Genomic DNA, 113,529 nt, shown 5'->3' with positions numbered 1-113,529 from the left:
CGACCCCTGGTGGTCTCTTACACCACCGTTTCACCCTTACCGGATCCCTCGCGGGCCCGGCGGTCTGCTTTCTGTGGCACTGTCTCGCGGATCACTCCGGGTGGGTGTTACCCACCGCCCTGCCCTGTGGAGCCCGGACGTTCCTCGGCGCGCGACGGCGAGCCGCCCGCGACGCGGTCGTCCGGCCGACCCATTCGCGTCCTCCAGCCTACTTGGCCGCGCTGTCCGAGATTCTCAGGTCGAGGGGGAAATCGATCGGGAAGGATCCGAACAGCAGGCGCCCCGCCGCCTCCGCGGCGTCGCGCATCGCCTGAGCGGCGGCGTCGGCCTGCTCTTCCGGGGCGTGGATCAGCACCTCGTCGTGCAGAAAGAACGCGAGGTGCGCCCGCCGCGAGAAGGCGCGTCCGGATCGGGGCGCTGCCGATCCGGACTCCACCTGCGGGAAGTCCGCGAGCCGCAGACGCAGATCGGCCAGCCAGGCGAGAGCCCACTCCGCTGCGGTCCCCTGCACGATGAAGTTGCGGGTGAAGCGCCCTCGGTCACGGCCGATGCGCCGGGCCCGCGTCTCGTCGGCCGCTGACGCCCCTGGCCGAGAGGCGCGGGTCTGCGCATCACGCCAGAGCTCATCCGGTGCCGGCGACGTGCGGCCGAGCCAGGTGGACACGACTCCCCCGTCGGCGCCGGTACGCGCGGCGGCGTCGACCAGGCCCATGGCCCGCGGATAGGCGCTGCGCAGGCGCGGCACAAGGCGCCCCGAGTCGCCCGTTGTGGCGCCGTACATGGCCCCGAGCATCGCGATCTTGCCTTCGGCGCGCGTGGCGACCGCTCCGCTTGCGACGATGCCCTCGTACAGGTCGCGCCCGCGCGCGGCGTCAGCGAGTCGGGCATCCCGCGACATCGCCGCCAGCACCCGCGGCTCGAGCTGCGCGACATCGGCCGTGACGATACGCCACCCCGGATCGGCGCGGAGCGCTTGGCGGAGCTGGCGCGGAAGCTGGAGCGCACCCCCGCCCGACGAGGCCCAGCGACCGGTGACCACGCCGCCGGGAACGTACACAGGCCGGAACCGGTGATCATGCACCCACTCGTCGAGCCACGCCCAGCCGTTGGCGCTGAGCAGCCGCGAGAGGCGCTTGTACTCGAGCAGGGGCGCAATGGCCGGATGATCGATCTCTCGCAGCTCCCACTTGGAGGTGGAGTCCACCCGGATGCCCGCGTTGTGCAGCGCCTTCAGCAGCCTCGGGGGCGAGTCGAGAGCGAGAGCCGGATCACCCAGCGCCGCCCGCACCTCGCCCGCCAGCCGCCCCATGTTCTGTGGCACCCCGCCGCGACGGGGTCCGAGCACGTCCTCCAGGATGCGCCGGTGGTGCTCGGCGTCCCAGGGCACGCCCGCGCTGGCGAGCTCGGCGGCCACCAGCGCACCGGCTGACTCCGCCGCGAGGAGCAGACGCATCCGTCCCGGATCCGTCGCACGCGGCACGGCGGCATCCTGGCGCGCGAGCTCCTCCAGCACCTCGCGCACGTCGTCCCGGCGGGGGCCGCCACGGGGTTCGTCGAGCGAGAACAGCGCCTCGGTGTGCCCGGCCGTCTCACCTGCCGCCGCGCCGTTCCACTGCACGGCGGCGCGCAGCTCCGCGGCGCCGGGAACGGCGTCACGCAGGATCGCATGGCAGAGCCGCAGGTCGTGGCAGCGGGCCACGCGCACCCCGGCCTCCAGCAGTGCCGGATACCACTCGGTTGTGCTCGACCAGATCCATCGCACCCCGCGCGACCCCGGCGACGCCTCGCGCTCAGCCACCCATGCGGGCAGCTCGGCGGCGCTCAGCGCGCGGCGCCCGCGTTCTCCGTCGCGGTCGAGCACGGTCGCGACCGCACGTCCATCGAGCGCGCGCGCGAGGACGATGCGCTCGGCATCAGCCCACGGCGATCCGTCGCCCATGGGCCACCCGGATCAGTCCGACTCGCTGAAGCGGGGCATGCCGCTGCCGCGCGTCAGACCCGACTCGTGTGTGCGGATCATGATCCCGCCGCACTCGGGGCACAGCGCCACCTCGTCGTCGGGAAGGTCGCGCAGCCGCTGGAGGTCGTTCGGCGACAGCATCACGTTGCAGGCGCCGCAGGTGCCACGGGTGAAGAGCGCGGTGCCCTGCCCGCGCGCGCGAAGGCGCTCGTACAGGCCGAGCAGGTCGGCGGGCACCTTGCCGGATACCGCGCCGCGGTCGCGGGTGAGCTTGTCGATCGTCGCCGACGAGGTCGACACCAGCTCCTTGGCCTCGGCGCTCAGACGCTGTCCCTCGCGCGTCACTTCTTCCATCAGAGCCTGCTGCTCGGCGAGCGCCGCCTCCGCGGTCTCGAGCTTCTCCATCAGCTCGAGCTCCGTCGTCTCGAGGGTGCTGAGTCGACGTGCGAGACTCTCGATCTCGCTCTCCAGACCCTGTGCCACCTTCGGATCGGCGGCGACGTTCAAGCGCTCGACATCGCGAGCCCGACGCGCAGTGACGACCTCGACGTCGGCCTCGACGCGCTTGAGCTCAAGCCTCAGGTCATCGCGCGCGCCGGCACGGGCGGCGAGCTCGCCGCCCAGGCTGGTGCGACGGCCGATGAGCTCCTGCACCCGCGCGGCCTGCGGCGGGTTCTTGCGCGCGGCCTCTGCCTGCGCGAGGCGCAAGTCGATGTCCGCGACATCGAGGAGGAGCAGCTGGTCGGCAGGGCTGGCTTTCACCCCTCCAACCTACCGCGCGGGGGCTCGGAGGATGCTCCGCCGACCCGTGTGTGTGCCTCACCTCGGAGCCGTTCGCAAGCCCCGTGCTCGCGGGAACGCGCATCCGTACCGTTGCACGCGACGCCACCAACAAGGAGGACTCGATGACACGCTTCGGATACACCCTCATGACCGAGCAGAGCGGCCCGCGCGAGCTGGTGCGCTACGCACAGCAGGCCGAGGAAGTCGGATTCGACTTCGAGGTCTCGAGCGACCATTACTCCCCCTGGCTCGTGAGCCAGGGGCATGCGCCCTATGCCTGGAGCGTGCTCGGCGCCGTCGCGCACGCCACCTCGCGCGTCGAGCTGATGACCTACGTGACCTGCCCCACACTGCGCTATCACCCGGCCGTCGTGGCGCAGAAGGCGGCGACGCTGCAGCTGCTCGCCGAGGGACGCTTCACGCTGGGGCTCGGGGCGGGCGAGAGCCTCAATGAGCACGTGGTCGGCGAGGGATGGCCGGGGGTCGATCAGCGCCAGGACATGCTCGTCGAGGCGATCGAGATCATCCGCGCGCTCCACACCGGCGAGCTCGTCACCTACGACGGCGCGTACTTCCGCGTCGACTCCGCCCGCGTCTGGGACGCGCCCGAGGATGGTGTGCCGCTCGGCGTGGCGGTGTCGGGAGAGAGCTCGCTCTCGAAGTTCGCGCCTCTTGCCGACCACATGATCGCCGTCCAGCCGGAGGGCGACCTCGTCACGGGCTGGGACGAGCGGCATGGCCCCGGCTCTCGGAAGATCGGTCAGGTGCCGGTGAGCTGGGATCCGGATCCGGACGCCGCGATCGCCCGCGCGCACGAGCAGTTCCGCTGGTTCGCCGGCGGATGGGCGGTGAACGCGGATCTTCCGACGCCAGCCGGTTTCGAGGCGGCGTCGCAGTTCGTCCGGCCGGAGGACGTCGCGGCGTCCATCCCGTGCGGTCCGGATCTGGATGCCCTCGCTGAGGGGGTCCGCCCGTTCCTGGAGGCCGGCTTCACGGATATCGCCATCGTTCAGATCGGCGACGAGAAGCAGCAGCAGTTCCTCGACGAGGCGGCAGGCCCCCTTCTCGAGAAGCTGCGCGCGCTTTAGCCGTCTCGCAGCCCGTGAGCGGATCCGCCCCGCGCATCGTGCACCGATGGGCGGGGCGGACTGCTGCCTGTGGGCCCTGCCGGGATCGAACCGACGACATCCACGGTGTAAACGTGGCGCTCTACCAGCTGAGCTAAAGGCCCCTGCTTCGAGTCTACGGGGGGCGGTCAGTCGAACCGCACCTCGTCGCCGACGCGGATCACCCCGCCGCCGGCGGCGGGGAGCAGGAGGACACCGAGCGTCGGCTCAGCCTGGCCCACGTCGCGCGTCAGCGTCTGCAGCACGCGCGCGTCTCTCTGGCCCGTATCGGGGTTCGCGTGAACGGCGAGGCAGCGGCCGATCGGCTTCTGGACGTCGAAGACCACGTCGCCGATCGTCACCCGACCCGCCCACTCCAGCTCGGCCCACGCATCCATCCCGCCCACCACCACGTTGGAGCGGAATCGCCGGGAGTCGATCGGCGCGTCGACGAGCGCGTCCACGGCCGCGACGGACGCGGAGCCGTGCAATGAGATGAACCCGCGCGAGCGATCCTGGAACCGAGACGTGCTGCCGTCCCCGACGAGCACGAGGGGCAGACGACCCGGGCGGCGCAGCAGCTTCGCCTCGGGCCCGGACAGCAGGAACTCGGTCACCGCGTCCACCAGGCGCGCCCGTCCATCCGGATCGAGCCGCTCCTCCGCGAGCACTGCTCCGTCGAGACTCATCCGTACAACCGAGCCGTCCCAGGACAGCTGGATGCGCGCGAGGGAGGGGAAGTCCACGAGCGCGAGGCCGCGCGTCTTCGCCCAGTACTCGAGGCCGTCGCGCACCTCGGGCTCCGTGGCGTCGGCGAAGCGGAAGGCGAGGACGCGATCTCCTTCGATGCGGCCATCGGGACGGACGGTGAGCGCGTCGTGGCGCTCCTCGGTGAATCCCTTCATAGGGAAACGGTGCAGCTGCTCGACGAAAGGCATCCCACAATGGTGCCGCTCTTTCGTCGTCGAACCACGTACATCCATGCCCGATTCGTGGGTCTAGGCTGAAAGGCGATCACGCGCACTCCGATGAACCTTCGGCGTGCGCGCAGGTATGTTCGCGAGGCACGATCTGCCCCGCTCGACGAAAGGGCATCCGGTGGCTGTTCACGACCAGGATCCGTACTCTCAGGGACCGCAGGACAGCGACCCCGAGGAGACCAGCGAGTGGCAGCAGTCGCTCGATGAGCTCGTCGACGCGAAGGGGCACCAGCGCGGTCGCGAGATCATGCTGAGCCTGCTGAAGCGCTCGAAGGATCTCCACCTCGGCGTGCCGATGGTGCCCACGACCGACTACGTCAACACGATCGCGCCCGAGGACGAGCCCGATTTCCCCGGCGACGAGGAGCTCGAGCGCCGATACCGCTCGTGGATCCGCTGGAACGCGGCCCTCACCGTGCACCGCGCGCAGCGCCCGGGCATCGGCGTGGGCGGTCACATCTCGACCTACGCCTCGAGCGCCTCGCTCTACGAGGTGGGCTTCAACCACTTCTTCCGCGGCCAGGACCACCCGTCCGGCGGCGACCAGATCTTCGTGCAGGGCCACGCCTCCCCCGGCCCGTACGCGCGCGCCTTCCTCGAGGGGCGCCTCTCCGAGGCGCAGCTCGACGGCTTCCGCCAGGAGAAGTCGGCCGGCGCCAACGGCATGCCGTCGTACCCGCACCCGCGTCTGATGCCGGAGTTCTGGCAGTTCCCGACCGTGTCGATGGGTCTCGGCCCGATCAACGCGATCTACCAGGCGATGACCAACAAGTACCTCGCCAACCGCGGCATCAAGGACACGGCCGACAGCCACGTCTGGGCCTTCCTCGGTGACGGCGAGATGGACGAGGTCGAGAGCCGCGGGCAGCTGCAGGTGGCCGCCAACGAGGGTCTGGACAACCTGACCTTCGTCATCAACGCCAACCTCCAGCGCCTGGACGGCCCGGTACGCGGCAACGGCAAGATCGTGCAGGAGCTCGAGAGCTACTTCCGCGGCGCCGGCTGGAACGTCATCAAGGTCATCTGGGGCCGCGAGTGGGACGACCTGCTCGCCCGCGACGACGAGGGCGCGCTGCGCAACCTCATGAACGTGACGCCCGATGGCGACTTCCAGACGTTCAAGACCGAGTCCGGCGCCTATGTGCGTGAGAACTTCTTCGGACGCGACCCGCGCGCGCTGGAGCTCGTCAAGGACTACACCGACGACCAGATCTGGGGTCTGCGTCGCGGTGGACACGACTACCGCAAGGTCTACGCGGCGTTCAAGGCGGCCCAGGAGCACAAGGGCCAGCCGACGGTTATCATCGCGCACACCATCAAGGGCTATGGCCTGGGGCCGCACTTCGAGGGACGCAACGCGACCCACCAGATGAAGAAGATGACGCTGGACGACCTCAAGCTGTTCCGCGACACCATGCACATCCCGATCACGGATGCGCAGCTCGAGGCCGACCCGTACCGCCCGCCGTACTACCACCCGGGTGAGAACGACGAGACGATCCAGTACATGCTCGAGCGCCGCCGCGCGCTCGGCGGCTTCCTGCCGGAGCGCCGCACCAAGTACGTGCAGATCCCCCTCCCCGAGGAGAAGGACTACGCCCTTCCGAAGAAGGGTTCGGGCACGCAGGAGATCGCCACGACGATGGCCTTCGTGCGTCTCGTCAAGGATCTGCTGCGCGTCAAGGGCTTCGGCCACCGCATAGTGCCGATCATCCCGGACGAGGCGCGCACCTTCGGCATGGACTCGTACTTCCCGACGGCGAAGATCTACAACCCGAACGGCCAGAACTACACCTCGGTCGACCGTGAGCTGCTCCTCGCCTACAAGGAGAGCCCGCAGGGCCAGATCATGCACGTCGGCATCAACGAGGCCGGCGCCATGGCGGCCTTCACCGCGACGTCCACGTCGTATGCCACGCACGGCGAGCCGCTGATCCCGATCTACATCTTCTACTCGATGTTCGGCTTCCAGCGCACCGGCGATGCCCAGTGGGCAGTCGGCGACCAGATGGGCCGCGGCTTCATCATGGGAGCGACCGCGGGCCGCACCACCCTCACGGGTGAGGGCCTGCAGCACGCCGACGGACACTCGCACCTGCTCGCCTCGACCAACCCGGCGACCGTGTCGTATGACCCGGCCTACGGTTACGAGATCTCCCACATCGTGCAGTCGGGCATCGAGCGCATGTACGGCGGTCAGCACGAGGACCCGAACGTCATGTACTACATCACGCTCTACAACGAGCCGATGGTCATGCCGGCCGAGCCCGAGGGCGTCGACGTCGAGGGCATCGTCAAGGGCCTTCACCGCGTCTCCGAGGGCCAGGGAGACGGCCCCCGCGTGCAGCTGCTCGCCTCGGCGGTCGGTGTGGCCTGGGCCCTGGAGGCGCAGGAGCTGCTCAAGAAGGACTGGGGTGTCGTCGCCGATGTCTGGTCGGTCACCTCGTGGACCGAGCTGCGCCGCGACGGTCTCGCGGCCGACGAGCACAACTTCCTGCACCCCGAGGCCGAGCCGAAGACGGCGTACCTGACGCAGAAGCTCGCCGGCATCGAGGGCCCGTTCATCGCGACGAGCGATCACATGCACGCCGTCGTCGATCAGATCCGCGCGTGGGTGCCGGGTCAGTACCTGACACTCGGTGCGGATGGCTTCGGCTTCTCGGACACGCGCGCCGCTGCTCGTCGCTTCTTCAAGATCGACGGCCCGTCGATGGTCGTCCGCGCCCTCCAGGGTCTTGCCAACGAGGGGCGCATCGACCGCGCTCTCGTCGGCCAGGCCATCGAGAAGTACCGCCTCCACGACGTCAACGCCGGCACCTCCGGCAACGCCGGCGGGGAGAGCTGAGCTCGTCCGTGAGTTCCCAGGCCAAGCCCTCCAAGGGCGCGGCGTCGGGTGAGGGGGCCGTCCTCGACAAGACGGCCACCCTCGCCTGGCTCCGCCGGATCTCGGGCGATCTGGCGACCGCGACCACCACGCGACTCGAGCAGTCGCTGCCGTGGTACGCGGGTATGCCGCCTGCACGTCGGTCGGCCGTCGGCCTTGTCGCTCAGGCGGGCATCACCTCGTTCATCCAGTGGTACGAAGACCCGTCCTCGACTCCCTGGATCGCGGCGGACATCTTCGCGGCGGCGCCTCGTGAGCTTCTGCGCTCGGTGAGCCTGCAGCAGACGCTGCAGCTGATCCGGATCACCGTGGAGATCGTCGAGGAGCGGGTCGCCTCTAAGAGCGAGGATCTCCGCGAGGCGATCCTGCTCTACTCGCGCGAGGTGGCCTTCACCGCCGCAGACGTCTATGCCCGCGCCGCCGAGTCGCGCGGCCTGTGGGACGCGCGGCTCGAAGCGCTCGTCGTCGACTCGATCCTCACGGGCGAGGCCGACGAGGAGTTGCCCAGCCGCATCGCCGCGCTCGGCTGGCATGGCCATGGTGAGGCCTGCGTTCTGGTGGGCACGGCTCCGGTCATGTTCGATGTCGACCAGGTGCGCCGAACCTCGCGCAAGCTGGGCGTCGACGTGCTCGTCGGCGTGCAGGGCTCGCGGCTGGTCATGGTCATCGGCCGGGCTCAGCCCGCGAACGAGGAGACCGAGCCGGACGCGCTCCCCTTCGTCGAGATCGCGACTCAGCTCGAGCCGGCATTCGGAGACGGCTTCCTCGTGCTGGGACCGACGGTGCCCGCACTCGTCGACGCGAGCCAGAGCGCCCGCGCGGCTCTCGCCGGATTCGCGGTCGCGCGCGGATGGCGCCACGCCCCGCGTCCCGTCGAGGCCGACGACCTCTTGCCCGAGCGAGCCCTCGCCGGCGATCCGGTCGCCAAGCACACCCTCGTCGGGCGCATCTATCGCCCGCTGGCCGCGCACTCCACCGACCTCGTCACGACGCTGTGGAGCTACCTCGACAACGGGCGGTCACTGGAGGCGACGGCGCGTGAGCTGTTCGTGCACCCCAACACCGTGCGCTATCGCCTCAAGCGGGTGAGCGACGTCATCGGCTGGGACGCCACGGGCCCCCGCGAGGCGCTGATCCTGCAGACCGCCCTCATCCTAGGGTCGATCGGATCCGCGGATGTCGTGCGCCGTCGTACTCCGATGCGCCGCTCCCGCGACGCGCATTGATTGTCTGACGCGCACAAACGTTCTCGGTTTTCTTGTGTGGCGATGGCCACCGAGGCTCGGCCTGGGTTGACAGACTTGACAGGTGATCGTCGTCGTCTGCCCTGGACAGGGCTCGCAGACCCCCGGCTTCCTCTCCCCCTGGCTCGAGCTCGACGGGGCCGCTGAACGCCTCGCCGCGTTCTCGGACGCCGCGCAGGTGGACTTGGTGGCGCACGGAACCGAGTCGGATGCGGACACCATCCGCGACACGCGCATCGCCCAGCCGTTGATCGTGGCCGCGAGCGTGCTCGCGTGGGAGCAGCTCACGAAGGACGGTGCGCGTCCTGACGGCGTCGCCGGGCACTCCGTGGGCGAGATCGCGGCACTGGTGGCCGCAGGTGTGATCTCCGCCGAGGCCGGCCTGGGGCTCGTGGGGGTGCGCGGACGCGCCATGGCCGACGCGGCCGCGCTCGTCGAGACCGGGATGAGCGCCGTCGTCGGCGGCGTCGAGGAGCAGGTGCTCGAGGCGATCGCCGCGAACCACCTCACCCCCGCGAACTACAACGGCGGCGGGCAGATCGTCGCAGCGGGTGCCCTGCCGGGGCTCGCCGCACTGGCTGAGTCCGCGCCGCGCGGCGCTCGCGTTGTGCCGCTGCAGGTCGCCGGCGCATTCCACACCGCGTACATGGCCCCCGCCCAGGCTGAGCTGCAGACCGCCGTCGACGGCATCGTCGACGTATCCGACCCGACGCTCCCGCTGTGGACCAACAGCGACGGCACCACGCTGGACTCCGGATCGCGTGCGCTCGAGCTGATCGTGCAGCAGGTCGCCAGCCCCGTGCGGTGGGACCTCTGCATGGCGTCGTTCGCCGACCGGGGTGTGACGGGCATCATCGAGCTTGCGCCGGCCGGCGCGCTCGTCGGCCTCGCCAAGCGCGGCCTCAAGGGCGTGCCGAGCGTCGCCGTCAAGACCCCTGAAGACCTGGCGGCAGCTCTCGAGCTGCTGGCCGCCTGAACCGACTGCTGCGAGAAAGAACGGACCGGATATGACCGTCACCCTCAAAGAGGCCGTCGGGGCCCCGCACTCCCGCGTCTACGCCTACGGCGCCGCGCGCGGCGAGAACGCGGTTCCCAACGACGACCTGATCGGCCCGATCGATTCGAGCGACGAGTGGATCCGTCAGCGCACGGGCATCGTGACGCGCGTTCGGGCCGTTGCGGAGACGACGGCGATCGACCTCGCCGCCGATGCCGGCGCCGAGGCCATCGAACGAGCCGGCATCGACCCCGCGCTCGTCGACCTCGTCATCGTCGCCACCATCTCGAACCCGAAGCAGACCCCGTCCGTGTCGGCCATCGTCGCCGATCGCGTGGGCGCCAACCCCGCGGCGGCATACGACGTCAACGCGGCATGTGCCGGCTACTGCTACGCGATCGCCCAGGCCGACGCGCTGATCCGTGCCGGGGCTGCCCGTTACGCGCTGGTGATCGGCACCGAGAAGCTGAGCGACATCGTCGACCCCGCCGACCGCACGATCTCGTTCCTCCTCGGCGACGGCGCCGGCGCTGCGCTGCTCGGCCCGAGCGACACCCCCGGTGTCTCCGCGTCGATCTGGGGATCGGACGGCTCGAAGGCCGACGCCGTGGGCATGAACCACACGCTCACCGAGTTCCGCGATGGCGCTGCCGCCTGGCCCACGCTGCGCCAGGAGGGCCCCACCGTCTTCCGCTGGGCCGTGTGGGAGATGGCGAAGGTCGCCAAGCAGGCACTCGAGGCCGCCGGCGTCGAGGCGAGCGACCTCGCCGCGTTCATCCCGCATCAGGCCAACATGCGCATCATCGACGAGTTCGCCAAGCAGCTGGGGCTGCCCGAGACCGTCAAGGTCGCCCGCGACATCGAGACCACCGGCAACACGTCGGCTGCCTCGATCCCCCTGGCGACCCACCGCCTGCTGGAGGAGAACCCCGAACTGAGCGGTGGTCTCGCCCTCCAGATCGGCTTCGGCGCCGGTCTCGTCTACGCCGCGCAGGTCGTCGTCCTCCCCTGAGGCGACGCGACGCGACCCTAGACTGAACCACGGTTCCGTCGTCCGATCCACTGATCCGTCATCCGACACATCCGATACACAAGGAGATTCCCATGGCATTCACCACTGACGAGGTTCTCGCCGGCCTGGCCGAGCTGATCACCGACGAGACCGGCATCGCCGCTGACGAGGTCGCCCTCGAGAAGTCGTTCACGGACGACCTCGACATCGACTCGATCTCGATGATGACGATCGTCGTCAACGCCGAGGAGAAGTTCGGCGTCACCATTCCGGACGACGAGGTCAAGAACCTCAAGCTCGTCAAGGACGCCGTCGACTTCATCACGTCGAACCAGTGACATCCGCGGTGTCGCGCTTCGCCTGACGACGCCCGCAAGGGAACGCGAAGCGCGACACCGGATCCGGATCCTCATCATCGGAGCACAAGGAACCAACCCATGAGCAAGAGCATCGTTGTTACCGGCATCGGCGCCACGTCCGCCCTCGGCGGCACCGCGCCCGAGAACTGGCAGAACCTGCTTGCGGGCGTCTCCGGTGCCCGCACCCTGACGCACGACTGGGTCGCGAAGTACGACCTGCCCGTGACGTTCGCCGCGGAGGCGGTTGTGCGTCCCGAGGACGTGCTCCCCCGCCCGGTCGCCAAGCGCCTGGACCCGTCGTCGCAGTTCGCGCTGATCGCGGCCATGGAGGCGTGGGCGGACGCGGGCGAGCCCGAGGTCGACCCGGATCGTCTCGGCGTCGACTTCGCCACCGGCATCGGCGGCGTGTGGACCCTTCTGGATGCGTGGGACACGCTCCGTGAGAAGGGCGCGCGCCGGGTGATGCCGATGTCCGTGCCGATGCTCATGCCGAACTCGGCGGCAGGCAACCTGTCGCTGCACTTCGGTGCGCGCGCGTTCGCCCGCACCGTGGCCTCGGCCTGCGCGTCGAGCGTCGAGTCGATCGCCAGCGCCTACGACCACCTGCAGCAGGGACTCGCCGACGTGGTGATCGCCGGCGGCACCGAGTCGGCGATCCACCCCATCACGGTGGCCTCGTTCGCGTCGATGCACGCGCTCTCGCGCCGCAACGACTCCCCCGAGACGGCCTCGCGCCCGTTCTCGGCCGACCGCGACGGCTTCGTCATGGGCGAAGGCGCCGCGGCGCTCGTGCTCGAGACGGAGGAGCACGCCATCGCCCGCGGTGCGAAGATCTACGCGCGCCTGGTGGGCACGGCCGTGACCGCCGACGCGCACCACATCACCGCGAACGACCCCGAAGGCACCGGAGCCGCCCGAGCGATGCGTCAGGCGCTCGCACAGGCCGGCCGCGATGCCTCCGAGGTCACGCACATCAACGCGCACGCCACGTCCACCCCGGTGGGCGATCCGGCCGAGTACGCCGCACTGAAGTCCGTCTTCGGCGATCGTGTGCACGAGATCCCGACCTCCGCCACCAAGGCGTCCACGGGACACCTGCTCGGCGGCACGGGCGCGATCGAATCGGTCTTCACGATCCTCGCGATCCGTGACCGCGTGGCTCCCCCGACGATCAACCTCGTCGACCAGGACCCGGCGATCCCGGTCAAGGCGTCGAGCCAGCCCCAGCAGCTGGGCGACGGCGCGCAGCTCGCGATCTGCAACTCGTTCGGGTTCGGAGGCCACAACGCGGTAGCGGCGTTCGCCTCCTACGACGGCTGACCGATCCGGCAGAACGAAGGGCCCCTGCAATGCAGGGGCCCTTCGGCGTTCCGGAGTGACGGTTTCTCACCCGCCGGGAATGATCACCGGCAGCCGGTACTCCCGCCGCTCCGAGATCCAGGCGACTCAGCCGACCTTGTGCAGGTAGACGATCGGCGCGTCATCGCCCGCGTGACGGAACGGCTCCAGCTCCTCGTCCCAGGCGGAGCCCAGGGCGATGTCGAGCTCGCGCTTCAGCTCGAACGGATCGCCCGCGGAGACCTCCATCGCGTAGCGGATGCGCTCCTCGGGCACGACGACGTTGCCTGCGGTGTCCATCTGCGCGTAATGGATGCCGAGATCCGGGGTGTGCATCCAGCGCCCACCGTCGCTGCGCGGCGTCGGATCCTCGGTGACCTCGAAACGCAGGTGCTCCCAGCCGCGCACGCCGGTCGCGAGGGCCGCGCCGGTGCCGGCGGGACCCTCCCAGTAGAACTCCGCGCGTCGGCTGCCGGACAGCACAGGCTGATCAGTCCAGTCGAAGTTGACGGCACGACCGAGGGCTCGGCCAACCGCCCACTCGAGGTGGGGGCACAACGCACGCGGCGCTGAATGGATATAGACCATTCCGCGCGCCATTGGTGTCGCCATGATCTCTCCGTTTCATCAGGTGCGGCTTCCCCTCCGACCTGACCGGGCAGTGATCCGGCTGACGTGTGTTCAGTTCTGGGAGCATCTTCGCATGAGGATGCGTTCGGTCACAAGCGTGTGATTACGCTGCTGTCATTCTGTGGGGCAGGCGGGACTTGAACCCGCGGATCGTTGAGTTATGAGCTCACTGCCTTAACCAGCTTGGCCACTGCCCCGCGATCTCCGAGCCTATCCCGGCTCGGTCATCGATCGGACGGCGAGGTGTCGTCCGGCGGGTTGCGTCGGTCGAGGAGGTCGTCCGGATCGCGCATCCTCCGCAGCTGATCGAGGGCCGTGGCACCCGGGGCGAGGGGCTCCCCCGTCTCGCGCGCCGCGCGATCGACGCCCTCATCGCGTCCCCGGGCGATGCCGAGCTCCTGGCTCTCGCTCACCACTTGCGGGTGGTGCCGGGCCAGGAAGAAGACGCCGAGCGCCGCCGACGCTCCCGCGATGATGAAGAGGATCAGCGCCCACACCGGCACGTAGGCCGCCTCCCGCAGCACGATGGCGCCGATCAGCACAGCCACGATCGGGTCGATCACCGTCAGCCCCGCGATCACGAGGTCGGGCGGGCCGGAGGCGTAGGCCGTCTGGACGAAGTAGCCACCAGCAGCGGCCGCCGCGACCAGCGCCACCAGGCACACGATCGTCAGCCAGTCCCAGAACTCTCCCTGCTGGATCCGGCCGATGACGACCTTGGCGAGCGTCGCGACGAAGCCGTACAGAACGCCCGCGGCCGTGATGTAGAAGAGGGCCCCCATGCGGTGGCGCAGCATCAGCCAGGCGACGACGAGCAGGATGATGACGACCAGCAGGATCACCAGCACCGTGTAGAGCTCGGTCTGCGTGATCGGCTTCTCGACCGCGAACAGCGCCGCCACGATGACGAACAGGAAGATGCCGCCGACGCACAGACCGATGGATCCGAGCGACTTCTTCGTCGGCGTGTGACCGGAGATCTGCGCGTTCAGCAGCGTTGTGATGACAAGCGAGACGGCCCCCAGCGGCTGGACCACGATCAGCGGTGCGACCGCAAGTGCGCTGAGCTGGCAGATGATCGCCACGGCGAGCAGGATCGTGCCGATCACCCACGATGGCCGCGACAGGAGTCGCATGAGCTGTCCGGGGCCTAGGCCTTTCTGGGCGCCCGCGCCCGACAGGCTCTCGACCTTGCGCACGCCCTGGCTCTGATACTGCGCGCCGAGTGACATGAAGACGGCGCCCGCGAGTGCCAGCGGGATGCCGAGCAGAAGGCCCGGGTTGTAGAACGCACCGAGCAGCTGTTCGCCGACATCGTCCACGCCGTCGAACACGCTTGACTGGAGCGTCTGCTGAATCATCCCCCACTGCACCCTCTGAGAGTAGCCGCCACCCTCCCGACTACGCTTGAGGCATGGCCGTACGACCGATCCGCATCATGGGCGATCCCGTCCTTCACGCCCCCGCCTCGCCCGTCGAGGAGATCACGGACGAGGTCCGCCAGCTCGTGGCAGACATGTACGAGACCATGGACGCGGCTCCCGGGGTGGGGTTGGCCGCACCCCAGGTGGGGGTCGGGCTGCGCATCTACACGTACGCGTACGAGGACGATGAGGGGCAGCCGTGGCGCGGTGTGATCCTGAACCCCGAGCTCTGGATGGCGCCGCTCATCCCGGGTGATCCCGACGAGGATGAGGAGTCCGAGGGGTGCCTCTCCTTCCCCGGAGAGCGCTTCGCACTGCGTCGTTCCGAGAAGGTGCTCGTCACGGGCATCGATCTCGAGGGGAACCCGGTGCGCATCGAGGTCGACGGCTGGCGTGCCCGCATCATGCAGCACGAGTTCGACCACCTCGACGGCGTGCTGTACACCGACCGCCTCACCGGATCCGACGCGAAGCTCGTCGCGAAGATCGCGCGCAAGCGCGGGTGGGGCAAGCCGGGCAACTCCTGGATGCCGGGCGTCGACGATCTCGAGGGCTGAGCCCTCCCCCGCGCGCCCGACTCTCGATACTGTGAGCGCGAGGGGGCTCATCCGCTTTCCTCCCCCGCCGGACCGGATCAGGAGCCACAGCCATGGAGCCCATCAGCAGAGCTCGCACCACGTCTCTTCGCCTTGCGGTCACCGCGGGAGCCATCGCGCTCACGCTGGGCCTCGGCGGGTGCGCGGCCATCTCGGATCTGCTCGGCGGCGGGGCCCCGGATCGCGATGAGGAGACCGGCCAGGTCAAAGAGGGCGGGGACGTCGACGTGTTCGAGCTCGCGGTCGGCGACTGCCTGAACCTCGGCGAGGACGGGGAGCTCACCGCCGCCGCGGTGGTGCCCTGCGACGAGGAGCACACCGAGGAGATCTACCACGAGTTCGCACTCCCCGATGGCGACTGGCCGGGCGACGACGAGCTGAGCAAGCAGGCCGAAGAGGGGTGCTATTCCGCGTTCGAGGGATTCGCCGGCATCGCCTACGAGGACTCGACGCTGGGATTCTTCACCCTCACCCCGACCGAGGCGGGGTGGACGGATAAGTCGATCGCCGACCGTCTCGTGCAGTGCGTGGTCTACGAGCCTGACGAGAACGGCGACTCGAAGCCGCTGACCGGGTCCCTCAAGGGCGCCGCGCGCTGAGCCTCGCCCCATCGCTCACAGGGAACCGCCCCGGTTCCGCGTGAGCGGAGACCGGGGCGGCCCGCATCGGCGTGCCTCAGCCGGTGACGGATTCGGTCCAGCGCGTCTGCGCGCCGTCGGCGATCCGGTACCAGGCGGTCGGCACGGCCACCACCTCAGCCTCGTCGCGGATGGCGACGGTTCCGTTCGGCGCCGTGACGCGCTCACCGTTCACGTACCACGCGATGCCCGGGGTGGCGAAGACCTTCACCTCGTCCTTCGCTGAGCCGGGACGGTCGCGGAACTGCGGTGCGCGCGGCGTGGTCTCGACGGTCAGCAGCGGCACCTTCGCGAAGTCGGTGTCGGAGGCGAGATAGAACCCCGTGTAGGCCGGCTGGTTGTAGGTCGTCTGCTGGCGAGCGGTCTCTGCGCGGTACTGCACGTCGTGCATCAGCGTCGGCAGCTTGTGCTGCGACGGATCCGTCGACACGTAGATGTTCAGCGCCGATGAGTCGGCCGTGCGCACCACAAGCTCCTCGCGCCAGTCGCCGAGGATGTCCGCGACGAGTGAGGGGTTCCCCTTCGTGCCGTTGTTGCTGCGCGTCCCCGTGGCCGTGAGCATCCGACCGTGCACGAGGTCACTCACGGTGACATCCTTGTCGCCCGCGCCGTCGACGATCTGAGTGGTGAGGTCTCCGGCCCAGCGGATCGACTGGTTCGTTCCGAGGGTCGATGCTCCGAGCTCAGTGCCGTCGGCCGCGCGCAGGCGCGTCGCCCACGTCTCCAGCCCCGGTGTGTTCGGATCGACATCGCCGATCATGCCGCGTCCGGTGTCCTTCCCGGTGTAGTCGCCGTAGATCACGTCGCCAGTGGCGGCGTCGCGGAGCGCGTAGCCGTAAGGAGCCGACGCTGCGCCCTCGTGCACCGTGAAGATCTCGAGCCCCGGACGGTTCGGGTCGATATCGGTCACGTGCATCGCGTCGCCATGTCCGAGGCGAGCGGTCGTGCCGGGCGCAGCACTCTGCGGAGGCATCACGTCCGTCGAACTGTAGAGCAGCGATCCGTCATCGTCGATCGTGGCAGAGCCGTAGACCACCTCGTGCCGGCCGTCGTCGTCGACATCCGCCGCGCTGAGCGAATGGAAGCCCTGCGTGGTGATCGAGCCGAAGACCGGATCCGCGCCATCTCGTCCGTGAGGACCGTCGTTGAACGGGTTGGTCATCGGCGCGTGGCCGCTGTCGACGAACCAGCGCTCGGTGAGATACTCGCCGTCCCAGTCGACGGCGGCGATCGTGGTGCGCGTGTAGTACCCGCGGCCCAGGATCGCCGACGGCTTGTCGCCATCCAGATAGGCAACGCCCGCGAGGAACCTGTCGACGCGGTTGCCCGGCTCGATGCGCGCCATCGCGTAGTCGCCCCAGAGCAGCCCGTCGTCGCCTCGGCCCGGGTGGTAGGGAATCGTCTCGAGCTCCTTGCCGGTGAGGCCGTCGAAGACCGTCAGGTACTCCGGTCCGTCGAGGATGAAGCCCTCGAAGTTCGACAGCACGTTGCGTGCGCTGCGGCTCGGCGCGTAGACGTCGAAGAAGTAGCTCACGAGTTCTTCCGCATCCGCCTCGCTGAGGGGGTACTCGTGGGTCACGGGCGCCCCCCACGCCTCTTCGAGGGTGGCGGGCCACTGTCCCGATACGACCTCGGTGCGCTCCGACCAGCCCATGAACATCTGGACGAGATGCGCGCGGTAGTCGGCGTTGCTCAGTCGATAGTCATCATCGTGCGTGACGCCTTCCGCCACGTCGGCCGCCGGAAGGGTCACGAACGCTTCGTCAGCCACGGATCCATCGGCACCGAAGGTCGTCGACTTCGTGCCCGGTGCGGTCTTCACCAGGATCTCGCTGCGCCCGTCGCCGTCGAAGTCGTAGGCAAGGGGCTCCGAGTAGTGGGCGCCTGCGCGGATGTTCCGGCCCAGCGAGATGCGGTTGAGCAGCGTGCCGTCGAGCTCGTAGGTGTCGAGGAAGACCTCCCCGGTGTAGCCGACCTGGGAGACGTCTTTCGAGTTCGACGGATCCCACTTCACCACGAGCTCGTAGTCGCCGTCCCCGTCGACGTCCGCGGGGCTGGTGTCGTTGGCGGAGTACGTGTACGCCTCCCCCTTCGGAGTGACGCCGTCGGCGGGCTTCTGCAGCGGCACGGAGAGGTGATCGCCTTCGACCGGGGTGATTGCGTCACTCGCGGCACCCGCGATGCCGTTCACGACGGGGGTGACCGTGTAGCGCGAGTCGGACGTGCCCGAGGCGTCGAGGAAGTCGGTCGTGGTGCTCACCGTCGCGATCTCGACGCCGTCACGGGAGACGACGAAGTCGGGGCCGGTGATGCCGGTTGCGGTGGAGCCGTGAGCCTCCGAGCCGAGCAGGCGCCAGCTCAGGGAGACACCGTCGGGGCCGCTCAACGCCACGAGGCCACGATCCATCTGCTCGAGCTGCGGCACCCCCTCGGGTGGCACGTCGCCTGCGAACGGACCGGCGTGAGGCGGCGCCGCGAAGGCGGCACTCCCTCCGGCGACGAGGCACGCTGTGGCGCACGACGCCACGACCGCTCGGATCCAAGGTCTGCTGAGATTCATCGTCGAACCCTCTTCTCTGGCCGGAAGCCTGTCGCACGCTTCGCCATCGAAACGTTTCAGACGGTCCGGAATGCGCTTTCCCAACCCCGACCAGACGCTATCGCGCGCCCCACTCCCCCGGATGGGCAGAAATCCCCATGCGGGAAGGCGTCAGCCACGCTCCCACGACTCGATGTCGCCGGGCACCTCTCGGAACAGGGGATGAAGCGCGGGGCCGCCCGGGGCGACGAGCAGGTGCACCGCGGGCGAGCGCGCCTCGAGCTTGCGCAGCAGATGCGCCCACTCGAACGCGACCTGTCCCGCCGTCACCGGGAGGAGCCATCCGGGTTCCGGCGACTCGACGATCCGCGACCGGTCGAACGTGTACCCGCGGCGCGCGGCATCGTCGGCGATGGCCTCGAGATATACCGCGATCAGCTGCTCGGGGCTCTCGTGTTCCCGGAATCGCTCCAGCTGCGGGTGCCGCGTGTAGCCCTTGGTGCGCCCGAGGAGCACCGCCTGCGCCAACAGGGCCTCGCGCCATGCCGCCGTGAGGCCCTGTCGATCCAGCAGCGACGGATGCAGCGACCACAGCCTCATCCGAACAGCCTATGTCGCGTGGCGGGACGCCGGATGCGGGCTGCTGTCGCGAATCAGCGCGTCGGAGACGCTGCGCGCTCGTCCGGGTGAACCGGCGTCCAGCCGTACCAGCCGTCCTCCGTCGGGACGACCGCCCATTTGCCGCAGACGAAGACACGATCGATCTTGTAGACGTCGGGGGTCTTCTCCACCGCCAGCGTGGGCGCGGACCTCCGCTCGACGTCCGCGCACGTCTCGGGGTCGAGGTCGCTCGCGCTGACCAGCGCGAGCGACGCCGGCTCGCCGCCGAGGGACTCCCGAATGCGAATCGTCTCGGCGTCGGCGGGAACCCACGGCGCCTCCCGACTCCACTCGTGGGCAAGCTCGTCTCGCGAGGCGAACTCATGTGTGGCTTCGCGCTGCAGCGCATCCCCGACCGCCGCACATGCGGCCAGTGACGGGACAAGGAAGGCGGCCGTCAGGGCCGCGACGGACAAGCGGAGCGCGCGTGTGGATCTCATGGATCCATCGTCCGGAGTTGGTCGGCGTGCGTCGTCGGCCGGAGGATCCATGCACCATCCGCCGCGAGGATGATGTCGGACGTCCGCATGCCCGGTCGGCCTCAGAGGAATGCGCCGCCCGACACCTCGATCCGCTCACCGGTGACCCAGCGCATGTGCCGAGATGCCAGAGCGGCGACGGCGTCTGCGATGTCGGCGGGGTCGGCGACGCGGCCGAGCGCTGTGCGCTCGGCGATCCAGGCTCGCATGTCGCCGCTGTCGCGCATCGCCCCGCCGTTGAAGTCCGTCGCAGCAGGGCCGGGCGCGAGGGTGTTCACGCGGATTCCCCGCGGCCCCAGCTCCCCCGCGAGAGTGCGCGAGAGGGCCTCGACCGCGGCCTTGGACGCTGCGTACAGCGCGGTCTCCGGACTCACATGGCGCGTGAGCGACGTGGAGACGTTGATGACGTGACCGCCGCCATCGAGGAGCGGCAGCAGCGCCTGGATCAGGAAGAACGTGCCACGCAGGTTGGTGTCGAGCTGCACGTCGAAGTCCTCGGCCGAAACGGCCTCGACGCCGCCGAAGACGCCGACGCCGGCGTTGTTGACGAGGACGTCGAGATGAGAGCTGCTCCAGCGCTGGGCGAGCAGCCCGTCCAGCGAGGCGGCTGCGCTCCGGATGCCGGCGACATCGGCGAGGTCGATCGCGATCGCCTCCGCTTCACCACCCATATCGGCGATGGAGCTCAGCGTCTCGGAGATGTCGCTCCCGGGTCGATGGCCGGCGACGACTCGGTGCCCACTGCGGGCGAGTGCGAGGGCGATGCTCTGACCGAGCCCGCGGTTGGCCCCGGTCACCAGAGCGATGGGTAAAGCGGTCATCATCGGGCACCCCCTTCGGGGAACGTGACATGCAGGAGCGGGCTGTCAGCCATCCACCGCTCGAATGGTTCGACGGGCTGCGGAATGCCGGCGGGGTTGCTCGGCTGGTTGAGATCGTCGATGACCGATGCGAAAACGTGAGCTCGCACCTGGTCGTCGACGGGTGTCGCGAGTGCATCGAGATCGGCCCGCACGCCGTGCTTCAGGTGGAAGGTGAACCGGGGGTGATGCAGCAGATTCACGTACCAGCTTCGACGCGCGGGGGTGCTCGTCAGGTAGATCTCGCCGTCGACGCGGTAGAACCAGATCTCGATCCGGCGCGGCCTGCCGGTACGCGCCCCGATGGTGGTGATATCGACGGTGCGCTCCCGCGCCGATGAGTTCGGCGTGATCGCGAGCGCACGAGAGATGTCGGATCTCACGCGTCACCTCCTGTAAGTAAGTGGTTATTTACCGCTAAGATAGGCCGGGCGATCGGAAAGGTCAACCGCCGCAGCGAAGGAGCCGACATGACGCCCGTGCGTGACGCGGACGCGACGCAAGCGCGGATCCTGGACGCCGCCCTTGCGGAGTTCGCAGCCGTTGGACACGCCGGCGCACGCGTGGAGCGCATCGCCCAGCGCGCTGGCACGAACGTGCGGATGATCTACGCGTACTTCGGCAGCAAGGCCGGCCTCTTCGATTCAGCCGTGCGAGTCGTCGTCGAGCGGATGGCGTCCGAGGTGCCGCCGGAACCCGAGGCCCTGGCGCAATGGGCGGGTCGACTCTTCGACTATCACCAGGCGGATCCGACCGCGTTACGGGTGAGCATGTGGGCGCAGCTCGAACGTCCCGACGTAGCCGCCGAGCCGCTTGAGGCGTATCTGAGCAAGACTGCCACGGTCAACTCGGGGCACGACGGTACGGTGACCGCGGTCGACTTGCTCGTGATCATCTACGCGATCGCCCAGGCGTGGACACTCACACCCCTCGGGCTGCTCCGCGCCGACGGTTCAGATCCCACTTCCCCGGAGCGGGTCGCCCAGCACCGGCGCGCGGTGATGGCGGCGGTCGCGGCGATCTCGGAGATGTGAGCGGGCAGGGTGAGAGCTCGATGCATGGACGTTTCGCGCCAGCCCTCCACTTCTCCCTCAGCGCGGTTGGGCGGCTTCTGTCAGCGCGGTACGCAGGTCATTCTTCGCCTTGGCGTAGCGGCCGCGCGCCGTCGAGGCCGGGATGCCGAGCAGCTCGGCCGCCTCGGCCAGCGTGAGCTTGTCCCAGTGCACCAGGCGCACGAGCTCCGCGAGATCCGGGTCGAGCCGGGCGATCGCGTCACGGACATCCGCCCCCTCATCCGCCGCGGGCGCCGTTGCGTCGTGAGCGAGATGGATGCGGATGCGGTCGGCGAGCGCCCAGCGTCGGCGTTCGCCGCGCGCGTGGTTCAGCAGCGTGCCCCGGGCGATGCCGTACAGCCACATGTGTGCGCGGTCGGGCTCGTCCGGCAGCTCCCCGACTCGGCGCCACGCGACGACCATCGTCTCGCCGAGCAGGTCAGGAGCGTCGTCACGTCCGGCGCGACGTTGCAGATAGCCGAGCAGCGCCGGGGAGATCTCGGTGAGCGCGGCGGTGAGCCGGAGCTCGCGGTCGGTCACGAACCGGCTCCGGGCACGTAGAGCTCGCCGTCGAGGTCGCGGCATTGGATCTGGCCGCGTGCTTCAGCTCCGTCCATCCGCTCGGAATCGAAAAGGCCGACGCTGACGAGGTGCTCGTGTTCGAGCTGCGACACGGCCTGATCCCAGCCCTGCTATTCGCGACTCCAGGCGCGGTGCTGTACTTCCTCCGGCGTCGTCGGCACAGGCTCGTCGATCACCTCCGTCCCCGCGCCATTCTCGTCACCCATCGTCGACCAGACCATCGTCTCGTCGAGCTGCTCGAGCACATCAGGCAGGATCGCCTGCACTTCGGCGACCATGTCGTTCGAGCGATGCCAATCGGCACGCGCCGCGTTGACCCGGGCCACGAAGAGCGGATCAGCGCCACCGGTCCACTCCGAGAACCGCAACTCGCACTCGAACCCGTTCGACATCGTGAACGGGACCGCACCGACGGGATGCTGCGCCCACGGCGCCCAATCGAGGCCGTCGGTCGCCGCCGCCGCCCCCGCACCTCCGAGCAGCAGCACCGTGAGCACCGCCCCGGCGGCGATCGCCCGACTTCGCGGCCGGCGGCGCGGCGCGGCCTCGAAGCGAGCTGCGGTGATCATGGCGTCGAGATCGCTCGCGTCGGCGGCTTGGGACGCCGGCGCTGAGCGATCGAGCAGTTCGTCGAGCTGGTCGGGGCTCATGGTTCCTCCATCATCCGGGTGCCTTCACTCCTATGTGTCCGGCAAGCGCGAATGTGTCCGCGGGAGGGCGACAGATGTGGATCGATCGCGTGAAGAAGAGGATCCGGAACCCGATGGAGACCTGATGTGCGGCGACGAAAGTCCGCGACGACATCCACGCCCTGATCAAAAGGGAAAGGGCCCGTCTTTCGACGGGCCCTATACGCTCCCCGGCTTGGACTCGAACCAAGAACCTGCCGGTTAACAGCCGGCTGCTCTGCCAATTGAGCTACCGAGGATCATTCCTCTGTGCCCCTCGCGGGGCAACCAGATAACTCTAACAAAGGTCTGGGGTCTTCACGAAACCGGCGTGCGCCCGGGAGCGTCGGGCGTCCACAGCAGGGATCCGCCGCTCGTCTGGGCCACCACGTGGCCCGCACGCAGACGCAGCAGCGAGGCGCCGAGCTCACGCGCGAAGGCCTCGTCGTTGCTGGCGATGACCGCGGCCATGCCCTGATCGCGCCGGCGGCGCACGATGGCGTCGAAGAGGGTGTGTCGCACCTCGAGGTCGACGTTCGCGAGGGGCTCGTCGGCCACGAGCACACGGGGGTCGAGCACGAGAGCGCGCGCGAAGGCGACTCGCTGGCGCATTCCCGCGCTGAGCTCGTACGGGAAGCGGTCGGCGGTGCCCAGCGGAAGATGCATCTCATCGAGGAGACCCGCCACGCGCACCGCCACCGCTCGGGTGTTGACGCGCCGGTCGCGCGAGGTGATGGGCTCCGCGATGGTCTCCGCCACGGTCAGGCGGGCCGGTAGCGAGGCGCTCGCGCCCTGAGGCAGATACCCGACGCGGTACTGCAGCACCCTGCGGTCGCGGCCGCGCGCGCGTACGGAGATGCCGGTGACCTTCGCGTCTCCGCCCGAGACGCTGACCGACTCCTCGCTCTGGCCCGCGAGCACATCCAGCAGGCTCGACTTGCCGGATCCGGTCGATCCCGACACCACGAGGATCTCGCCGGTCTTCAGCGTGAAGGTCACCCCATCGACCGCGCGCAGCTCGGGCCCGTGCCCTCGCCGGCCGATGCTCAGATCAGAGCAGACGACGGCGTTGACGGTGTCATCGGGCACGCGGAACATACGCCCATCCTCCCCCGGGAACGGGCCCCGAGCCAGCCGCAATCACTCGACGTCGATCAGCGCGCGTCGCTCGTGGTCGAGATCGCGCAGACGTACGCGCAGTGCGCGGCCCTCGTCCGACGTCGGCGCGGCGCGCTGGACAGCGCCGAGCAGCTCGTTCTTCTCCGCATCGAGCGCGCGCAGAACGAGGCGGCGACAGATGTCGTTGACGGATGCGACGGCGTGATCGTCATCGCGAGCAGGGAAATCGCGAGCGAGCAGTTCGCCGGCGAGCTGGCGATACGGCTCGCGCGTGTTGTCGACGGCCGTCATCGCCCATCCGGGCTTCGCCGCGGCGATCGCGGCGGCGACACTCGCCCGCACGGCCTCGAGGGCAGGCGTCCGGAACGGGATGTGCAGCGCGCGCATCAAGAGGGCGGGATCGACGCGGTGTCCGTAGAGCAGGATCCCCGTGATGGCGTCGCGCTCCATCGCCACGTCGGTCGTGCGTGGCAGCGAGGCGAGGGTGACGCGCTGCGTCGGCTGCTCCCCCGCCGTCGAGCCCTCACGGCCCGGCATGGGCTGCGGCTCGGGCCGCGACGCACCCTTGGCGTCCTTGCCGCCCTCCGCGCGCCGCGCGGCCTGCTCGACCGCGCCGTGCACGTCGCGCGGCTCCATGCCGAGCTTGCGGGCGAGCACACGCTCGTAGCCCGCGCGGATCATCCGGTCGCGGATCGCCGCGACGATCGGGGCCGCCGACCGCAGGGCGCCGATGCGCCCCTCGACACTGGACAGGTCGAAGCCCCCGATGCGTCGGTCGATCACGAACTCGAACATCGGCACGCGATGATCGAGCAGTCCGCGCACCGCCGCGTCGCCGCGCTGGAGGCGCAGGTCACAGGGGTCGAGACCGTCGGGGGCGACGGCCACGTAGGTCTGCGCGTTGAAACGGCTGTCCTCGGCGAACGCGCGGATGGCGGCCTTCTGGCCGGCCTCGTCGCCGTCGAAGGTGAAGACGACCTCGCCGCTGGCCGACTCGTCGCCCATGACCCGCCGCAGCACCGTGACATGCTCCGATCCGAAGGCGGTGCCGCAGGTGGCGATCGCGGTGGTGATGCCGGCCAGGTGACAGGCCATCACGTCGGTGTAGCCCTCGACGACCACCACGCGCTTGGGATCGCCGCGCGAGATGTCCTTCTTCGCGAGGTCGAGGCCGTAGAGCACCTGCGCCTTCTTGTAGATGGGCGTCTCGGGGGTGTTGAGGTACTTCGGCCCCTGGTCGTCTTCGTAGAGCTTGCGCGCGCCGAATCCGATGGTCTGACCCGTGACGTCGCGGATCGGCCAGACGAGCCGGCCGCGGAAGCGGTCATAGACGCCACCGCGCTGGTTCGTCGAGACCAGCCCCGCGGTCGTGAGTTCTTCGCGACTGAATCCCTGGGCGCTCAGTGCCTTGAGCATCGAGTCCCAGCCCTTCGGGGCGTACCCGACGCCGAAGTGCGCCGCGGCGCCGGCGTCGAAGCCGCGTTCGCCCAGGAACCGGCGAGCGGCCTCGGCCTCCGGGGAGACGAGCTGCGAGCGGAAGAACTCCGCTGCGGCCGAGTTCGCCGCGAACAGGCGCGATCGGCCGCTGGTCTCGGGGGCGGGGCCGCCGTCCTCGTAGTGCAGCGTGTAGCCGATCCGTGCCGCGAGCTTCTCGACCGCCTCGGTGAACGTGACGTGGTCCATCTCGCGCAGGAAGGAGTACACATCGCCCGACTCGCCGCATCCGAAGCAGTGGTAGTACCCGACCTGCGGGCGCACGTGAAAGCTCGGGCTCTTCTCGTCGTGGAAGGGACACAGGCCCTTCATCGATCCGACGCCGGCGGAGCGCAGCGCGACCCTCTCCCCCACGATGTCGGCGATGTTCGTGCGGGCCTTCACCTCTTCGACGTCGGCCTGCCGGATGCGCGGCATCAGCCCGCCTCGACGGTCGCCTGGGATGCCGCCGTGGCCCGGGGCGGGCGCGCGCCCATCCGGGTCGCCGCGTGATCGACGTGACGTGCGTGACGGGGCGTCCAGATGCCGACCTCGGCCGGATCGATGTCTCCTACAAGACGGTTATGCCAGTCGAGAGCGGTCTGGTCGGTGAGGCTCGCGACCTGGTCGACCACCACGCGCGCGCGCTCGGCGTCGTTCGCGGCGGCGAGGAAGTCGGCCGCGAAGGCGGGCTCGAGCACCTCGGCCCCCGCGGCGAAGAGCGCGTCCGTCGACCACAGGGCATCGGCGAGACGCTTCAGCACGCGACGCTGCTCCTTGTAGACACCCTTGCGGGCCTCGATGGTGACGATCGACGACCCCATGATCCCCTTGAGCACGGCGATCTCGACCTCGATCACGCGGGGCACAACGACGTGGGCGTTGTAGCGCGCAAGCGATCCTGTGCCGTAGGCCTCGCGCGTCGCTGCCGTGGCGGCACGCGCGAACCGACCGATCAGGTCGCTCGTGAGGTTCTTCAGCCGAGCCAGATCCTGACGCGATCGGTCGAACGACCGCAGCCACATCGGCTGCCGTGTCAGACGCCACAGCGCGTCAGCGAGCTCCTCGCGCGAGTAGTCGTATCCCACCCACTGCTGGATCTTGCCGATCAGCGGGTGGTGCTGGACCGGATCCGACAGCATCCCCAGATCGATGTAGCCGTTGACGACGGCGTCTTCGAAGTCGTGCACCGAGTAGGCGATGTCGTCGGAGAGATCCATCACCTCGGCCTCGATGCAGCGAAGGCGTCCGGGTGCGCCCTCGCGCATCCAGTGGAAGACGGCCTCGTCCTCGGGGTACACGCCGAACTTCAGGCGTCCACCCGGGTCGGGTACGGGGTTGTCGACGGTCCACGGGTACTTGCACGTGGCGTCGAGGCTCGCACGGGTGAGGTTAAGCCCCACCGAGCGATCGTGGTCGTCGAGCACCTTGGCCTCGAGCCGGGTGAGGATGCGCAGCGACTGCGCGTTGCCCTCGAACCCGCCGATGTCCGAAGCCCACTCGTTGAGCGCGCGCTCGCCGTTGTGCCCGAACGGCGGATGGCCGAGGTCATGGCTCAGGCAGGCGGTGTCGACCACGTCGGCCGACACCCCGAGCGCGATGGCGAGCTCACGGCCGATCTGCGCGACCTCGAGCGAGTGGGTGAGGCGGTTGCGCGCGAAGTCGGCGGTGCTCGCGGGGCTCAGCACCTGCGTCTTCGCGGCGAGGCGGCGAAGACCCGCCGAGTGAAGCACCCGCGCGCGATCGCGCGCGAAGCCGTCGCGCTCGGAGCGGTGGTTCTCGCGGAAGAAGCGGTCGGCGTCGCGCTCGTCGTACCCGTCGGGCCTCATGCCGTCAGCCGCCACTGGTGTCCAGCTCCGCTTCCTGGAGTTCGCACGTCGCGTCCTCAGCCATCTCGCGCGAGTCGAGCCAGCCCTGGGGAAGCGCCGGGCGCTTCGGGTGGCCCGAGCGACCGCGCTGCCCCTCGGCCGCGGCCCCCGGGTAGGGAGCGCTGTGGTCGAGCTGCGCGAGCAGGTCGTCGATCTCCACCAGGCTCGAGGCGACCGCGAGCGATGAGCGGAGGTCGCCACCCACCGGATATCCCTTGAAGTACCAGGCCACGTGCTTGCGGATGTCGCGGCAGCCCCGCTCCTCGTCCTCGTAGAACTCCACGAGCAGCTCGGCGTGGCGCCGGAATCCCTCGGCGACGAAGCCGAGCGTCGCATCCACGGTGGGGGCCTCCGCGCCGAACGCGCGCGCGAGCTCGCCGAACAGCCAGGGGCGCCCGAGGCAGCCGCGGCCCACGACCACGCCGTCGCATCCGGTCTCCGACATCATCCGGACGGCGTCATCCGCGCTCCAGATGTCGCCGTTGCCGAGCACCGGGATGCTCGTCACGGTCTCCTTGAGCGTGGCGATCGCGGACCAGTCGGCCGTGCCCGAGTAGAACTCCGCGGCGGTGCGCGCATGGAGCGCCACGGCGGCGACGCCCGCGTCCTCGGCGACCTTGCCCGCGTCGAGGTAGGTGAGGTGGTCCTTGTCGATGCCCTTTCGCATCTTCACCGTGACGGGCAGATCGCCGGCGTTCTTGACGGCGGCTTCGACGATCTCCCGGAAGAGGCCGAGCTTCCATGGCAGCGCCGATCCGCCGCCCTTGCGGGTGACCTTGGGCACGGGGCAGCCGAAGTTGAGATCGATGTGGTCTGCGTGACCCTCTTCGGCGATGATGCGCGCCGCCTCGCCCGTGTACTTGGGATCGACCCCGTACAGCTGGATGGACCGCGGCGTCTCGGACTCGTGGTGCTGGATGAGACGCATCGTCACCGCGTTGCGCTCGACGAGGGCGCGCGTCGTGATCATCTCGCTCACGTACAGGCCGGCGCCGTATTCACGGCAGAGGCGACGGAACGCCGTGTTCGTGATGCCGGCCATGGGCGCGAGCACAACGGGCACGTCGAGGTCGATCGGGCCGATGCTCAGAGCGCGCGGCTTGGACTGTACAGAGCTCACCGATCCATTCTCACAGACCCGCCCCGGGTGATCGCCGTGCGCCATAACCTGGGGATATGACCGCCACCGATCTCTCCCCTGTGCGCGACATCCCGTTCCTCGACGCCTCGGGCGCCGAGCGCACGCTGTCGCAGTTCGACGGCCCCGTGCTGGTCGTCAATGTCGCCTCGAAGTGCGGCCTCACCCCCCAGTACGAGCAGCTCGAGCACCTGCAGCGCACGTACGGCGAGCGTGGCCTGACGGTCATCGGATTCCCCTGCAACCAGTTCATGGGTCAGGAGCCGGGCTCGATCGACCAGATCCTGGAGTACTGCTCGACCACGTGGGGCGTCACCTTCCCGGTCAACGACAAGGTCAAGGTCAACGGGCCGAATGCGCACCCGCTCTACAAGGCGCTGAAGAAGACGCCCGACGGGCACGGCAAGGCCGGCCGTGTCGCGTGGAACTTCGAGAAGTTCCTCGTCGGACGCGACGGATCCGTCACCCGCTTCCGCCCGCAGCAGAAGCCGGACGACCCCGAGATCGTCGCCGCCGTCGAGGCCGCCCTGGCCTGAGCCGGGCGGCCTCGGCCGTCAAACCTGGTGCTCGGCCCACACCTGGCGGGCGACCTGCGTGAACGCCTCGGCGGGCTGGGCACCGGAGATGCCGTACTTGCCGTCGACCACGAAGAACGGCACGCCGTTGATGCCGTAGCCGCGCGCCTGCTCCTGGTCGGCGCGCACCGCCGGAAGGTAGGCGTCCGACTCGAGCGCCGCGCGCGCGGCCGCGCCATCGAGACCGACCTCCTCGGCCAGAGCCACGAGATCGTCGATGCGACCGACGTGACGGCCCTCGAGGAAGTAGGCGGACATGATCCGCTCGGTCATCTCGAGCTGCTTGCCGTGCTCCTTCGCGAAGTGCGTGAGCTCGTGGGCCTTGACCGTGTTCGTGTGCTGCTGGATGTCGAACCGGTAGTGCAGGCCCGCCTGGTCGCGCGCGATCTGCGACACGCGGTCGTTCATCGCATGCGCCTGCTCGATCGAGATCCCCTTGTGCTGCGCGAGGAAGTCGGCGCTCGATCCGTCGAAGTCGACCGGCGTGTCGGGCGACAGCTCGAACGAGTGGTAGACCACCTCGACCTGGGGCGCGTCATCGTCCTGCCCCGCGACGGCGAGGCCGTTCTCGAGGTTTCGCTTGCCGATGTAGCACCAGGGGCAGGCGATATCGGACCAGACGTCGATGCGGATCGGATCGGTCATGGGGTCTCCTTCGGGGTGTCGATCGCGCCGCCGAAACGGCGTTCGCGGCCGAGGTAGAGGTCGATCGCGTGCCAGAGGTCGGCACGCGAGAAGTCGGGCCAGAGGGTGTCGAGGAACACCATCTCGGCGTAGGCGGACTGCCACAGCAGGAAGTTGGAGGTGCGCTGCTCACCGCTGGAGCGCACGAAGAGATCGACATTGGGCATGTCCGGCACATAGAAGTGCCGGCGCAAGGTCTTCTCGGTGATGCCCGAGGGCTTCAGCTTGCCAGCCTGGACCTCCTCGGCCAGCGCGCGCACGGCGTCGAGGATCTCGTTGTGACCGCCGTAGTTGATGCACATCGTCAGGGTGAGGCCGGTGTTCTGAGCGGTGAGCGCCTCCGCCACGCGCAGCTCCTTGATCACCGAGCCCCACAGGCGAGGTGTGCGTCCTGCCCACCGGATGCGGACGTTCCACTCGTTGAGCTGGTCACGACGGCGATGCAGCACGTCGCGGTTGTAGCCCATGAGGAAGCGCACCTCGTCGGGCGAGCGGCGCCAGTTCTCCGTCGAGAACGCATACACCGAGAGGTGCCTCACACCGGCCTGGATCGCGCCCGCGACCACGTCCAGCAGCACCTCCTCCCCCGCCTTGTGACCCTCGATCCGGTTGAGACCCCGGGCGTTCGCCCAGCGCCCGTTGCCGTCCATCACGATCGCGACGTGCCCGGGCGCGTCCCCGCCGTAGTCGGGCGCCTGCAGACCGGTCCAGTCGATCGGACGGTAGGCGACCGCGTCCTTGTGTGTGTACGGCTTGGGGGTCATCGCGATCCTCGGTTCCAGGCGGGCGGCTGCGGCTGTCCCAGCGCGCGCAGCCCGCGATCCATCGTGAACTGCACGTACGCGGCGATGAGACCCGATGCCGCGATCGCATCCCGCTCTGCGGCTCCCTCGACGGCTACCCAGTCCCCGGCGAGCAGCGCCTGCGTGTGCGCGAGCACGGCAGGTGACACGGGAGGTGTACCCGGTGGCGCGCAGTTCGCGCACAGCACCCCACCCAGCTGGGCGAGGAAGAGGCGGTGCGGGCCGTCGGCCCCGCACCGCGCGCACGCGTCGAGCGCCGGCGCCCAGCCTCCGAGGGACAGCGCTCGCAGCAGATAGGAGTCGAGCGTGCCGCGGGTGCCGTGCTCGCCGCGTGAGAGCGACCTCAGCGCGCCCACGAGCAGGATGTACTGGTTCGGTGCCGGCTCGTCATCGACCAGTCGATCGGCGGTCTCGACCATCGCACTGGCGGCCGTGTAACGGTCGTAGTCGGCGGCGATGTCGGCGCCATACGCGCCGAGGGTCGACGCCTCCTGCACGATGTCGAGGTTGCGCCCCTCGAAAAGCTGCACGTCGGCGACCATAAAGGGCTCGAGCCGCGCTCCGAACTTCGACGAGGTGCGCCGCACGCCCTTGGCCACCGCTCGCACTTTGCCGTGCTCGCGGCTGAGCATCGTCACGATGCGGTCGGCCTCGCCGAGCTTGTGCGTGCGCAGCACAACGGCTTCGTCTCGGTAGGAGGGCACGGATCCATTATCCGCCGGGCCGCGGACATCCGGCTCCGTGCGCGGATGGGACGATAGAGAGCGTGACCGAATCGACGTTCGTGCTGCCGCTGTGGGCCGACCTCGCCGCCGTCGGGCTGGGCAGCGCGGTCGGCGCCGCGTTCGCGCACGGCTTCCAGGGCAAGAACCGCCTCGACCTGCTGGGCGTCGCGCTCATCGGCGTCATGATCGGGATGGGCGGCGGTCTGATCCGCGACGTCCTGCTCGGTCTTCCGCCGGCGACCCTGCAGTCCAACCACTACCTGATCGTGGCGATCGGGGCCTCGCTGCTCGGCATGCTGCTCGCGGGCGTCTTCCACAAGCTGAACAAGCTGATCATCCTCGCCGACGCCCTGCTGATCGGGCTGTTCGGCGCGCTCGGCGTCAGCAAGGCGCTCGACCTCGGAACACCGGTCGTTCCCGCGATCGCCATCGGCGTCGCCGCCGCCGTCGGGGGCGGCGCGGCACGCGACATCGCTCTGGGCCTCCCCGTCGCGATCATGCACGTCGGCTCGCTCTACGCGGTCGCCGCCGCGGGCGGATGCGGCGTCATCGCGATCGGATTCCACTTCGGCATCCACCCCTACATCTGCGCGGCCGTCGGCATCGTGGTCTGCGCCGCGATCCGCATGCTGTCGGTGATCTTCGACCTCTCGCTGCCCGAGCAGCGTCGGCTGTACCGCCGCCGCGTCGCGGCCGAGGTGGCCGTCGAGACCGGGGCGATCGCGATCATCACCCCCGACATGAACCCGGGGGCCGCCGCGAACGACGACCCCCGGGGCTCGGCCTGAGGTCACAGGCCGCAGAACGGATCAGACGGCCGTCAGCTCCGGCTGACGAGTGCGGATCGAACGGTTCACGCCCGACACGATCGCCTTGAGCGACGCCGTCGAGATGTCGCCGTCGATGCCGACGCCCCAGAGACGCTGACCCTCGACCTGCAGCTCGACGTAGGCGGCGGCCTCCGCGTCACCCGATGCGCTGAGGGTGTGCTCGACGTAGTCGTAGAGAGTCACGTCGATGCCCTGATCGCGCAGGATCGTGAGGAACGCGGCGATCGGACCGTTGCCATTGCCCGAGAGCGTGACCTGCGACTCGCCGTCGCGCAGCACGATGTCGAGCGTGACATTGCCGTCGAGCTTCGACTGCGTGCTGGTGCCCAGCAGCTCGAATCGACCCCACTTGTGGGCCTCGGCGGCGGCCGGCAGGTACTCGTCCTGGAAAGCCGCCCAGATCTGGTCGCTGGTGACCTCGCCGCCCTCGGCGTCGGTCTTGGCCTGCACGACCCCGGAGAACTCGATCTGCAGCTTGCGCGGCAGGTCGATGGCGTGGTCGTTCTTCAGCAGGTACGCGACACCGCCCTTGCCCGACTGCGAGTTGACCCGGATCACCGCCTCGTAGGAGCGGCCGAGGTCCTTCGGGTCGATCGGCAGGTACGGAACGCCCCACTCGATGTCGTCGACCGTGACACCCGCCGCCTGGGCCTTCGCGGACATCGCCTCGAAGCCCTTCTTGATGGCGTCCTGATGCGATCCGCTGAAGGCGGTGAAGACCAGGTCGCCCGCCCACGGCGCGCGCTCGGGCACCGGCAGCTGGTTGCAGTACTCGACCGTGCGCTTGACGTGGTCGATGTCGCTGAAGTCGATCTGCGGGTCGATCCCCTGCGTGAACAGGTTGATGCCCAGTGCGACGAGGTCGACATTGCCCGTGCGCTCGCCGTTGCCGAACAGGCACCCCTCGATGCGGTCGGCGCCCGCCATGTAGCCGAGCTCGGCCGCCGCCACAGCGGTGCCGCGATCGTTGTGCGGGTGCAGCGAGATCAGCACGTTCTCGCGGTGGGCGAGGTGGCGGCTCATCCACTCGATCGAGTCGGCGTAGACATTGGGCGTGGCCATCTCGACCGTCGCGGGCAGGTTGATGATGACCTTGCGCTCGGGCGTGGGCTGGAAGACCTCCAGCACCTGATTGCAGACGTCGACCGCGAACTCGAGCTCGGTGCCGGTGTAGCTCTCGGGCGAGTACTCGTAGAAGACCTGCGTCTCGGGAACCGTCTCCTCGTACTTCTTGCACAGACGCGCGCCCTCGAGCGCGATGTCGATGATGCCCTGCTTGTCAGTGCGGAAGACGACCTCGCGCTGCAGCACGCTCGTCGAGTTGTACAGGTGCACGATGGCCTGCTTCGCGCCCTTGATCGCCTCGTACGTGCGCGCGATGAGGTGCTCGCGCGCCTGCGTCAGGACCTGGATGGTGACGTCATCCGGAATCAGGCCCTCTTCGATGAGCTGACGGACGAAGTCGAAGTCGGTCTGGCTCGCCGAAGGGAACCCGACCTCGATCTCCTTGTAGCCCATCTGCACAAGGAGTTCGAACATCACGCGCTTGCGCTCGGGGCTCATCGGGTCGATGAGCGCCTGGTTGCCGTCTCGCAGGTCGACGGCGCACCAGCGCGGTGCGACCTCGATGCGCTTGCTCGGCCAGGTGCGGTCGGGCAGCTCGACGCGGATCTGCTCGTGGAACGGCCGATACTTGTGGATCGGCATGCCGCTGGGCTTCTGGGTGTTCTCCATGGTGTCGCTCTTCTATGTCGTGGTCTTGAAGAGGGCCGACGACGATCTCCGCGACGAGGAGGCCCTGGCTACGTGGTCTCGTCGCGGCGGCTAAGAAGGAGAAGCCCACCAATGCGCATGTCGCAAGATTAGCACGCAGAATGCGCGGTCGCGAAGCTGCTGACCCGGGCCTGCGGCCGATCTGAGTGAGCAGGATGCTCATCTGAGACGATCTGATGGGCCGTGACACTCTCAGATATGAGCAACCGGATCCGCATCGCCGCGCTTCTGCTCGCGGCCGCCACGATCTCCCTCGCCGGATGTGCGACCCCGCGCGCCGATGGGCCCGCGGCCGCACCGACAGCGAGTGCACCTCGGCTCGGCGACGTCGAGCCGGCGCCGCCCGAGGGCGAGGTCACCGCGCAGGGCACTGTCCTGGACAAGGACGGCTCCGTCGAGCTGTGCCTCGGGGCGATCGCCGAGTCCTACCCGCCGCAGTGCAGCGGCATCCCGCTCGAGGGCTGGAACTGGGAGGAGGTCGATGGCGAGGAGAGCGCCGCGGCCATCACCTGGGGCGCCTACGCCGTCACCGGCACGTTCGACGGCTCGACGTTCACGGTGACGCAGCCCGCCATCCTGCTCGCGCTCTACGATCCGATGCGCCCGGAGGATCCGACAGACGGCGAGCCAGGCCACACCTCCGAATCGACGCTGATCGAGATCCAGGATGAGCTGCTGACTCGCCTCGGCCCGGACCTGCTGAGCAGCTGGCCGGAGCGCGGCTACCTCTGGATCCAGGTGCGCTGGGATGACGGCACCCTGCAGGACGCCGCCGACGCCGAGTTCGGCGACGATGTGGTCATCGTCCAGTCGGCGCTGCGGCAGTTCTGACCCCGGGTCAGAAGCCCAGGCGCCCCAGCTGCTTCGGGTCGCGCTGCCACTCCTTGGCGACGCGCACGTGCAGCTTGAGGAAGACCTTCGTGCCGATCAGCGGTTCGATCTGGGCACGCGCTCGCGCTCCCACATCGCGAAGGCGCGAGCCGCCGCGACCGATGATGATCGCCTTCTGACTGTCCCGCTCGACCACGATGCTCGCATGGATGTCGGTCAGGTCGTCGCGGTCCTCGCGCGCGTTGATCTCGTCGATCGTCACCGCGATCGAGTGCGGCAGCTCGTCGCGCACGCCCTCCAGGGCGGCCTCGCGGATGATCTCGGCGACGCGATCCTCCGTGCTCTCGTCGGTGACGACGCCCTCCTCATAGAGCGCGGGGCCGACGGGCATCAGCTGCAGCAGCTCGTCGCTGAGCACCTCGAGCTGGTCGCCCGTGAGCGAGGAGAGCGGGATCACCGCAGCCCAGTCCTCGCGGAGCGCGTTCACCTCGATGAGGCGCTCCATGATCTGATCCGACGTCGCGGCGTCGGTCTTCGTGACGATCGCCACCTTCTTCGCACGCCCGTAGCCGTCGAGGGACTCGGCGATCCGGCGGTCACCCGGCCCCACCTTCTCGGTCGCGGGCGCACAGAACGCGATCACGTCGACGTCGCCGAGCACCTGCTCGACGAGATCGTTCAGGCGCTGTCCGAGCAGCGTGCGCGGCTTGTGGAGACCCGGCGTGTCGACGATCACGAGCTGGCCTCCCGGCCGGTTCAGGATGCCGCGGATCGCCCGCCGGGTGGTCTGCGGCTTGTCGCTGGTGATCGCGACCTTCTCGCCCACCAGGGCATTGGTCAGCGTCGACTTCCCGACGTTCGGGCGGCCCACGAAGGTGACGAAGCCCGAACGGCCCTCGCTCTGCGTCTCGGTCATCGCTCTTCCTTCTCCTTGGTGCTCTTCCCCGTCGCGCCGCTTCGCGGGTCGCGGGGCCTCTTCTTGGCGGGGGCCCGCCGCACGTCCGGATCCTTCGTCACCGGGATCTCGCCCGTACGCGGCTGGAACTCGGCGAACGCCTCCTCGACGGCCAGAAGAGCGTCGCTGCGCTCGACGAACACCGTCGCGATGCCGCGCCCGCGCCCTCGCGACGTGCCGCCGGTGAGCACGATCCCCGACGCCTCGGCGACGTCGCCCGGCTGCGGCACACGCCCCAGGGTCTTGCCGAGCAGTCCGCCGATGGAGTCGACGTCGTCGTCTTCGAGCTCGACGCCGAACAACTCGCCCACCTCGTCCAGCGACAGGCGCGCGCTGACGCGGTAGCGGCCATCCGTGAGCTCCACGATCTCCTTCGAGGGCGTGTCGTACTCATCGGCGATCTCGCCGACCAGCTCCTCGATGAGGTCCTCGAGGGTCACGAGTCCGGCGATGCCGCCGTACTCGTCCACCACGAGGCACACGTGCACCGCGTCGCGCTTCATCTGCTGCAGCAGGGTCTCGGCGCGCATCTGCTCGGGCACGAAGACCGCCGGGCGGGCGATCACGCGGATGCCCACGTTCGGCTCTGTGACGCCCTCGCGGAAGCGGAACTGCACCACGTCCTTCAGATACAGCACGCCGATGATGTCGTCCACCTCGCCGTCCACCACCGGCATTCGCGAGATGCCCCGGTCGAGGAAGAGGCGCAGCGCCTCGCTCATGCTCGCATCCGCGTCGACCGTGACCATCTCGGTGCGCGGCACCATGACGGCCCGCACCACCTGATCCGTGAAGTCGAAGACCGAGTGGATGAGCTCGCGGTCATCGGCCTCGATGACGGCGTTCGATACGGCCTCGTCGACGATGCTGAGCAGCTGCTCCTCAGACTCGAAGCTGCGCCGCCCTCCTCCCGGCGTCAGGCGTCGACCGAAGCGCGCAAGACCGTATGCGACGGGGCCGAGCACGAGGCACAGCCCACGCACCACGGGGGCCGCGAACGGCAGAAGCTTTTCGGCGTAGCGGCGTCCATAGGTGGCGGGGCTCGAGGCGACGGCGACGTAGTCGACGCCGGCCATCACCAGCGCGGCGCACACGATCGCCCACCACACGTTGGCGAACAGCACCGTGAACGCGGCCGTCACGAGCACGGCGGCGGTCATCTCCGCGAGCACGCGCACGAACACGACGACGGCGCCGTGCCGATCGGGATCGGCGGCGATGCGTGCGAGCGACCGCGTCGAACGGCCCTCGGTCGCCAGCTCGACGAGATCACCTCGCGAGCTCACCCCGAGCGCGGCGTCGACGGCGGACATCAGACCCGCGAACAGCACGAGGACGAGGGCCCCGCACAGCAGCAGGACCGGGGCCAGCAGGGCGGACTCGGTCATGCCGCCCTCACGCTCCCCGGCGGCGCTCCGCGGCGGCGAACGCGGCGATGAGCTCCTTCTGCAGGGCGAACATCTCGCGCTCGTCCTCGGGCTCGGCATGGTCGTATCCGAGCAGGTGCAGCAGACCGTGCGTGGTCAGCAGGATCAGCTCGTCCTGGGTGGAGTGGCCGGCCGTCTCGGCCTGCGACTCGGCGACCTGCGGGCACAGCACGATGTCGCCGAGCAGGCCCGCGGGCGTCGGCTGATCCTCCGTGCCTGGGCGCAGCTCATCCATGGGGAAGCTCAGGACGTCGGTCGGGCCGGGCTCATCCATCCACTGCAGGTGGAGCTGCTCCATGGCGCCCTCGTCCACGAGCACGATGGCGACATCGGCGTCCGGCGACACGTTCAGCGCGGCCAGATTGTGCTGGGTCAGCCGCAGCAGCACCGTCTCGTCGATGTCGACGGCGGACTCGTTGTTGATCTCGATCACGATCGTCCTCGCTTGGGCATGCGGTCTCGGGGGCCGTTCGGTCGCGGAGCGGCGGCGCGCCGCTCGGCCCGGTTGGCAAACTCGGCGGCCTCGTCGCGCTCGTGACGCGCGGCCATGCGCTTCTCGTCGTATTCGCTGTAGGCGTCGACGATCCGCCCGACCAGGGAGTGACGCACGACGTCGTCGCTGGTGAGTCGGGAGAAGTGGATGTCGTCGATGCCGTCGAGCACGCGCGTCACGAGGCGAAGACCCGATGCGCCCTGCGGGAGATCGACCTGCGTGATGTCGCCGGTGACGACCATCCGCGTGCCGAATCCGAGACGGGTGAGGAACATCTTCATCTGCTCGGGAGTCGTGTTCTGCGCCTCATCGAGCACCACGAACGAGTTGTTCAGCGTGCGCCCACGCATGTAGGCGAGCGGCGCCACTTCGATCGTGCCCGTCGCCATGAGCTTGGGGACGATCTCCGGATCCATCATCTCGTTCAGCGCGTCGTACAGCGGACGCAGGTAGGGATCGATCTTGTCCGTGAGTGTTCCCGGAAGGAATCCCAAGCGCTCCCCCGCCTCGACCGCAGGACGCGTGAGGATGATGCGGTCGACCTCGCGCCGTTGAAGAGCCTGCACCGCCTTGGCCATCGCCAGGTAGGTCTTGCCGGTTCCGGCCGGGCCGATGCCGAACACGATGGTGTTCTCGTCGATCGCGTCGACGTACTCCTTCTGCCCGGCGGTCTTGGGGCGGATGACCTTGCCCTTGCTGGACAGGATCGCCTCCCCCATGACCTCGCTGGGCCGGGGACCGCCCTCATCGCGCAGCATCCGCGCGGAGGCCTGCACGTCGGACGGGCCCAGCGCGTGGCCGGCCTTCGTCATCTGCAGCAGTTCGTCGACGAGGGCGCGAGCGGCGCGAACCTGCTCGCCCGGGCCGCGCAGCGTGATCTCGTTGCCTCGCACGTGGACGTCGACGTCGGGATGCGCGCTCTCGACCATCCGCAGCAGGCGGTCCTGCGGACCGAGGAGCTGCACCATGGCCACACCATCGGCTGTCACGGTCTGGGTGACCAGCTCGCCTTCGGGCGAATTGCTCTCGGAGTCAGGCACCGACAAGGCTCTTCTCTCCCAAGTCGCCACCGGCGAGCACATGGGCGTGTACATGGAACACGGTCTGGCCCGCGCCCGATCCGGTGTTGAACAGCAGCCGGAAATCGCCGTCCGCGTGCTCGGCGGCCAGCTCACTCGCCACCTGCACCATCTCGGCCAGCAGCGCAGGGTCTGCGGCGGCCAGCTCGGGCACGTCGCGGTACGGCGTCTTCGGGATGACGAGCAGGTGCACCTTCGCCTGAGGTGCGATGTCCTGGATGGCGAACACCCGCTCGGTCTCGGCGACGATCGTGGCGGGGATCTCGCCCTGCAGGATGCGCGTGAAGATCGAGGGTTCGCTCATGCCGTCCAGTCTATGGCGCGCACCGTCACCAGCGCCCGAGACGCGCGTTGACGAGCGCGAGGGCCGCGGGTCCGGCCGTCGAGGTGCGCAGCACGGTGTCGCCGAGCTTCACGCGCTGGGCGCCGGCGGTCTCGAAGCGCTCGAGCTCCTCGGCGGAGATGCCTCCCTCGGGGCCGACCACGAGCACGATCGACGCCTCTCCCGTCAGATCGATCGCGCTCAGGCGCACGTCGGCGGTCGGTTCGAGCACCAGCACGCGCTCCGCTGCCGCGCGTGCGGCGAGGCTCCCCGTGGTCGTGACGGGCACAACCTCCGGAAGCCACGCGCGGTGCGCCTGCTTGGCCGCCTCGCGCACGATGGTCGACCAGCGCTGGCGCCCCTTCTCCGCCTTCGGCCCCTCCCAGCGCGACACGGATCGGGCCGCCTGCCACGGCACGATCTCGTCGACACCGAGCTCGGTGGCCGCCTGCACCGCCAGCTCGTCGCGGTCGCCCTTCGCAAGCGCCTGCGCGAGCGTCAGCCGCGGGCGCGGGGCGTCCTCGGTGCGGCGCTCGCTGATCCGCACGACCACCTCGCGCGGCGCCACGCTCTCGCAGGCGCCCTCGAGCCAGGTTCCGCGACCGTCGGTGACGGTCACGGCCTCACCGACGCGCACGCGACGAACGGCGGCGGCATGGTGCGCCTCGGCGCCCGTGAGCGTCAGCGTGCCGCCGACGGAGACGGATCCGGCGGTGTCGTCGATGAAGTGCAGGGCCATGGCGATCAGCTGGCGCGGAAGCGGTCGCGGAGCTTCGAGAACAGACCCTGGTGGAACTCGGCGAGGTGGGGCTTCGGCGCCTTCGTGCGCTGGGCGAGCTCCTCGACCAGCGCGCGGGTCTTGGCGTCGATCTTGGTCGGGGTCACCACGTGCACGCCGACCTTGAGGTCCCCGCGGTTCGCGGTGCGCAGCCCCGTGATGCCGCGGTCCTTGATCGTGAGCACGTCGCCGGCCTGGACGCCCGGACGGATCTCCAGGTCGACAGGGCCGTCGAGCGCGTCGATGGTGACGTTCGCGCCCAGGATCGCGTCGGGCATCGAGACCTCGAGAGTCGCGAGCAGGTCGTCGCCGTCGCGGCTGAAGACAGGGTGCGAGGCGACGTGCACCTCGAGGTAGAGGTCGCCGTTGGGGCCTCCCGCGGGACCGACCTCGCCGGATCCGGGCATCTGCAGACGCAGACCCGTCTCGACGCCGGCGGGGATGTCGACCGACACCGTGCGGCGCGAGCGCACACGACCCTGGCCGTTGCAGCTGGTGCAGGGGTGCGGGATCGTTGTGCCGTAGCCCTGGCACGCCCCGCAGGGCTGCGAGGTGACGACGTTGCCGAGCAGGCTGCGCACCTGACGCTGCACGTGGCCCGATCCGCCGCAGATCTCGCAGCGCTCGGTGCCGGTGCCGGGCTGGCAGCACGACCCCTCGCATGTCTCGCAGAGCACGGCCGTGTCGACCTCGAGGTCGCGGTGCGCGCCGAAGATCACGTCGCCCAGATCGAGGTTGACGCGCACCAGGGCGTCCTGGCCGCGCTCACGCCGTGACCGCGGGCGACCGCCGCGCGCACCTCCGCCGGCGCCGAAGAACGTCTCGAAGATGTCGCTGAAGCCGCCGAAGCCGCCGGCCGCGCCCCCGAACATGCTGTCGTCGCCGCCCATGTCGTACCGGCGCCGCTTCTCGTCGTCGCTCAGCACCTCGTACGCGTGGGTCACGAGCTTGAACTGCTCGGACGCCTCCGCGCTCGGGTTCACGTCCGGATGCAGCTGGCGCGCCAGCTTGCGATACGCCTTCTTGATGTCGTCGGTGCTCGCTTCGCGCGGCACGCCCAGCACCTCGTAGTGGTCAGCCACAGTCGCCTCTCATCGGATCGCGCCCTTCGCTCGGGGCGCCGATCCTGGATCGCTCTGAAATGTCGAACCGCTCAGCGGCGGTTCTCGTCCTCGTCCAGCAGCCGGGTCAGGTACCGCGCGACGGCGCGCGCGGTGGCCAGATTGCTGGGATAGTCCATGCGGGTGGGGCCCATCAGGCCCACCCGCGCCCGCCCGATCGTCGCCTCGTAGTCGCTCGCGACGATCGAGGCCTCCGCGAGACCGAACGCCTCGTTCTCACGGCCGATCGAGACCGAGAGGCCCTTCTCGTCGGGCGCCATCTCGGACATCAGCCGCAGCAGCGTCACCTGCTCCTCGATGGCCTCGAGAAGCGGATGGATGCTGCCGCGGAAGTCCTGCTCGCGCTTGGCGAGCGTCGCCGCCCCCGCCATCACGAGGCGGTCCTGGCGGAACTCGTCGAGCTCCTCCGCCACGATGCCCGCGATCGCCAGCAGTGCGTCGTCGATCCGGCCGCGCTCCGCGGGCGCAGCGCCGCGGAGGGCCTCGATGCGCTCAGCCCCGGACCGCACGGATCGCCCGCTCACCAGCGTCGCGATCTGCGCGCGCAGCAGCGGCACGTCGTCCTCGCCGACCCCCGCCGGCGTGGCCATCAGACGCTGCGATACGCGACCGCTGTCGGTGACCATGATGACGAGCAGACGGGACTCGTCGAGCCACACGAGCTCGACGTGGGTGACGTTCGCCGAGGCGAACGACGGATACTGCACGAGCGCGACCTGACCCGTGAGCTGTGTGAGCAGGCGGACGGTGCGCGAGAGCAGGTCGTCGAGATCGGCCGGGTCGGCGAGGAAGGTCGAGATCGCCGAGCGCTGGGCCGTGGAAAGCGGACGCAGCTCGGCGAGGTGGTCGACGAAGACGCGATAGCCCTTGTCGGTGGGCACGCGCCCGGAGGACGTGTGCGGCGCCGCGATCAGCTCCTCGTCCTCCAGAAGCGCCATATCGTTGCGGATCGTCGCGGCCGACACACCGAAGGCGTGGCGGTCGACGATCGACTTGCTGCCCACCGGCTCGTGGGTGTCGACGTAGTCCTGCACGATCGCGCGGAGGACCTTGAGTCCGCGTTCCGTGACCATGGGCACCTCCCGATCGCGCTTGGCACTCGCTCGTACTGAGTGCCAATTCTACTCAGGATCACTCCGTGAGCGCGCGCACCACCGCGTCGGCGAGCAGACGCCCCTGAAGCGTCAGCACAACCCGCCCCCGGATCGCCGACGCGCCGTCGATCAGCCCGTCCGCCACGAGGCCCGCCACGGCGCGACGGGCGCCGGCATCCAGCGCGTCGATCGCGAGGCCCTCGCGGATACGGCTCTCCAGCAGCACCTGCTCCAGGGCGCGGGCCTCCGGATCCGGCCGCTCGCGTCCTGCAGCCGGAGATTCCCCGAGTGCGAGCCGCTGCGCGTAGGCCGCAGGGTGCTTCACGTTCCACCAGCGCAGACCGCCGACGTGACTGTGGGCACCGGGCCCGAACCCCCACCAGTCGGTGCCGCGCCAGTAGGCGAGGTTGTGGCGCGAGCGATGCTCGACGCCACGAGACCAGTTGCTCACCTCGTACCAGTCGAAGCCGGCGGCGGCGAGCTTCTGGTCAGCCATCTCGTACATGTCGGCCTGGAGGTCATCGTCCGGTGCGGGTACCTCGCCGCGCTTGATCTGACGGGCGAGCTTCGTGCCATCCTCGATGATCAGCGCGTAGGCCGAGATGTGGTCGGATCCGAGCGAAAGGGCCTCGTCGAGCGAGCTCTCCCAGTCGCCGAGGCTCTCCCCCGGCGCGCCGTAGATGAGGTCGACGCTGACGTCGAGGCCGGCATCCCGCGCGGCGTCGACGGCGGTGCGCACGTTGCCCGGAGTGTGCGTTCGGTCGAGCGCTGCCAGCACGTGCGGCACCGACGACTGCATCCCGATCGACATGCGATTCACCCCGGCGGCGGCGAGTTCGCGCACCACGGTCGGCGTCACGGTGTCCGGGTTCGCCTCGACCGTGACCTCGGCGCCCTCCGCGACGCCGAACGCCTCGCGCACGCCGTCGAGCATGCGGGCGAGGTCGCCCGCGGGGAGCAGCGTCGGCGTGCCCCCGCCGAAGAAGACGGTGGACGCCGGACGGAGCGCGCCGGCCGACGCGAGCACCTCGCGCCCCAGCGCCACTTCGCGCAGCAGCGTGTCGGCGTACTGGTCCTGACGCGCTCCGCGCAGCTCGCTGGAGGTGTAGGTGTTGAAGTCGCAGTAGCCGCACCGCACGCGGCAGAACGGCACGTGAAGATACACGCCGAAGGCGACATCGGGATGGATCCGGATGTCGTGCGGCAGGCGGCCGTCGGCCGGGGCCGGGTCGCCGATGGGCAGTGGGCCGGCCATCAGCTCTCCCTCACGAACCGGGCGTCTGGAACAGCGGCGAGATCGCGCGAAGGTATCCGGCGAACAGCGCCTTGCGGCGGCGGCGCACGACGGCCTTGGACAGCCGATAGAGCAGGCCCACCGGACGATCGAACGCCTTCACCGTGAACCACACCTCGTCGTTGTCGTACCACTCGATCATGAACGACTCCTCGCCCGAGACCATCGAGCCGCCGACCGTGCCGAGGGCGAAGCCGATCCGACGCGCCTCCTCGATCACGAAGATCACGCGCAGCTCACCATCCGCGCGCATGCCCGAGACACGGCCCTGAACGCGCAGTGTGGTGCCCGGGCCGGCGTACGGCGTGCCATCCGCGTCGTAGCGCTGGTCGATCTCGAGGCGCGAGGGGACGATCGGCTTGCCCTCGCTGTCGAAGCTGACGCCCGAGTACGCGGGGCCCTGCGCCGGCCGCACGTCGTAGACCCTCAGGCCCGCCCCCTTGAGCGCGCCCCAGGAGAGCAGGGCGTCACCCGCGGTGCGGAAGCGATCCTCGCCGGATCCGATGCGCCACGAATCAGCAGCCGGGAGGCTGCCCTTCGGCGGATACTGCAGCAGATCGTGCGCCTGCGTGGCGCCGACCGCCGCGTAGTCGACCGTCTCGTCTTGGAAGCTGCCGCGACGCATGTTCTCCACCCTACGCGTTGGGGCGGGAGCCGCCGGCTCCCTTCGGTGCCAGGCCGGATGCCGCTCGGCATCCGGCCCGCCTGTCACTTGCCCTTGGTCTCCACGTCTCCCGACAGCGCCGCGATGAAGGCCTCCTGGGGCACCTCGACCCGGCCGACCATCTTCATGCGCTTCTTGCCTTCCTTCTGCTTCTCGAGCAGCTTGCGCTTGCGGGTGATGTCACCGCCGTAGCACTTCGCGAGCACGTCCTTGCGGATCGCCCGGATGTTCTCGCGTGCGATCACGCGCGCGCCGATCGCCGCCTGGATTGGCACCTCGAACTGCTGGCGCGGGATGAGCTTGCGCAGGCGCTCGGTCATGACGGTGCCGTAGCCGTAGGCCTTCTCACGGTGCACGATCGCGCTGAAGGCGTCGACGCGCTCGCCCTGCAGCAGGATGTCGACCTTCACGAGGTCGGCCTCCTGGCGGCCGGCGGGCTCGTAGTCGAAGGAGGCATAGCCCTGCGTGCGGCTCTTGAGCTGGTCGAAGAAGTCGAAGACGATCTCGCCGAGCGGCATCGTGTACTTCAGCTCGACGCGCTCCTCCGAGAGGTAGTCCATGCCGAGCATGGTGCCGCGGCGGGTCTGGCAGAGGTCCATGACCGTGCCGACGTAGTCCTTGGGGGCGAGGATCGAGGCCTTCACGATCGGCTCGGAGACCGCGCCGATCTTGCCGTCGGGGTACTCGCTCGGGTTCGTCACGACGATGGTCTCGCCGGCCTCGGTCATCACCTCGTAGATCACCGAGGGGGCGGTCGTGATCAGGTCGAGCCCGAACTCGCGCTCCAGACGCTCGGTGATGATCTCCAGGTGCAGCAGACCGAGGAAGCCGCAGCGGAAGCCGAAGCCGAGCGCCACGGAGGTCTCGGGCTCGTACGCGAGCGAGGCATCCGACAGCTTCAGCTTGTCGAGCGCGTCGCGCAGATCCGGGTAGTCGCTCGCGTCGATCGGGTAGAGGCCCGAGTAGACCATCGGCTTCGGGTCGACATAGCCCGCCAGCGGCGTGGTCGCCGGCGAGCGGTGCGTGGTCACCGTGTCGCCGACCTTCGACTGGCGCACGTCCTTCACGCCGGTGATGAGGTAGCCGACCTCGCCCACACCGAGACCCTGCGAGGGCGTCGGCTCCGGCGCCGACACGCCGATCTCGAGCGCCTCGTGCGTCGCCTTGGTCGACATCATCTGGATGCGCTCTCGCGGCGACAGCTTGCCGTCGATCATGCGCACGTAGGTGATCACGCCGCGGTAGGCGTCGTAGACCGAGTCGAAGATCATGGCGCGCGCCGGCGCGTCCGCGTCGCCCTTCGGCGCAGGGATCTCGCGCGTCAGCCGATCGAGCAGCTCCTCCACGCCCTGGCCGGTCTTGCCCGACACACGCAGCACGTCGTCCGGGTCGCCGCCGATGAGGTCGGCGAGCTCCTTGGCGAAGCGCTCCGGATCGGCGGCGGGCAGGTCGATCTTGTTCAGCACCGGGATGATCGTCAGATCGTTCTCGAGCGCGAGGTACAGGTTCGCGAGGGTCTGCGCCTCGATCCCCTGCGCCGCATCCACCAGCAGGATGGCGCCCTCGCACGCGGCGAGCGAGCGGGAGACCTCGTAGGTGAAGTCGACGTGCCCCGGCGTGTCGATCATGTTGAGCGCGACCGTCTCGCCGTCGACCTCCCACGGCATGCGCACGGCCTGGGACTTGATGGTGATGCCGCGCTCGCGCTCGATGTCCATGCGGTCCAGGTACTGGGCGCGCATATCGCGGTCGGAGACGACGCCGGTGATCTGCAGCATGCGATCGGCCAGCGTGGACTTGCCGTGGTCGATGTGGGCGATGATGCAGAAGTTGCGGATGCGCTCCGGCGGCGTGGCGGCAGGCAGGAGCGGCTTCAGGGCACGAGGTGACATGTCCCCACGAGTCTACGGTGCCCATGCCGGGCGCCCACACAGCGGAGCACCCTCTCCAGGCGGTCCCGGTGGGCGGTTAGACTCGCCCGATCCCACGGTCGACTCTCGCATGTTGCTCCCGCATTTCGGGTGCATTGCAGTACTTTCACCAGGGGAGCGCGAAACGATAACGCTTTTCGCACACTCCGGATCCGTCGACGACGACGATCCGGCTCGGGGGTAACGTCCCCCACAAAGCTCGCTACGAAAGAAGTTCGACGCCTTGATCCGATTCCTGCTCCGCCGCACGGCCGGCTGGCTGCTGATGATCCTGGCGGTGACCAATCTGACGTACCTCCTCGCGTGGGGTTTCCTCGACCCCCGCGCGAACTACGTCGGTCGCCGCCCTCCCCTCACGGAAGAGCAGATCGTCGGCCTGCTGCGTCCCCGCAACCTCGACGACAAGGTGCCGCTCCTCGAGCGCTGGTGGGGCTGGTTCAGCGGCATCGTCACGCGCTGGGACTGGGGTGTGAGCCCCGTCGGGCAGTCGGTGAACGACCAGGTCGCGTACCGCATGTGGATCTCGGCAGAGCTGATGCTGGGCGCGACCATCCTCCTCACGGTCGTGGGCGTCGCGATCGGCGTCTACACCGCCTCCCGTCAGTACAAGACGGCGGATCGCGTGTGGCAGGGCATCTCGATCGTCACGATGAACATCCCGATCGTCGTCGGCGCGCTCGCCATCGTGCTGCTCGCCATCGCGCTGAACAACGCGGTCGGCACGCGGATCTTCTACGTCACCGGAGCTGGGTCCGTGGGCGTGGAGGGCTTCTTCCCCCGGATCGTCGACACGCTGCAGCATCTGGTGCTCCCCACCCTGGCGCTGGTTCTCACGGGATACGCGCAGTACCACTTCCTGCAGCGCTCCCTGCTGCTCGACAACATCAAGACCGACTACGTGCGCATGGCACGGGCCAAGGGCCTCACCAAGCCGCAGGCCGTGCGCCGTCATGCGCTGCGCACCTCCCTCATCCCCGTCGCCACGCAGGTGGCGTTCTCGATCCCCGCGATCTTCACCGGCGCGGTGCTCACGGAGCGCATCTTCGCGTGGGAGGGCATGGGCAAGTACTTCCTCGACACGATCACGCTCAACGACATCCACGGTGTTGTGGCGGTGGCGGCGTTCAGCGCTGTGTTCACCGCGGTCGGCGCCGTCCTCTCGGACATCGCCGTCGTGATCCTGGACCCCCGAGTGCGGGTGAGCTGACATGAGCATCGACACGATGGTTGACCCCCTCGAGCACGGCGAGAACCCGCCGCCCGCCGAGAACGAGCTGCGCAAAGCCGGACGCAAGCGCATGTCCAAGTGGGAGCTCTACGCTCGCCGCTTCAGCCGCAACCGCGGTGCCCTCATCGGCCTCGGCATCTTCGTGCTGCTGGTGCTGTTCGCCGTCATCGGCCCCGCCTTCCAGCAGTGGGACCACATCGAGCTCGACTTCCTCGCGCTCAGCGACCCGCCCAGCGCGGAGCACTGGTTCGGCACCAACAACGCGGGCAACGACCTGTACGCGATGGTCGTGGTCGGACTCCAGCGCTCGCTCATGATCGCGATCACCGTCGCGGTGGGCACCACCGTCCTCTCCGCCGTGATCGGCGCGGCGGCCGCCTACTTCCGCGGCTGGGTCGAGCGCATCACGCTCCTCGTCATCCACTTCCTGATGGTGATGCCGACGTTCCTGATCCTGTCGATGATCTCGAACGAGGCGGGCGGAGACTGGCGCATCATCTCGCTGGTGATGATCCTCGTCGGCTGGTTCTTCTCGGCCCGCGTGATCTGGACCCTGTCTCTGTCGATCCGCGAGCGCGAGTACGTGCAGGCGGCGCGCTACATGGGCGTGCGCGGCTTCACGATCGTGCTGCGTCACATGCTGCCGAACATCGGCTCGCTGCTCGTGATCAACTTCACGCTCGGCGTCGTCTCGGCCGTGCTCACCGAGACCGGCCTGTCGTTCATCGGCTTCGGAGTGAAGCTGCCGGACGTCTCGCTCGGCTCCCTCATCGGCATCGGCGCGAACAGCATCTCGAGCGCGCCCTGGCTCTTCTACTTCCCGGCCGGCGCGCTGACGCTGCTGACGGTCTCGATGGCGCTCATCGCCGACGGACTGCGCGACGCCCTCGACCCGACCTCGGCGGCGGGAGGCCGCGCATGACGATCGCAGACCCCACCACGTCCACTGCCGTCCTGGAGGTGCGCGACCTCACCGTGAGCTTCGCCTCCGAGGCGGGCCGCGTCGACGCCGTCCGAGGCGTGAGCTTCGACCTCCATCCCGGACGCACCCTCGGCATCGTGGGCGAATCCGGATCAGGCAAGTCGGTGACGTCGCTGGCCATCATGGGCCTCCTCGACGACAACGCACGCGTCGGCGGTTCCGTGCGCTTCAACGGCGACGAGCTGCTCGGCAAGACCGACGCGCAGATGTCGAAGCTGCGCGGCAACGGCATCGCGATGATCTTCCAGGATCCGCTGACCTCGCTCACGCCCGTGTTCACGATCGGCGACCAGCTCGTCGAGGCGCTCACCGTGCACGACAGCCGCCTCTCGCGTGCCGACGCCGAGAAGCGCTCGATCGAGCTGCTGCGCCTCGTCGGCATCCCGAACCCCGAGAAGCGTCTCAAGTCGTTCCCGCACGAGTTCTCGGGCGGGATGCGCCAGCGCGTGGTGATCGCGATCGCGATGGCCAACCGCCCCAAGCTGATCATCGCGGATGAGCCGACCACGGCCCTCGACGTGACGATTCAGGCTCAGATCCTCGAACTCATCAAGACCGCCCAGCGCGAGACGGGCGCCGCGGTGATCATGATCACGCACGACATGGGGGTGGTCGCGAACATCGCCGACGACGTGCTGGTGATGTACGCGGGCAAGCCCATCGAGCAGGCGCCGGTCGACGAGCTGTTCGCCGACACGCGCATGCCCTACTCCATCGGTCTGCTGGGCGCGATCCCGCGGGTCGACAAGGCCGAGAAGCAGCCGCTGGTGCCCATCAAGGGGAATCCGCCCCTCCTGGTCAACCTGCCTGACGAGTGCCCGTTCGCCGACCGCTGCCCCATCGCGGTCGACGCGTGCCGCCGCAAGGAGCCCGAGCTGCTGCCGGTGGGCGGCAAGGTCGACCATCGTGCCGCCTGCATTCGCGCGGAGGAGATCCGCGCGGGCCGCATCGACGGCGCCCCGGTGTACCCGGTTCCCCCGGTGCCCACCTCGGAGCTCGTGCGCACCCCGCGCGAGCAGCGCCCGGCGACGCTGGAGGTCGTCAACCTCACCAAGACGTTCCCGCTCACGCGCGGTGCGTTCTTCAAGCGCCGCATCGGAGACGTGCACGCCGTCAAGAACGTGTCCTTCGACGTCCGCGAGGGCGAGTGCATGGCGATCGTCGGCGAGTCGGGCTCCGGCAAGACGACGACCCTGCTGCAGATCATGGATCTCGCGAAGCAGCAGGACGGCGACATCCGGATCAATGGCGTGAGCGTCGCCGACATCGCCAGCGCGCGCGCCGAGCGCGACCTGCGCCGCGACGTCCAGATCGTGTTCCAGGACCCGATGGGCGCCCTGGATCCGCGCATGACGGTGTTCGACATCATCGCCGAGCCGCTCCGGACGATCGGCGAGGCCAAGGAGCGGGTCGAGGCGCGCGTCGACGAGCTGATGGACCTCGTCGGGCTCAACCCGGCACACAGCGACCGCTTCCCCACGGCGTTCTCGGGTGGCCAGCGCCAGCGCATCGGCATCGCCCGCGCGCTGGCGACGAACCCGAAGGTCGTTGTGCTCGACGAGCCCGTGTCGGCGCTCGACGTGTCGATCCAGGCCGGTGTCATCAACCTGCTCGACGAGCTGAAGGTCAAGCTCGGCCTGTCGTACCTCTTCGTCGCCCACGACCTCTCGGTCGTGCGTCACATCGCCGATCGTGTCGCCGTGATGTACCTCGGCTCGTTCGTCGAGCACGGCGATGTCGACGCCGTCTTCGACAATCCGCAGCATCCGTACACGCAGGCGCTGCTGTCCGCGATCCCGGTTCCCGACCCGGTGATCGAACGCACCCGCGAGCGGATCGTCCTGACGGGCGACCTGCCGAGCCCCACCGAGCAGCCGCGCGGCTGCCCCTTCGTCACCCGCTGCCCGCTGTACCGGACACTCGGCGAGGCCGAGCGCAGCCGCTGCGAGAACGACGTCCCCGCCCTGACGGGCGAGGAGGGCGTGCACGTCAACGCCTGCCACTGGCGCTGACCGCGGTCATCCGTGAAGACTCATAACTGAATAGGTCCCCACCGAGAAAGATCCACCAAGACGCTCACAAGGCGTCGAAAGGAGCACTGCAATGAAGCTTCAGCACAAGCTGCTGGGTGTCGTCGCCACCGGCGGCGCGCTCGCTCTGGCACTGGCCGGCTGCGCCGGCGGCGGCGGCAACGGCGGAGGCGGCGGCGAGAGCGACGCGCCGAAGGAGACCATCACCGGCGCGGACTACAACCCGCAGCCGCGTGAGAACCTCCAGGAGGGTGGCGAGGTCGTCTTCCCGATCACGGAGATCACGCCGCAGATGAACCCGAACCACGGCGACGGATCGGTCGACACGACCACGCTGTGGACCTGGTACAACCCGCAGACGATCCTCATGACGCCGGAGGGCGAGGCCTCGGCCAACCCCAACTACCTCACGGGCTGGGACGCCGAGGAGAAGGACGGCAAGACGGTCCTCACCTTCACGATCAACCCCGAGGCCAAGTTCAACGACGGCACCCCCTTCACGTGGGAGTCGTACAAGGTCACGTGGGAGGCCCTCAACGGCACCAACGAGGAGTACTCCCCCTCGAGCACCGACGGCTACTCGCTGATCGAGTCGGTGGAGCAGGGCGAGGACGAGTACCAGGCGGTCGTCACCTTCAAGCAGGTCTACCCCTGGTGGAAGGGCCTGTTCTGGAACCCGATGCACCCGAAGGTGAACTCGCCTGAGGTGTTCAACACGGGCTACCAGGAGGAGGCACACCCCGAGTGGGGCGCCGGCCCGTACAAGCTCGACGACCTCGACCTCAACGGCGGCACCGCCACCTTCGTGCCGAACGAGAACTGGTGGGGCGACAAGCCGCTGCTCGACAAGGTCACCTTCCGCGTGCTGGACCCGGTGGCCATGGTCAACGCGTTCCAGAACGGCGAGATCGACTACGCCGACAACCTCACCGCCGACAACCTCGAGCAACTCAAGGATGTCGACGGCGCCGTCACCTACCGCGCCCAGCGCACGGCGACGAACCTCTTCCAGATCAACGCCGAGCGTCCGCAGTTCGCTGACCTCGACGTGCGCAAGGCGATGCTCATGGCGATCGACCGCGAGCAGATCAAGGAGGTCATGTGGGACGGCCTCAACTACACCGAGGACCCGGTGGGCTCGCTCCTGCTCTTCCCGTTCCAGGACGGCTACGTCGACGCCCTGTCGGAGGCCGGCTGGGAGTTCAACGTCGATGAGGCCAACAGCATCCTCGACGAGGCCGGCTGGACGCTCAACGGCGACGTGCGCGAGAAGGACGGCGTCAAGCTCGAGGGTCGCCTGCCGATCTTCGGCGAGGACCCCATCACGCAGGCCCGCGCGCAGGTCATCCAGCAGCAGCTGAGCAAGGTGGGCATCGCGGTCGAGATCGACGCGCGCCCGGCCAGCGACTTCTCGACCGTGCTGTCGACGAAGGACTGGGACCTCGTGATGCTCGGCTTCTCGTCGAGCGACCCGTACGGCGTGGCCTACATGTGCCAGGTGTACTGCTCGGACTCGAGCCTGAACCTGTCGGCCTCGGGCAATGAGGACATCGACAAGCGCATCGCCGACGAGGTGGCCGCGCTGCCCACCGCCGACGAGCAGACGGCCGCCGGCCTCAAGCTCGAGTCGGAGATCATCCAGGAGACCTGGGGCATCCTGCCGCTCTACATGGGTCCGTGGATCTCGATGGCCAAGGAGGGTCTGGCGAACCTCACGCCGGAGACCTACACGGGTCTCGACCTGTTCGGCCTCTCGCCCGTCGAGAACGTCGGCTGGGAGAAGTAAGGCCTTCGCGGTCTGATCCGACCTGATCCGCTTCGGGGTCGGTGGCTTTCGAGCCGCCGGCCCCGAAGTCGTTTCGGCTAGCGTGGTGCCATGCCGATGGACCCGAGGCCCGTTCAGGTCGTTCTGGTGCATGGGGTGCGCACATCCGCGACCATGTGGCGTGCGCAGATCCGGCATCTGTCGGATCGCGGCACGCCTTTCCTCGCTCCGGACCTGCCGGGGCACGGATCGCGCATGGCCGAGGAGTTCACGCTCGACGCCGCCTTCGCGACGATCGATGCCGCGGTGCGCGACGCCGCCGAGCGCGGACCCGTGCTGCTGATCGGGCACTCCATGGGCGGGATCCTCTCGACCGTCTACGTCGGACAGGAGACTCCCCCGCCCGTCGACGCGTACATCGCCTCGTGCTGCACCGCGATCCCGCGCGGGCCCGGGCTGATGTTCTACCGCACCATTCTGGATGCGCTCCTGAACCTGCCCGATCGCGGGGCGGCGATCACGCAGGCCGTGCTGCGCGCCACGCTGCCGGAGGAGACGCGCGGCGACTTCGGAGCAGGCGGCTATGCCGACCACATCCAGGATGCCGTGCTGGCGAGTCTCGTGAGCCTGGATGTGCCGGCGGCGCTGAAGCGGATCCGGATCCCGATGTGGTTCGTGAACGGGCAGTACGATCAGCTGCGCATCAACGAGAGGCTCTTCACATCACTGGTTCCGCACGCGGAGCTGATCGTGGTGCCGCGCGCCACCCACCTCGCCACCGCCATGCAGCCGAGGGTGTTCAACGCGGTGATCGATCTCGGAATCGCGACACTCGAGGCCCGTCAGCTCGCGGCGTCCGCGGACTGACCTGCTAAGCTTGGTCCTTGGCTTGCGTGTGGAGCAATCCACACCCGTCGTGCGACACCCCTCTCTTGTCAATCGACATCGTCCGAACATCCTCTGAACGAAAGTCCTCTGACACGTGGCAAACATCAAGTCGCAGATCAAGCGCATCAAGACCAACGAGAAGGCGCGCGAGCGCAACAAGGCCGTGAAGAGCGAGCTGAAGTCGTTCGTCCGCAAGACGCGCGAGGCCATCGCCGCCGGCGACAAGGCCGCCGCTGAGACCGCCTTCGCCAAGGCGGCCAAGAAGCTCGACAAGGCCGTGAGCAAGGGCGTCATCCACAAGAACCAGGCCGCGAACCGCAAGTCGGCTCTCGCCTCCAAGGTCGCCGGTCTCTGACCAGCTGATCGTCGAGAAGGCCCGTCCCATTTGGGGCGGGCCTTCTTCGTGTGCCGGATCTACTCGCCGAAGGGTCGCCGGTTCGCGATGACCGACACCATGCGCTCGAGGGCGAAGATGGGGTCGCGCGACGCGCCCTTGACCTCCGCGTCCGCGCGCGCGGTGGCCTGGATCGCCAGTCCGAGCGTCGACTGCGTCCATCCGGCCTGAAGATCCCTGCGGGCGCGGTCGACCTGCCAATCCTGCATTCCGAGGCGTGACGCGACGGCACGGCTGTTCTCGCGACCAGCGCCGGCGACCTTCGCCATCGTGCGGAGCTTCATCGCGAAGGCCGCCACGATCGGCACCGGGTCGGCGCCCGATGCCAGGGCATGACGCAGGTTGACCAGTGCGCTGCCGTAGTTGCCGGAGATCGCGTCGTCGGCCACGACGAACGCGTTGAGCTCCACGCGGCCCCCGTAGTAGCGGTTGACGACCGCCTCGGTGATGTCGCCCTCGACGTCGTTGAGCAGCTGCTGGCACGCGGCAGCCAGCTCGGCGAGGTCGCCGCTGAACGCCGAGACCAGGGCTTGAAGCGCCTTCGGCGCGATGCGGCGGCCGACCGACGTGAACTCGTCGGCGGCGAAGGCCTGGCGGTCGGCGTCCTTCTTGATCGCCGGGCACGGCACTTCGACGCCGCCGCCGGTTCCGGCCCGGATCGCATCGAGGAGCTTCTTGCCCCGCACCGTCGCGGAGGTGTGCCGCAGCACGACCGTGGCGCCCTCCTGCGGGTGCTCGAGGTAAGAGAGAGCCTCCGTGAGGAACGCGTCGCTGCACTTCTCGACGCCCGAGACGCGCACGAGGCGCGGTTCCCCGAACAACGAGGGCGCGGATACGGCAAGAAGGGTTCCGGCCACATAGTCGTCGGCGCGGATGTCCGTGATCTCGAGCGCCGGATCCTCGGCCTTGAGATAGTCGCGGACGCCGGCGATAGCGCGCTCGGCGCAGACCTCCTCGGGCCCGGACACGAGCACGATGGGAGCGGGGCGGGGGCTGCGCCACGCCAGCTGCGGGATGGAGGTCTTGGCCCCGCGGGCGGACTTCGAAGCGGTTGCGGCAGCCATTCCCCCAGCCTACCGGCGGCCTCCGACGGCGCACCGATGTCACGGCGCGCGCTCGCGCCACACGCGCACTCCCCCGTCGGCACGAGAGACGAGCACGAGACCCTCCTCATCGGTGCGCTCGATGGTGGCGCCGAGATTGGCGAGCGTGCCCAAGATCTCCGGGCGGGGATGCCCGAAGTCGTTTCCCTCCCCCACCGAGATGAGCGCCAACGGAGCGGCGACCTCGGCATACAGCTGAGGATCCTGATCTGCGCTGCCGTGGTGGGCGACCTTCACCACGTCATAGGGGCCCGCGACGAGCGCCGATCGCAAGAGGGCGGACTGCGCCGAAGCGCCGAGGTCGCCCAGCAGGATCGTGCGCGGCAGGTCCGCGCCGGCGATCTCGAGGACAACGCTCGCATCGTTGCCGGCCGCGAATGCCTTCGACTCCGCGCGGGGCCAGACCACCCTCCAGCGCGCGCCGCCGAGCACCCCGCTGAGCCCGGCTGCCGCGGATACGCGCTCGACGCGCCCGAGGTCGTCGAGCACGCTCCGCTGCTGCGCCTCCTCGACGGGGCCGTGCAAGACGGTGTCGACTCGGTCGCGCAGAGCGCGGGCGCCGCCCGAATGATCTCGGTCGAAGTGCGTGAGCACCAGCAGATCGACGCGCCCGATGCCCAGGCGTGAGAGGCACCGGGCGAGCGGGTCAGGTTCCGGGCCGGTGTCGATGACCGCAACGGCGTCGGCTGAGCGGAGGATCAGCGCGTCTCCCTGCCCGACGTCGCACGCGGCGATCGCCCAATCGGACGGCACGGTGAGCGGTCCCGCGGCACCCCCCAGCGCTACCGCGCCCGACATGGCGCCCGTCCCGATCGCGAGGAGCGCGGCGGCCATGCGACGCATCCGGCGGTCGCGAGCCCGGACGGATCCGGAGCGCAGGATCAGGATGCCGGCGAGCAGCCCCGCGGATGCCAGAAGTACGGCGCCGCCCAGGCCGGGCGGCCAGGTGAGGCGCGCACCGGGGAGCGCAGCGATCGTTTGCGCGGTCGAGGCGATCCACGCGGACGGCACCCACGCGATGGCCGCCAGTCCGTCAGCCAGCGCCGGAAGAGGCGCCGCGAGGCAGGCGGCGAGACCCACCACCGTCACGATCGGGGCGGCGGGATCTGCGAGCAGGTTGGCGAGAACGCCGTACAGCGGCACCTCCGGTGCGAGAAGCACAAGCACCGGGCCGCAGGCGAGCTGTGCCGACAGGGGCACGCTCAGCGCCAGCGCGAGAGGAGCGGGGAGCCAGCGGCTGAGCCCCCGCGCAAGCGGTGCGGCGAGCAGCAGGAGCGATCCGGTTGCGACGACAGAGAGGACGAAGCCGTAGGACGTCGCGAGCCACGGATCCGCGATGAGCAGCACGGTCGTCGCAAGGGAGAGCACCGCGACGCCGGCACCTGTGCGGCCGAGCGCCAGCGCGAGGAGGGCGATCGCGGCCATCGCCCCCGCGCGGATCACACTCGGCTCGGGTGTGACGAGCAGTATGAAGCCGCCCAGCGCCGCGAGCCCCACGGTGATGCGCACCGCCCGCGTCGCGCCGAGCAGCGAGGCGGCGCCGAAGGCGAGGCCGACCACCAGCGCGCAGTTCGCTCCGCTGACCGCGGTCAGGTGCGACAGCGACGACGCCTTCATCGCCGCGTCGAGCTCTTCGGACACGGTTCGGGTGTCTCCCACGGCAAGGCCTGGCAGCAGCATCGCGCCCGGCTGCGGCAGCAGTGCCGCACGCGCGACGAGGGCGTCGCGCAGCCCGGCCGTCAGGTCCAGCCCGAACGCCGGTCCCGCGCGCACCTCGACCGTGCGTGCGAACAGCGTGATCACCGCGCGGTCGCCTGGTTCGGAGGCCTGCGCGCTGCCCTGCACGTGCGCACGCGATCCGAGGTCGAGCACCCCGCCCTCCAGGGCATCCGACGCGACCGTGACCGTCACCGGCGCCGATCCCGTCACCCGCTCCTCACCGCGCCGCGCCATCGACATCTCGGCGTCGAACCAGAGCGCCCCGCCGCGCCGCTCGACCTTCGAGATCACGACGACATCGATCTCGACCGCCCGACCGGCAGCGAGCTCGGACACCTGCCGCCGCCCCGGCTCAGCCAGTGCCACGTGTGCGGCGACCGTCCCCGCGACGGCGCACGCGAGCACGCCCACGGTCCACACCGTCCGGGCAGCGACGGCCCACCATCGGCGCGCCACGACACCGGTCACGGCCAGCCCCCACGCGCTGATTGCCACCCAGGCCGCGGCTGCGGGAAAGAGCACCGCGAAGAGACCAGCAGCCCACCCGACCGCCGCGACCGGTACCATCCGCAGATCACGGCCGCCGAGTTCGGTCTCGGTCTCGGGGATGGGCGGGCTCATCCGACCCTCACGTGATCGCGGAGCGATTCGAGCATCTTGTCGCCGATCCCCGGCACCGCGAGAAGGTCGTCGACGTGAGCGAAGCGGCCGTTCTCCTCTCTCCAGGCGATGATGCGCTCGGCCAGCGCCGGGCCGATGCGCGGAAGCTCTTCCAGCGCGTCCGCGCCGGCGGTGTTGAGATCGATGGTGCCGTCGTCCGCGGCTCCGTCCGCCTGCGGCGCAGCAGCAGAGGGCGCGGCGCCCTTCGCCGGAACGATCAGCTGCTCGCCGTCGGCCACAACGCGCGCGAGGTTCACAGCCGAGCGGTCGGCGTCGTCGGCGAATCCGCCGGCGGACGCCACGGCGTCGACGACGCGCGAGCCCGCCGGCAGCACGTAGAGCCCCGCGACGCGTACGCGCCCGTCAACGTGCACGTAGATCCGCCCTGCCGGGGCGGTGGCGCCCGGAGACGGGGTGGCCCCGGAGATCACGGCGGTGGGCGCGGTGGACCCGCGCCACACCCCGATGCCGATCGTCACCGCGAGTGCGACGAGCACCAGCAGCACGATCGCGCCGAGGCCGAGCTTCAGCCGCCGAGGCGGCTCGGCGATCTCGGGAAGAGGAGCGCGGTCAGCGGGAGTGTCCTCAGCGGCCGTCACGCCTCAACGCTACGAACCCGCGCGGGGCCCGGAGCCTCGCTGAGTTCGCTGGGGGAACCGAGGTCGGAATCCCGCGGCTGGGGACGACAGAGCGCGCGCGTCAGCGGCTCATCGACCCAGCTTGACACCCCGCACGATCTGCACGATGCCGAAGACCACCAGCGAGATGCCGATCAGGAGCCAGACCCAGACCGCCGCGAGCAGCGGCGCGAAGAGCACCGCGATGCCGGCGAGGATGCTGAGAATCGCGTAGGCGATCGTCCACCCGCGCGACGCGGCCACAGGCCCCGCTCCACCCTGACCGCGCGTGGAGAACAGCGTCAGCACCCCATCGAAGATCCAGGAGACACCGAGCATGATGGCGACGAAGAACGCCAGGAGCACGGTCGTGCTCTCGAGATTCGCGAAGGCGACGATCGACGCCGCGATGAACAGCAGTCCGAGAACAGCCGTGCCGATCCGCATCCACACGCCCAGCCCGCGCGAGAAGATCGCCAGAGCGATGTCGACCGCTCCGGCGATGAGCGTGTAGATGGCGATGAAGATGGTGATCGTCGCCGCGGTCTTGAGCGGCCAGGTGAGGATCGCGGCCCCCATCACCACGGCGATGGCGCCGGTGACGATGGTCAGGATGCGCAGCGAGCGGGCGATGTCGACGGGCGGGCTGATCTGGGTCATGCGTGCTCCTCAGGGCTCCAGGGTGGGACCGTTGTCTGCTCCACATCTTGCCCGGCGCACCCACTCAGCGGTAGAGCGCGACTCACGGCGGCGGAGACGCGAGGGCGGGCGACCGGCGAACCGGACGCCCGCCCTCGCGGTCTTCGTCGCAGCGACTCACTTCGTCGAGAAGCTGACCACCTTCGGGACGCGGACGATCGCCCGCACGATCTCGCGTCCGTCGAGCGAGCGGATGACCTTCTCGTCGGCGCGTGCGAGAGCCTCGAGCTCCTCGGCGGAGATCTTCGCCGACACCGACAGCGTCGAGCGCACCTTGCCGTCGATCTGGACGACGGCGACCACCGAGTCCTCGACGAGCAGCGTCGGATCGGCGACGGGCCAGACGGCGAGACCGATCGAGCCCTCGTGCCCCAGGACCTGCCACATCTCCTCGGCGGTGTGCGGCGCGACCAGATCCAGGATCAGCGCGGTCGCCTCGACGGCCTCACGCACCGCAGGGTCCCCGGCGCCCGCGGAGCCGTCGACGGCCTTGCGGATCGCGTTGACGAGCTCCATAAGACGCGCCACGACGACGTTGAACTTCGTCTGCTCGACGAGGCCCGGGACGTCGGCGAGCACCTTGTGGGTGACGCGGCGAAGCGTCGCGTCACCCGCGGCGAAGTCGACACCGGGGTCGGACGAGACCTCGTTGGCCAGACGCATCGCGCGAGAGAGGAACTTGAACGCGCCGGTCGTGGAGACGTCACTCCAGTCCTTGTCGTCCTCCACGGGGCCGGCGAAGGCCAGCGCCACCCGGAGCACGTCGGCGCCGTGCTTCTCGAGCTCCTCGCTGAAGAGCACCAGGTTGCCCTTGGACTTCGACATCTTCGCGCCGTCCAGGATCACCATGCCCTGATTGATCAGGCTCGAGAACGGCTCGGTGAAGTCCACCAGGCCCATGTCGAAGAGGACCTTGGTGATGAAGCGCGCGTAGAGCAGGTGCAGGATCGCGTGCTCGACACCGCCGATGTACGCGTCGACAGGAGCCCAGCGATCGGCGTCCGCCGAGTCGAAGGCCTTCTCGGCGTTGCCGGGCGACAGGAAGCGCAGGAAGTACCACGAGCTGTCGACGAAGGTGTCCATCGTGTCGGGGTCGCGCAGCGCGGGTTCGCCGGTGCGCGGGTCGGTGGTCTCGACCCAGCCCGTCGCCGCGCCGAGCGGCGACGATCCCTTCGGCTTCAGGTCGAGGCCTGCCGCGTCCGGCAGCCGCACGGGAAGCTCATCGGCCGGCACCGGGACGATCTCACCGCTCTGGGTGTGGATCATCGGGATGGGGGTGCCCCAGAAGCGCTGACGCGAGATCAGCCAGTCGCGCAGGCGGTACTGCTTCGAGGCCCGGCCCGTTCCGGCGGCCTCGAGCAGCTCGATCGCGCGGGCGATCGCGTTGCGCTTGGACAGCCCGTCGAGCGGACCGGAGTTGACCATACGCCCCTCGCCCGCCAGCGCCTGACCGGTGACGGCCGGATCCAGGTCGGAGAGGGCGGGGTCAATCGGCACGCCGTCCTCGTCGACCTCGATCACCGGAATGGCGCCCGTGACGGCAGCCGTGGTGTCCACCACGACCTTGACCGGCAGGTCGAAGGCGCGGGCGAAGTCGAGGTCGCGCTGATCGTGCGCGGGCACGGCCATCACGGCACCGTGGCCATAGTCGGCCAGGACGTAGTCGGCGGCCCAGATCGGCAGGCGCTCGCCCGTGAACGGGTTCAGCGCGTAGCGCTCGAGGAACACGCCCGTCTTGGGACGGTCGGTCGCCTGACGCTCGATGTCGGTCTGCTTCTGCGTCTGCTCCAGGTAGTCCTGGAAGCGCGTGCGGGCCTCGGGTGAGGCACTGGCGACCAGCTCGGCGGCCAGGTCGCTGTCGGGCGCGACCACCATGAAGGTCGCGCCGTGCAGCGTGTCGGGACGCGTGGTGAACACCGTCACCTTCTCGGCGCGGCCCTCGATCTCGAAATCGACGTCGGCGCCGATGGAGCGGCCGATCCAGTTGCGCTGCATCTGCAGCACCTTGTGCGGCCAGCGGCCCTCGAGCTGGTTCAGGTCGTCGAGCAGCCGGTCGGCGTAGTCGGTGATCTTGAAGTACCACTGCGTGAGCTTGCGCTTGACGACCGCGGCCCCGCAGCGCTCGCAGTGGCCGTCGACGACCTGCTCGTTGGCGAGCACGGTCTGGTCGTTGGGGCACCAGTTGACCGGGCTGTCCTTGCGGTAGGCCAGACCCCGCTCGTACAGCTGCTGGAACAGCCACTGGTTCCAGCGGTAGTAGTCGTCATCGCTGGTGTGGAGCACACGGCTCCAGTCGAAGGAGGCGCCGTACGCCTTCATGCTGTCGCGCTGCTGCGCGATGTTGGCGTACGTCCACTCCTTGGGGTCGGCGCCGCGCAGGATGGCTGCGTTCTCGGCCGGCAGCCCGAAGGAGTCCCAGCCGATCGGGTGCAGCACGTTGTAGCCGCGGTGGCGCCAGTAGCGCGCCACGATGTCGCTGTAGAGGTAGTTCTCCGCGTGGCCCATGTGCAGGTCGCCCGAGGGGTACGGGAACATCGCCAGCACGTACTTGCGGGGGCGCGTGTCGTCGTCGCCGCCCGCGAGGAAGGTGCCCTGCTCCGCCCAGTACGACTGCCACTTCGAGTGAAGGGCGTGGACATCGAACCCGCCCTCGTGGGGCACGGCGGAGGAAGAATCTGTCTGCGACACGGGTGGTCTTGCCAATCGATCGTGGGAGGGCCGAGATAAAGCGCGTCGGCGCGAGTTCCCAGGGTATCAATCGGCACGCGAGGGCATGCCCGCCCTAGGCTCGTGCCGTGGACGACGCGCTCGGTTGGATCCTCGACGTGGTCGAGTCGGTCGATCCCGTGCTGCGCATGACGATCGCGGGCGTGGCCATGCTGCTCGAGCTCAGCGTGGTGATCGGCCTGATCGTGCCCGGCGACACCATCGTGATCGTGGCGGCGATGGGGGTCACCTCGGTCTGGGAGGGCGTGCTGCTCGCGGCTGCCGCCGCACTCGGATCGCTCGTGGGAGAGAGCATCGGCTTCGGGATCGGGCGGTGGCTCGGACCCCGGATCCGAACCTCCTGGATCGGGCGCCGGATCGGCGAGAAGAACTGGGATCGCGCCGAGCGCTACCTCTCCCGCCGAGGCGGGCTCGCGATCTTCCTCGCGCGCTTCCTGCCCGTCCTGCGCCAGCTCGTGCCGCTCACGGTCGGCATGAGCCATTACTCCTTCCGCAGGTTCATCCTCTGGGCGGCCCCCTCCTGCATCCTGTGGGCGGCTCTCTACGTCGGCATCGCGGCGACGGCCGCGGGGTCGTACCGGGAGCTCGCCGGCGAGGCGCAGGGCGCGGTGTTCGTGCTGGTCGGGGGGCTCATCCTGCTGGTGGGTGTTGTCTTCCTCATCGAGAAGCTCATCTCCCGCTTCGAGAAGCGCCACCTCGACGAAGAATGATCTCGGACTCAGCCCGTTCAGGCGCGCATGGGACACTGGACCGGATGTCCCCGAAAGCCCCCCGAGACAGGATCCTCTGGATCGCCCGCATCGAGCGCCGCGTGCACGCGTGGCGGGAGAGGCGGGCGCGCAGACGCGGCCGCAAGCCGACGGTGCTGCTGTTCCCGGGCTACGGGGGTGACGGCTGGGTGCGGGTGCTCGGCCGGGTGCTGATCGTGCCGCCCGTGAAGTCCACGAAGCCGGGTGAGCGCGCGCGTGTGCGCGGCTGGCGCGCCTTCGCGAGCATCCCGGTCGGCTACGCCACGGTGCGCATCACGATCGGCGGACGCACACACGAGGTGGCCGCGGACGGCGGCGGAGTCATCGATGCGCGCCTCGAGGCCGACCTGCTGCCCGGGTGGCAGAAGGTGGAGGCCTCCGTCGAGGGCAGCGAATCGAGCGAGTCGGTGCTGCAGGTCATCGCGCCGGGCGCGCGCCATGGCGTCGTGAGCGACGTGGACGACACCGTGATGGTGACCGCGCTGCCCCGCCCGCTGCTCGCCGCCTGGAACTCGTTCGTGCGCGACGAGCACGCGCGGCAGCCCGTGCCCGGCATGGCGGTGCTGCTGGGTCGCCTCGCGCGCCGGGAGCCCGGAGCGCCGATGCTCTACCTGTCGACGGGCGCATGGAACGTCGCCCCGACTCTCACTCGCTTCCTGAGCCGGCACCTCTACCCCGCCGGTTCCCTGCTCCTCACCGACTGGGGCCCGACGCACGACCGATGGTTCCGCTCAGGCAGCGAGCACAAGCTCACCAATCTGCGTCGGCTGGCCTCGGAGTTCCCCGATGTGAAGTGGCTGCTCGTCGGCGACGACGGACAGCACGACGACGCGATCTACACGCAGTTCACGAGCGAGCATCCTGAGTCCGTCGCCGGTGTGGCGATCCGGCGCCTCTCCCCCGCTGAGGCCGTACTGGCCGGTGGCCGCACGGCCGTGAACGATCACTCCGGTGCGGACATCCCCTGGGTGACCGCCGACGACGGAGCCGGTCTCGCCGAGCGACTCGAGCACGTCGGACTGCTCCCGCCGGAGAACTGATCCACCCGCCTCCGGCGAATGTCGGAGGACGGGCCTACGCTGGCGGCATGTGCGGACGATTCGTCGTGGCGAAGGCGGGAAACGAGCTCGTGGGCGAGCTGCGGGTGGATCTGGTGGCCGACGAGCTGCCACCGCCCTCGTACAACGTGGCGCCGACCGATCCGGTCGCGGTGGTGCTCGACTCGGCGAAGACCGAGCCACCCACCCGCCGTCTCGAGCCCGCGCGATGGGGCCTCGTGCCCTCGTGGGCCAAAGACCTCTCGATCGGGGCGAGGGCATTCAACGCCCGCTCGGAGGAGCTCGAAGAGAAGGCGATGTTCAAGAACGCGCTGCAGAAGCGACGCGCGATCATCCCCTCGACGGGCTATTACGAATGGCAGCTGCAGGCCGACGGCAAGACGAAGATCCCGCACTTCATCCACCCCGAAGACGGATCTCCCCTGCTGTTCGCCGGACTGTACGAGTGGTGGAAGGATCCGTCGAAGGCCGACGACGCGCCCGACCGCTGGGTGCTGAGCTTCACGATCCTGACCCGCGAGGCGATGGGACCGCTCGGCTCGATCCACGGACGCATGCCGGTGTTCATGGACCAGGACCACGCCGACGCCTGGCTCGACCCCACCGTCGACTACCCGCGCGACGTGCTCGATGCGGCCGTGGACGCCGCGCCCTACGTCGCCGAGACCCTCGCCTGGCATCCGGTCGACACGGCGGTCGGCAACGTGCGCAACAACTCCCCCGCGCTGATCGAGCCCCTCGACTCCTGATCAGGGCTCTCGGTCAGGGCGGCGGGCGATACTGGATGCCATGACCTCCGATCGTGTTCCCGCCGACGCCCGCGCCCACATCGAGGATCTCGCCGCGTTCGTCATGGCCTCGCCGTCGTCGTTCCACGCGGCCGCCGAGATCGCGCGTCGTGCCGAGAGCGCCGGCTGCACCAGGCTGATCGAGACCGAGGCCTGGAGCATCGCGCCCGGCGGCCGCTATGTCGTGGTGCGCGATGGATCGGCCGTGGTCTTCTCGCTCCCCGACAGCGCCGACGGCACCACGGCGTTCACGATCGTCGGAGCCCACACCGACTCCCCCGGCTTCAAGCTCAAGCCCAAGCCCACGACCCTCGGCCCCGGTGAGTGGTGGCAGCTCGGAGTCGAGGTCTACGGCGGCCCGCTCCTGAACTCATGGCTCGATCGCGAGCTCGAGCTCGCCGGCCGTCTCGTCACTCTCGCGGGTGAGGAGCACATCGTGCGCACGGGTCCGCTCATGCGGATCCCCCAGCTCGCGATCCACCTCGACCGGGGCGTGAACGACGGCCTGGCACTCGACAAGCAGCGCCACACGCAGCCGGTGTGGGGACTGGGCGATCCGTTCGACGCCGACATCCTGCAGCTGCTCGGCGACCAGGCCGGCATCCGCGCGGCGGACATCGGCGGCTACGACATCGTGGTCGCCGACACGCAGGAGCCGCGCACGCTCGGGGCCGCCGGCGAGCTCTTCGCCTCCGGCCGCCTCGACAACCTGCTGTCCACCCACGCCGGGCTCGTCGCCCAGCTCGAGGTCGAACCCGAGCGCTCGATCGCCGTGTTCGCGAGCTTCGACCACGAGGAGATCGGGTCGGGATCGCGCTCGGGCGCCGCCGGCCCCTTCCTGGAGGACGTGCTTCTGCGCATCTCCTCCGCTCTGGGCGCCGATGCGGGCCAGCGCGCGCAGGCGTTCGCGGCCTCGCTGCACATCTCGAGCGACGTGGGCCACGCGATCCACCCCAACTACCCCGAGCGCCACGACCCGGTCAACAAGCCGGTGGCGGGCGGCGGGCCGATCCTGAAGATCAACGCCAGCCAGAAGTACGCGACCGATGCGCACGGAGCCGCGGCGTGGAACGCCGCCTGCGAGAGCGCCGGTGTCCCCACCCAGGAGTTCGTGTCGAACAATGCGATGCCCTGCGGCTCGACCATCGGGCCGATCACCGCCACGCGCCTCGGCATCCGCACCGTCGATGTCGGCGTGCCCATCCTGTCCATGCACTCGGCGCGCGAGCTCACCGCCGTGGTGGATCCCTGGTACCTGTCCCGCGCGATGCGCGCGGTGCTCGACCGCTGATCATGTCGACGCTCGAGGCGTCGCCGGCCGTCCGTCTCGCGCCCGCCGTCTGGCACGCCCGAGAGGAAGCCCATGAGGCCCGGGCCGATGCCCTGACCGCCGCGCATCGTGAACGCGCGGCGCGCGGCGAGAAGCACCCCGTGTGGGACTTCCTCTTCACGTACTACGGCTACAAGCCGGCGATCCTGCGTCGCTGGCATCCGGGCGCGCGCTCCGAGCTCGCCGATGCCGCCGACTCTGCCCGCGCCGGCTGGCGCTGGTATGCGCCGGGGTCCGATCCCGGATCTCTCAGGGTGGATGCCGCCGCTTTCGCCGCGGAGAAGGCGCCGCTCGCCCGCCTCATCGAGATCATGCTGCGCCGCACGGCGGAACGCCCGGGGCGCTTCGACTGCTTCGGCCTGCACGAGTGGGCCATGGTGTACCGCCAGGACGAGCACCGGCACCCCGTGCCCCTGCGCCTGGGGCAAGCCGACACGGACGCGGTCGTCGACAGCCACGAGCTCAAGTGCTCGCACTTCGACGCGTTCCGCTTCTTCACCCCCGACGCGGCGCCCCGCAACGCGATGGCGCCCACGCGCGACCGGCAACCCGAGATGGATCAGCCCGGCTGCCTGCACGCGGGCATGGATGTCTACAAGTGGGCCGTCAAGCTCGGCCCACTCGTGCCGGGCGAGCTGCTGCTGGACGCGTTCGAGTTGGCGCGTGACATCCGGCAGCTCGACATGGAGGCCGCGCCCTACGATCTGAGTGCCTGGGGCATCGAGCCGGTGCGCATCGAGACGCCCGAGGGCAAGGCCACCTACGTGCGCCGTCAGCGCGTCTTCGCCGAGCGCGGCAACGAGCTGCGCGCACGCATCCTCGACGCGTGGCGCCCGACGTCGCCGACGTCCTGAATCGGGGCGAAGCGTCCGCAGGATGTGTCCGGCATGTAACAGTCTGATCGGCGACACGCCGGATTCGTGATCAGAACGGTCGATTCTGAGCGGCGGACACGTCCATTCCCTGATCCATGTGTAAGCATGGGCCGCATCGCGCCATCCCCACCGGCGCAATCCCCCCCGGATCACCGGTCACCACAGCGACGTGTGATCCGCTTCTAGAAAGAGGCACCCCATGGGCACCACCAGCAACAGGCGCCGTCTCGCGCTCGTCGCTGTCGTCCCGGCGGTCGCGGCGCTCACCCTCGCGGGCTGCGCCAGCGGCGGCGGCGATGGCGACGGCAACGCGTCCGGCGGCGACAACCTGATCCTCGTCGGCACCACCGACAAGGTCACCACGCTCGACCCCGCCGGCTCCTACGACAACGGCTCGCTCGCCGTGCAGACGCAGGTCTTCCCGTACCTCGTCAACACGAACTACAACGAGACCGATGTCGTGCCCGACCTCGCCGAGTCGGCCGAGTTCACCTCGCCCACCGAGTACACGGTCACCCTTCCCGAGGGCCTGAAGTGGGCGAACGGCAACGAGCTCACCTCGAGCGACGTCAAGTTCTCGTTCGACCGCAACCTCAAGATCGCCGACCCGAACGGCGCCTCGTCGCTGCTGTACAACCTCGAGTCGGTCGAGACCCCCGACGACACCACGGTGGTCTTCACGCTCAAGACGGAGAACGATCAGGTCTTCCCGTTCATCCTGACGAGCTTCCCGGGTGCCATCGTCGATGAGGAGACCTTCTCGGCCGACGCCATCACCCCCGACAAGGACATCGTCGACGCGAACGCCTTCGGCGGCCCCTACACGATCAGCTCGTACAAGTTCAACGAGACGGTCGAGTTCACCCCGAACCCCGAGTACAAGGGTCTGCTCGACGCGCCGGCGAACGACGGCGTGATCCTCAGCTACTACTCCGAGTCGTCGAACCTCAAGCTCGGCGTGCAGCAGGGCGACGTGGACGTCGCATACCGCAGCCTCGCGCCGACCGACATCGCCGATCTGCAGGGCGACGAGGAGCTCACGGTCCACGAGGGCCCGGGCGGCGAGATCCGCTACATCGTCTTCAACTTCAACACGCAGCCGTTCGGCGCCACGACGCCCGAGGCCGACCCGGCCAAGGCGCTCGCCGTGCGCCAGGCGGTCGCGTCGCTGGTCGACCGCGAGGCGATCAGCGACCAGGTCTACAACGGCACCTACACGCCGCTGTACTCGTACGTGCCCGAGGGCTTCGCCGGCGCCACCGACGCGCTCAAGGGTCTCTACGGCGACGGTGAGGGCGGCCCCGATGCCGCCAAGGCCAAGGAGCTGCTCGACGCCGCCGGCGTCGCGACCCCGGTCAAGTTGAGCCTGCAGTTCAGCCCCGACCACTACGGCCCCTCGTCGGGTGACGAGTACGCCCTCGTCGAGCAGCAGCTCGAGGCCGACGGCCTGTTCGACGTCGACCTGAAGTCGACGGAGTGGGTGCAGTACTCCAAGGACCGCACCGCCGACGTGTACCCCGCCTACCAGCTCGGCTGGTTCCCGGACTACTCGGACGCCGACAACTACCTCGCGCCGTTCTTCCTCAAGGAGAACTTCCTCGGCAACCACTACGACAACCCCGAGGTGAACGACCTGATCCTGAAGCAGGCCGTGACCCCGGATGCCGCCGAGCGCACCGCCATGATCGAGGACATCCAGGCCAAGGTGGCCGCGGACCTCTCGACCGTGCCGCTGCTCCAGGGCGCCCAGACGCTCGTGTCGCAGTCCGACATCGAGGGCGTCGTCCTCGACGCGTCGTTCAAGCTGCGCTTCGCGCCGCTGACGCGCTGACGCACTCGGAAGGGGCGGTCTCAACCCGAGACCGCCCCTTCCTCATGCTCCGCCCTCTCCACCCGAAGGACATCCCGTCGTGACAGCCCTCACCGCTGATCCGGCCCCCGCATCGACCGGCGCCGCGCGCCGCTCGCGATCGGGCGGCTCGCTGGGTCGGTACATCCTGATCCGGTTCCTGCTGATCTTCCCGACCGTGTTCATCCTGGTGACCACGGTGTTCCTCTTCATGCGCCTCACGGGCGACCCGCTCACCGCGGCCCTCGGCGGTCGGCTGCCGGCCGACCAGCTCGCCGAGCGCATCCACGCCGCCGGCTATGACCGGCCGCTCATCGTGCAGTACTTCGAGTACCTCGGCCAGATCCTGACCGGCAACTTCGGCACCACGATCACCGACAACCAGCCGGTCGCCGAGCTGCTGCTGCGGTATGGCGGGGCGACCCTCGAGCTCGCCATCTACGCCCTGCTGATCGCCTTCATCGTGGGCATCCCGCTCGGCATGATCGCCGCCGCGGTGCGCGACCGCTGGGGCGACGCCGTACTGCGGGTGTTCGCGATCCTCTGCTACGCGACGCCGGTCTTCTTCGCCGGCCTGCTGCTCAAGCTGATCTTCTCGGTGTGGCTGGGGGTGCTTCCGACCTCGGGCCGCGCATCGCCGCGCGTCGAGATCGCACTCGGTCGACTCGAGGACCCGACGGGCATCTACCTGATCGACGCGATCCGATCCGGCTCCGCCACCGCCATCGGCGACGTGCTCTCGCACGCCCTGCTGCCGGGCATCGCGCTCGGCCTGCTGACCGCGGGCGTGTTCCTGCGTCTCGTGCGCACCAACGTCATCGGCACGCTGTCCATGCCCTACATCGACGCGGCCCGCTCGCGCGGCATCGGCGAGGTGCGCCTCGTCAGCAAGCACGCCTACAAGCCGGCGCTCATCCCGATCATCACGGTGATCGGCATGCAGATCGCCATGCTGCTGGGTGGGGCCGTGCTGACCGAGACCACCTTCGAGTGGCAGGGTCTCGGGTTCCAGCTCTCGCACTACCTGGGCGCGCGCGATTTCGTCGCCGTGCAGGGCATCGTCGCACTGCTCGCCGTGATCGTCGCGGTCACCAACTTCGTGGTCGACATCATCGCGGCCCTGATCGACCCCCGGGTGAGGTACTGACATGACCACCACCACCGACGCCCCCACCACCGGCGGCAAGGTGCGCGCGCTCCTGCGGCGCCTGCCCATCGTCCACCAGTACCGCCAGTCGGTCGGACTGCAGCGAGGAATGCTCACCGCGGGTCTGGTGATCTGCGGTGTGTTCCTCGTGACCGCGCTCTTCGCCCCGCTGCTGGCCCCGTACGGTTTCGCTCAGCTCCAGGCGGGCGGTGAGCGCTTCGGCGCACAGCAGCCTCCGAGCGGCGACCATCTGCTGGGCACGACCGTCGGCGGCTTCGACGTGCTCTCCCGAGTGATCTGGGGAACGCAGACGGCGCTGCTCGTCATCGTGATCGCGGTCGTCCTGTCGATCTTCGCGGGCATCCTGCTGGGTCTGGTCTCCGGCTACTTCGGCGGCTGGATCGACCGCGTGCTCGTCGTCATCGCGGATGCCGTGTTCGCCTTCCCGACCCTGCTGCTCGCGATCGTCGCGGCCATCGTCATCACGGGCGGCCAGTCCGATCTGTTCGGCGGTGTGCTCGCCGCCTCCATCTCGATCACCGTGGTCTTCATCCCGCAGTACTTCCGGGTAATCCGCGCCGAGACGATCCGGATCAAGGCCGAGGCCTTCGTGGAGTCCGCTCAGGTGATCGGCGCCTCGACGGGTCGTGTGATGTTCCGTCACGTGCTGCGCAACGCGACCCGCATCCTGCCGCTGATCTTCACGCTCAACGCGTCCGAGGCGATCCTCACGCTCGCAGGGCTCGGGTTCCTCGGCTTCGGCATCCAGCCCACCAAGGCGGCGGAGTGGGGCTACGACCTCAACCGGTCCATCGCCGACGTCACGAGCGGCATCTGGTGGACGTCGGTCTTCCCCGGCGCGGCCATCGTGCTCGTGGTGCTGGGCATCACCCTGGTGGGCGAGAGCCTCAACGACCTCGCCGACCCGCGTCTGCGCACACGCCGGCGCGCCAAGGCGACCACTCCGGCCGACGCCGCCGCGGCGACCACGCCGATCGCCCGACAGGACATGGGAGAGGTGCTGTGATGAGCATCGACACCGGCAAGCTCGCCGTCGACATCCGGGATCTGCGGATCACCTTCGCCACCGACGGCGGCGACGTCGCGGCGGTCAAGGGCATCGACCTGGACGTGCGTCCGGGCGAGGTGCTCGCGGTCGTCGGCGAGTCCGGATCGGGCAAGACCGTCACGGCGCGCACGATCCTGGGCCTGCTGCCCGAGACCGCTCGCATCGAGGGCGCCGTGGTGCTCAACGGCACCGACATCGTTCCGCTCACGGGCCCGCGCCTGCGGGAGCTGCGCGGCAGCGAGGCGGCCATGATCTTCCAGGAGCCCATGACGGCGCTCAACCCAGTGTTCACCGTGGGATGGCAGATCGCGGAGGGCCTGCGCGCACACAGCAGCATCTCGAAGCGCGACGCACGCACGAAAGCGATCGAGATCCTGCGCAAGGTCGGCATCCCCGAGCCCGAGAAGCGCGTGGACGACTACCCGCACCAGTTCTCGGGTGGCCAGAAGCAGCGCATCGTCATCGCGCAGGCACTCGCGCTCGAGCCGGCGGTCATCATCGCGGACGAGCCGACGACCGCGCTGGATGTCACCGTCCAGGCGGAGATCCTGGACCTGCTGCGCCTGGCGCGCGACGAGTTCGGCACGGCGATCCTGCTCATCACGCACAACATGGGCGTGGTCGCCGACCTGGCCGACCGCGTGGCCGTGATGTACCTCGGCGACATCGTCGAGACGGCTCCGGCGACCCAGCTGTTCGCGGCTCCTCAGCACGAGTACACGAAGAGACTGCTCGGCGCCGTGCCACGGCTGGAGATCGCGGACCGCCCGTTCACCGGAGACGCGTCGGCGGAACCCGTCGTCGCGGCCACGGGGCTCGAGATCGAGTACCCGGGGCGTCTGGGCAAGAAGGCCTTCAAAGCCGTACAGGCGGTCGACTTCGAGATCCGGCCCGGCGAGGTGCTGGGTCTGGTCGGCGAGTCCGGATCGGGCAAGACCACCATCGGCCGTGCGATCGCGGGCCTCGCGCCCGTGACAGGCGGATCGCTGAGGGTGCTCGGCCACGAGATGCGCGGCATGAGGGAGCGCGAGTTCCGGGCGAAGCGCCGCGATCTCGGGTTCGTGTTCCAGGATCCGGCGTCGAGCTTCAATCCGCTGCTGACCATCGCGCAGTGCGTGGCCGAGCCGCTGATCGTTCACGGACTGGCGCGCAACGCCGCCGAGGCCCGTGACCGGGTCGACGAGCTGCTCGAGGCGGTGCAGCTGCCGAAGGCCTTCGGCGATCGCTTCCCGCACGAGCTCTCGGGCGGGCAGCGACAGCGCGCGTCGCTGGCACGCGCTCTCGCGCTCGATCCGAAGCTGCTCATCGCGGACGAGCCGACCTCGGCGCTCGACGTGTCGGTGCAGGCGAAGGTGCTCGACCTGTTCACCGAGCTGCAGGAGCGCTTCGGGTTCGCGGCGCTGTTCATCACGCACGATCTCGCGGTCGTGGATCTGCTCGCACACCGGGTGGTCGTGCTGCACCAGGGGCGCATCGCGGCTTCGGGCGCCACCGCTGAGGTGCTCGGCAACCCGCAGGACGACTACACGCGCCGCCTCATCGCGTCGCTGCCGGTGCCGGATCCGGTCGAGCAGGCCGCCCGTCGCGCCGCGCGCGCCTGACGTTACGCTCGCCGCGCCCGTCCGGATCCGTCCGGGCGGGCGCGGTCGCGTCCCTCGCGCCGCTGGCGCCGCTTGGCGACGACTGGCGCCGCTTGGCGCCGCTTCGTGAGGAGATATCCCGACTCCCGGATCCGCTGGCCTGATCCTCTCCTCAGGAGCGGATCTCTCCTCGTCTGCGCACGCCGACAGCCGCGTCGACCGCACAGGCCACCGCGACTCCGAGCGCGTAGAAGAGCAGGTCCGTGACAGCGAAGACGTTGCCGAAGACCAGCATCAGCGGGCGCCAGGCCGCGCCCTAGACCTCGGGCAGCCCGGTGAGTTGGAAGAGCTCGATCGCCGTGCACCACGCGAGCGCGCCGGCCGCCGGCTTCCACGGGGCGGCACGCGGAACGAGGAACGCGGCGAGCAGATAGATCAGGGCGGCGTAGAGCGCGTCGCCCGCAGCGTCGGAGAGGAAACCGGCGGGGGCGAGCTCGCTCACGGCGAGACCGGCCGCGACGACGAGGATCGCCGCGGCCACCACGGCGGCCCGTCGAGAACGGGACGAGGACGGATCCGGGCGCACGTCGCGACCCTAGCGGACACGCCGTGCGGCAGGATCGGCGTATGGCATCCGATCCGCTCGTCGACGTCGCCTGGGAGCTGTATGACCTCGCGCCTGCGTCGTTCACCGCCGAGCGCAACGCACGGGCCAAGGCCGCCAAGAGCGACGACCCGGCCCTCGCCACGCGCATCACAGCGCTCAAGCGCGCCTCCGCGGCAGCGTGGATCGTGGGGCAGCTGGTGCGCCATCGCGCCGCGCGACTCGGGGAGGTGCTGGAGCTCGGTGCCGAGCTGCGGGATGCGCAGCAGGATCTGGATGCCGCCACCCTCACCCAGCTCACCCGAGACCGCCGCGCGCTCACCGCGGCGTTGGCCCGGGAGGGCGCCGCCCTCGCCGAGGCGAGGGGCGTCAACGCCCCGTCGTCGGTTCTCGACGAGGTGTCGCAGACGCTTCAGGCGGCGATGGCCGACGCGAACGCCGCCGCCGCCGTGACCTCGGGGCGACTCATCCGCGGGCTCGAGGTCGTGGGCTTCGACCCCGTCGATCTCGATGGTGCGGTGGCCGGCCCCGCCCCCGACGGATCGTCCGCGCGCGAGCCGCAGGTCGACGAGCTCGCGGCACGACGTGCCCGTCGCAATGCGGAGCGGGCCGTGCGCGCGGCGGAGAAGGACCTCGAGCGCGCGGAGCGTGAGCAGGAGACCGTGCACAGGCAGGTCGCCGACCTCGAGCATCAGCGTGACGACGCACGCTCGCGCCTCGACGAACTGCGCAGACAGACGGCGGAGGCGGAGCACACCATCAACGCCGCTGAGGACAAGCTGCGGGGACTCGCCGCGCGCGTGGAGGAGGCGGACGACACCTCGAGCGCCGCCCGCGCGGCGCTTGACGAGGCCCGGGCCGCGCTCGAGGACTGACCCATCCGCGGCGCGGGACCCTCCGTATCCGCGGCGAGTTCTCTCACCGTCGCCCGAGGCTGTGCGCACGACGGCGCCAGGTCGGACAGGATAGAGGCATGACCTCCCCCGCTTTCGGCCTGCTCCTCGACGTCGACGGCCCCCTGGCCAGCACCGTCACGCGCTCGCTGCGCGTGCCCTCGATCGCGGCCGATCTCGTCGCGATCGCGAACGCCGGCTGCCCCGTCGTCTTCAACACGGGCCGGTCGGATCGGTTCCTCGCGGAGCAGGTCATCCCCGGGCTCGTCGAGGCCGGCCTCGCCGGCGATGCGCCGGTCTGGGGCATCGGCGAGAAGGGCGCCACGTGGTTCTCGGTGACCGACGGCGAGATCGGCGAGCTGCAGATCGACGAGACCATCGCCGTGCCCGCTGAGCTCACCGCCCTGTGCCGGGAGATCAACGACCAGCACCTCGACCTCATGTTCTGGGACGACACGAAGCGCACGATGGTGTCCCTCGAGCAGAACCTCGACGTCACGAACGCCGATTACCTCGCCCGCCAGCCCGAGGTCACCGCGCAGCTCGACGACGCCATCGCCCGGCTCGGCCTGCAGGACAGCTTCTACACGGTGCCGACGATCATCTCGATCGATCTCGAGCACCGCGCGGCCGGCAAGGCCCGCGGCGCCGAGCGCGCCATCGCTCTCGTCACCGAGCGGATGGAGGTGCCGCACCGCTGGTTCACCGCCGGCGACTCGAACGGCGACTACGACATGGCTGCCTGGCTGCACGACAACGGCTACGAGGCCACCCACCTCGACGTGCGCCCCTCGGGAGCGGACCGCGAAACCGCCTTCCCAGTGCTGCGCGAGGTGCCGACCTTCGGCGAGAACCACGCCGAAGACGACATCACCGCGGCCTACCTCACGCGTTGGCGCGCGGAGCTGGCGGTCTGAACCGGAGCGCATGCGGATGACGGCCCGGCGGATCCGGCTCCCCCGTCTGCGCGGCCTGCTCGAGGGCCCGCGGATCGCTCTCGCCCTGCGCACGGCCATCGCCGCCGCCCTCGCGTGGTACCTGGCGCCCTACGTGCCGCTCGCAGAGGACGACTACTCGTACTACGCGCCGCTCGGTGTGCTCGTGAGCATGTACCCCACGCTCGCGGGTTCCGCGCGCTCGGGAATGCAGACGCTGGTGGGGCTCGCCGTCGGCATCGCGCTGGGCTTCGGCGGCATCGCGGTCACCTGGCTCGGCGCGCCGGGAATCGTCGCCCTGGCTCTCGTGGTCGGCGTCGGCGTCTGGCTCGGCGGCATCGCATCGCTCGGCGCGGGTCGCGACTGGGTCGCGATGGCCGGCTTGTTCGTGCTGCTGCTGGGAGGTGCGACCCCCGAGGAGTTCTCGCTCTCCTACATCGTGACGATGGCCTTCGGCGTCGCCGTCGGGCTGCTGGTGAACCTCGTGCTGTTTCCTCCGCTGTATCTGCGGCAGGCCGCCGCCCGGCTGTCTCATCTACGGGACGCGGTGGCGGGGCACCTGCACGATGTGGCCGACGCGGTGGCGCAGCACCGGATCAGCTCGGACCAGTTAGCCGGGATCGTCTCGGATCTGCGCACCACCGTCGAGGAGGTCACGCAGGCGGTCGAGGACGCGCACGAGAGCAGCCGGGCGAACCCTCGTGCTCGCGGGCACATCGAAGAGCGCGACCTCAACAGCCGACGTCTGCATGCCCTCGAGCGCACGGTGTTCTCGGTCCGCGACCTCGCCGACGTGCTCGCCCGGGCAGACGAAGAGGGCACCTCGCCCGAGCGCGCCCTCAAGCCGCTCACGGCCGCGATCCATGCGGTGGCCGAGCTCGTCGCCGAGCCCGCGGGCACCGAGCGCGCCGCCGAGCTGCTGCGCGCCGCCGACCAGGCCCTCGCGGACTACACCGCGGTGCTCGATGCGGCGCCGACCGCGACGGGTCCCACCGCCGTGCCCTCGGATGTCGCGTCCGAGCTCACGGCCGCCGTGTGCCTGCGCCGGATGATCGACGCGAGCCGCCCGTTCGTGTGAGTCACCGGATCCGGCCTCTTCTCGCCTTCAGCGTGTGACCTGCTCCATCGCCGTGGGGGCGACGGGCACCACAACCCGCTCGGCGCCGGCGTAGAGGTTCATCGAGGCTCCCCGCAGGAAGCCGACGAGCGTGATGCCCTGCTGCTCGGCCAGCTCAACCGCTAGCGACGACGGCGCGGACACGGCCGCGAGCACGGGGATGCCCGCCATGGCGGCCTTCTGCACGAGCTCGAAGCTCGCGCGCCCCGACACCATCAGCACGTGGCCACGCAGGGGCAAGAGATCGTTCGTGACGGCCCACCCGACGACCTTGTCGACGGCGTTGTGACGCCCCACGTCCTCACGCACCACAACGAGCTCGCCCGTGGCGGCGTCGAACAGGCCCGCCGCGTGCAGTCCGCCGGTCTTGTCGAAGACGGCCTGATGGGCCCGCAGGATGTCCGGAAAGGTCGCGAGCATCTCGGCGGGAACGCGGATCGGATCGTCCGAGGCCGAATGGGACGTGGTCTTCTGCACCGCCTCGATGCTCGCCGTGCCGCATACCCCGCACGAGGAGGTCGTGTAGAAGTTTCGCGGAGCCGGAGCCGGCACACCCGGGGCCAGGGCTACGTCGAGCACGTTGTAGGTGTTCTCGGCGCCGCCGGTGCCCGGCCCTCCGCAGTGGATCGCAGAGCGGAAGTCGCTCCCGCGGTGCACCACGCCCTCCGAGACGAGGAAACCGGCCGCCAGCTCCACGTCGTGCCCCGGGGTGCGCATCGTCACCGACAGGGGCTCACCCGCCACGCGGATCTCGAGGGGCTCCTCGACCGCGAGGGCATCCGGGCGGCGTGATGTCACGCCCGACAGCGAGATCCGGACGACGGGGCGACGCTGGACGATCCGGCCCATCAGACCCGCTTCTCCAGGCGCACCACAACCGCCTTGGATGTCGGTGTGCCGCTCACGTCGGCGGTCGAGTCAAGGGGCACCAACACGTTGGTCTCCGGATAGTACGCCGCGGCGTTGCGGCGCGGAGTGTCGTACGGCACGAGGCGGAAGGCCTCTGCCCGCCTCTCCTCGAGCCCCGTCGGCCCCTGCCACTCGGACACGAGGTCGACCACCTCGCCCGCGGCGAAGCCCAACTCGGCGATGTCGGCCGCGTTGATCAGCACCACGCGACGCCCGTCGTGGATGCCGCGGTAGCGGTCGTCCTTGCCGTAGATTGTGGTGTTGTACTGGTCGTGCGAGCGCAGGGTCTGCAGCAGCAGGCGCCCGTCCGGGATGAACGGGTACTCCAATGCGTTGGCCGTGAAGTTGGCCTTGCCGTTGTGCGTCGGGAAGCGGCGCTCGTCGCGCGGTCCGTTGGGAAGGTAGAAGATACGGCCCTTGTCGATGCGCCTGTCGTAGTCCTCGAACCCGGGGATCACGCGTGAGATGTGGGCGCGGATCCCGGCGTAGTCGCTCTCGAGTGCGCGCCAATCGGCACGCGGAGCGCCCGGCCGATCCGCGAACACGAGTTCGCAGAGGCGGGTCAGGATGGCCACCTCGCTCAGCAGGTCGTCGGATGGCGGCGCGAGGCGACCGCGCGAGCCGTGCACGGCGCCCATGGAGTCCTCCACACTCACGCGCTGGTCGACACCGGCGCGACGGTCGCGGTCGGTGCGGCCGAGGGTGGGCAGGATGATCGCGCGCCGCCCGTGCACAACGTGCGAGCGGTTGAGCTTGGTCGACACCTGCACCGTCAGTTCGACGTTGCGCATGCCCTGCTCGACGACGCGCGTGTCCGGGGTGGCGCTGACGAAGTTGCCCCCCATCCCCATAAACACCTTGACCTTGCCGTCGCGCATGGCGCGGATCGCCTCCACGGTGTCGTAGCCGTGGGCGCGCGGCGAGGTGAACGCGAACTCTTCGTCGAGCGCGGAGAGGAAGGACTCGGCGGGCTTCTCGTAGATGCCCACGGTGCGATCACCCTGCACGTTGGAGTGGCCGCGCACCGGGCAGACGCCCGCCCCCGGGCGACCGATGTGGCCCTGCAGCAGCAGCACGTTGACGATCTCGCGCAGCGTCGGCACCGAGTGCTTGTGCTGTGTGAGCCCCATGGCCCAGCACACGATCGTCGCCTTCGAGCGCCGCGCGAGCTCGGCGATCTCCCGCAGACGGGGCTCGGTGAGGCCGGTCGCCTCCTCGAGCTGCACCCAGGGGATGTCGACGATGTGGGCGGCGTAGTCGGCGAAGCCCGCGGTGTGCTCGCGGATGAAGGCCTGATCCAGCACGCCGCCCTCGCGGTCCTCGGCCTCGAGCAGATGCTTTCCGATGGCTTGGAAGAGGGCCTGGTCGCCGCCGAGCCGGATCTGCACGAAGTCGTCCGCGAGCTTCGTACCGCCCAGCAGCACGCCCTTCGGCGTCTGCGGGTTCTTGAACTGCAGCAGGCCCGCCTCCGGCAGGGGGTTCACGGCGACGATCGTCGCGCCCCGCTCCTTGGCCTTCTCGAGCGCGCTCAGCATGCGCGGATGGTTCGTGCCGGGGTTCTGCCCCGCGACGATCAGCAGGTCGGCCTCGTGGATGTCGACGATCGACACCGTTCCCTTGCCGATGCCGATGGTCTGATTCAGTGCCGACCCGCTCGACTCGTGGCACATGTTGGAGCAGTCGGGCAGGTTGTTCGTGCCGAGGCCGCGCACCAGCAGCTGATACAGGAAGGCCGCCTCGTTCGACGTGCGCCCCGAGGTGTAGAACACGGCCTCGTTCGGGTCGTCGAGCTCTCGCAGGGCGGTCGCGATGTGCCCGAGAGCCGCGTCCCACGAGATCGGGCGGTAGTGCGGCCCGCCCTCATCGAGCAGCATCGGCGTGGTGAGCCGGCCCTGCTGGCCGAGCCAGTAGTCATCGTGCTCCGAGAGCTCGCTCACGCTGTGGCGGGCGAAGAACTCGGGCTCCACACGGCGTAGGGTCGCCTCCTCGGCGACAGCCTTGGCGCCGTTCTCGCAGAACTCGGCGGTGTGCCGGCGATCCTCCTCCGGCCAGGCGCATCCGGGGCAGTCGAAACCGTCCTTCTGGTTCACGCGCAGCAGCGTCTGCGCGCTGCGCACGAGGCCCATCTGCTCGACCGAGATCTTCAGGGCGTGCACCACGGCCGGTACTCCGACGGCGCTCGTCTCGCGCGCGCCGACACGCAGCTTCGACTCGTCGATGTCCTGGGTGGGAGGCCTCGTCGCCATGGCACCTCTTTCGTCTCCTCCAGGCTATCCCCCGCCGGATCGGATGGGGCCCGCTCCCGCGGAGGCCGGAGGTCTCTAGGACGCGGTGGAGACCGGGACCCCTTCCGAGGGCTGCACGATGACGAATCCGTGACCGGCGAAGGCCACCTGCACGGCCTCGCCCGATCCACGGCCGATGAGCGCACCGGCCTTGAACGACGTCTTCAGCTGCGTCTGCAGAGCGGCCGACCAGGCGACCACGGCGTTGGTGTCGGCATAGGTCGGCGCCTCCGCCGCATTCAGCACCACGGGAGGGCCCGCTGTCGTGACGACGACCCAGCCGGAGCCGCGCAGTGTGGTGTTGAACAGCCCTCCGGTGACGATGCCGGCCCCCTGGACCCGCTCGATGTTCCACTGGAGCGTCTCGGAGAACGCGAGAACATTGCGTCCGTTGATCGAGATCCCCGATTCCTCGAGGCGGAGGATGTGCACCTCGGACTCCTCGTGGGCGAGGAACACGTCGCCTCGACCGGAGACCCGCATCAGCGCCAGTCCTTCGCCGGTCACGGCCGACTTCAGGAACCGGCCGACGCCCCCTCCCTGGTAGGCGAAGTCGACGTCGCCCTGATACGCCACCATCGATCCCTGACGCGCGAGGAACGGCTCGCCGAGCCCGACCCGCAGCATCTTGTGGTTCTGCCGGGTGGGGCCGAGACCATTCACCTCCGCGTGCGAGCCGTCGATGAGCTCGCCGCTGATGCCGGCGTCCCCGCGGTCAGCCTGCTGCGGCGGCGCGGCCTGCTGCGGCGGACCGCCCTGGGCGGGCGGCTCGGCGGCGGTCAGGGGCGTCTTCGACACCTGTCCTCCGGTCGAGACATGCTCGGTCCAGGTCGCGCCATCCCACCAGCGCAACTCGGCGCGTCCCGTCGGGTCCGGAAACCAGCCAGCGTCCACAGGGCATCCTCTCGTCTCTCGAACGCTATCGGGTGCGAGCATCCGCACGCACGAGGCAGTGCGCAGTCGCACGCGGAGGAGGACCGCCCCGGCGTCGCCCACCCCCTTCCCTCCGCCGCTCTCGTGCCCTTGACTGGCCGTATGAGCGCGCCTGAATCCGGATCCGCGGATGAGCTCCGCGTCGAGTCGCTGTCGACAGCCGAGTGCTGGCGCCTGATCGAACGCGAGGACTTCGGACGCCTCGCGGTCGTGCGGGGCGACGGGACGCCGGATGTGTTCCCCCTCAACTACGTGCCCTACCGAGGCAATGTCTACGTGCGCACCGCGCCGGGCAGCAAGCTGCGCAGCATCATCGCGCACCCCGAGGTCGCCCTCGAGCTCGACGGCGAAGACGGCGACCTGGCGTGGAGCGTGGTGCTGCATGGCAAGGCCTCGCGGGTGGTCGCCGATGCCGCGATCCTCGCCGCCGGCGCGGACCATCTGGTGAGCGAGCAGCCCGAGGAGAAGCCCTACGTCGTGAAGATCGCCACGGTCGAGGTGACCGGACGACGCTTCCGGAGAAGGACCGCGCCCCCGCAGACCGAGCAGCCCCCGCGCCTCACCACCGGCCCCCTGCACACGGCCAGACGCAAGCCGAAGCCCATCGCGGCATATCCGCCGCCGTGGGTCGACTGAGTCGGTTGCGCCGAGACCCACCGCCTCGTCGCGCGTAGGCTGGCGCGGATGCGCATCGATGTTCCCAGGACCTTCAACTTCCGCGAAGTGCTGCCGGTGCGTCCGGGCACGCTCTACCGCTCGGATGCCCTCCACAAGCTCACGGGTGCGGGACGCGCGAAGCTGCGCCAGCTCGGCATCTCCCGGGTGATCGACCTCCGCGGCGCGTGGGACGTGCGCCTCGGCGGACGCGACCGTCTCCGCGGCACGGGAGCGGAGCTCATCCGGATCCCGATCGACGCCGGGACGCCCGCGGCTCACGTCTCGACGATGCAGCTGCGTGATGTGTACGAGACGATCCTGCGCGATCACGGCACGGAGCTGGGCGCGGCGATCCGCGCGATCGCCGAGGCCCCCGGACCGGTCGTTGTGCACTGCACCGCAGGCAAGGACCGTTCGGGCCTCGTGGTCGCACTTACCCTGCTCGGCATCGGAACCCCCCTGGATCAGGTCGTCGCCGACTACGCCATCACCGAGACCAACCTCGCGGGCGAATGGGCCGACCGAATGCTGCGCAAAGTGCGCCGGTTCCGGATCCCCCTGACTCCGACGCTCATCGAGATCGTCACCCGCAGTCCCGCGCCCGCCCTGCTGGACGCGCTCGCCTGGATCGACGCCACCCACGGAGGCGTGCGGCCCTACCTCGCCTCGATCGGGGTCACCGACGCCCACCTCGAGCGACTCGCAGAGCGCCTCACGCCGGCGCCGGATGCTCCTCCGCGCGGCTGATCAGATGAGCACGCCCCGCTCCGCGGCTCGCGTGCGCGTCAGGAAGACGAGCTGCGCGTCCTTCGGGCCATGTGCGGAGTCGAACCGCACACGCGGACCGATCTCGAACCCCACCGCCACAACGCGCGCGACCGCGGCGGCGTTTCGCGCATCGGGTTCGGCGACGAGCCGCCGCGCGGAGGATCCGGAGAGCAGGAAGGAGACCATGGCCGGGCCGAGCAGACGCCAGACGCCCCCTCCCGCCGGCCCGCGGGCGCCCAGGAAGAAGTGGAAGCCCACATCCCCCGCCTCGGCGTCGTATGCGTCCGACACCGGGTCGTCCTGCGCCTCGTACGCCTGCAGCAGCACGATCGGCTCGCCGTCCCACCGCACGAGATAGGCGTGGTGTGTGGGCAGCGACTCGACGAAGGCGTAGGTGTCGCGCACCTCGTCGCGTGTCATCTCCCCCATCCCCCAGAACGACGCGCGTGGCTGCGTCACCCACGAGTGCAGGAGGTCGGCATCGCCCTCGGGGTCGAGGGCGTGCACCGTGACGACGGCGCCGTCGCGCTCGATGCGATGCAGCTCTGAGCCACGGGGCCCTGTGCGCAGAAGGGTCATGCGGTGCGCTCCTCGGGGGTCGCAGGGGTGTCGGGCGTCTCACGATGCAGGCGAGTCCAGTCGGTGACGACCGGCGAGGTGCCGGCGCGCGCCCAGGTGGTGAGCTGGTCGTCGAAGTGGGGGGATGCAGGGTCTCCGGATGCGCCGAAGGGCACACCCCAGCGGCTCGCGTCGCGATCGGCCAGATCCCACACCCAGCGGGCGACGCTGCCCCGCCAGGACAGGTCGCTCACGCCGGGCACGCTCGCGGTGCACCAGGGGGTGTCGGCGTCGCCCGACAGCGCCACGGCGGGCACGGAGGGAAGGGCCGCCGGATCCAGTCCCGGCACGTCGGCGAGCACGGCCAGCGGATGCACGCGGTGCGTCGCGCCCCAGGTCGGCTCCGCCACCGCGTCGGCGAGGGCCGCAGCGGCCGCTTGTCGTCGGCCGGCCTCGTCGTACAGCACATCGAGCAGCCGCGGCAGCGCTTCGGCGACTCGGGCGCGCAGCGAGAACCACGGATCGAAGATCTCGCCATACGGGTGGGGATCGGCCAGCGGCGCGAGTGTCGGATGCGTCGCGACGCGCGCGACCAGTGCGTGCCGGAACGCGGCGAACAGCGCGGCGCCGCCGGAGGCGGCATCCATCCGCGCCCCCTCCGCGGCCCAGGCACGCAGTCGATCGGCACGCGGTTCCCCCGCCGGCAGCAGCAGCACCAGCGGTGCCGCTCCGAGGTGCACCGTGTCGGCGTGCAGACGGTGCTGCGCGGCCGGGGTCTCGCCCCCCGCGGGCGGCTCGGCGAGCAGGGTGCGCAGGCGATCGGCGCGGTGGTGCGCATAGCGCCAGCCGAGGTCGTGGTCCGGATCGGACGGACGCTCGTTGGCATCGGCATGCACATCCCGCACGGGCGCCGTGGCGGGCAGAAGGGCCCACGGCCGCTCGCGCGCCGCGTCGCTCCATGCCGGCACGGGCAGCACACGCTCGGCCCGATCGCGCTGGACGAGGCGTCCCGCCGTGAGCGAGAGAGCCTCCTCGCGGTCGGCCGCCAGCACGCGGTTGACCGGATCGACCCATCCCTCGAACGCGCGCGCCACGTCGCGGGCTGAACGCGCGCGCAGCAGAGCGCGCCACGAGGGCACACCGACATCGGCGGTCACGCGCACGGGCCAGCGCACGGACCACGCGTCGCCGGCGAGATCGCCGGCCACCACCGGGCCGCGCTCGGTCTCGACCCACATCGCCCTCTCGGGCTGCCCGCCGCGCACGGCGAGGGTCTCGACTCCGGATGCCGTGGGAGCCCAGCCGTCGGGCCCCGCGGCCTCTCCGGCGCGCAGACGCTCCGCGAAGACCTCGACGTGGTGCGCCATCGCGTTCGTGATGCCCCACGCGGCTTCGCCGGCGTGGCCGAAGTGCTGCACGCCCGGCACCCCGGGGAATGCCAGACCCACCACGTCGTATTCGGGGCACGCCAGGCGCACCTGCTGATAGACCCCGGGCAGTTCCAGGAGGCGATGCGGATCACCGGCGAGCAGCGGGGCACCCGAGGCGGATCGCGCGATCGCCCAGGCGTTCGATCCGGACGAGGGCGCCGGCTCCCCGAACCATGCGGCCGCTTCCGGCGCCACCCGGCGGGCGACGTGATCCCGCCACAGCACGCTCGGGAATCCGCTGAACAGCACGTGGGCCACGAGGAACACGCCGACCGGCCCCCACGCGGGCCAGGGAGTGCGTTGTGGCCCCGCGCCGAAGTGCGCGTCGAGTGCGCGCTCTTCGGCCGTGCGCATGTCCGCGAGCCCGGCGTCGACACCGGCGGTGTAGGCGGCGAGCCACGTGCGCTCGGTGGCGGGCAGCGCCTCGTGCACACGCCGCGCGGTGTCGGCGAGGCGCACGCGCACCGCGAAGCGGTCCCACGCCAGACCCGCAGCGCCGATCCGCTCGGCGAGGCGCCCTTCAGCGCGCCAGCGGTCGACCTCGATCTGCCATGCGCGGTCGCGGGCGGTCACCCATCCCTGCCCGTAGGCGAGTGACAGCTCGTCGGCCGCACGCACGTGCGGCACGCCGAGCTCGTCGCGCCAGACCTCGAAGGGCGGTGCCCCGGAGGGCCGAGATTCTGCGCTCACTCGACGAGCGCCCTCACCCGTGCGACCGGGTTCGCCATCTCACCGGCATAGATGAGGGATCCGGACTGATCGGTCAGATCCACCATCTGCAGAGTATTGCGCAGCTGCAGCCGGTTCAGGCAGGAGTGCGCGAAGGTCGCCGAGCGCAGGTCGACCCCGGTCTCCAGGTCGGGATGGTCAGCGGCGTGGCGGTCGATCGTCTCGGCCGCCAGCGCCCAGAACTCGCGCTCGTCGAGCACGCCGTCCGCCGCGAGAATGCCGGCGATGTGGCGCAGGACCCCATCGAACACATCGGTGAAGATCGCCAGCGCCCGCTCGTCGTCTGGGAGCACCGCGCGCACGCGCTCGATGTCGGCGGGCAGCTGCCGTGTGCCCACCACGGCGATCTCCTCACCGATGTCCTTGACGAAGGCGCGGCTGACGGCGCCGTCCTTCAGCACAAGGATGAGGTTCTCGCCGTGCGGCATAAACGCCAGCTCGTGGGCAAGCAGACAGTGCACGAGCGGATACAGGTAGGCATCCAGGTAGCGGCGCACCCACTCGGCGGCATCGAGCCCCGAGGCGCGCACCAGCTCGGTCACCAGCGCCGTTCCGGCGGCGTCTCGGTGCAGCAGCCCCGCCATCGTCACCGCCCGCTCACCCTCACGCAGCCGCGGCAGCGGCGACTCGCGCCACAGCCCGGCGAGCATCTTGCGGTACGGATTCGGGGTCGACGTGCGGTGGTACGCGTCACCCGTGTAGCCGATCGCGGCGAGCTCGCGGAGCACCTGGAACCCGTGCGCTCGCAGCGTGGGGTCGCCGTGCACGGTGTCGGCCACCCAGTCGTTGATCGCCGGGGTCGCCCGCATATACGCCGGCGAGAGCCCGCGCAGGAAGCCCATGTTCTGGATCGCCAGAGCCACCTTCACGTAGTGGCGACCCGGTCGCGTGCGATTGAGGAAGGTGCGGATCGACTGCTGCGGCTGGTACTCGTCGCCGCCGGTGCCGACGGGCACGAGATCGCCGCGGGCGATGTCGGCCGCGAACGTGATCGCGACGCGATGCTCCCACTGCCACGGATGCACCGGGAGGTACAGATAGTCGGCGGGGTCGAGGCCGCGCGCCCGCAGGCGGCTGGCGAACGCTGCGCGATCGGCCCCGGTCAGCTCGGAGCCGTACAGTCCGTCCTCGGTCTGGTCGCCCCCGAGGGCCAGGTGTGTGTGCTCCCGGCGCGCCGCGAGCCATACCAGCCGCATCCGGGCGCCGCGTTCGGGCGCGTAGCGCTCGTAGTCGCTCAGGGAGAACCCGATCCTGCCGTTGTTGGCGAGGAATCCTGGATGTCCCTCCGACATCGCTGCCTCCGCGGCCTGGAACGCCTCGGCAGGATCGCCCTCGATGAGCAGCGTCGCAAGCGACGGAGCGTCCGGCGTGATCCGCGCTGCCTCGCGCTCGAGCTTCGCGCAGGCGGAGGCGAAGGTCGACGACAGCTCCTCGAGGTACACCGGAAGGAGGTTCTCGGGGATGGCGAGCACCGACTGCAGATCGGTGATGATCTCGAGAGCGTCCACCCGCGCGACGTCGCCCGCGACCGTGCGCGTGATCGACGCCTCATCGACGATCCAGTGCTCAAGCAGGTGCCGGCGCGCCCAGAAGCGGTACGTCGCCTCCCCCGCGACGAGGGTGTACTCCAGCGCGTCGTCGTGCGTGGCCGCGGCTTCTGCGTTCGTGCCATCCGCACGCGCCGGAAGGAACAGCCGTTCATGCGCGAGTTCGGCGATCGCCTTGGCGACGAGATGCCGATGAGCGCGGTCGGCGAGGTCGGGTCGCAGGTGCGACGCCAGCGGCGCGGCATCCGTTCCCACGGAGCCGAGAGGCGATGCGGCGAAATCGGCGCGGTCGCACAGCGACAGCACCGCGCGCTTGCCCGGCAGCGCGATGTCACGCAGCACGCGGAACCCCGCGGCGGCGTTCTTCGCGGCGATCGCCGCGTTGCGCGCATCCGGCTCGACGACCACGCGCAGCGCTCCCCGAGCACCGGGAGCGTCGGTCAGACAGAAGCGCATGACCGCGCCGAAGGCCGCGTCCGTGAGGCCGTGAAGCACCTCCGCGCCCGGTGCGCGGGGCGCGACCAGCACGTGCATCCCCAGGTCGCCCGGCATCGCATCGAAGGAGCCGGGCAGCAGCACGTGGCGCGGGTCGTAGGTCTCGGCAAGCAGCACCGGCTCGCCGGCAAGACGTCCGAGCCACGCATCCTGGTGCGGATCAGCGGCGACGCCCGTGAGGTAGTCGTGGACCTCGGCGACGCTCAGGTCGCTCATCTGCCAGAAGGCCGATGCCGGATCCGCGAGCCACCGCTGCAGCAGCGCGGCGTCCCGTTCCGGGTCGACCGGCTCGATCGTGAGCTCGCCCAGAGGCGTGTCGGTGACGAAGGTCATCGGATGGCCTCCAGCTCGCGCTCGGTTGCCGCCAGTCCCGTCTGGGCCGGCAGCCCGAAGGTCTGGAACGTCGTCGACCGCTCGATGACGTACGGCTCGCGCCCGGTCACATTGGCCAGGATCGTCGCGTTTCGCCACGGACCGAAGCCCAGGTCGGGAGCCGTGACGCCGTGCGTGTGCTCCTCAGCATTGAGCACGTGCAGGGTGCGTGCGTCGTCGACCGTGTAGTCGACGGTCACCTCATAGCGCCCCGCCGCGTCGAGGTTCACGCGGTCGCGCACGGGCTCGAGGAAGGCGGGGATGGCGGCCCCGTACCCCGTGGCGGCCACGACCGTGCGTGTGCGGTGCTCGGCCACCTCGCCGGTCTGCCCGTGCTGCAGGGTGAGCACAAGCTGGTCACCATCGACGCGGCCGTCGATGACCTCGACGTCGGTGAGCAATGTGGTCGGCAGCATTCTGCCCAGCGCCGACTTGCGATACAGCGTGTCGTAGATGTCGTCGACGAGGTCACCGCTGATCCCCTTGTAGAGGTTCCGCTGCTCGCGGCCGAGCCGGTCGCGCAGGCTCTCCGGCAGCGCGTGATAGTGCGCGATGTAGTCGGGCGATGTCATCTCGAGCGTGAGCTTGGTGTACTCCATCGGGAAGAAGCGGGGCGAGCGCGTCACCCAGTCCAGGCGGTACTCGCCCTCGTGGATCGTCTCGAGCAGGTCGCGGTACACCTCGGCCGCCGACTGTCCGCTGCCGACCACCGTCACCGCACCGGAGGCGGTCAGCACCTCCCGGTGAGACAGGAAGCTCGCCGAGTGCAGCACCCGGCCGGGGGCCGCCGCGGCCAGTTCTGCGAGCGGCGCGGGCATCCGCGGGGACGTGCCGGTGCCGAGCACCAGGTGGCGTCCGCGATAGACCTCTTCGCCATGACTCGTCTGCGCGGTGACGACCCACGCCTCACCGTCGTGCTCGACCGTCGTCACCCGCCGGCCCCACCGCAGCGTGCGGAGCCGATCCGCCACCCAGCGGCAGTACTGGTCGTACTCGGAACGCAGCGGATAGAACGACTCGCGCACGTAGAACGGGTAGAGCCGTCCCTGGTCCTTCAGGAAGGCCAGGAACGAGTACGGCGAGGTCGGATCCGCCATCGTCACGAGGTCGGCGAGGAAGGGGACCTGGATGGTCGCGCCCTCGAGCATCATGCCGGGGTGCCAGCAGAACCCATCCGCCTGGTCGAGGAACACCGCGTCCACATCGGACACCGGGTCGGCGAGGGCGGCGAGCCCGAGGCCCATCGGGCCGATGCCGACGCCGACCAGATCGTACGTGCGGGTCATCGTGCACCCTCCGTCTCGGTCACGCGCTGCAGACGCGGATGGGCGGCGGTGCGGCAGGGCGGAGCGTCGTCATCGAGCAGCTGCTCGCCGGCGCGCAGCCCCTGCGCCGCCGTGCGCACCAGCTCCATCACCGCCATCACCTGATCGAGCGAGACGTCCGGGTTCAGCAGCGTGAGCTTGAGCGCCGGCCGGCCATCGATGACGGTCTTCGCCACCAGCGCGCGCCCCGAGTCGAACAGGACGCGCCGCACCTGCGCCACCAGGGCGTCCGCGTGCTGCTCATCGATCCCCGCCGGCTCATACCGGAAGAGCACGGTGGAGATGTCGGTGGGGGCGACCAGCACGAAGTCGGCGTCGCGCTCGATCTCCGCGTGCACCTGTTCCGCCAGGTCGCAGACCGCGTCCACCATGGCGCCGATGCCGTCGGCGCCGAGTGCCCGCAGGGTGGTCCAGAGCTTGAGGGCGTCGAAGCGGCGCGTGGTCTGCAGCGACTTGTCGACTTGGTTCGGCTCGAGGTTCTCGAGCGGGTTGAGGTAGTCGGCGTGCCACGCGACCGGAAGCAGGTCGGCGCGCTCGCGGACGATCAGCGCGCTCGACGAGACGGGCTGGAAGAACGTCTTGTGGTAGTCGATCGTGACCGAGCGCGCCCGCTCGATGCCGGCCAGCAGGTGGCGGCGGCGCGGCGCGACGAGCAATCCGCCCCCATAGGCCGCATCGACGTGCAGCCAGGCGCCGGCCGCCTCGCACAGCTCTGCGATCGGCTCGAGCGGGTCGATCCGTCCGCGATCCGTTGTGCCCGCCGTGGCGACGACCGCCATCACGGTGTCACCGGCGGAGGCGAGCTCCGCGAGCGCGCGGGCGAGGGCGTCGGGTCGCATCCGCCCCGTGGCGTCGACGGCGACCTCGACGACCGCATCGTCTGCGAGCCCCAGCAGCAGGGCGGACTTGGCGACGCTGAAGTGGCTGGCGCCGGTGGCGAGGATGCGCAGACGGTCGAGCGCGGCGCCCGCCGCGCGGGCCTTCTGCCGCGCGAGGAACATCGCCTGGAAGTTCGACTGCGTTCCCCCCGACGTGAAGACGCCGTCGGCCGCCTCCGGCGATCCGGTCGGGAAGCCGATGCGCGATGCCGTCCACTCGATGAGGCGCTGCTCCATCAGTGTCGCGACCGCCGACTGGTCATACGTGTCGACCGACGTGTTGATGGCGGCGAGCATGGCTTCCGCGGCGACAGCGGGGATGGCGACCGGGCAGTTCAGATGGGCGGTGTACCCCGGATCGTGGAACCATACGGCGTGGCCGGCGTAGAGGTCTGCGACCTCGCGGAGAGCATCGTCGGTGCCGAGGCCCCGTGCGTCGAGGTCGACGGCGTCGACGAGGCTCTGCAGCTCGACGCGACTGGCACCGGAGAACGGCTGCGTCACGGTCGCGAAGCGCTGGGCCAGGTCGTCGACGACGGCATGGAGGGTGCGCGCATACGCGGGCGCAGAGGCGGCGCGCAGCAGCGCGTCGGTGTCGTGTCGTTCGGTGCTGCCGCCGGTGGTCGCGGGCAGAGCAGAAGCCATTTTTCCTCCGATGCGGGGAGAGGGGGAGATGAGCCTGTGGTTAGGTGAACCTAAGTTAGGGCGGCCTAAGTCACCGTAGCGAAGAACTCGCCAGCTTCAAACCCGGCTCGCGGGGACCTCTCCCCCGGGGCGTCACACGGCGTAAAGTGACGACATGGCCACGCGCGAGCAGAACCAGGAGCGGGTCTTCGCCATGGCCGTATCGGCCGTCTACCCGCTTTATGTCACGAAGATCGAGAAGAAGGGCCGCAGCGTCGATGAGCTCGATGAGGTCATCCGCTGGCTCACCGGGTTCGATGACTCCGCTCTGAAGGCCCACCTGGACGCCGGCACCTCGTTCCGCGATTTCTTCGCCACCGCGCACCTCAACCCGGCCGCCTCGCAGATCACGGGGGTCATCTGCGGCATGCGCGTCGAGGAGATCGACGACCCGCTGATGCAGCGCATCCGGTACCTCGACAAGCTCGTCGACGAGCTCGCAAAGGGCAGGCCGATGGCCAAGGTGCTCCGGAGCGCCTGAGATGCCCGACCCCGCCGAGCCCTGCCTGAAGCGCGTCTACGACGATCCGGATCCGTCGGACGGGCGCCGAATCCTTGTCGACCGGCTCTGGCCGCGCGGCCTCACGAAGGATCGGGCGGCCGTTGATCTGTGGTTGAAGGACGTGGCACCCTCGGCCGACCTGCGCAGTCGCTGGCACCGCGATCCCGAGCACTTCGATGACTTCGCCGCGCTCTATGTCGATGAGCTCGCGCAGAATCCCGCCGTCGACACGTTGCGCGCCGAACTCGCCGCGCACCCCGCGTCAACGCTGCTGTACGGCGCGAAGGACCCCGCCGCGAACCACGCCGTGGTGCTGCGCGACTACCTCATGGGCGTTCGCACGGCATGAGCGGAGGCGACCCGGTCTGCTGGCTCGGGCGCGTCTGCCCGGAATGCGGCGCCCTCGTCGAGTTCGGCACGGTCTGCCCGCGCTGCGACTCACCCCTACCCGACGAGCACGACGGCCCGATCACTTCCGACGAAGGCTGAGCCGGCGCTTCGGGGAGACGACCGGGATCGGCGCGGTGACGACGGCGTCGACCACCATGGATCCGTCCGTCGGACCCACGACGGCGATCGCGGAGGTCTCCGTCGGGATCTCCGGCGCGACCGTCATCTGGGCGAGCTCGCGATGCGCGCGCAGGTATGCGGGCACCAGCAGCAGGACCGCTCCGATCCACGCGAGGGGGTTGGCCAGAGCGACGCCCGGGAAGCCGAGCAGCGCACCGAGGACGATCGCCGCCGCGACGCGCGCGACGAGCTCTATGACGCCGGTCATGGTCGGGATCAGCGCATGGCCGAGGCCCTGCAGCACGCCGCGCAGCACGAAGAGCGTGCCCAGGATCCAGTACGCGACACCGTTGATGATGAGCATCAGGTGCGCCTGCGCGACGACCTCGTCCGAGCCGTCGCCGATGAACATCCGCACGGCCGGCTCGCCGAACGCGATCAGCAGCGCGCCGAGCACAACCGCCGCGATCACCGCCATCCAGAGCGACTCGACGACGCCGCGGCGAATCCGGTCGGGACGCCGCGCGCCGAGGTTCTGGGCGGCATAGACGGAGGCCGCCAATCCGAGGGAGTTGAGGAACGTCAGGGCGAGGCTGTCGACGCGCGCGGCCGTGGTGTACGACGCGACGGCGTCCGATCCGAGTTGGTTCAGCGCCACCTGCACGGTGATCGTGCCGATCGCGATGATCGAGGCCTGGAATCCCATGGGCAGGCCCAGGCGCAGGTGCTCCGCGAGGTCCTCGCGGCGCACGCGCCAATGGGCGCGCTTCACGTGCAGCACCGGCACCTTGCGCCACACGTACAGCAGGCACAGCACCACCGACACACCCTGCGACACCACGGTCGCGAGCGCGGCGCCCGCGACGCCCATGCCGAGGGGGCCGACCATCAGGATCACAAGCCCCACGTTCAGGGCGCACGCGATCGCGAGGAAGACGAGCGGCGTGCGCGAGTCGCCGATGGCGCGGATGATCGCCGACAGCTGGTTGAAGAACATCGTCGCCGCGCCGCCCAGGAACGACACCTGCGTGAAGATCGTCGCCTCGCGCAGCAGCTCGGGAGGAGTCTGCAGCAGCTCGAGCAGCGGGCCGGCGAACACCGCGCCCGCGACCGTGACGATGACGCTCGTGATGCCTGTCAGGATCGTTCCGGCAGCCACCGAGCGGCTGACCGCGTCATGATCGCGCGCGCCGAACGCCTGGGCGGTGGGGATCGCGAAGCCCGAGGTCAGACCCCAGGCGAAGCCGATCAGCAGGAACAGCAGCGAGCCCGTCGCACCGACGGCCGCGAGCGAGTCCACCCCGAGCTGACGCCCGACGACGATCGAGTCGACGAACTGGTACAGCTGCTGGACGACGTTGCCGAGGAGAAGAGGAACCGAGAAGGCGAGGATGACGCGCCAGGGGCGGCCCGTCGTGAGAGTGGCAGACATTGCAGAGTTCCGTATGTGCGCGAAGCGGTCGGGGCGGCCCAGGAGCGCGCGAGACGCCTACCCCGGCGAACCGGGATGAGAACCTGGGGATCGGTGCTCTCCCCCGCGCTCTTCTCCGAGCCCGACGGGATCACCGGAGAGTCACACTACTCGCGTGCGGATGTGCGCCGACAGGGATGCGGCGATATACGGGATGGCGCTTTCACGCGTCGGCGACGGACGACGTGCTCAGCGTCCCGCCGGGGCGGCCACGCGCTGCGGGTTGCGGATGCCGAGCCAGGATGCCACGGCTCCCGCGGCGAACAGCACCGCGGTGGCCACGGCCGTGCGGTGGAACCCTTCGAGAGTGAGGTCGCCGCCGGCGATCAGCGCGATCATCGCCACCACCAGCAGCCCGGCCACACGCGACACCGCGTTGTTCACGGCCGACGCGATGCCCTCCCGCCCGTCCTGCACCGCACCCAGCACGGCGCTCGTGAGCGGACTCACCGTGAGGGTCAGGCCGACGCCGAGCAGGAGCACGCCCGGGAGCATCTGCAGCCAGTAGTCGAACGGGTCAGCGGCGGTGAACAGCAGAGCGGCGCCGGCGGCCATCACGGCGGGGCCCGCCGTCATAAACGGCCGAGGGCCGATCCGATCCGCCCAGCGGCCGACCCGGGACGAGCCGATGATCATGACCACGGTGATCGGCAGCGAGGCCGCGCCTGCGAGCGTCGCGGGGAACCCCGCCGTCTCCTGGAGGAAGACGACGACCGCGAAGCTGTTCAGCGCCAGCGCAGCGTAGACGAACACGGTCGCGAGGTTGCCCGCCCAGAAGTTGCGGATCCGGAACAGATCAAGTGGCATCACCGGCTCGGACGAGTGGCGCTGACGCAGCAGGAAGGCACCGAACAGCACCGTCCCGGCCGCGAGTGCGGCCACAACGAACGGGTCTCCCCAGCCGAGCCGCGGCCCCTCGATGAGCCCGAAGACGACGCCGCCCAGGCCGAGTGCGCACAGCACCGACGCGAGGAGGTCGACGCGGGCGCCGGGCCGCCGCACGTCCGGGGTGTCGAGCCCCATGAGCAGCAGGAGCGTGAGGGCGATCGGCACCACGTTGATGAGAAACGCCCACCGCCACGACGCGAGGTCGATGAAGAGTCCGCCGACGAGCGGCGCGACGAGCATCGCCGCGCTCGTGGCCGCGGTCCACGTGCCGATCGCGCGCCCCCGCATCGCGGAATCGAAGTGGGTGGTGATGAGCGCCAGCGAGCTCGGCACCAACAGGGCGCCGGCGATCCCCTGCAGGGCGCGCGCGGCGATGGCGAACTCGATCCCGGGGGCCAACGCGATCGCCACCGATGTCACCAGGAAGCCGATCAGGCCGACCCGGAGGATCACGACCCGCCCGTGCACGTCGCTGAGCGATCCGGCGACGAGGATGAGCGCGCCCAGCGTCACCAGGTATGCGTTCACCATCCACTGCTGTCCCGCGAGCCCGCCGCCGAGCTCGCTCCGGATCGCAGGCAGCGCCACGTTGACGATCGCGCCGTCGAGGAAGGCCACGAACGAGGCCAGGATCGCGACGGCGAGCACGCGTCGGCCGCTGGCATCCATTCGATCTGCAGTCACCTCTGCACGCTACTCCGGTGCGCCGGCGGGGCGTCGCTCTCGATTGTGCGCTCTACCGGACGCGCACGGCCGCGGGCTGCACGCTGACCTCGATGCGCGTGGTCAGTCCGAGGTCGTCGCCGTCGACCTCGACGACGCGCGGCTCGTCGAGCTCGATCGTCAACGAGGTGATCCGACGGTGCGTCGTGGAGTCCGAGCTGCGTGCCCCCTCATCGTCGGCACCCGAGCGCAGCATCCGTCTCAGCCCGTTCTCCCACACCATGGTGCGCAGCATGTCCGTCCATCCGGCCAGACCGTCCGCGTGCAGGATCAGCACGTCGAGCTCGCCGTCACTCGGGTCCGCATCGGGGAGGAGCGTGATCCCCGCCTGGAGGCTTCCGCAGTTCCCGACGATGAGGGTGTGGGCGATCTGGCGCTCCGATGCTCCACCGTCGAACGCGAGGCGCACGTCGATGACCCCGCTGGCCGCCACGGCCCGCCCCAGGGACTCGACGTAGGCGAGCCAGCCCGCCTTGTCCTTCAGCGCCTCGTCCGTCTCGGTGATCATGTGCGCGTCCATGCCGAAGCCCGCCATCACCGTGAACGCGTGCCGGTGGGTTCCCTCGGGAAGCGCGGTCTCCACCCAGCCGAGATCGATGGGGCGTCCCTCGCCCTCGAAGGCGCGGGCGAAGGCAGCCGCCGGATCGTTGAGCGGAAGACCGAGGTTGCGGGCGAGCAGGTTGCCCGTGCCGAGCGGGACGATGCCCAGCTCCACGGGCGATTCCTGCAGAGCGAGCTGCTCGGCGACCGCCCGCACGGTGCCGTCGCCTCCCGCCGCGAAGACGATGTCGACACCCGCGTCGAGCGCGGCCTGAGTCGCCCCCTGCCCGGGGTCCTCAACCGTGGTCTCGTACCACGACACGGTGATCCCCGCGTACTCGGCAAGGCCGGCCTCGAGCGTCTCCCTGCTCGTCTTGGTCGGGTTCCATACGATTCCGGCGTGCGTGTCGGTCATCCTGATCGCCCTCTCTCCCAGGTCACTGATGTGAGCGACGGTAGACGATCCGCGGCGAAGCCGGGCCGTCCCTCCCCCGAACCTACCCGCTGACTGCGCGCCAAGTCGGGCGCCGTGCGCGTTGCGAGCCGCCCTGCTACGGTGTGCGAGTGCGCAATGGTGCGTACACCAACGAAAGGAACGAGCCGATGTCGACTCGTCAGCTCTCAGTCCTCACGCGCTCGACAGCCATCCCCTCCCACGGCCGACGGGCCTCGGTCGCGGGGTTCATCGGCTCAGCGCTCGAGTACTACGACATGTACATCTACGCGTCCGCGGCGACGCTCGTCTTCACGCGGGTCTTCTTCCCCGACCACGGCGCCACGGGACTGCTGCTGTCGCTCGCGACCTACGGCGTCGCGTACGTCGCCCGTCCGCTCGGTGGCGTGCTGGCGGGATGGATCGGCGACCGCTTCGGGCGCCGATCCATCATGATGCTCACGCTCCTCGTGATGGGCATCGCGACGTTTCTCATCGGCTGTCTGCCGACCTTCGAGTCCGTCGGCCTCTGGGCCCCCGCGATGCTCGTGGCGCTGCGCATCCTGCAGGGCCTGTCGGTCGGTGGCGAGGCTTCGGGTGCGACCTCACTGACGCTCGAGCACGCTCCCCATGATCAGCGCGGCCTATACACCTCGTGGATGGTGAACGGCATCTGGGTGGGCTACATCCTCGCGACGCTCGCCTTCCTCGCCGTGGCGACGCTGCCCGAGGAGGCGCTCTACAGCTGGGGCTGGCGGGTGCCGTTCTGGGCGAGTGCCGCACTCGTCATCGTCGGCGTGATCGTGCGCCGTGCACTGGTCGACCCGGAGGCCTTCGTCACCGAGAAGGCACAGGGTCGTATCGCGAAGGTGCCGCTCGGCGAGGTGCTGCGCAACCAGCCGTGGGATGTGCTGCGAGTCGTGGTGGCCGCCCTGCTGCTCGTCATCAGCTCGACCGTCCCGGTCTGGGGGCTCGCGTATGCCAAGAACGTTGTGGGACTCGACCCGTCCGTCATGCTCTGGGCGGTGGTGTGCGGTTACGCGACCGCCCTCGTCTCGCAGCCCCTGTTCGCCGCGCTGAGTGACCGGATCGGCCGCAAGCCGGTTCTCATCGGCGGGAACCTGCTGGGCGCGGTGACCGTGTGGCAGTTCTTCTGGGCCGTCGGCTCCGCGGACATCCCGATGATCTACGTGGGCATCTTCCTCACGATCACCCTGTCGCTCGGCGCGACCAATGCCGTGTACCCGGTGTTCTTCAGCGAGATGTTCAATGTGCGGTATCGCGTGACCGGCATGGCCGTCGGACTGCAGCTCGGCCTGGTTCTCACCGGGTTCTCCCCGTCGATCATCGAGGCCTGGTCCAGCGCGAACGGCTCGGCGTGGTGGCCGGCCGCGCTGTACACATCGCTTGCGTGCGTGCTGTCGGCGATCGCCGTGGCGACCTCGCGAGAGACGTTCCGCACTCCGCTCCACGAGCTCGGAGAAGGCCTCACGCCGCACGGGGGCGCTGTGAACGGGTGAGCCCGCGGCGGTCGGCCCCGAGCGGGAGACGAGAACCTTCCGGGGCCGACCGCGCCGCAGGCAGTCGCAGAAACACAAAATCCCCGGCTCAGCCGGGGACTCTTGGTGGATCTGAGGGGACTCGAACCCCTGACCCCCTGCATGCCATGCAGGTGCGCTACCAGCTGCGCCACAGACCCAGAGCCGAGATCGCGGATCTCGGCAGTGGAAAACCCCCGGGAACGGGGGCTTTGGTGGATCTGAGGGGACTCGAACCCCTGACCCCCTGCATGCCATGCAGGTGCGCTACCAGCTGCGCCACAGACCCAGGTGCTGCCCGGTAGAAGCCCCGGACAACTCATTCAGATTACATCAGCCCTGAGCGTTGGTGAAATCGGGGTCCTCGGTCGGGCGCGTCGCGATCTCGAAGGGCACCGTCGGGCAGTCCTTCCAGAGACGCTCCAGTGCGTAGAACGCGCGCTCCTCCTGGTGGAAGATGTGCACGACCAGATCACCGAAGTCGAGGAGCACCCAGCGCGACTCGGCGCGCCCCTCACGGCGAAGGCGCTTGTAGCCGCCCTCGACCATCTTGTCCTCGATCTCATCGGCGATGGCGGCGACGTTGCGCTCGTTGCGTCCGGTGACGATCAGGAAGGTGTCGACGAGCGGCAGCGGCTCGGAGACGTCGAGAGCCACGAGGTCCTCGCCGCCCTTCGCGTCCGCGGCGTTGACCGCGATGTCGAGCATGTTCAGCGATTCGGCAGAGGCCATCAGCCCAGAACTCCTGTTGTAAAGGCGGCGACCACCACGCCGATGAGTGCGATGCCCAGCACGCCCGCCGTGATGCCGAGGATGAGGGTCAGGCGGTGAGACTTCTCCGGAGCCGGCGGGCGGATCACCTCCGCGGGGCTCTTCGAAGTGCTCACCGCGTTCGTCGCGGCGATCGGAGTCGGCGACGACGCGAGAGGGATCTCCCCGTCGATCAGCACAACGTCCACATCCTTGCCGTCGGTGGATCCGGCCGCGTGGCCCGTCGATCCGTATCCGTCGGGAAGCTGGTGGGTGCGGGTGATCAGGATCTCCCCGGTCGCGTCGATCGGCGCGGAGAGCGGGATCGAGCCCGGATCCGTGGCCAGGATCAGCGCGCTGGATGCCGCGGCAGAGCCGCTCGAGTCGGCGGCGGCCTGCGACAGGATCTCCTCGAACGACGACGGGGCGTCGGAGGAGGCGGGCGTGTCGAGCACCGCGGCGCCGAATCCGGGGGCCACCACGTGACGCTCGTCGGGCGCCTCGGACGGAGTGGCGACCTCGGAGATGGCGGCCTCGATCGGCGCATCCTCGGCGACGAAGAGCGTCTCCACGGCCGCATCGGCGAACTGCTCCTCCGGACGCGGATGCTCGGCGTCGTGATCGGTCGCCTGAGCCTCCGCGGCATCCGCGTCGGCTGCGGCCTCGGCGACCGGGTCGACATCGTGATCTTCGAAGACGAGCTCGGCCGACGGTGTCGCGGGCTCGGCCTCGGGGGTCTCCTCGAAGAACGGCACCTCGACGACTTCGTAGAGGACCGAGGTCTCGCTCTCACCGACGACCTTCGTCTGGATCGCCGCGAGGTGGGGGTTCGTGTCGATGTCACCATCCACCTCGCCGCGCTCAGCGGCAACGGCGGCCTCCTCGGCCTGCTCAGGCGTGACGACGGCCACCTGATTGGTGCGCAGGCGCTCGATCTCGCGGATCTCGCGGCGCGTGAGCCGCGGCCCCCCGTCGGCGGGCGCGAACGGCAGCGGGGCCGACGTCTCCTGGGCAGCCGCGGTCAGAGCGGCGGCTTCCTCGGCCGCGCGGGTCTCATCGGCCAGGCGGGCCTCTTCGGCCGCGTGCGCTTGTTCCGCTGCGCGGGCCTCCTCAGCGAGGCGGGCCTCCTCCGCGGCACGCGCGTCGGCGGTGGCGATCGCCTCGCCCTCACCGCGGGCGGCCTCGGCGGCCCGAAGGTCGTCGGCTGTGATCACCGGCGTCTGCCCGGTCAGCTTCAGCTCGCGCAGCTGCCGACGCGTCAGCGGCCGCGACGTCTCGTCCGGTGTGCTCATGCGTTGCTCCGATACAGGTGATGCTTCGCGATGTACTGCACGACTCCATCCGGTACGAGGTACCAGACGGGAAGTCCACGGCTGACGCGCTCTCGGCAATCCGTGGATGAGATGGCCAGTGCGGGGATCTCGAGCTGACTCACATCACCGCTCGGCAGGCCCTGCACGTCGAGCACGTGGCCTGGGCGGGAGACGGCGACGAAGTGGGCGAGACCCCACAGTTCATCGTGGTCTCTCCAGCTGAGAATCTGCGCCACGGCGTCCGCACCCGAGATGAAGAACAGTTCGGCGTCGGGTCGCTCGGCCTTGAGGTCGCGAAGGGTGTCGACGGTGTAGGTGAGCCCATCGCGGTCCACGTCCACCCGACTCACGGTGAAGCGGGGGTTCGACGCGGTCGCGATGACCGTCATCTCGTACCGCTTCTCGGCGGGCGAGACCTCTTGCTTCTGCCACGGCTGACCAGTGGGCACGAAGACGACCTCATCGAGGTCGAAGGACTGCGCGACCTCGCTGGCTGCCACCAGGTGACCATGATGAATGGGATCGAACGTCCCACCCATCACGCCGATCCTCGGCGGCCTCGCCTGCTGCGTCACGCGCGACGACCTTAGTGGCCGTGTCCCGTCTCGTGGTCGTGGTGTCCGTGCTCGCCGTGAGCGTGCGCCTCGGCGTGCTCGACGTGACGGTTCGACACATTGCGGTACGACGCGGTCACGAGGGCCAGGAGGGTGAACACGACCGCGGCGATGAAGAACGCCGGCAGTGTGGCGAGCATGGGGTTGCCCTCGTGTTCGGTCTCAGCGGCGGCGGCGATGATCGCTGCGGCGAGGTGCATTCGTGCTCCGTTCAGTCTGTGGCACGGACATATGTGACGTGCTGATCAAGCTTATCGTTCAGATCCGGACCTGCCCGGCGCCACGACCGAGCCACTTCGTGCTCGTCAGCTCCGGAAGTCCCATGGGGCCGCGCGCGTGCAGCTTCTGGGTCGAGATGCCGACCTCTGCGCCGAACCCGAACTCGCCGCCGTCTGTGAAGCGGGTCGACGCGTTCACGAGCACCACAGCCGAGTCGACCTCCGCGAGGAAGTGCTCGGCGTTGGCCAGGTCGTTCGTGATGATCGACTCGGTGTGACCGGTCGAGTAGCGGCGGATGTGCGCGATCGCGTCGTCGAGGGTGTCGACGACCTTGAAGGCGATGTCCAGGCTCAGGTACTCGGTGGCCCAGTCGTCTTCGGTGGCGGGCACGATGCCGCTCGCGAGTTGCTGCACGGTTTCATCGCCATGGATGGTCACGCCCTCGGCCTGCAGCGCGGCCGACACCGGACCGACCAGCCGCTCTGCGGCGCCGCGCAGCACGAGCACGGTCTCGGCGGCATTGCAGACGCTGGGACGCTGCACCTTGGCGTTGACCACGATCTCGCGAGCCCAGTCGTCCCGAGCGCTCTCGTCGAGCACGATGTGCACGTTGCCCGCGCCGGTCTCGATGACGGGCACGGTCGATTCGGTGACGACGGTCTCGATGAGGCCGGCGCTGCCGCGGGGCACGAGCACGTCGATGAAGCCGCGCCCGTGCATCAGCGCCTTCGCGCCATCGCGACCGAACGCGTCGACCGACTGGATGATCTCGGGCGTGATGCCCCGAGCCTCCAGCGCGTCGCGCATCACCCGCACGAGCACGGTGTTCGACGAGAGGGCAGCGCTGCCGCCGCGGAGCACGACCGCATTGCCGGAGCGCAGCGCGAGGGCGGCGATGTCGACGGTCACGTTCGGGCGGGCCTCGTAGATCGCGCCCACGACCCCGAACGGCACGCGCACCTGCTCGAGGTTCACGCCGTTGGGCATCCGGTGGCCGCGGATGACCTCGCCGACGGGATCGGGCAGCTTCGCGATGTCGCGGAGCGCATCGGCGAGACCCGCCACGCGCTTCTCGTCGAGGCGCAGCCGGTCGAGCAGGCCGGCGCCGATCTCATTGCGCTCGCCACGGGCGAGATCCTCGGCATTGGCCGCGATGATCCGGGCCGAGTTCGCGAGGAGAGCGTCGGCGATCGCGTCGAGAGCCGCGGCCTTCTTGCCACTGGTGAGGCGGGCAGCGGCGCGAGCGGCCTCCTTGGCCAGGCGCAGCCGATCCTGCGGGGTGTCGGCGGCAGTGTCGGCGGAGACCGGGGACTCGACGATGCTCATTGGGCGAGTTTACCGAGCGAGGCGGGCGAGGGCGCGGGGGCGAACCAGGTGCCGACGTGGTTGCCTGCGAGGGCGTCGGCGACCAGATCGGCGCTCGTCACCAGCGTGCCGATGCCGTTCGCGGCCGCGAGCCGCGCCGCGGAGACCTTGGTCGCCGCTCCCCCGGTGCCGACGCTGTTGACGACCACAGACCCGAACTCGAGCGCCGACAGGTCGGCGTCGTGGGCGATGACGTCGAGGGGCTCCGCGCCGGGCTCCCCAGGAGGGCGCGTGTACAGGTGCGCGATGTCGCTGAGCAGCACGAGCGCGTCGGCCGAGACCAGGCGCGCGACGAGGGCCGCCAGGCGATCGTTGTCGCCGAAACGGATCTCGTGCGTCGCGACCGTGTCGTTCTCGTTCACGATCGGCAGGATCCGCAGATCCAGCAGGCGCTCGAGGGCGCGCTGGGCGTTGCTGCGGTGCGTCGGGTCCTCGAAGTCGCCGGCGGTGAGCAGGATCTGTCCCGCGGTGATGCCGAACGGACGCAGCGCCTCCTGGTAGCGGTAGACGAGCACGTTCTGACCGACGGCCGCCGCTGCCTGCTGCGTGGCCAGGTCGGTGGGTCGCGACGCCAGGTCGAGGAACGGCATGCCCGTCGCGATCGCCCCCGACGACACCAGCAGCACCTCGGCACCCCGACGGTGTGCGTCCGCAAGCGCCTTCACGAGCATCGGGATGCGCCAGGAGGCCTCACCGCTGATCGACGAGGAGCCGACCTTCACAACGATGCGCTGAGCGGATGCGATGTCCGCCCGGTCCTGCACGATCACGCCTGGTCGCCCTCGCCCTCGAAGTCGTCGCCGTCGATGTCGGTGCGCTTGGCGCGACGAAGCTCATCGGCCTCGGCACGCGCCGCGGCACGGGCGTCCTGACGCGCGTGGTACTGCTCGCGACGCTCATTGCTCGTGCGGCGCGAGTTCTGCAGCATGCGCGGGTCGAGGCCGCGCGGGGCCTGCATCAGCTCGGCGACCGCGCCGATCGCGGGCTCCCAGTCGAAGACGATCGACTCGCCCTCGCCGATGAGCACCGTCGAGCCGGGCGTCGCGCCCGCGCGGTACAGCTCGTTGTCAATGCCGAGCTTGTCGAGACGGTCGGAGAGGAAGCCAACGGCCTCTTCGTTGGTGAAGTCGGTCTGCTGCACCCAGCGCACCGGCTTCTCCCCCACGATCCGGTAGATGTTGCCGTACGAGCCGCCCTCGACCTTGACCTCGAACTCGCGCTGGGAGCCCTTGGGACGGATCACCACACGCGGCTGCGGGGCGACGGCCGGAGCCGCCTTGCGCTCGGTGTCCACGATCTCGCCGAGCGCGAAGGTCAGCTCGCGCAGTCCCTTGCGGGCGACGGTCGAGATCTCGAACACGCGGTAGCCCAGCGCCTCGAGGTCGGGACGGACGAACTCGGCGAGCTCCTCGGCCTCGGGCACGTCGATCTTGTTCAGCACAACCACCTGAGGGCGCTCGAGCAGGGGCGTCTGGCCCTCGGCGACGGGGTACGCGCCGAGTTCGGCGCGGATGGTCTCGAGGTCCGACAGCGGGTCGCGACCGGGCTCGAGCGTGGCGCAGTCGAGCACGTGCACCAGCACCGAGCAGCGCTCGACGTGACGGAGGAACTCGAGGCCGAGGCCGCGTCCCTCGCTCGCGCCCTCGATGAGGCCCGGGACGTCGGCGACGGTGTACCGGATGTCTCCGGCCTGCACAACGCCGAGGTTCGGGTGCAGGGTCGTGAACGGATAATCGGCGATCTTGGGGCGCGCCGCGGAGATCGTCGCGATCAGGCTCGACTTGCCGGCGGACGGGAAACCGACGAGCGCCACGTCGGCGACGGTCTTGAGCTCGAGAACGAGATCGCCCTCCCAGCCCGGCTCACCGAGCAGCGCGAATCCCGGCGCCTTTCGCTTCGGGGTCGCGAGCGCGGCGTTGCCGAGACCGCCCTTGCCGCCGGGCGCCGCGACGAAGCGCATGCCCGGTTCGATCATGTCGACGAGCACCTCGCCCGACGGATCCTTGACGACCGTGCCCACAGGCACCGGCAGCTCGAGGTCCTCGCCCTGGGCACCGGAGCGCATGTCGCCCATGCCGAAGCCGCCGTTGCCGGCGGAGCGGTGCGGCGAGTGGTGGTAGCTCAGCAGGGTCGTCGTCTGCGGGTCGGCGACGAGGATGATGTCGCCGCCGTCGCCGCCGTTCGCCCCGTCCGGGCCGCCGAGCGGCTTGAACTTCTCGCGACGCACCGAGACGCAGCCGTTGCCGCCCTTGCCGGCACGCAGGTGAAGCGTGACCTCATCGACGAACGTGACCATGGTGATCCGACTCCTGCCAGAGATAAAGAAGGACGGGACGAGCCGAAGCCCGCCCCGTCCCGCAGATTGGTTATCGCGCTGCGACGAGCTGATTACTCGCCGGCGACGATGTTGACGACCTTGCGGCCGCCCTTGTTGCCGAACTCGACCGCACCGGCGGCGAGGGCGAACAGCGTGTCGTCGCCACCGCGGCCGACGTTGGCGCCCGGGTGGAAGTGCGTGCCACGCTGGCGGACGAGGATCTCGCCCGCGCTGACGACCTGGCCGCCGAAACGCTTCACGCCCAGTCGCTGGGCGTTGGAGTCGCGACCGTTACGGGTGGAGCTTGCGCCCTTTTTGTGTGCCATCTCTCAGATCCTCCGAATCGGGACTTACTTGATGCCGGTGATCTTGACGCGCGTGAGGTCCTGGCGGTGGCCCTGGCGCTTCTTGTAGCCGGTCTTGTTCTTGAACTTCTGGATGACGATCTTGGGACCGCGGAGGTTGCCCACGACCTCGGCCGTGACCTTGACCTTCGCGAGCTTCTCAGCGTCCGTCGTCACGTTGTCGCCGTCGACGAGAAGGACGGCGGCGAGCTCGATCGTCTCGCCCGCAGCGGCCTGCTGACGGTCGAGCTGAACGATGGTGCCGACCTCGACCTTCTCCTGACGGCCGCCGGCGCGCACAACTGCGTAAACCACTTCACACCTTGTTTCATTGGGGAGCCTCATCCGGCTCCGGGATCTCACTGAAGACTTCGCTTGCTCTCGCTGGCCGCGAGGGGCGCCTGCAAGGCTTTTGCGGCGACGTCGTCGGGGACGCGCAACACAGGGGGCGCACCAAAGGAATACTCTACCGGATCGAACCGGAAACCGGCAAAAGCGCCGGGCAACGTCACAGGGTGTGTCGCGGATACGATCGAGCGATGGCGATCCTGGTCGACGACCCCATCTGGCCCAACCACGGCCGACTGTGGGCTCATCTCGTGAGCGACTCCGAACTGGCAGAGCTGCACGCGTTCGCGGCGGCTCAGGGCGTGCCGCCGCGAGCCTTCGACCGCGACCACTACGACGTCCCCGAGGACATGATCCCGCGCCTCGTGGCCGCAGGCGCCCTCCCCGTATCCGGCAAGGCCCTCGTCCGCGCGCTGATCGCCTCGGGACTGCGAGTCACCGCACGGGAGCGGCGCAACGGCTGACGCCCTCCGGCGATGCCGGAGGGCGTCAGCGTGTGCGACCGGGATCAGCCCTCCGCGGGCTGCGCCGGGGTCACCGACACGGCCGTGCCGGTCAGCGCCGCCGTGGTGACGCGACGGCTGCGGCTGCGGCCCTGACCGGGGGCCTTCGGCTCGGGGAGCGCATTGAGAACCGAGTCCAGCAGCTGCGCCGTAGGCGACTTGTCGGCCTGGGGCTGCGAGGGCGACTGCGACGACGACGGGCGGTCCTGCGAGCGGTCGCCGCGATCGGACGCGCGCTTGCGACGCGGCTTCTTGGGGCGGTCCTGACTGCCCTCGGCCTCCTGACGCGACGGCGTGCGCGGCCCCTCGGGCAGCTCGATGAGCACGTCGGGGTGCGTCTCGACCTTGTCTGCGGGGTGGATGGTCGACGCCGCGATCTGAGCGAGCGCCGACTTCACGCCCTCGGTGATCACGTGCGTGCCGGCCACACCGGCCGCGGCACTCGGCTGCTGGCCGTTGCCGCCCGACTGCTGCTGCCCGTTCGACGAGCCGCCACGCGAGCGACGCCCGGAGTGCGAGCCGCTGCGCTCGGCGGGCGCCGCCGTGGCGCGGTGCTTGACCACGGGGTCGTGGTGCACGATGACGCCGCGACCCGCGCAGACCTCGCACGCCTCGCTGAACGTCTCGAGCAGGCCGAGGCCGAGCTTCTTGCGGGTCATCTGCACAAGCCCGAGCGACGTCACCTCGGCGACCTGGTGCTTCGTGCGGTCACGGCTGAGGCACTCGACCAGGCGACGCAGGACGAGATCGCGATTCGACTCGAGCACCATGTCGATGAAGTCCACGACGATGATGCCGCCGATGTCGCGCAGGCGCAGCTGGCGCACGATCTCCTCGGCAGCCTCGAGGTTGTTCTTGGTGACCGTCTCCTCGAGGTTGCCACCGGATCCCACGAACTTGCCGGTGTTGACATCGACGACCGTCATCGCCTCCGTGCGGTCGATGACGAGGGATCCACCCGACGGAAGCCAGACCTTGCGGTCGAGAGCCTTCTCGATCTGCTCGGTGATGCGGAAGCGGTCGAACGGATCCTGCTCGTCCTCGTAGTTCTCGATGCGGTCGAGAAGGTCGGGGGCGACACCCTCGAGGTAGCTCGTGATCGTCTGCTGGGCATCGGATCCCTGGATCAGCATCTTCGTGAAGTCCTCGTTGAAGACGTCGCGGACGATCTTGACCAGCAGGTCGGGCTCGCTGTGCAGCAGGGTCGGGGCGTTGCCCTTCTCGACCATCGCGCTGATGTGCGCCCACTGCGAGGTGAGGCGGTTGACGTCGCGGGTGAGCTGGTCCTCGGTGGCGCCCTCGGCGGCCGTGCGCACGATGACGCCCGACGACTCGGGCAGCACCTCCTTGAGGATCTTCTTCAGGCGCGAGCGCTCCGTGTCCGGGAGCTTGCGCGAGATGCCGTTCATCGCACCGCCCGGCACGTACACGAGGTAGCGGCCCGGCAACGAGATCTGGCTCGTCAGGCGCGCGCCCTTGTGGCCGACCGGATCCTTCGTGACCTGCACGAGCACCTTGTCACCCGGCTTGAGGGCGAGCTCGATGCGCCGCGGCTGGTTGCCGGTCTCGACCGAATCCCAATCCACCTCGCCCGAGTAGAGCACCGCGTTGCGTCCGCGGCCGATGTCGACGAACGCCGCCTCCATGCTCGGGAGGACGTTCTGCACGCGGCCGAGGTAGACGTTGCCGATGAGCGACGCGTCCTGGCTGCGCGCGACGTAGTGCTCGACCAGGACGTTGTCCTCGAGCACGGCGATCTGCACACGACCGCTCTTCGAGCGGACGATCATCTGGCGGTCGACGGCCTCACGACGCGCGAGGAACTCCGCCTCCGTGACGACGGGGCGGCGCCGGCCGGCCTCTCGTCCGTCGCGACGGCGCTGCTTCTTCGCCTCGAGCCGGGTGGAGCCCTTGATGCGCTGCGGCTCGGTGACCACCTCGACGACCCGCTGACGCGGACGCCGCGGCTGGCTCTCGACGATCTCGGTCGAGCCGCCCTGGTCGCCCTCGCCCTCGTCGCCACCACGACGGCGACGACGACGCGACGACCGGCCGCTCTCAGCGTTCTGGGTCGGCTCGGGCAGCGGCGGGAGCAGCGCGACATCCGGCGCGTAGAAGTGCAGCGCGGTCGAGACCTGCGACACGAACTCCTCGGGCAGCAGCCCCAGGCTCACGGCCGTGGGAAGCGCCGGCTTCTCGGGCTCGGCTTCCGGCTCAGCCTCGGCGGCCTGCGACTGCGCGGCCGTCTCAGCGGTCGTCTGATCCGGCTCGCCGGTCTCACTCTGAGCGGCCTCAGTCTCGGCGTCGACCGGCACGGCGGTCTCCTCGGCGGCCTCCACGGAAGCGGCGGGCTGCCCGGCGGGGCCAGCCTGCTCGGAGTCGGCCGACTGACCCGCGGTCGCGACCGGCTCGGCAGACTCGGCCTCGGCGACCGGCGCCTCGCTCTGCTCCGCGCTCGGCCCGGCCTCGGCTGTGCCCTCGGCATCCGCCGTCTGCGGCTCGACCGTCACCGCGTCAGAAGCCGCGTCGAAGGTGCTGTCGTCGTGTTCAGTGTTCTGTTCAGCCATCGCTGGCGCACTCCCTGCGGGCGAACATCCGCGCGTCGCCCGGAAAACTCGTGCGGCCCGCCTCGGCGGTGCCGCGAACTCTATCGGCCTGCGACCGGCTCACGGCTCTGGTCGCGCGGGTCATCTCTGCCCCGAAGTCTGCAATCGACACTGTCGCGGCGCGGCCGCGATATGCGTCAGAGGTCATTATCGCACTGCGAACGCGCAACTGCGCACGCAATGTCCTCTCCGCGCGATCCGTGGCCTGTGCAGAGCGTCTTCTCAGAGGGCGAGAATGGACCCGTGACCGAGAAGCGCTCCCGCCCCGTCGTCCTCGCCGTCTGGCTCATGATCGCCGGAGTCATCGGCTGGTGGGCGGCCTTCGAGCTCACCGTCGAGAAGATGGTGCAGCTCGCCGACCCGGGTGCGGCGGCCGGCTGCGACTTCAGCGTGCTGGTGCAGTGCAGCGCGAATCTCGGCTCCTGGCAGGGCTCGGTGTTCGGATTCCCGAACCCGATCCTGGGTCTCGCCGGCTGGGTCGCTCCCGTCGTCGTGGGCGCGGCGATCCTGGCGGGAGCGCGCTTCGCGAAGTGGTTCTGGATCCTGTTCCTCGCGGGCATGACCTTCGCGGTCGCCTTCGTGTGCTGGCTGATCGGACAGAGCATCTTCTCGCTCGGCACGCTCTGCCCGTGGTGCATGGTCACGTGGGCCGTCACCTTCCCCACCTTCTACGCCGTGCTGCTCCACGTGCTGCGCATCATCGGCACGGGCCCGATCTCGCGCGGAGCCGACAAGCTGATGGGCTGGCTGCCCGTGCTGACGGTGGTCAGCTACGCCGTGGTCGCCGTGATCGCGCAGCTGCGACTGGACGTGCTCGAGAACCTGTTCTGACGGCACGCGAAAGGCCCGGATCCGCGGATCCGGGCCGTTCGCGTTGCAGGCGACGGTCGCGTCAGAACCAGATGGCGAGCTCGCGCGCAGCCGACTCGGGCGAGTCGGAGCCGTGGACGAGGTTCTGCTGCACGGCGAGACCCCAGTCGCGGCCGAGGTCGCCGCGGATGGTTCCCGGGGCGGCCGTGGTCGGGTCCGTGGTCCCGGCGAGCGAGCGGAAGCCCTCGATCACGCGGTTGCCGGCGAGGCGGATGGCCACAACGGGGCCGGACATCATGAACTCCAGCAGCGGCTCGTAGAACGGCTTGCCCTCGTGCTCGGCGTAGTGCTGGGCGAGCAGGTCGCGGCTGGGCTCGACGAGGCGGATGTCGACGAGCGAGTAGCCCTTCGCCTCGATGCGGGCGAGGATCGTGCCGGTCAGCCCGCGGGCGACGCCGTCCGGCTTGACGAGGACGAGGGTCTCTTCGGTGGCCATGTCTTCTCTCGTTTCGATGCGTTTTCGTAGGTGATGCGGATCAGTTCGAGTCGTCGGCGCGTTCGTCCGCGAGACGCTGCGCCGTCAGGCGCTGCTCGATGCGTCCGCCTCCGATCGTCGCATACGCCCACATCCCGCCGAAGACGAGCGTGACGACCAGGATCCCCGGGACGAAGATGGCGCCGAGGGCCACAACGACCTGGAGAACCCAGCCGATCGCGAATCCGGACGGGCGGCTCAGCAGACCGGCGCATGCGAACATCGCGAGGCCGACGACCGCTCCCGCCACGATGCCCCACCAGTCGGGCACGGGCTCGGGCAGCGCGCCGAGGCCGTAGATGACGAGACCGGCGAGAAAGACGACGATCGCCTCGAAGCCGAGCACGACCTGGCCGAGCTTCTCCGGCAGCGAGCGGTAGCGCGGGGCGCGGGGCGCGGGAGCGTCGGTCATGCGCGCCACCCGGCCTTCCAGTCCTCGTCGTCCGCGAGCGAGATCGCCTCGCCCGCGAGCACCACGGATCCGGTGATGGCGACCGCTCGCCGCGGCGACCCGGCCGCCCATTCGCGTGCCGCGTCGGCGGCGTCCGCGAGCGCCGGGTGCACCGTGACCCGCAGGCCGGCGCTCTCGACGAGGTCGGCGAGCGCATCCGGATCGGTCGCGCGATCCGAATCGGGGGCGGTGGCGAACACGTGCGCCGCGATCGGGCCGAGCTCGCGCAGGATGCCGATGGCGTCCTTGTCGCCGAGCACGCCCAGCACAAGACCCCACTCGTCGAAGTCGAACGACTCCTTCAGGGCCGCGGCCAGGGCCGCCGCGCCGTGCGGGTTGTGCGCGGCGTCGACGAGCACGGTCGGCTCGATGCCGAGCAGCTGCAGGCGCCCGGGCGATGTCGCCTCTGCGAGACCCTCGGTCAGGATCTCCCCGGGCACCGCCTGAGCGGCGTCTCCGATGAGCGACTCGACGGCAGCGATGGCGAGAGCGGCGTTCGCGCCCTGATGACGCCCGTAGAGCGGCAGGTACTCCTCGGGGTACTCCCCCGCGAGGCCCTTCACGGTGATGAGCTGGCCGCCCACCGCGAGCTTGTCCTCGACGAGCGCGAAGCCCTCGCCCTCGAAGGCGATCTCCGCCCCCTTCTCCGCCGCGACCGCGCGCAGCACGGCCTCGGCCTCGGGCGACTGCCGGGCCGACACGACGCGCGCGCCGTCCTTGATGATGCCCGACTTCACGGTCGCGATCTCCGTGATGGTCTCGCCGAGGCGATCCGCATGATCCAGATCGATCGGCGTGAAGACCGCGACATCGCCGTCGGCGGTGTTGGTCGAATCCCACGCGCCGCCCATGCCGACCTCCAGCACCAGGACGTCGATGGGGGCATCGGCGAAGGCGACGAACGCGAGCACCGTGAGCAGTTCGAAGAACGTCAGCGGCTCCTCGCCCTTCGCCTCGAGCTCGGCGTCGACGATGGCGACGAAGGGCTCGATCTCGTCCCACGCGGCGGCGGCCGCCGCATCGGCGATCGGCTCGCCATCGATGCGGATCCGCTCGGTCCAGCGCTCGAGGTGAGGGCTCGTGAACAGTCCGGTGCGCAGCCCGTGGGCGCGCACGAGGCTCTCGATGATGCGACTCGTCGACGTCTTGCCGTTGGTGCCGGTGACGTGGATCACGCGGTACGTGCGCTGCGGGTCGTCGAGAAGCTCGAGCACGCGCGCCGTGCGCTCCATGCGCGGCTGCACCCAGCGCTCCCCCGCGCGGCTCAGCAGCGTCTCGTAGACCCTGTCGGCCCGCCGGCGCTCCTCGGGCGTGCTCTCGATGATGTCGTCGCTCACTGCGCTGCTCCGATCCGGCTGACGGCGACCGCGAAGTCACCGGCGTTGGCGTACGTGCCCGCCTTCACCACGACGGTGTGCTCGGCGGCACCGGCGTCCGCGCCGTCGACGACGGCGAACTCGACGGCGAGCGTCTCGCCCGCGACGTCGGCGACCTCGGCGGCGGACCGCACGGCGGCGGCATCAGCCGCGTCCGAGAAGGCCAGCGTCAGGCGGATCCGGTCGGAGACGTCGAAGTCGGCGGCCTTGCGGGTGTCCTGCACGGCGCGGATCACGTCGCGCGCCAGACCCTCGGCCTCGAGCTCGGGCGTCGTCGTGGTGTCGAGCAGCACGAAGCCGCCGGTCGGCAGCAGTGCGAGCGCCTCACCCTCCGGTCGGCCGGCGGTCTCGAGCACGAGCTCGTACTCCCCCGGCTCGAGCGCCAGGCCGTCGACGGTGACAACGCCGTCCTGTTCGGTCCAGAAGCCCTCGCGTGCGGCCTTTATCGCCTGCTGCACCTGCTTGCCCAGGCGCGGTCCCGCGGCGCGCGCGTTGATCGTGAGGCGGTGCGAAATCCCGTACTCGGCACCCGTGTTCTCCCCCAGGGCGACGAGCTCGACGGCCTTGACGTTCAGCTCGTCGCGCAGGATGTCCTCGAACTGGCCGAGACCCTCGTGAGCGGTGACGACCGTGAGCTTGGCCAGGGGCAGGCGCACGCGCAGCCCCTCTTTCTTGCGGAGGGCGTTCGCGACGCTCGAGGCCTCGCGCACGGCGTCCATGGCCTCGCGGATGTCCGCCGCGGCCGGGAACGCCGTGGCGTCGGGCCAGTCGGTCAGGTGGACCGAGCGGCCGCCCGTCAGCCCCTGCCAGATGCGCTCCGACACAAGCGGGATCATCGGGGCCGCGACGCGGGTGAGCGTCTCGAGCACCGTGTAGAGGGTGTCGAAGGCCTCGGTCGACTTCGGGTCGTCGGTCACGCCCGTCCAGAAGCGGTCGCGCGAGCGGCGGATGTACCAGTTCGTCAGCACCTCGGCGAAGTCGCGCAGGCGGGCCGCGGCCGTGGTCGAGTCGAGCACGTCGAGGTCGGCGGCGACATCGCGCACCAGGTCGCCGAGCAGCGCCAGGATGTGGCGGTCGAGCACGTCGGTCGACGCGGTGGACCACTTCGCCTCGTAGCCGGATCCCGCGGGCCCGCCCGCCGCGTTCGCGTACGTCGAGAAGAAGTAGAACGAGTTCCACAGGGGCAGCAGGAACTCCCGCACACCCGAGCGGATGCCCTCCTCGGTGACGATGAGGTTTCCGCCGCGCAGCACGCTCGACGACATCAGGAACCAGCGCATCGCATCGGATCCGTCGCGGTCGAAGACCTCCGACACGTCCGGGTAATTGCGCAGCGACTTCGACATCTTCTGACCGTCGGAGCCCAGCACGATGCCGTGGCACGAGACACCCGAGAATGCCGGACGGTCGAACAGCGCCGTCGACAGCACATGCATCACGTAGAACCAGCCGCGCGTCTGGCCGATGTACTCGACGATGAAGTCGGCCGGCGAGTGCGAATCGAACCACTCCTGGTTCTCGAACGGATAGTGCACCTGCGCGAACGGCATGGAGCCCGAGTCGAACCACACGTCGAACACGTCCTCGATGCGGCGCATGGTGCTCTGGCCCGTGGGGTCGTCCGGGTTCGGGCGCGTCAGGTCGTCGATGTACGGACGGTGCAGGTCCACCTCGCCCTGCTCGTTGAGCGGGAGGCGGCCGAAGTCACGCTCCAGATCCTCGAGCGAGCCGTAGGCGTCGACACGCGGATAGTTCGCGTCATCCGACTTCCAGATCGGGATCGGCGAGCCCCAGAAGCGGTTTCGGCTGATCGACCAGTCGCGCGAGCCCTCGAGCCACTTGCCGAACTGGCCGTCCTTGACGTTCTCGGGGGCCCAGGTGATCTCCTGGTTGTGCTCGAGCAGGCGGTCCTTGACGTCCGTGACGCGTACGAACCAGCTCGACACCGCCTTGTAGATGAGGGGGTTCCGGCAGCGCCAGCAGTGCGGGTACGAGTGCTCGTACGATGCGAGGCGCAGCAGGCGACCGTTCTGGCGCAGCAGGCGCACGAGCGGCGTGTTGGCGTCCATCCAGAGCTCGCCCGCGACATCCGAGACCACATCGAGGAAGCGGCCGTCGTCGCCCAGGGAGATGATCGTCGGGATGCCCGCCGCGTCGCTCAGGCGCTTGTCGTCCTCACCGAAGGCCGGTGCCTGGTGGACGATGCCGGTGCCGTCGCCGGTCGAGACGTAGTCGTCCACCAGGATCTGCCAGGCCTTCTCGGTGCCCCAGGTGTCGGTGTCGGCGTAGTAGTCGAACAGGCGCTCGTAGGTGACGCCGCCGAGGTCGGCACCCGTGACGAGAGCGCGCACGGCGGCCTTCGCCTCATCCGCCGACTCGTAGCCGAGGTCCTTGGCGTAGCCGCCGAGCAGGTCCTCCGCGAGCAGGAACTCGGCGCCCTCCGCGCCCTCCTTCGCGCCGTTCGGGCCGACGGGCAGCACGGCGTACGTGATGGCCGGGCCGACCGCGAGGGCGAGGTTCGTCGGGAGCGTCCACGGGGTGGTCGTCCAGGCCAGGGCGCGGACGCCCTCGAGACCCAGCTCGGCCGCCTTCGCACCCGTGAGCGGGAAGCTCACCGTCACGGACGGATCCTGACGCATCTTGTAGACGTCGTCGTCCATCCGCAGCTCGTGGTTCGACAGCGGCGTCTGATCGCGCCAGCAGTACGGGAGCACGCGATAGCCCTCGTATGCGAGGCCCTTGTCGTAGAGCGTCTTGAACGCCCACAGCACGCTCTCCATGAACGACGTGTCGAGCGTCTTGTAGCCCCGCTCGAAATCGACCCAGCGCGCCATGCGGTTGACGTAGTCCTGCCACTCGCGCGTGTATGCGAGCACCGACTCGCGGGCCTTCGCGTTGAACGCATCGATGCCCATGGCCTCGATCTCGCTCTTCTCGGTGATGCCGAGCTGCTTCATCGCCTCGAGCTCGGCCGGCAGGCCGTGGGTGTCCCAGCCGAAGACGCGGTCGACCTTCTTGCCGCGCATCGTCTGGAAGCGCGGGAAGAGGTCCTTGGCGTAGCCGGTGAGGAGGTGGCCGTAGTGCGGCAGGCCGTTCGCGAACGGCGGGCCGTCGTAGAAGACCCACTCGTCGGCGCCCTTGCGCTGCGCGATCGAGGCGCGGAAGGTGTCGTCCTTCTCCCAGAACGCGAGCACATCGCGCTCGACGTCGGGGAAGCGGGGGCTCGGGACGAGAGCCTGATCGGCGGCAGGGCCGAAGGCGGAGGGCTTCGGGTAGGTCATCTTCACTCCAGCAGATCCGGATCGGTCTGCGAGGACGGGCACTCGCCCGCGGTACCACCCCGCTTGCGACCCCATGCCGGAGCCGCCGCTCTCACTGCGGCTGTGACGGGCCTGCCCCGCGCGGTTCTACTGAGGCCGGAGCCCGTTCTTCCGCGAGCTCCCCGGTGATATCCGGATCGACGCTGCTCCCACGATTCTACGCGGTGTCGGCGGCCCTCGGTACCGTGGGCTCATGATCAAAAAGAGCTCGGGTCCGATCGCTCCGCGGGTGTCCGCACCCGATCTGGCGGCGGTGCTCACCGAGGCGTCCCCCGCGCGACACGGCGACTTCCACCAGGCGCGCTTCGCGGAGCTCCAGGGCAGGGTCGAGCTCGCGCACTCGTCTCTCGAGGAGTGTGCGATCGAGTCGTCCTCCGTCGAATCGCTCGATCTCGCCGGCGCCACACTGCTCGACGTGACGATCTCAGACCTGCGCGCCGCGTCCGTCTCCATGCGTGACACGACGATCCGACGACTGCGCATCACGGGCGGGCGCATCGGCACTCTCGATCTGCTGGGCTCCCGCGTCGCCGAGCTCGAACTGCGCGACGTGCGCATCGACTACCTGACGCTCGGCGGTGCACGGGCCGAGGACGTGCTGATCGCCGGCTGCACGCTGCGCGCCCTCGACCTCCCGCAGGCGACACTCACCCGCGTGGCCTTCGAGGACTCGCGCGCCGACGAGGTCGATCCCCGCGGCATGCGCTGCGCCGCGGTCGATCTGCGCGGCCTCGACGCCCTCTCGTTCCTCGACGTGATGTCGCTTCGCGGGGTCACCCTCACCTCGCTCCAGGTCGAGCGCCTCGCCCCCGTCTTCGCCGCCGCGGCGGGCGTCGACGTCCGGGACTGAGCCGCACGGGGATCCGGACACGGCCCAGCCGGGTCTGGCGGGCACGACCGGTAGACTGGGCGCACAACCCCCACACTCAGGCACGCAGACACCGTGCCGTCTATAACGAGGAGATCCTTATGGCCGCCATTCCCGAAAAGCCCGCGCTCGAGGGTCTCGAATCCAAGTGGGGAACCGCGTGGGAAGAGCAGGGAACGTACCTGTTCGACCGTGACGCGGCCAAGGCCGTCGGCCGCGCCGGCGTCTACTCGGTCGACACGCCGCCTCCGACCGCGTCGGGCTCGCTGCACATCGGCCACGTGTTCTCGTACACGCACACCGACGTGAAGGCGCGTTTCGAGCGCATGCGCGGCAAGACCGTGTTCTATCCGATCGGCTGGGACGACAACGGCCTCCCGACCGAGCGCCGCGTCCAGAACTACTACGGCGTGCGCTGCGATCCGTCCCTCGCCTACGACGCCGACTTCGTGCCGCCCTTCAACGGCGACGCCAAGAGCCTGAAGGCCGCCGACCAGGTGCCGGTCAGCCGCCGCAACTTCATCGAGCTCTGCGAGAGGCTCACGGTCGAGGACGAGAAGACCTTCGAGGAGCTGTGGCGCGACCTCGGTCTCTCGGTCGACTGGACGCAGACCTACCGCACGATCTCGGAAGAGACGATCCGCACGAGCCAGCTCGCGTTCCTGCGCTCGGCCGACCGCGGCGAGGCCTACCGTGCCCTCGCCCCCACCCTCTGGGACATCGACTTCCGCAGCGCCATCGCGCAGGCCGAGCTCGAGGACCGCGAGCAGCAGGCTCAGTACCACCGGCTCGCCTTCGGCAAGACCGACGGATCCGGCGACATCGAGATCATGACGACGCGCCCCGAGCTGCTGGCCGCGTGCGTCGCCCTCGTGGCCCACCCCGAGGACGAGCGCTACAAGGCGTACTTCGGCAAGACCGTGACCACGCCGGTCTTCGGCGTCGAGGTGCCGGTGCTCGCGCACCCCCTCGCGCAGCAGGACAAGGGATCCGGCATCGCCATGGTCTGCACCTTCGGCGACGTCACCGACATGATCTGGT

General features: G+C 69.7%; 104 protein-coding genes, 5 tRNA genes and 1 other RNA gene (2 of these 110 only partly in view). 40 read left to right on the top strand and 70 right to left on the bottom strand.

The window, feature by feature from the left end:
• From rnpB to J5V96_RS11800, 3 genes are all read right to left on the bottom strand, one after another.
• An RNA gene (gene rnpB / locus J5V96_RS11810) (RNase P RNA component class A) lies at window positions 1–193 on the bottom strand; it reaches 181 nt to the left of the window's first position.
• 15 nt (window positions 194–208) lie between these two features.
• Window positions 209–1,939, bottom strand: a complete 1,731-nt coding sequence (locus J5V96_RS11805) for a bifunctional 3'-5' exonuclease/DNA polymerase (protein ID WP_208503998.1) — start codon at window positions 1,937–1,939, stop codon at window positions 209–211.
• A 12-nt stretch (window positions 1,940–1,951) separates the two neighbouring features.
• Window positions 1,952–2,722, bottom strand: a complete 771-nt coding sequence (locus J5V96_RS11800) for a zinc ribbon domain-containing protein (RefSeq protein ID WP_208503996.1) — start codon at window positions 2,720–2,722, stop codon at window positions 1,952–1,954.
• 143 nt (window positions 2,723–2,865) lie between these two features.
• On the opposite strand from J5V96_RS11800, the gene J5V96_RS11795 reads away from it, so the two are divergent.
• Entirely contained in the window at window positions 2,866–3,831 is a 966-nt protein-coding gene (locus J5V96_RS11795) for an LLM class F420-dependent oxidoreductase (RefSeq protein ID WP_208503994.1), read from the top strand.
• 70 nt (window positions 3,832–3,901) lie between these two features.
• On the opposite strand, the gene J5V96_RS11790 is transcribed toward J5V96_RS11795, so the two are convergent.
• Window positions 3,902–3,974: transfer RNA gene (locus J5V96_RS11790), tRNA-Val, on the bottom strand.
• A 24-nt stretch (window positions 3,975–3,998) separates the two neighbouring features.
• Window positions 3,999–4,787 carry an MOSC domain-containing protein gene (locus J5V96_RS11785; RefSeq protein ID WP_208503992.1) on the bottom strand — a complete coding sequence of 263 codons (789 nt, stop codon included), beginning with the start codon at window positions 4,785–4,787 and terminating at the stop codon, window positions 3,999–4,001.
• A 160-nt stretch (window positions 4,788–4,947) separates the two neighbouring features.
• Between J5V96_RS11785 and aceE the strand changes: the two genes are divergently transcribed.
• From aceE to J5V96_RS11755, 6 genes are all read left to right on the top strand, one after another.
• Window positions 4,948–7,674 (top strand): pyruvate dehydrogenase (acetyl-transferring), homodimeric type, encoded by a 2,727-nt coding sequence (gene aceE / locus J5V96_RS11780; protein WP_208503990.1) that lies wholly within the window; start codon window positions 4,948–4,950, stop codon window positions 7,672–7,674.
• Between the two features lie 8 nt (window positions 7,675–7,682).
• The gene (locus tag J5V96_RS11775) at window positions 7,683–8,939 is read left to right on the top strand and encodes a PucR family transcriptional regulator (protein ID WP_208503988.1); all 1,257 of its coding nucleotides are present in this window, start codon (window positions 7,683–7,685) and stop codon (window positions 8,937–8,939) included.
• Window positions 8,940–9,021: 82 nt separating this feature from the next.
• Window positions 9,022–9,933 carry an ACP S-malonyltransferase gene (locus tag J5V96_RS11770; protein ID WP_208503986.1) on the top strand — a complete coding sequence of 304 codons (912 nt, stop codon included), beginning with the start codon at window positions 9,022–9,024 and terminating at the stop codon, window positions 9,931–9,933.
• Between the two features lie 31 nt (window positions 9,934–9,964).
• Complete coding sequence (locus J5V96_RS11765; RefSeq protein ID WP_208503984.1) at window positions 9,965–10,966, top strand: beta-ketoacyl-ACP synthase III; 1,002 nt, start codon at window positions 9,965–9,967, stop codon at window positions 10,964–10,966.
• A gap of 92 nt (window positions 10,967–11,058) precedes the next feature.
• Window positions 11,059–11,304 carry an acyl carrier protein gene (locus tag J5V96_RS11760; RefSeq protein ID WP_208503982.1) on the top strand — a complete coding sequence of 82 codons (246 nt, stop codon included), beginning with the start codon at window positions 11,059–11,061 and terminating at the stop codon, window positions 11,302–11,304.
• A 99-nt stretch (window positions 11,305–11,403) separates the two neighbouring features.
• On the top strand, window positions 11,404–12,645 hold the full coding sequence (locus J5V96_RS11755; RefSeq protein WP_208503980.1) for a beta-ketoacyl-[acyl-carrier-protein] synthase family protein: 1,242 nt from the start codon (window positions 11,404–11,406) through the stop codon (window positions 12,643–12,645).
• Window positions 12,646–12,771: 126 nt separating this feature from the next.
• On the opposite strand, the gene J5V96_RS11750 is transcribed toward J5V96_RS11755, so the two are convergent.
• From J5V96_RS11750 to J5V96_RS11740, 3 genes are all read right to left on the bottom strand, one after another.
• The gene (locus J5V96_RS11750) at window positions 12,772–13,275 is read right to left on the bottom strand and encodes a DUF3145 domain-containing protein (RefSeq protein WP_208503978.1); all 504 of its coding nucleotides are present in this window, start codon (window positions 13,273–13,275) and stop codon (window positions 12,772–12,774) included.
• 140 nt (window positions 13,276–13,415) lie between these two features.
• Window positions 13,416–13,490 (bottom strand) — tRNA-Ile (locus J5V96_RS11745).
• A 27-nt stretch (window positions 13,491–13,517) separates the two neighbouring features.
• Entirely contained in the window at window positions 13,518–14,654 is a 1,137-nt protein-coding gene (locus J5V96_RS11740; protein WP_208503976.1) for a multidrug DMT transporter permease, read from the bottom strand.
• Window positions 14,655–14,707: 53 nt separating this feature from the next.
• On the opposite strand from J5V96_RS11740, the gene def reads away from it, so the two are divergent.
• Entirely contained in the window at window positions 14,708–15,274 is a 567-nt protein-coding gene (gene def, locus J5V96_RS11735; RefSeq protein WP_208503973.1) for a peptide deformylase, read from the top strand.
• A gap of 92 nt (window positions 15,275–15,366) precedes the next feature.
• On the top strand, window positions 15,367–15,912 hold the full coding sequence (locus tag J5V96_RS11730) for a septum formation family protein (protein WP_208503971.1): 546 nt from the start codon (window positions 15,367–15,369) through the stop codon (window positions 15,910–15,912).
• A gap of 76 nt (window positions 15,913–15,988) precedes the next feature.
• Here J5V96_RS11730 and J5V96_RS11725 read toward each other — a convergent pair whose 3' ends face one another.
• From J5V96_RS11725 to J5V96_RS11705, 5 genes are all read right to left on the bottom strand, one after another.
• Window positions 15,989–18,511, bottom strand: a complete 2,523-nt coding sequence (locus J5V96_RS11725) for a rhamnogalacturonan lyase (RefSeq protein ID WP_208503968.1) — start codon at window positions 18,509–18,511, stop codon at window positions 15,989–15,991.
• 150 nt (window positions 18,512–18,661) lie between these two features.
• On the bottom strand, window positions 18,662–19,090 hold the full coding sequence (locus J5V96_RS11720; protein ID WP_208503966.1) for a pyrimidine dimer DNA glycosylase/endonuclease V: 429 nt from the start codon (window positions 19,088–19,090) through the stop codon (window positions 18,662–18,664).
• A gap of 53 nt (window positions 19,091–19,143) precedes the next feature.
• Window positions 19,144–19,590 carry a hypothetical protein gene (locus tag J5V96_RS11715; RefSeq protein ID WP_208503964.1) on the bottom strand — a complete coding sequence of 149 codons (447 nt, stop codon included), beginning with the start codon at window positions 19,588–19,590 and terminating at the stop codon, window positions 19,144–19,146.
• A gap of 101 nt (window positions 19,591–19,691) precedes the next feature.
• On the bottom strand, window positions 19,692–20,453 hold the full coding sequence (locus tag J5V96_RS11710) for an SDR family NAD(P)-dependent oxidoreductase (protein WP_208503962.1): 762 nt from the start codon (window positions 20,451–20,453) through the stop codon (window positions 19,692–19,694).
• Window positions 20,450–20,872, bottom strand: a complete 423-nt coding sequence (locus tag J5V96_RS11705) for a nitroreductase/quinone reductase family protein (protein WP_208503961.1) — start codon at window positions 20,870–20,872, stop codon at window positions 20,450–20,452. The genes J5V96_RS11710 and J5V96_RS11705 overlap by 4 nt, the downstream gene beginning before the upstream one ends.
• Window positions 20,873–20,959: 87 nt before the next feature.
• Between J5V96_RS11705 and J5V96_RS11700 the strand changes: the two genes are divergently transcribed.
• Window positions 20,960–21,523: a TetR/AcrR family transcriptional regulator gene (locus J5V96_RS11700; RefSeq protein ID WP_208503959.1), complete on the top strand. Its 564-nt coding sequence runs from the start codon at window positions 20,960–20,962 to the stop codon at window positions 21,521–21,523.
• 57 nt (window positions 21,524–21,580) lie between these two features.
• Here J5V96_RS11700 and J5V96_RS11695 read toward each other — a convergent pair whose 3' ends face one another.
• The 8 genes from J5V96_RS11695 to dusB all read right to left on the bottom strand — a co-directional run bounded on the left by J5V96_RS11695 (window position 21,581) and on the right by dusB (window position 28,371).
• Complete coding sequence (locus tag J5V96_RS11695; RefSeq protein ID WP_208503957.1) at window positions 21,581–22,081, bottom strand: RNA polymerase sigma factor; 501 nt, start codon at window positions 22,079–22,081, stop codon at window positions 21,581–21,583.
• Window positions 22,078–22,215 (bottom strand): hypothetical protein, encoded by a 138-nt coding sequence (locus J5V96_RS11690; protein ID WP_208503955.1) that lies wholly within the window; start codon window positions 22,213–22,215, stop codon window positions 22,078–22,080. The genes J5V96_RS11695 and J5V96_RS11690 overlap by 4 nt, the downstream gene beginning before the upstream one ends.
• Window positions 22,216–22,233: 18 nt before the next feature.
• Window positions 22,234–22,773, bottom strand: coding sequence for a hypothetical protein (locus tag J5V96_RS11685; protein WP_208503953.1), 540 nt, complete (start codon window positions 22,771–22,773; stop codon window positions 22,234–22,236).
• A gap of 205 nt (window positions 22,774–22,978) precedes the next feature.
• A tRNA-Asn gene (locus tag J5V96_RS11680) sits at window positions 22,979–23,051 on the bottom strand.
• A 58-nt stretch (window positions 23,052–23,109) separates the two neighbouring features.
• Complete coding sequence (locus tag J5V96_RS11675) at window positions 23,110–23,889, bottom strand: ATP-binding cassette domain-containing protein (RefSeq protein ID WP_208503951.1); 780 nt, start codon at window positions 23,887–23,889, stop codon at window positions 23,110–23,112.
• Window positions 23,890–23,931: 42 nt separating this feature from the next.
• The gene (dnaG, locus tag J5V96_RS11670; protein WP_208503949.1) at window positions 23,932–25,821 is read right to left on the bottom strand and encodes a DNA primase; all 1,890 of its coding nucleotides are present in this window, start codon (window positions 25,819–25,821) and stop codon (window positions 23,932–23,934) included.
• Entirely contained in the window at window positions 25,821–27,212 is a 1,392-nt protein-coding gene (locus J5V96_RS11665; RefSeq protein WP_208503947.1) for a deoxyguanosinetriphosphate triphosphohydrolase, read from the bottom strand. Before J5V96_RS11665 ends, dnaG begins: the two co-directional genes overlap by 1 nt.
• Window positions 27,213–27,216: 4 nt before the next feature.
• Complete coding sequence (gene dusB, locus J5V96_RS11660; protein ID WP_307793610.1) at window positions 27,217–28,371, bottom strand: tRNA dihydrouridine synthase DusB; 1,155 nt, start codon at window positions 28,369–28,371, stop codon at window positions 27,217–27,219.
• 56 nt (window positions 28,372–28,427) lie between these two features.
• Here dusB and J5V96_RS11655 point away from each other — a divergent pair, with 56 nt between their 5' ends.
• Window positions 28,428–28,925 (top strand): glutathione peroxidase, encoded by a 498-nt coding sequence (locus J5V96_RS11655; protein WP_208503943.1) that lies wholly within the window; start codon window positions 28,428–28,430, stop codon window positions 28,923–28,925.
• Window positions 28,926–28,943: 18 nt separating this feature from the next.
• Here the strand turns inward: J5V96_RS11655 and J5V96_RS11650 are convergent, their stop codons facing one another.
• The 3 genes from J5V96_RS11650 to recO are packed head-to-tail and all read right to left on the bottom strand — an operon-like array spanning window position 28,944 to window position 31,155.
• Window positions 28,944–29,609 (bottom strand): DsbA family oxidoreductase, encoded by a 666-nt coding sequence (locus tag J5V96_RS11650; protein WP_208503941.1) that lies wholly within the window; start codon window positions 29,607–29,609, stop codon window positions 28,944–28,946.
• Window positions 29,606–30,412 carry an isoprenyl transferase gene (locus J5V96_RS11645; RefSeq protein ID WP_208503939.1) on the bottom strand — a complete coding sequence of 269 codons (807 nt, stop codon included), beginning with the start codon at window positions 30,410–30,412 and terminating at the stop codon, window positions 29,606–29,608. The genes J5V96_RS11650 and J5V96_RS11645 overlap by 4 nt, the downstream gene beginning before the upstream one ends.
• Window positions 30,409–31,155 carry a DNA repair protein RecO gene (recO, locus tag J5V96_RS11640; RefSeq protein ID WP_208503937.1) on the bottom strand — a complete coding sequence of 249 codons (747 nt, stop codon included), beginning with the start codon at window positions 31,153–31,155 and terminating at the stop codon, window positions 30,409–30,411. The genes J5V96_RS11645 and recO overlap by 4 nt, the downstream gene beginning before the upstream one ends.
• 62 nt (window positions 31,156–31,217) lie before the next feature.
• On the opposite strand from recO, the gene J5V96_RS11635 reads away from it, so the two are divergent.
• On the top strand, window positions 31,218–31,964 hold the full coding sequence (locus tag J5V96_RS11635; RefSeq protein WP_208503935.1) for a trimeric intracellular cation channel family protein: 747 nt from the start codon (window positions 31,218–31,220) through the stop codon (window positions 31,962–31,964).
• A 21-nt stretch (window positions 31,965–31,985) separates the two neighbouring features.
• On the opposite strand, the gene leuA is transcribed toward J5V96_RS11635, so the two are convergent.
• On the bottom strand, window positions 31,986–33,740 hold the full coding sequence (gene leuA / locus J5V96_RS11630; protein WP_208503933.1) for a 2-isopropylmalate synthase: 1,755 nt from the start codon (window positions 33,738–33,740) through the stop codon (window positions 31,986–31,988).
• A gap of 237 nt (window positions 33,741–33,977) precedes the next feature.
• Between leuA and J5V96_RS11625 the strand changes: the two genes are divergently transcribed.
• The gene (locus J5V96_RS11625) at window positions 33,978–34,610 is read left to right on the top strand and encodes a hypothetical protein (protein WP_208503931.1); all 633 of its coding nucleotides are present in this window, start codon (window positions 33,978–33,980) and stop codon (window positions 34,608–34,610) included.
• A 7-nt stretch (window positions 34,611–34,617) separates the two neighbouring features.
• Here the strand turns inward: J5V96_RS11625 and era are convergent, their stop codons facing one another.
• From era to lepA, 11 genes are all read right to left on the bottom strand, one after another.
• On the bottom strand, window positions 34,618–35,526 hold the full coding sequence (era, locus tag J5V96_RS11620) for a GTPase Era (RefSeq protein ID WP_208503929.1): 909 nt from the start codon (window positions 35,524–35,526) through the stop codon (window positions 34,618–34,620).
• Complete coding sequence (locus tag J5V96_RS11615; RefSeq protein ID WP_208504244.1) at window positions 35,523–36,935, bottom strand: hemolysin family protein; 1,413 nt, start codon at window positions 36,933–36,935, stop codon at window positions 35,523–35,525. Before J5V96_RS11615 ends, era begins: the two co-directional genes overlap by 4 nt.
• 25 nt (window positions 36,936–36,960) lie before the next feature.
• Complete coding sequence (gene ybeY / locus J5V96_RS11610) at window positions 36,961–37,428, bottom strand: rRNA maturation RNase YbeY (protein ID WP_208504239.1); 468 nt, start codon at window positions 37,426–37,428, stop codon at window positions 36,961–36,963.
• A complete protein-coding gene (locus tag J5V96_RS11605) occupies window positions 37,422–38,453 on the bottom strand; it encodes a PhoH family protein (protein ID WP_236014791.1) in 1,032 nt (343 codons plus the stop codon). The genes ybeY and J5V96_RS11605 overlap by 7 nt, the downstream gene beginning before the upstream one ends.
• Before the next feature lie 64 nt (window positions 38,454–38,517).
• Window positions 38,518–38,868, bottom strand: coding sequence for an HIT domain-containing protein (locus J5V96_RS11600; protein WP_208503927.1), 351 nt, complete (start codon window positions 38,866–38,868; stop codon window positions 38,518–38,520).
• Between the two features lie 25 nt (window positions 38,869–38,893).
• Window positions 38,894–39,625 (bottom strand): 16S rRNA (uracil(1498)-N(3))-methyltransferase, encoded by a 732-nt coding sequence (locus J5V96_RS11595; RefSeq protein WP_208503925.1) that lies wholly within the window; start codon window positions 39,623–39,625, stop codon window positions 38,894–38,896.
• Window positions 39,626–39,630: 5 nt separating this feature from the next.
• The gene (gene dnaJ, locus J5V96_RS11590) at window positions 39,631–40,746 is read right to left on the bottom strand and encodes a molecular chaperone DnaJ (RefSeq protein ID WP_208503923.1); all 1,116 of its coding nucleotides are present in this window, start codon (window positions 40,744–40,746) and stop codon (window positions 39,631–39,633) included.
• A gap of 71 nt (window positions 40,747–40,817) precedes the next feature.
• On the bottom strand, window positions 40,818–41,858 hold the full coding sequence (hrcA, locus tag J5V96_RS11585; protein WP_208503921.1) for a heat-inducible transcriptional repressor HrcA: 1,041 nt from the start codon (window positions 41,856–41,858) through the stop codon (window positions 40,818–40,820).
• 58 nt (window positions 41,859–41,916) lie between these two features.
• Window positions 41,917–43,134: a radical SAM family heme chaperone HemW gene (gene hemW, locus J5V96_RS11580; protein ID WP_208503920.1), complete on the bottom strand. Its 1,218-nt coding sequence runs from the start codon at window positions 43,132–43,134 to the stop codon at window positions 41,917–41,919.
• A 10-nt stretch (window positions 43,135–43,144) separates the two neighbouring features.
• Window positions 43,145–43,798: a DUF1990 domain-containing protein gene (locus J5V96_RS11575; protein ID WP_208503917.1), complete on the bottom strand. Its 654-nt coding sequence runs from the start codon at window positions 43,796–43,798 to the stop codon at window positions 43,145–43,147.
• 83 nt (window positions 43,799–43,881) lie between these two features.
• Window positions 43,882–45,729 (bottom strand): translation elongation factor 4, encoded by a 1,848-nt coding sequence (lepA, locus tag J5V96_RS11570; protein ID WP_208503915.1) that lies wholly within the window; start codon window positions 45,727–45,729, stop codon window positions 43,882–43,884.
• Between the two features lie 262 nt (window positions 45,730–45,991).
• Between lepA and J5V96_RS11565 the strand changes: the two genes are divergently transcribed.
• The 6 genes from J5V96_RS11565 to rpsT all read left to right on the top strand — a co-directional run bounded on the left by J5V96_RS11565 (window position 45,992) and on the right by rpsT (window position 53,016).
• A complete protein-coding gene (locus J5V96_RS11565) occupies window positions 45,992–46,975 on the top strand; it encodes an ABC transporter permease (protein WP_208503913.1) in 984 nt (327 codons plus the stop codon).
• 16 nt (window positions 46,976–46,991) lie between these two features.
• Entirely contained in the window at window positions 46,992–47,918 is a 927-nt protein-coding gene (locus J5V96_RS11560; protein WP_236014755.1) for an ABC transporter permease, read from the top strand.
• Window positions 47,915–49,990, top strand: coding sequence for an ABC transporter ATP-binding protein (locus tag J5V96_RS11555; RefSeq protein ID WP_208503911.1), 2,076 nt, complete (start codon window positions 47,915–47,917; stop codon window positions 49,988–49,990). The genes J5V96_RS11560 and J5V96_RS11555 overlap by 4 nt, the downstream gene beginning before the upstream one ends.
• Before the next feature lie 91 nt (window positions 49,991–50,081).
• Complete coding sequence (locus tag J5V96_RS11550) at window positions 50,082–51,794, top strand: ABC transporter family substrate-binding protein (protein ID WP_208503910.1); 1,713 nt, start codon at window positions 50,082–50,084, stop codon at window positions 51,792–51,794.
• A gap of 90 nt (window positions 51,795–51,884) precedes the next feature.
• Complete coding sequence (locus J5V96_RS11545) at window positions 51,885–52,640, top strand: alpha/beta fold hydrolase (protein ID WP_372439942.1); 756 nt, start codon at window positions 51,885–51,887, stop codon at window positions 52,638–52,640.
• A 115-nt stretch (window positions 52,641–52,755) separates the two neighbouring features.
• Complete coding sequence (gene rpsT, locus J5V96_RS11540) at window positions 52,756–53,016, top strand: 30S ribosomal protein S20 (protein ID WP_208503907.1); 261 nt, start codon at window positions 52,756–52,758, stop codon at window positions 53,014–53,016.
• 59 nt (window positions 53,017–53,075) lie between these two features.
• On the opposite strand, the gene holA is transcribed toward rpsT, so the two are convergent.
• From holA to leuS, 5 genes are all read right to left on the bottom strand, one after another.
• Window positions 53,076–54,119, bottom strand: a complete 1,044-nt coding sequence (gene holA / locus J5V96_RS11535) for a DNA polymerase III subunit delta (RefSeq protein WP_208503905.1) — start codon at window positions 54,117–54,119, stop codon at window positions 53,076–53,078.
• 39 nt (window positions 54,120–54,158) lie between these two features.
• A complete protein-coding gene (locus J5V96_RS11530) occupies window positions 54,159–56,498 on the bottom strand; it encodes a ComEC/Rec2 family competence protein (protein WP_208503903.1) in 2,340 nt (779 codons plus the stop codon).
• Window positions 56,495–57,136 carry a ComEA family DNA-binding protein gene (locus J5V96_RS11525; RefSeq protein WP_307793607.1) on the bottom strand — a complete coding sequence of 214 codons (642 nt, stop codon included), beginning with the start codon at window positions 57,134–57,136 and terminating at the stop codon, window positions 56,495–56,497. The genes J5V96_RS11530 and J5V96_RS11525 overlap by 4 nt, the downstream gene beginning before the upstream one ends.
• 108 nt (window positions 57,137–57,244) lie before the next feature.
• Complete coding sequence (locus J5V96_RS11520; RefSeq protein ID WP_208503900.1) at window positions 57,245–57,814, bottom strand: HdeD family acid-resistance protein; 570 nt, start codon at window positions 57,812–57,814, stop codon at window positions 57,245–57,247.
• A gap of 156 nt (window positions 57,815–57,970) precedes the next feature.
• Entirely contained in the window at window positions 57,971–60,541 is a 2,571-nt protein-coding gene (leuS, locus tag J5V96_RS11515) for a leucine--tRNA ligase (RefSeq protein ID WP_208503898.1), read from the bottom strand.
• A 107-nt stretch (window positions 60,542–60,648) separates the two neighbouring features.
• Here leuS and J5V96_RS11510 point away from each other — a divergent pair, with 107 nt between their 5' ends.
• From J5V96_RS11510 to J5V96_RS11470, 9 genes are all read left to right on the top strand, one after another.
• The gene (locus tag J5V96_RS11510) at window positions 60,649–61,290 is read left to right on the top strand and encodes a DedA family protein (RefSeq protein WP_208503896.1); all 642 of its coding nucleotides are present in this window, start codon (window positions 60,649–60,651) and stop codon (window positions 61,288–61,290) included.
• Between the two features lie 44 nt (window positions 61,291–61,334).
• Window positions 61,335–62,369 (top strand): App1 family protein phosphatidate phosphatase, encoded by a 1,035-nt coding sequence (locus tag J5V96_RS11505; RefSeq protein ID WP_208503895.1) that lies wholly within the window; start codon window positions 61,335–61,337, stop codon window positions 62,367–62,369.
• 47 nt (window positions 62,370–62,416) lie between these two features.
• Entirely contained in the window at window positions 62,417–63,136 is a 720-nt protein-coding gene (locus J5V96_RS11500) for an SOS response-associated peptidase (protein WP_208503893.1), read from the top strand.
• Between the two features lie 40 nt (window positions 63,137–63,176).
• Window positions 63,177–64,466, top strand: a complete 1,290-nt coding sequence (locus tag J5V96_RS11495) for a M18 family aminopeptidase (RefSeq protein ID WP_208503891.1) — start codon at window positions 63,177–63,179, stop codon at window positions 64,464–64,466.
• 2 nt (window positions 64,467–64,468) lie between these two features.
• Window positions 64,469–65,359, top strand: a complete 891-nt coding sequence (locus J5V96_RS11490) for a 3-methyladenine DNA glycosylase (protein ID WP_208503889.1) — start codon at window positions 64,469–64,471, stop codon at window positions 65,357–65,359.
• A gap of 220 nt (window positions 65,360–65,579) precedes the next feature.
• A complete protein-coding gene (locus tag J5V96_RS11485; protein ID WP_208503887.1) occupies window positions 65,580–67,211 on the top strand; it encodes an ABC transporter substrate-binding protein in 1,632 nt (543 codons plus the stop codon).
• Between the two features lie 79 nt (window positions 67,212–67,290).
• Complete coding sequence (locus J5V96_RS11480) at window positions 67,291–68,376, top strand: ABC transporter permease (protein ID WP_208503885.1); 1,086 nt, start codon at window positions 67,291–67,293, stop codon at window positions 68,374–68,376.
• 1 nt (window position 68,377) lies between these two features.
• Window positions 68,378–69,403: an ABC transporter permease gene (locus J5V96_RS11475; RefSeq protein WP_208503884.1), complete on the top strand. Its 1,026-nt coding sequence runs from the start codon at window positions 68,378–68,380 to the stop codon at window positions 69,401–69,403.
• On the top strand, window positions 69,403–71,046 hold the full coding sequence (locus J5V96_RS11470; protein ID WP_208503882.1) for an ABC transporter ATP-binding protein: 1,644 nt from the start codon (window positions 69,403–69,405) through the stop codon (window positions 71,044–71,046). Before J5V96_RS11475 ends, J5V96_RS11470 begins: the two co-directional genes overlap by 1 nt.
• A 151-nt stretch (window positions 71,047–71,197) precedes the next feature.
• Here J5V96_RS11470 and J5V96_RS17295 read toward each other — a convergent pair whose 3' ends face one another.
• Both J5V96_RS17295 and J5V96_RS17420 read right to left on the bottom strand, forming a co-directional pair.
• Entirely contained in the window at window positions 71,198–71,320 is a 123-nt protein-coding gene (locus tag J5V96_RS17295) for a hypothetical protein (RefSeq protein WP_268927592.1), read from the bottom strand.
• Between the two features lie 21 nt (window positions 71,321–71,341).
• Window positions 71,342–71,611 (bottom strand): ribosomal maturation YjgA family protein, encoded by a 270-nt coding sequence (locus J5V96_RS17420; protein WP_208503880.1) that lies wholly within the window; start codon window positions 71,609–71,611, stop codon window positions 71,342–71,344.
• A 41-nt stretch (window positions 71,612–71,652) separates the two neighbouring features.
• Here J5V96_RS17420 and J5V96_RS11460 point away from each other — a divergent pair, with 41 nt between their 5' ends.
• From J5V96_RS11460 to J5V96_RS11450, 3 genes are all read left to right on the top strand, one after another.
• Entirely contained in the window at window positions 71,653–72,504 is an 852-nt protein-coding gene (locus J5V96_RS11460; protein WP_208503878.1) for a transposase, read from the top strand.
• Between the two features lie 98 nt (window positions 72,505–72,602).
• Complete coding sequence (locus tag J5V96_RS11455; protein WP_208503876.1) at window positions 72,603–73,439, top strand: hypothetical protein; 837 nt, start codon at window positions 72,603–72,605, stop codon at window positions 73,437–73,439.
• A 10-nt stretch (window positions 73,440–73,449) separates the two neighbouring features.
• A complete protein-coding gene (locus tag J5V96_RS11450) occupies window positions 73,450–74,535 on the top strand; it encodes an FUSC family protein (RefSeq protein ID WP_236014754.1) in 1,086 nt (361 codons plus the stop codon).
• A gap of 27 nt (window positions 74,536–74,562) precedes the next feature.
• Here the strand turns inward: J5V96_RS11450 and fdhD are convergent, their stop codons facing one another.
• From fdhD to J5V96_RS11435, 3 genes are all read right to left on the bottom strand, one after another.
• On the bottom strand, window positions 74,563–75,423 hold the full coding sequence (fdhD, locus tag J5V96_RS11445) for a formate dehydrogenase accessory sulfurtransferase FdhD (protein WP_208503874.1): 861 nt from the start codon (window positions 75,421–75,423) through the stop codon (window positions 74,563–74,565).
• Complete coding sequence (locus J5V96_RS11440) at window positions 75,423–77,729, bottom strand: FdhF/YdeP family oxidoreductase (RefSeq protein WP_208503873.1); 2,307 nt, start codon at window positions 77,727–77,729, stop codon at window positions 75,423–75,425. Before J5V96_RS11440 ends, fdhD begins: the two co-directional genes overlap by 1 nt.
• Before the next feature lie 75 nt (window positions 77,730–77,804).
• Entirely contained in the window at window positions 77,805–78,662 is an 858-nt protein-coding gene (locus tag J5V96_RS11435; protein ID WP_307793603.1) for an AIM24 family protein, read from the bottom strand.
• 141 nt (window positions 78,663–78,803) lie between these two features.
• Here J5V96_RS11435 and J5V96_RS11430 point away from each other — a divergent pair, with 141 nt between their 5' ends.
• On the top strand, window positions 78,804–79,337 hold the full coding sequence (locus tag J5V96_RS11430; RefSeq protein ID WP_208503868.1) for a pyridoxamine 5'-phosphate oxidase family protein: 534 nt from the start codon (window positions 78,804–78,806) through the stop codon (window positions 79,335–79,337).
• Between the two features lie 48 nt (window positions 79,338–79,385).
• On the top strand, window positions 79,386–80,105 hold the full coding sequence (locus tag J5V96_RS11425; RefSeq protein WP_208503867.1) for a tyrosine-protein phosphatase: 720 nt from the start codon (window positions 79,386–79,388) through the stop codon (window positions 80,103–80,105).
• Here the strand turns inward: J5V96_RS11425 and J5V96_RS11420 are convergent, their stop codons facing one another.
• From J5V96_RS11420 to J5V96_RS11400, 5 genes are read right to left on the bottom strand one after another with little or no spacing between them, the layout of a single operon-like run.
• Window positions 80,106–80,705 (bottom strand): GNAT family N-acetyltransferase, encoded by a 600-nt coding sequence (locus tag J5V96_RS11420; RefSeq protein ID WP_208503864.1) that lies wholly within the window; start codon window positions 80,703–80,705, stop codon window positions 80,106–80,108.
• Window positions 80,702–82,804, bottom strand: a complete 2,103-nt coding sequence (locus J5V96_RS11415; protein WP_208503862.1) for a penicillin acylase family protein — start codon at window positions 82,802–82,804, stop codon at window positions 80,702–80,704. Before J5V96_RS11415 ends, J5V96_RS11420 begins: the two co-directional genes overlap by 4 nt.
• Window positions 82,801–85,218 (bottom strand): GNAT family N-acetyltransferase, encoded by a 2,418-nt coding sequence (locus J5V96_RS11410; RefSeq protein ID WP_208503860.1) that lies wholly within the window; start codon window positions 85,216–85,218, stop codon window positions 82,801–82,803. The genes J5V96_RS11415 and J5V96_RS11410 overlap by 4 nt, the downstream gene beginning before the upstream one ends.
• Entirely contained in the window at window positions 85,215–86,543 is a 1,329-nt protein-coding gene (locus J5V96_RS11405) for a lysine N(6)-hydroxylase/L-ornithine N(5)-oxygenase family protein (RefSeq protein WP_208503858.1), read from the bottom strand. Before J5V96_RS11405 ends, J5V96_RS11410 begins: the two co-directional genes overlap by 4 nt.
• Window positions 86,540–88,105, bottom strand: coding sequence for a pyridoxal phosphate-dependent decarboxylase family protein (locus tag J5V96_RS11400; protein WP_208503857.1), 1,566 nt, complete (start codon window positions 88,103–88,105; stop codon window positions 86,540–86,542). The genes J5V96_RS11405 and J5V96_RS11400 overlap by 4 nt, the downstream gene beginning before the upstream one ends.
• A 154-nt stretch (window positions 88,106–88,259) precedes the next feature.
• On the opposite strand from J5V96_RS11400, the gene J5V96_RS11395 reads away from it, so the two are divergent.
• Window positions 88,260–88,625 (top strand): DUF2200 domain-containing protein, encoded by a 366-nt coding sequence (locus tag J5V96_RS11395; protein WP_208503854.1) that lies wholly within the window; start codon window positions 88,260–88,262, stop codon window positions 88,623–88,625.
• A 1-nt stretch (window position 88,626) separates the two neighbouring features.
• Window positions 88,627–88,995, top strand: coding sequence for a DUF488 domain-containing protein (locus J5V96_RS11390; protein WP_208503852.1), 369 nt, complete (start codon window positions 88,627–88,629; stop codon window positions 88,993–88,995).
• Window positions 88,996–89,115: 120 nt separating this feature from the next.
• Here the strand turns inward: J5V96_RS11390 and J5V96_RS11385 are convergent, their stop codons facing one another.
• From J5V96_RS11385 to J5V96_RS11375, 3 genes are all read right to left on the bottom strand, one after another.
• Entirely contained in the window at window positions 89,116–90,588 is a 1,473-nt protein-coding gene (locus J5V96_RS11385) for an MATE family efflux transporter (protein WP_208503850.1), read from the bottom strand.
• A gap of 228 nt (window positions 90,589–90,816) precedes the next feature.
• Window positions 90,817–92,184, bottom strand: a complete 1,368-nt coding sequence (locus J5V96_RS11380; RefSeq protein WP_208504231.1) for an MFS transporter — start codon at window positions 92,182–92,184, stop codon at window positions 90,817–90,819.
• 67 nt (window positions 92,185–92,251) lie between these two features.
• Window positions 92,252–93,193 (bottom strand): diacylglycerol/lipid kinase family protein, encoded by a 942-nt coding sequence (locus tag J5V96_RS11375; protein ID WP_208503848.1) that lies wholly within the window; start codon window positions 93,191–93,193, stop codon window positions 92,252–92,254.
• A gap of 188 nt (window positions 93,194–93,381) precedes the next feature.
• On the opposite strand from J5V96_RS11375, the gene J5V96_RS11370 reads away from it, so the two are divergent.
• Entirely contained in the window at window positions 93,382–94,731 is a 1,350-nt protein-coding gene (locus J5V96_RS11370) for an MFS transporter (RefSeq protein ID WP_208503845.1), read from the top strand.
• A gap of 103 nt (window positions 94,732–94,834) precedes the next feature.
• Here the strand turns inward: J5V96_RS11370 and J5V96_RS11365 are convergent.
• The 11 genes from J5V96_RS11365 to rplU all read right to left on the bottom strand — a co-directional run bounded on the left by J5V96_RS11365 (window position 94,835) and on the right by rplU (window position 101,986).
• Window positions 94,835–94,910, bottom strand: a tRNA-Ala gene (locus tag J5V96_RS11365).
• A gap of 52 nt (window positions 94,911–94,962) precedes the next feature.
• Window positions 94,963–95,038: transfer RNA gene (locus J5V96_RS11360), tRNA-Ala, on the bottom strand.
• 44 nt (window positions 95,039–95,082) lie between these two features.
• Window positions 95,083–95,481 carry a ribosome silencing factor gene (gene rsfS / locus J5V96_RS11355; RefSeq protein WP_208503843.1) on the bottom strand — a complete coding sequence of 133 codons (399 nt, stop codon included), beginning with the start codon at window positions 95,479–95,481 and terminating at the stop codon, window positions 95,083–95,085.
• Window positions 95,481–96,791 (bottom strand): hypothetical protein, encoded by a 1,311-nt coding sequence (locus J5V96_RS11350; RefSeq protein ID WP_208503841.1) that lies wholly within the window; start codon window positions 96,789–96,791, stop codon window positions 95,481–95,483. Before J5V96_RS11350 ends, rsfS begins: the two co-directional genes overlap by 1 nt.
• The gene (gene nadD, locus J5V96_RS11345) at window positions 96,788–97,387 is read right to left on the bottom strand and encodes a nicotinate-nucleotide adenylyltransferase (RefSeq protein ID WP_307793601.1); all 600 of its coding nucleotides are present in this window, start codon (window positions 97,385–97,387) and stop codon (window positions 96,788–96,790) included. Before nadD ends, J5V96_RS11350 begins: the two co-directional genes overlap by 4 nt.
• A gap of 11 nt (window positions 97,388–97,398) precedes the next feature.
• The gene (locus J5V96_RS11340; RefSeq protein ID WP_208503839.1) at window positions 97,399–97,626 is read right to left on the bottom strand and encodes a hypothetical protein; all 228 of its coding nucleotides are present in this window, start codon (window positions 97,624–97,626) and stop codon (window positions 97,399–97,401) included.
• Between the two features lie 58 nt (window positions 97,627–97,684).
• Window positions 97,685–98,971, bottom strand: coding sequence for a glutamate-5-semialdehyde dehydrogenase (locus tag J5V96_RS11335; RefSeq protein ID WP_208503837.1), 1,287 nt, complete (start codon window positions 98,969–98,971; stop codon window positions 97,685–97,687).
• On the bottom strand, window positions 98,968–99,780 hold the full coding sequence (proB, locus tag J5V96_RS11330; RefSeq protein WP_208503835.1) for a glutamate 5-kinase: 813 nt from the start codon (window positions 99,778–99,780) through the stop codon (window positions 98,968–98,970). The genes J5V96_RS11335 and proB overlap by 4 nt, the downstream gene beginning before the upstream one ends.
• Window positions 99,777–101,306, bottom strand: coding sequence for a GTPase ObgE (gene obgE / locus J5V96_RS11325; protein WP_208503833.1), 1,530 nt, complete (start codon window positions 101,304–101,306; stop codon window positions 99,777–99,779). Before obgE ends, proB begins: the two co-directional genes overlap by 4 nt.
• Window positions 101,307–101,398: 92 nt before the next feature.
• Complete coding sequence (gene rpmA / locus J5V96_RS11320) at window positions 101,399–101,653, bottom strand: 50S ribosomal protein L27 (protein WP_055991412.1); 255 nt, start codon at window positions 101,651–101,653, stop codon at window positions 101,399–101,401.
• Between the two features lie 24 nt (window positions 101,654–101,677).
• Entirely contained in the window at window positions 101,678–101,986 is a 309-nt protein-coding gene (gene rplU / locus J5V96_RS11315) for a 50S ribosomal protein L21 (protein WP_208503831.1), read from the bottom strand.
• Between the two features lie 224 nt (window positions 101,987–102,210).
• Between rplU and J5V96_RS11310 the strand changes: the two genes are divergently transcribed.
• Window positions 102,211–102,483, top strand: a complete 273-nt coding sequence (locus J5V96_RS11310) for a DUF4031 domain-containing protein (protein ID WP_208503830.1) — start codon at window positions 102,211–102,213, stop codon at window positions 102,481–102,483.
• A gap of 44 nt (window positions 102,484–102,527) precedes the next feature.
• Here the strand turns inward: J5V96_RS11310 and J5V96_RS11305 are convergent, their stop codons facing one another.
• Window positions 102,528–105,089: an Rne/Rng family ribonuclease gene (locus J5V96_RS11305; protein WP_208503827.1), complete on the bottom strand. Its 2,562-nt coding sequence runs from the start codon at window positions 105,087–105,089 to the stop codon at window positions 102,528–102,530.
• 327 nt (window positions 105,090–105,416) lie between these two features.
• On the opposite strand from J5V96_RS11305, the gene J5V96_RS11300 reads away from it, so the two are divergent.
• Window positions 105,417–105,959 (top strand): vitamin K epoxide reductase family protein, encoded by a 543-nt coding sequence (locus J5V96_RS11300; RefSeq protein ID WP_236014783.1) that lies wholly within the window; start codon window positions 105,417–105,419, stop codon window positions 105,957–105,959.
• Between the two features lie 61 nt (window positions 105,960–106,020).
• Here J5V96_RS11300 and ndk read toward each other — a convergent pair whose 3' ends face one another.
• The 4 genes from ndk to ileS are packed head-to-tail and all read right to left on the bottom strand — an operon-like array spanning window position 106,021 to window position 111,581.
• Window positions 106,021–106,434 carry a nucleoside-diphosphate kinase gene (gene ndk, locus J5V96_RS11295; RefSeq protein ID WP_208503822.1) on the bottom strand — a complete coding sequence of 138 codons (414 nt, stop codon included), beginning with the start codon at window positions 106,432–106,434 and terminating at the stop codon, window positions 106,021–106,023.
• Between the two features lie 40 nt (window positions 106,435–106,474).
• Window positions 106,475–106,885 (bottom strand): DUF4233 domain-containing protein, encoded by a 411-nt coding sequence (locus tag J5V96_RS11290; RefSeq protein ID WP_236014752.1) that lies wholly within the window; start codon window positions 106,883–106,885, stop codon window positions 106,475–106,477.
• A complete protein-coding gene (locus J5V96_RS11285; protein ID WP_307793598.1) occupies window positions 106,882–108,261 on the bottom strand; it encodes a bifunctional folylpolyglutamate synthase/dihydrofolate synthase in 1,380 nt (459 codons plus the stop codon). Before J5V96_RS11285 ends, J5V96_RS11290 begins: the two co-directional genes overlap by 4 nt.
• Window positions 108,258–111,581, bottom strand: coding sequence for an isoleucine--tRNA ligase (gene ileS, locus J5V96_RS11280; RefSeq protein ID WP_208503818.1), 3,324 nt, complete (start codon window positions 111,579–111,581; stop codon window positions 108,258–108,260). The genes J5V96_RS11285 and ileS overlap by 4 nt, the downstream gene beginning before the upstream one ends.
• A 232-nt stretch (window positions 111,582–111,813) precedes the next feature.
• On the opposite strand from ileS, the gene J5V96_RS11275 reads away from it, so the two are divergent.
• Both J5V96_RS11275 and valS read left to right on the top strand, forming a co-directional pair.
• Window positions 111,814–112,470: a pentapeptide repeat-containing protein gene (locus J5V96_RS11275; protein WP_208503816.1), complete on the top strand. Its 657-nt coding sequence runs from the start codon at window positions 111,814–111,816 to the stop codon at window positions 112,468–112,470.
• A 119-nt stretch (window positions 112,471–112,589) separates the two neighbouring features.
• Window positions 112,590–113,529: the 5' end (the start) of a valine--tRNA ligase gene (valS, locus tag J5V96_RS11270; RefSeq protein ID WP_208503814.1), read on the top strand. It continues 1,631 nt past the right edge of the window; the window shows 940 of its 2,571 coding nt (coding positions 1–940); the start codon lies at window positions 112,590–112,592; its stop codon lies off the right edge, out of view.

Origin of the sequence: Microbacterium stercoris, from assembly GCF_017592545.1 — a bacterium.
Classification (GTDB): Bacteria; Actinomycetota; Actinomycetes; order Actinomycetales; family Microbacteriaceae; genus Microbacterium; species Microbacterium stercoris.
Note: the sequence above shows the minus strand (reverse complement) of the source record. Positions and strands in the feature narration are given on the sequence as shown.

Coding starts and splice junctions, on each gene's coding strand:
- J5V96_RS11805 (WP_208503998.1), bottom strand. CDS start 1,939: ATGGGCGACGGATCGCCGTGGGCTGATGCCGAGCGCATCGTCCTCGCG.
- J5V96_RS11795 (WP_208503994.1), top strand. CDS start 2,866: ATGACACGCTTCGGATACACCCTCATGACCGAGCAGAGCGGCCCGCGC.
- J5V96_RS11785 (WP_208503992.1), bottom strand. CDS start 4,787: ATGCCTTTCGTCGAGCAGCTGCACCGTTTCCCTATGAAGGGATTCACC.
- J5V96_RS11765 (WP_208503984.1), top strand. CDS start 9,965: ATGACCGTCACCCTCAAAGAGGCCGTCGGGGCCCCGCACTCCCGCGTC.
- J5V96_RS11760 (WP_208503982.1), top strand. CDS start 11,059: ATGGCATTCACCACTGACGAGGTTCTCGCCGGCCTGGCCGAGCTGATC.
- J5V96_RS11755 (WP_208503980.1), top strand. CDS start 11,404: ATGAGCAAGAGCATCGTTGTTACCGGCATCGGCGCCACGTCCGCCCTC.
- J5V96_RS11750 (WP_208503978.1), bottom strand. CDS start 13,275: ATGGCGACACCAATGGCGCGCGGAATGGTCTATATCCATTCAGCGCCG.
- J5V96_RS11740 (WP_208503976.1), bottom strand. CDS start 14,654: ATGATTCAGCAGACGCTCCAGTCAAGCGTGTTCGACGGCGTGGACGAT.
- def (WP_208503973.1), top strand. CDS start 14,708: ATGGCCGTACGACCGATCCGCATCATGGGCGATCCCGTCCTTCACGCC.
- J5V96_RS11730 (WP_208503971.1), top strand. CDS start 15,367: ATGGAGCCCATCAGCAGAGCTCGCACCACGTCTCTTCGCCTTGCGGTC.
- J5V96_RS11725 (WP_208503968.1), bottom strand. CDS start 18,511: ATGAATCTCAGCAGACCTTGGATCCGAGCGGTCGTGGCGTCGTGCGCC.
- J5V96_RS11720 (WP_208503966.1), bottom strand. CDS start 19,090: ATGAGGCTGTGGTCGCTGCATCCGTCGCTGCTGGATCGACAGGGCCTC.
- J5V96_RS11715 (WP_208503964.1), bottom strand. CDS start 19,590: ATGAGATCCACACGCGCGCTCCGCTTGTCCGTCGCGGCCCTGACGGCC.
- J5V96_RS11710 (WP_208503962.1), bottom strand. CDS start 20,453: ATGATGACCGCTTTACCCATCGCTCTGGTGACCGGGGCCAACCGCGGG.
- J5V96_RS11700 (WP_208503959.1), top strand. CDS start 20,960: ATGACGCCCGTGCGTGACGCGGACGCGACGCAAGCGCGGATCCTGGAC.
- J5V96_RS11685 (WP_208503953.1), bottom strand. CDS start 22,773: ATGAGCCCCGACCAGCTCGACGAACTGCTCGATCGCTCAGCGCCGGCG.
- J5V96_RS11675 (WP_208503951.1), bottom strand. CDS start 23,889: ATGTTCCGCGTGCCCGATGACACCGTCAACGCCGTCGTCTGCTCTGAT.
- dnaG (WP_208503949.1), bottom strand. CDS start 25,821: ATGCCGCGCATCCGGCAGGCCGACGTCGAAGAGGTGAAGGCCCGCACG.
- J5V96_RS11665 (WP_208503947.1), bottom strand. CDS start 27,212: ATGAGGCCCGACGGGTACGACGAGCGCGACGCCGACCGCTTCTTCCGC.
- J5V96_RS11655 (WP_208503943.1), top strand. CDS start 28,428: ATGACCGCCACCGATCTCTCCCCTGTGCGCGACATCCCGTTCCTCGAC.
- J5V96_RS11650 (WP_208503941.1), bottom strand. CDS start 29,609: ATGACCGATCCGATCCGCATCGACGTCTGGTCCGATATCGCCTGCCCC.
- J5V96_RS11645 (WP_208503939.1), bottom strand. CDS start 30,412: ATGACCCCCAAGCCGTACACACACAAGGACGCGGTCGCCTACCGTCCG.
- leuA (WP_208503933.1), bottom strand. CDS start 33,740: ATGGAGAACACCCAGAAGCCCAGCGGCATGCCGATCCACAAGTATCGG.
- J5V96_RS11625 (WP_208503931.1), top strand. CDS start 33,978: ATGAGCAACCGGATCCGCATCGCCGCGCTTCTGCTCGCGGCCGCCACG.
- era (WP_208503929.1), bottom strand. CDS start 35,526: ATGACCGAGACGCAGAGCGAGGGCCGTTCGGGCTTCGTCACCTTCGTG.
- J5V96_RS11605 (WP_236014791.1), bottom strand. CDS start 38,453: ATGGTGCAGCTCCTCGGTCCGCAGGACCGCCTGCTGCGGATGGTCGAG.
- J5V96_RS11600 (WP_208503927.1), bottom strand. CDS start 38,868: ATGAGCGAACCCTCGATCTTCACGCGCATCCTGCAGGGCGAGATCCCC.
- J5V96_RS11595 (WP_208503925.1), bottom strand. CDS start 39,625: ATGGCCCTGCACTTCATCGACGACACCGCCGGATCCGTCTCCGTCGGC.
- hrcA (WP_208503921.1), bottom strand. CDS start 41,858: ATGGTCACGGAACGCGGACTCAAGGTCCTCCGCGCGATCGTGCAGGAC.
- hemW (WP_208503920.1), bottom strand. CDS start 43,134: ATGGCCGGCCCACTGCCCATCGGCGACCCGGCCCCGGCCGACGGCCGC.
- J5V96_RS11575 (WP_208503917.1), bottom strand. CDS start 43,798: ATGCGTCGCGGCAGCTTCCAAGACGAGACGGTCGACTACGCGGCGGTC.
- lepA (WP_208503915.1), bottom strand. CDS start 45,729: ATGTCACCTCGTGCCCTGAAGCCGCTCCTGCCTGCCGCCACGCCGCCG.
- J5V96_RS11560 (WP_236014755.1), top strand. CDS start 46,992: ATGGTTGACCCCCTCGAGCACGGCGAGAACCCGCCGCCCGCCGAGAAC.
- J5V96_RS11555 (WP_208503911.1), top strand. CDS start 47,915: ATGACGATCGCAGACCCCACCACGTCCACTGCCGTCCTGGAGGTGCGC.
- J5V96_RS11550 (WP_208503910.1), top strand. CDS start 50,082: ATGAAGCTTCAGCACAAGCTGCTGGGTGTCGTCGCCACCGGCGGCGCG.
- J5V96_RS11545 (WP_372439942.1), top strand. CDS start 51,885: ATGCCGATGGACCCGAGGCCCGTTCAGGTCGTTCTGGTGCATGGGGTG.
- holA (WP_208503905.1), bottom strand. CDS start 54,119: ATGGCTGCCGCAACCGCTTCGAAGTCCGCCCGCGGGGCCAAGACCTCC.
- J5V96_RS11530 (WP_208503903.1), bottom strand. CDS start 56,498: ATGAGCCCGCCCATCCCCGAGACCGAGACCGAACTCGGCGGCCGTGAT.
- J5V96_RS11520 (WP_208503900.1), bottom strand. CDS start 57,814: ATGACCCAGATCAGCCCGCCCGTCGACATCGCCCGCTCGCTGCGCATC.
- J5V96_RS11505 (WP_208503895.1), top strand. CDS start 61,335: ATGTCCCCGAAAGCCCCCCGAGACAGGATCCTCTGGATCGCCCGCATC.
- J5V96_RS11500 (WP_208503893.1), top strand. CDS start 62,417: ATGTGCGGACGATTCGTCGTGGCGAAGGCGGGAAACGAGCTCGTGGGC.
- J5V96_RS11495 (WP_208503891.1), top strand. CDS start 63,177: ATGACCTCCGATCGTGTTCCCGCCGACGCCCGCGCCCACATCGAGGAT.
- J5V96_RS11490 (WP_208503889.1), top strand. CDS start 64,469: ATGTCGACGCTCGAGGCGTCGCCGGCCGTCCGTCTCGCGCCCGCCGTC.
- J5V96_RS11485 (WP_208503887.1), top strand. CDS start 65,580: ATGGGCACCACCAGCAACAGGCGCCGTCTCGCGCTCGTCGCTGTCGTC.
- J5V96_RS11475 (WP_208503884.1), top strand. CDS start 68,378: ATGACCACCACCACCGACGCCCCCACCACCGGCGGCAAGGTGCGCGCG.
- J5V96_RS11470 (WP_208503882.1), top strand. CDS start 69,403: ATGAGCATCGACACCGGCAAGCTCGCCGTCGACATCCGGGATCTGCGG.
- J5V96_RS17295 (WP_268927592.1), bottom strand. CDS start 71,320: ATGCTGGTCTTCGGCAACGTCTTCGCTGTCACGGACCTGCTCTTCTAC.
- J5V96_RS11460 (WP_208503878.1), top strand. CDS start 71,653: ATGGCATCCGATCCGCTCGTCGACGTCGCCTGGGAGCTGTATGACCTC.
- J5V96_RS11455 (WP_208503876.1), top strand. CDS start 72,603: ATGACCTCCCCCGCTTTCGGCCTGCTCCTCGACGTCGACGGCCCCCTG.
- J5V96_RS11450 (WP_236014754.1), top strand. CDS start 73,450: ATGCGGATGACGGCCCGGCGGATCCGGCTCCCCCGTCTGCGCGGCCTG.
- fdhD (WP_208503874.1), bottom strand. CDS start 75,423: ATGGGCCGGATCGTCCAGCGTCGCCCCGTCGTCCGGATCTCGCTGTCG.
- J5V96_RS11440 (WP_208503873.1), bottom strand. CDS start 77,729: ATGGCGACGAGGCCTCCCACCCAGGACATCGACGAGTCGAAGCTGCGT.
- J5V96_RS11430 (WP_208503868.1), top strand. CDS start 78,804: ATGAGCGCGCCTGAATCCGGATCCGCGGATGAGCTCCGCGTCGAGTCG.
- J5V96_RS11425 (WP_208503867.1), top strand. CDS start 79,386: ATGCGCATCGATGTTCCCAGGACCTTCAACTTCCGCGAAGTGCTGCCG.
- J5V96_RS11420 (WP_208503864.1), bottom strand. CDS start 80,705: ATGACCCTTCTGCGCACAGGGCCCCGTGGCTCAGAGCTGCATCGCATC.
- J5V96_RS11410 (WP_208503860.1), bottom strand. CDS start 85,218: ATGACCTTCGTCACCGACACGCCTCTGGGCGAGCTCACGATCGAGCCG.
- J5V96_RS11405 (WP_208503858.1), bottom strand. CDS start 86,543: ATGACCCGCACGTACGATCTGGTCGGCGTCGGCATCGGCCCGATGGGC.
- J5V96_RS11400 (WP_208503857.1), bottom strand. CDS start 88,105: ATGGCTTCTGCTCTGCCCGCGACCACCGGCGGCAGCACCGAACGACAC.
- J5V96_RS11395 (WP_208503854.1), top strand. CDS start 88,260: ATGGCCACGCGCGAGCAGAACCAGGAGCGGGTCTTCGCCATGGCCGTA.
- J5V96_RS11390 (WP_208503852.1), top strand. CDS start 88,627: ATGCCCGACCCCGCCGAGCCCTGCCTGAAGCGCGTCTACGACGATCCG.
- J5V96_RS11385 (WP_208503850.1), bottom strand. CDS start 90,588: ATGTCTGCCACTCTCACGACGGGCCGCCCCTGGCGCGTCATCCTCGCC.
- J5V96_RS11380 (WP_208504231.1), bottom strand. CDS start 92,184: ATGGATGCCAGCGGCCGACGCGTGCTCGCCGTCGCGATCCTGGCCTCG.
- J5V96_RS11375 (WP_208503848.1), bottom strand. CDS start 93,193: ATGACCGACACGCACGCCGGAATCGTATGGAACCCGACCAAGACGAGC.
- J5V96_RS11370 (WP_208503845.1), top strand. CDS start 93,382: ATGTCGACTCGTCAGCTCTCAGTCCTCACGCGCTCGACAGCCATCCCC.
- rsfS (WP_208503843.1), bottom strand. CDS start 95,481: ATGGCCTCTGCCGAATCGCTGAACATGCTCGACATCGCGGTCAACGCC.
- J5V96_RS11350 (WP_208503841.1), bottom strand. CDS start 96,791: ATGAGCACACCGGACGAGACGTCGCGGCCGCTGACGCGTCGGCAGCTG.
- J5V96_RS11340 (WP_208503839.1), bottom strand. CDS start 97,626: ATGCACCTCGCCGCAGCGATCATCGCCGCCGCCGCTGAGACCGAACAC.
- J5V96_RS11335 (WP_208503837.1), bottom strand. CDS start 98,971: ATGAGCATCGTCGAGTCCCCGGTCTCCGCCGACACTGCCGCCGACACC.
- obgE (WP_208503833.1), bottom strand. CDS start 101,306: ATGGTCACGTTCGTCGATGAGGTCACGCTTCACCTGCGTGCCGGCAAG.
- rpmA (WP_055991412.1), bottom strand. CDS start 101,653: ATGGCACACAAAAAGGGCGCAAGCTCCACCCGTAACGGTCGCGACTCC.
- J5V96_RS11310 (WP_208503830.1), top strand. CDS start 102,211: ATGGCGATCCTGGTCGACGACCCCATCTGGCCCAACCACGGCCGACTG.
- J5V96_RS11305 (WP_208503827.1), bottom strand. CDS start 105,089: ATGGCTGAACAGAACACTGAACACGACGACAGCACCTTCGACGCGGCT.
- J5V96_RS11300 (WP_236014783.1), top strand. CDS start 105,417: ATGATCGCCGGAGTCATCGGCTGGTGGGCGGCCTTCGAGCTCACCGTC.
- ndk (WP_208503822.1), bottom strand. CDS start 106,434: ATGGCCACCGAAGAGACCCTCGTCCTCGTCAAGCCGGACGGCGTCGCC.
- J5V96_RS11290 (WP_236014752.1), bottom strand. CDS start 106,885: ATGACCGACGCTCCCGCGCCCCGCGCCCCGCGCTACCGCTCGCTGCCG.
- ileS (WP_208503818.1), bottom strand. CDS start 111,581: ATGACCTACCCGAAGCCCTCCGCCTTCGGCCCTGCCGCCGATCAGGCT.
- J5V96_RS11275 (WP_208503816.1), top strand. CDS start 111,814: ATGATCAAAAAGAGCTCGGGTCCGATCGCTCCGCGGGTGTCCGCACCC.